The sequence below is a fragment of the Shewanella sp. SM101 genome (genome assembly GCF_025654465.1).
In the GTDB taxonomy this organism is placed as follows: domain Bacteria; phylum Pseudomonadota; class Gammaproteobacteria; order Enterobacterales; family Shewanellaceae; genus Shewanella; species Shewanella oncorhynchi.
Genome location: NZ_JAKKRH010000012.1, coordinates 1 through 115,343 on the forward strand (window position 1 = coordinate 1; position 115,343 = coordinate 115,343).

Here is a 115,343-nt window from a genome sequence, read left to right on the forward strand (position 1 = left end):
GTTCATCGAGTCTGACATCAAGAGAGCGGTAGCCTTTTTTAGGATAAGATTGTGCTCCTCAAGACGAGCTATTTGCTTCTTCAGCTCACGGATTTCAATTTGTTCAGGGGTAATCGGAGATGCTTTTGGTGTGCCACCCTGGCGTTCTAGTTTTAACTGTCTCACCCATTTATCCATAGTGGACTTACCTACGTTCATCGCCTTTGCAGCTTCGATGATGCTATGGTTTTTATCGAGGACTAATTGGGCWGCTTCAAGTTTGAATTCAGCACTAAATGTTTTTCTGGTTGTCGATCTCATGTGTTCACCTAAAGTCATCTACGAGGYAATAATATCACCTCTATTTAGGTGGCCAAAATTAGTGTGCCACTACACTCTGGTCTATTCGTTCTCGGTAGCAACTGTTGAGAAAGGCCAAAACGAACTTGAGGTATTGGGTTCGAACTTTGGGCATTCCGCAAGCCAGTTGTCTCGGTCAGTCAACAAGTTGTCAGACCGCCATATTGTACAGAAGAGGGCTTATTGGAGAGCTATTTTGCCCCATGCCATTGCCAATAAGTTGGCTATGTCGGCACTGAATAATTTACCCGTTGCTCAACTTAGAGAAACCTTTGAAGCCCCCGGACGTCAACGCTTACTCATGTCTTTCGCACATAGGCTCGGGTTGTTGCATGATCATCCTGTGGCGAAAGAGATCGTTGAAACTTGGCTTCAACCCGATGGGTTGCTGGGGCGGATAACCGAATTAAACGATATATCGGCACGAATGTTGGATTATATCGCACCAGTAACGCCAGAAGTTCTGCTCGACAGGATTGAAGCGATACTTATCACCTCTGATTTTAAAGGCATGAAACCAGGTTATAAGTCTCGACGAACGTCAATTATCAATCTTCTGCTATTGCTGGCGTATGAACCGATCGCCTTTGAGCGGTGCATTAGGCTCCTCATCCATTTAGCGGACTTCGAAGAGGAAAGCAACAACAATGCTTCTGCGCGAAATCAGATAACGAAGTTCTTCCAAGCATATCTGTCCGGCACACACGCTACTTTAGAACAACGCATTGCGATCATGAATGAATGTCTTTCATCAAGCGTGACTGTAAGGAGGTCATTAGGTTTAAGGATGCTCTCTACAGCCTTAGAGGCGCGGTGGAGTGGGTCAGGGGTAAACGAGTTTGGTGCTCGCCCAAGAGACTATGGATTTCAACCCAATCACGATCAGCTTGTGCAGTGGCGTAGCGCCTTTATCGACGTTGCTGTCAAACTGGGAACCTCCGGTGATTCGACTCTTGAAGATCTTGCAAGACAGACGCTGGCGAAAGCATTTAGAGGAATGTGGCGACAAGTTGCAATGAGGGAAAAGCTAATTGACGCTGCTGGCAAATTACATGCACATCGCCCTTGGGGAGATGGTTGGAAAGCCGTCCGAACAACTATCTATTTCGACCATACCAAGCGCAAAGATGGGGATGATGTTGAGCCTCTGCCGGACAACCTTGCCGTATTGGAGAGGGAGTTGGAGCCCCATGACTTGATTCCGGCAATTCTGACTTATGTGTTGAGCAATAGGCCGGATTATTGGGCATTGGATGCTAATTTTGATCATGAAAAAATCCACAAATATGATGAAGCTAGGCAACGACTTGAAACTAAGGCGCTCCGGTTAGGTGAGGAATTTGCGTTATCGGACCATAAGCTCGACGAGCTGGGTCCACATCTTTTTTCCAGCGATTCGATGCCTTATCGCACCGCATTCGGGAGAGGCTTGGCAAAAGGGGCGCATGATTTACGAGTCAGCTGGCAGCTACTCGTCGAACAGCTGGGGCTGCAGTCCGAAGTCTGCAGAGATATTGCTGTCTTTGGTGGTTTCATCAAAGAGGTTGACTCTATCGATTCAGTTCTAGCTCAAGAGCTACTCGAACAGTGCACGCAGCATCCTAAGCTTCGACAGGCCTTGGTTAATTTGCACCCTTGTGGAAAATTTACAGAAACCGACCTAGATCGTTGTATGGCAATTCTGGATGACCCAGAAATTCACCCGAGCATGTTTGAACCAATCCTCTGGCGGGACGACTATGCGCACTTGCCTAAAGCCAGTATTATCAAACTCGCGCAACGGCTCCTGAGTAAACCGAATGGTGATGATGTGGTGCTAGAGGCGCTAAGCATGAGGTTAGATGGTGCAGTTGATACACTTGGTCCCGACTTTCGACAAATAGGTTTAAGAGCTGCGATCTTGAGTCTCTCAAAAAATAATGACGATTATAGTGGTGGCAGGGATTACCGAATGGAGCGCGTGATCAGTGCTGCGTTACGCTTTAATGGCAATGAGGCCGCAAAGCAAGAGTGGTTGGATACCATATTTACTGTTGTCGATGACAACTATGGTTACATTTATTCATGCGAAAACACCATTGCGTCGACTGCGGCATTAATGCCTGCAGCATTCCTGAATCGTGTTTTTGACGGCACTGAAAAGCAACAACATCTGCGACAGTTCTTTATTCTGCATAGCGGATTCGAGCAGTCAATTCTCGCCAAAATCGATGTGGACGTGTTGATTGAATGGTGCAGTGCCAGAAACGATACCAACGTGTGGGCGATTGTAGCGGCGGGTATTAGTCTCTGGGAACCGGATGGAAATCAGGGTGCAGTTATTATGTCAGAGTCAGCGCTCAGACTGCTGGAAGCATCTCCTAAACCTGAAGCTGTTCTGGAGGCATTTGCTGAACGTGTTACTTCTGGTAGCCGAGCAAACGCAATGCAACCTGGAACGGATGCTATTAGAAAGTTGGTTGAACATGAAAGATCAGATATTGCGGTCGCAGCTAAAACACTCTCTGCAAACTTGGTTCAACTAATCGAGCGCCAGAAAGAGCGAGAACAGCGGGAGGATATGGAGCACGAGCAACGGTTTGAATAAAGGCTACTCTATCCGAACTTTACAGGTTCAATACCGAGAGAGATGAAAGCCTATTATCTACTCAAACAACAATCGAGAAGGCTTAATCCTTATTCAGTGAAAAGGCGCCAAGTGCGCCTTTTTTATTGGTTATAGGTATAATTGCCGTATTTTTACAAATGAGTGACAGCCTAGTGGACCAAATGAAGTTAGACGAACATTGGATGCAGGTCGCGATGCTGATGGCTGAGAAAGCCGAGGCTGAGGGCGAAGTGCCTGTGGGTGCGGTATTGGTCAAAGACGGTCAGCAGATTGCGACGGGTTACAATTTATCCATTAGCCAGCACGATCCTAGCGCCCATGCGGAAATTTTATGTTTGCGGGAAGCGGGGCGTTTGGTCGAAAACTATCGTCTTTTAGATGCGACTTTATATGTCACCCTCGAGCCTTGCGCTATGTGTGCGGGCGCTATGGTGCATAGCAGAATTGCTCGTGTGGTATTTGGCGCACTGGATGAAAAAACGGGTGCAGCGGGTACTGTGGTTAATTTATTGCAGCATCCGGCGTTTAATCACCAAGTTGAAGTCACATCTGGGGTGCTGGCCGATGCTTGTAGCGCGCAATTGAGTCGTTTTTTTAAACGTCGCAGGGAAGAGAAAAAAGCCCTGAAACAGGCTCAAAAGGCGCAGCAAGCTATTGGGTAAGTGGCGATTAACGTGACAGGATTAATCCTGAGACTGAATAAAAGTAAAGAAGAGTTTTTGACGATTTAAAATACGGCGATGACGAATTTTTAGCAAAGTACGGCGACGCGCAACGGTATTGTTGATGGTTTTTCTTCTCATATTGACCCCATTAATTGTTATTATCGATGCCCTACAGAGATTTATCTTAGGTCATAACCCAAGACAGTAGCAGTTGCACATGAGTGCAGCAATAGCACTGGTCAGATAAGCTGAACTAAGCGATGTTTTTCATCGCAAATTTGAGTTAGGTTGGCAAACCTTAATTCGGTTCTCCTGTTGTTTGATATCGCACCTTGTTGAAGACATCTATGTACATCTTGAGTTTTTATGTTGATGTTCTTGTTACGTAAAACTCTGTACTTGATATATAAGAAGTGAGTTGTTGGATTGTCGTTTGGCCCATGCACCTGAGCGCTAACGAGTTAAGCTATTTAGGTTGATCAGGGCTTAACGTTCCCGCAGGAAGTACGGGTTCTTCCGCAGTAAGGTCGCTCGAGTCATCATCGGGGTCGGGTTGTTTCGACTGATTATCCACCCAGACTAACGTGTCATAGTAGCGACGGATGCTGTCGACGTAATGAACGGCTTCACTGCCTCGGGCGTAACCATAACGTGTTTTTTGATAATATTTACGCTTTTGCAGTAGCGGTAGTACCTTTTTTAAATCTCGCCAAGCATTGGGATTTAACTCCATCGATTCCGCAAGCTTACGTGCATCTTCAATATGGGCATATCCTATGTTGTAAGAGGCCAGCGCAAACCACATGCGTTGACTCTCGGGGATCGATTCTGGCAGGCGATTGATCATATCGTTCAAATACGCCGCGCCGCCGCGAATACTTTCTTCGGCATCGAGTCGGTTGGTGATCCCAATCTCTTTGGCGGTTGGCTGAGTCAACATCATCATGCCACGCACTCCTGTGGCCGAGCGGGCATTAGGATTCCAATGTGACTCTTGATAGCTGGTTGCTGCCAGTTTACGCCAATCTAAATTGCCTGCATGGGTTTCAAATAATTGTCGATAACGCGGCAATACTGTCTCAATGGCACGGATAAATGCGCGAGTATCGATATAATCGAAGCGTTTTACATGACCAAAGTATTTCTCGTTGAGATGATCCAGCGTACCGGCAAGCTTCTCTTGGTGCCAAAAGGCCAGCAATTTACTCATAAGTTCATCACTGTGAGTGGGAGGTAACAGCCAGATCACATCGAGTTTTTCTTCTAGCACAGGGCCTGAGCGTAGGTCGGGCAGGTAGCGACGGTTGATCTGTACGCTGCTGGAGTCGGCGATAGTGTAGTCAATTTCTTTGTTGGCAATCATAGCCAACAACTCTTCACTGTCTTTGTCGGTAATTTGATCCCACACCAGCGTTGGATAATGCTTTTGCAACTGGGTCAAGGTCTCGACGAAGGAAGAGTCGGCGATAACGGTGATCTTGCCTTTTAAGTCGCTGATGTCTTTTGGGGTTGGCATGCCTTCGCGATACACCAACACTTGATTCACCCGGTATAGCGGTGGACCTAAGCGGAACTGTTCTCGCCTTGTGGGCGTTTCTGTCATGCCTGCAGCAATAATATCGATTTCATTCTTTTTGAGGGCTTCGTACAACTCGATACGGTTTGTGTAGGGCACCATTTTTAAGGGCACATTTAAGTATTCGGCAAACAATACCGCCATATCGTAATCGAAACCGCTATCACCTTGGCCCGAGGTCATATAAATCTGTGGGCCGTAAAGTGTACCGACTCTTAGCTCAGTTAATTTTTTTGGCACGAATTCTGTTTCGTCCACGGTCACCTGCTGACAGGCAGTCAGTAGGAAACCTAAGATAAGAGCGAACAGAAATCGAGTCATTAAATGTACTTATAGTAAATAAAATCAATATTATAGATAGCGAGTTAACAGTGGGGCATTAGTGGTGAACTGGCTGACATTGGTGGGATTATATCCGTTTGTCTGCGATTTCGAAAAAAAATCATTCAGGGGGAAAGTACAGCCGACACAATACTGGGCTTTTTATATCACAGGAAACACTGTTTTGCGTAAGGTCGCAGGTGATTTGTGACAGACATTTCCTTATAATAGCGCCACCTCTGACCCCTGCAATAATAAATAATAAGGTGAATAGACGTGATGGAGATCATCCGCGGAGCCCCTGCACTCTCGACGTTTAGGGTGCAAAAGCTGATGGAGGCCTGCGAAAACGCGGCGCTTCCGGTACGCCAAATCTATGCTGAGTATGTCCATTTAGCGGATTTGAGCGAGTTGCTCGACACAAATGAACGCCAGCAACTTGAAAAAATTCTCACCTATGGACCTGCGATAGAAGCTCATATCCCCCAAGGTTCGCTCCTGTTTGTCACTCCTCGCCCCGGTACTATTTCTCCTTGGTCTTCAAAAGCCACTGACATCGCGCACAATTGTGGCCTTGGTAAAGTGAAGCGTTTGGAGCGAGGCGTTGCGTATTATGTCGAGTCAGATGCACTGACAGCGCCTCAGCAACAAGCTTTAAATGCGTTGCTGCACGATCGTATGGTTGAAATTATCCTCGATGATTTTACCAAAGCCGATGTGCTGTTCAAACGTACTGAGCCTGCGCCGTTTAAGAGCGTCAATATTCTTGGGGAAGGTCGCCGCGCACTTGAAGTGGCTAACACTGAATTGGGGCTTGCTTTAGCCGAAGATGAAATCGATTATTTAGTCGAGAACTTCGTCCGTTTAGGTCGCAATCCTCATGACATCGAATTGATGATGTTTGCTCAGGCGAACTCTGAGCATTGTCGTCATAAGATTTTTAACGCAGATTGGACCATTGACGGTGAAGTTCAGCCTAAGTCACTGTTCAAGATGATCAAGAACACCTTTGAAACCACGCCTGATCACGTGTTATCTGCCTACAAAGATAACGCTGCTGTGATGGAAGGTTCGGTTGCGGGTCGTTTCTTCCCCGATCCTGATGGGGTATACAACTACCACACTGAACCAATGCACATCCTGATGAAAGTGGAAACCCACAACCATCCAACCGCCATCAGCCCCTATCCTGGCGCTGCAACCGGTTCAGGTGGTGAAATTCGTGATGAAGGCGCGACGGGTCGTGGTTCTAAACCTAAAGCGGGTTTAACAGGCTTTAGTGTATCCAATTTAAAAATCCCGGGTTTTGTTCAACCATGGGAAGGTAACTATGGCAAGCCAGAACGTATCGTGAGCGCGCTGGACATCATGACCGAAGGCCCACTGGGCGGCGCGGCATTTAACAACGAGTTTGGTCGTCCGGCACTGGTCGGTTATTTCCGTACCTATGAGCAGGAAGTCAGCAGCCACAACGGTGTTGAAGTCCGTGGTTACCACAAGCCAATTATGTTAGCCGGTGGTTTAGGTAACATTCGTGAAGAACACGTACAAAAGGGCGAAATCACCGTTGGCGCTAAGCTGATTGTGCTCGGTGGCCCTGCGATGAACATAGGTCTGGGCGGCGGCGCTGCTTCGTCTATGGCATCGGGTCAATCGAGTGAAGACTTAGATTTTGCTTCTGTGCAACGTGAAAACCCAGAAATGGAACGTCGTTGTCAGGAAGTGATTGACCGCTGTTGGCAGCTTGGCGATAAAAACCCTATCCAATTTATCCACGATGTGGGCGCTGGCGGTTTGTCGAATGCTTTCCCTGAACTCGTGAATGACGGCGAGCGCGGCGGTTTATTTAATCTGCGTAATGTGCCTTCGGATGAGCCTGGCATGAGCCCGCTGGAAATCTGGTGTAACGAATCACAAGAGCGTTATGTGATGTCAGTTGCTCCTGAAAACCTCGCGCTATTTACTGCCATCTGTGAGCGTGAGCGCGCACCTTTTGCGGTGGTGGGTGAAGCGATAGCGGAGAAACACCTGACGCTTAGCGATAGCCATTTCGACAATAATCCTATCGATTTACCGCTCGAAGTCTTATTAGGCAAAGCACCTAAGATGAGCCGCGATGTGATATCGGCCAAAGCCGTATCGCCAGCGCTAGCGCAAGATAATATTGAAGTTAAAGAAGCGGTTAAACGCTTACTGAGCTTGCCTACAGTCGCAGATAAAACCTTCCTTATCACTATTGGCGACCGCACAGTTACAGGTTTAGTTAACCGTGACCAAATGGTGGGTCCATGGCAAGTGCCTGTGGCCGATTGCGCTGTGACTGCGGCAAGCTTTGATACCTACGCCGGTGAAGCTATGTCACTGGGTGAACGTACACCGCTAGCGCTACTAGACTTTGGCGCCTCTGCCCGTATGGCTGTGGCTGAGTCAATCATGAATATCGCTGGTGCCGATATCGGTTCATTTAAGCGTATTAAGCTTTCTGCCAACTGGATGTCTGCCGCGGGTCACCCTGGTGAAGATGCGGGTCTTTATGAAGCGGTGAAAGCCGTAGGTGAAGAACTGTGTCCAGAGCTGAGCCTGACCATTCCGGTCGGTAAAGACTCTATGTCGATGAAGACCGCATGGCAACAAGATGGCGCGGATAAAACCGTGACCTCACCTATGTCATTGGTCATTACCGCCTTTGGTGTGGTGCAAGATATTCGCAATACAGTGACGCCAGAGCTACGCACAGATAAAGGCGAAACGTCTTTACTGTTAGTGGATTTAGGTGCGGGCAAAAATCGTTTAGGCGGTTCTTGTTTAGCCCAAGTGTTTGGTGAGCTGGGTGATATTGCGCCGGATCTTGACGATGCTGCACTGCTGCGCGGTTTCTTCGAAACCATGCAAAATCTAGTCGCTAAAAAATCGGTTATCGCTTACCACGACCGTAGCGACGGTGGTTTATTCACTACCTTAGTGGAAATGGCTTTTGCTGGTAATACAGGTTTAGACATAGATGTAGAAGACTTGCAGGGCACTGATTTAGAACGACTCTTTAATGAAGAGCTCGGCGCTGTACTGCAAGTGAGCCGTGACAATGCTGCGAAAATTGCCGCTCAGTTCGCTATCGCTGGCGTGCCTTGCCATGTGATCGGAACCCTAGCCGACGATCAACGCATCACTATTAAAGATGGCGCGCGTGAAATCTTCAGTGATACCCGTGTAGCGCTGCGTACTGTGTGGTCAGAAACCACGTATCGTATGCAAGCTCTGCGTGATAACCCAGCCTGCGCACTTGAAGAGTTCACACTTAAGCAAGACGAAACCGATTTAGGTTTAACCGTTAACTTAAGTTTTGATCCAAGCACTGATGTTGCTGCACCTTATATCCTTAAGGGCGCTGCGCCTAAGATGGCGATTTTGCGTGAGCAGGGCGTTAACTCCCACGTAGAGATGGCAGCAGCCTTTGACCGCGCAGGATTTGAAAGCCGCGACGTACACATGTCGGACATTTTATCTGGCCGTATCAGCCTAGATCAGTTCCAAGGCCTAGTGGCCTGTGGTGGCTTCTCCTACGGTGACGTATTAGGCGCAGGTGAAGGTTGGGCTAAGTCGATTCTGTTTAATGAGCGCGCTCGTGATGAGTTTTCACGTTTCTTTGAACGTGACTCAAGCTTTGCCCTTGGCGTGTGTAACGGTTGTCAAATGCTGTCGAACCTGAAAGAAATTATCCCAGGTAGCGAGCACTGGCCACGTTTTGTGCGTAACCGCTCGGAGCGTTTCGAAGCGCGTTTCAGCTTAGTTGAAGTGCAACAGAGCCCGTCGTTATTCTTCCAAGGTATGGCCGGTTCACGTATGCCCATTGCTGTATCTCACGGTGAAGGTTTGGCTGAGTTTGCTAGCCCTGAAGCGCTGGCGATTGCCGAAGCGTCAGGCACGATTGCGCTGCGTTTTGTCAATGGTAAAGGTGATATCGCGACTCAGTATCCACAAAACCCGAACGGCTCGCCAAATGGCTTGACTGGGATTTGTACCACAGATGGCCGCGTAACCTTGATGATGCCGCACCCAGAACGTGTGTTCAGAACTGTGGCGAACTCTTGGCATCCAGATGCTTGGGGTGAAGATAGCCCTTGGATGCGTATGTTCCGTAATGCACGAGTGACCTTAGGTTAAGCGTTTAAAGTCAACGGCTTTTGCCTTTGTTGAGGGGCAAAAGCAGGTTAATGAAAGCGTAAAAAAGGAGCGATAATTTCGCTCCTTTTTTTATATATAAAATGCATTTTATGGAAGTGATTGTATTTCAAATTATTAACGCTTATTGCAAATAATCTAATGGACTAAAGTGGCAAAATAGCCACTTTAATCGGTAAATACCTATTAATAGGTATGTTGCGCATTTGATACGGGGCGTGGTGTTTTATGGGGTTCTGGAGTTGTTGGGGGATGCTAGGGTCTTAATATAGAAAAAGCCCCCAATCTCAGGGAGATGGGGGCCCGTTTTGCGCTAACAAAACTTCACATAAATGCAATTAATTTCACGAGTAATTCTGGGGATTATTTCAGCTCATTAGCTGTATAAAGTTCAACAAAAACACGCTTGTAGCTGTTAACCAGACGTTCAAATAATTTAGTCATATCGATATCTCCACACCAAAAGTTAGTACCTATGTGCGCGAAGTTGGTCTTGGCTGGGCTACGACACCAGTTCTACCAAATTGTCTCCTTAACACAGGACATATATTAAACAACTGAGGTTAGCTTCTCAAACGAGAAAAAATACAAATATTCATTATTAAAACTAATGCATTTTAGCCTGTTCGATTGTGATTTTTTATATTTATATGTATTTATATTTGATTTTAAAGGTTTTAAATTGTGGCTCACTTAAATTTGTGACAATATTTTTTAGTTAATTTGTTGCAACATTATTTATTTGTTGGTTTTTTGATGATTAGAACTGATTTTTACTGCCTAGTTGGTAAAAGTATGACTTTATATCAATTAATGGCTGCTCACTACTCTTGTTTTTCTCGATTGTCAATCCTCTCTGGTGGGGAAGTGTGTGCCTCACCGCAAAACCCACCTAAACCCCTGAGTTTGATTGATTTGCATCAAAGCGAGGTGGTATAAAATAGCCACAAATGAAAATGAATAAATATCTTAACTATCTGATATTTATATCGATGAAATCATTTGATTGAGTGAGTGGTAGGGCGTCGGTCTCAGTTACTTGCGATAGTGTGACTCGCGTCTCAATATGCAACAGATATTGGTACTTTTTAGCCCTTGCTGCTTCGAACTAATGCAAAAGATTAAATTTAACGGTTTATACTGTTGTCGCAGATATAAACACAAAATGAAAACTCACTATCCTACAAAGGCACTTGCTGTGATTGACGCGGGTTTTGTCATAGCAATTGGACGCACCAAGTAAGGAGTCACCGATGATTGTTGAAGAGGTTGTTGAGCTATCGCGGTTGCAGTTTGCGCTGACAGCCATGTATCACTTCCTATTTGTTCCCTTGACTTTGGGGTTGGCATTTTTGCTGGCTATCATGGAATCACTGTATGTGATGACTGATAAACAAATTTATAAAGATATGACTAAGTTCTGGGGTAAGTTATTTGGTATTAACTTTGCCTTGGGGGTTACCACAGGTTTGGCAATGGAATTCCAGTTTGGTACTAACTGGTCTTACTATTCGCATTACGTAGGGGACATCTTTGGTGCGCCTCTGGCTATTGAAGGTTTAATGGCCTTCTTCCTTGAATCTACCTTCGTGGGTATGTTCTTCTTCGGTTGGGATCGTTTCACTAAGCGTCAGCATTTAGTCGTGACTTGGTTAGTGGCCTTTGGTTCTAACATGTCGGCATTGTGGATCCTAGTGGCAAACGGTTGGATGCAAAACCCTGTGGGTTCAGTGTTCAACTACGAAACCATGCGTATGGAAATGACCAGCTTCGCTGAGGTTGTGTTTAACCCTGTCGCGCAGGTTAAGTTTGTTCACACCGTCGCTTCGGGTTATGTGGCGGGTGCCATGTTTGTACTGGCGATCAGTGCTTATTACATCCTCAAGAAACGTGACTTACCTTTTGCCCGTCGCTCATTCGCGATTGCGGCAAGCTTTGGTATGGCGGCGATTCTGTCGGTTATCGTGTTAGGTGACGAATCTGGCTATAAAGTGGGTGAAGCACAGCGCGTTAAGTTAGCCGCGATTGAAGCTGAGTGGCATACAGAGCCTGCTCCAGCAGCCTTTACTGCTGTCGGTTTTCCGAATCAAGAAACCATGAAAACAGATTTTGCAGTCAAAATTCCTTATGCGATGGGTATAGTGGCAACACGCTCGTTGGATGAAGAAGTGACTGGTATTCATGACTTGATTGCTGAGCATGAAGTGCGTATCCGTAACGGTATGAAAGCCTATGCCATGCTAGTGAAACTGCGTGCGGGTGAAGAAACGCCTGAACTACGTGCTGCTTTTGAAGAAGCGAAAGTCGACTTAGGCTACGGTTTCTTACTGAAACGCTACACAGACAAAGTGGTCGATGCGACTGAAGAGCAAATTAAAGCAGCTGCTAAAGATTCTATCCCGAACGTAGCACCGATTTTCTGGAGCTTCCGTGTGATGGTAGGTCTAGGCTTTATCATGCTGTTCGTATTTGCTGCGGCATTCTGGCAAAGCACACGTCATCAAATCGCCGAGAAAAAATGGGTACTTAAAGCTGCACTTTATAGCTTGCCATTGCCTTGGATCGCGATTGAGTGTGGTTGGTTTGTGGCTGAGTATGGTCGTCAACCTTGGACGATTTCTGAGGTACTACCGACCTTTATGTCTGCGTCAAGCTTAACGACTGGCGACTTATGGTTCAGTATCCTTTCTATCACCTTGTTCTACACTGTACTGCTGGTGATTGAGATGTTCTTGATGTTTAAGTTTGCCCGCATTGGTCCGAGCAGTTTGAAAACTGGTCGTTATCATTTCGAGAACCTAGAAGCCTAAGCAGAGGATTTCATTATGTTTGATTATGAAATATTAAGAGTTATCTGGTGGGCTCTGATCGGCGTACTGTTCATCGGATTTGCGGTTACTGATGGTTTTGACATGGGTGTCGGTGCGTTACTGCCAATTATAGGCAAAGACGATACTGAGCGCCGTATCATGGTTAACACTATTGCTCCCCATTGGGACGGCAACCAAGTGTGGTTAATTACAGCAGGCGGTGCGTTATTTGCCGCTTGGCCTATGGTGTATGCAGTGTCTTTCTCTGGCTTCTATGTCGCCATGATGTTAGTGCTGTTTGCCCTCTACATGCGTCCAGTCGGATTCGATTATCGTTCTAAAATCGAAAATCCAAAATGGCGTAAGTCGTGGGACTGGGCCTTGTTTGCCGGTGGTTTTGTACCTCCGCTAATCATAGGCGTGGCCTTTGGTAACTTGTTGCAAGGTGTGCCTTTTGAATTCGACGAGTTCCTACGTGCGACTTATCACGGTGGTCTGTTCGGCCTGTTGAATCCTTTCGGTTTGCTGGCAGGTCTTGTGAGCGTGAGCATGTTTATGATGCAAGGCGCTTCTTGGCTACAAATGAAGACTGACAGTGAGCTGCGTGTTCGTGCTGCGAAAGCCACGCAATTCTTCGCACTGTTAGTGGCTGTGTTGTTTGCTGCTGCGGGTGTGTGGTTAGCCAATGGTATCGATGGTTATGTAGTGACTTCAGTACTGGACCATAATGCGGTTTCTAACCCAGCCATGAAAACCGTCGCAATTGAAGCGGGTGCTTGGCTTGCCAACTATGACAAATACCCCATCACTATGCTGTTCCCTATCTTAGGTGTGGCATTGCCTCTACTAGTGATTTTGGTTAGCCGCTTTAACCGTTCAGGTTTTGCGTTCCTATTCAGCTCACTCACTGTGGCTATGGTGATTTTGACTTGCGGTGCAGCAATGTTCCCATTCGTCATGCCATCATCACTTAACCCTAACGTCAGTTTGACTATGTGGGATGCAACAGCCAGTAAAATGACCTTAGGTGTTATGACTGCTGCTGCAGCGATTTTCGTACCTATAGTGTTGAGCTACACTGTCTGGACTTACTACAAGATGTTTGGTCGTATCGGCCGTAAGCATATTGAAGATAACAAAGCCTCACTCTATTAGGCATTAAGGAGCATCTGCTATGTGGTATTTTACGTGGATATTAGGGGTTTTGCTGGCCTGTTCTTTTGGGATTATCAATGCCCTGTGGCTTGAGAATACAGAGAACATGGACAGATCGGCAGAAGATGCCGAGTAACGTCTAAACTCGATTTAAAAACCTCGCATCAGCGGGGTTTTTTATTGAGATTTTTTGATCGGCGGAGGTTATTTTAATTAGAGGCAGAGCTAGGCTATCGTATTAGGCCAAGCAGTTAACTTCGCTGCAGAGTGGTGATGTAACTGCAACGAATAGGTCTGATATCATTGTTTTTTGATTGTGCTCTCTGCAGATGCTTGCTCTGTATGGCTTAAGATATTTTCTCCATTACTCCTTTACGTCAGTATCCTAAATCAAAGTCCCAAATCCCATTTCTTAAATGTGGCTCCTATCGTTTTGATGTAGTGCTGTTATAAAAATGCCGCCCAGTTAGGGCGGCATTTAACGTTTGATAAAGCACTAACTCTGTATCTAACCTGAACTCGGGATAACGAGTGTCGAAAAATCTAAATTTAATAAATAAAATCAATGGTATAAAATTATTCGTTTAAAGCGAAAAATCTATTTCCTGACTGAATGCGCAGATTTTTGCGCATATCAAGGCGCTCTGTCGTACGCCATAGCGAGCTATGGTTAGACAGAGCAACGCAGAGAGGCCCGAAAAGATGCCTATTCAGCGGCTCTGCTTATCCCGAGCTCAGGTTATCTAAGTCCGTATTTGAGTTAGGCCTTAAACTGGCTTATTTGGCGTTTTAAGGCGGCGGCTAAGGAAGACAGTTCATTGGCAGAATGCACTGTTTCAGTGGCACGGTGCTCGCCTTCGTTAGCGAGTTCGCTGATCTGATGTAAATTGTGGGTTATCTCTTGTGCAACACTGCTTTGCTGCTCAGTAGCCGAAGCAATATTGCGTGAGCTAATCGCGAGTTCGCCAATCCTACGGGTGATTTCCTTCAGCTGTTCACCCGTTGCTTCACCCTGTGCTGCAGATTCCATTCCTAATTGATGACTTTGGCTCATTTGTTCTGTGGTGCTTTTCACTTGAGTTTGCAGCTTTTCAATTGTTTGGCCAATTTCTACAATGGATGACTGGGTCCGCTGGGCGAGAGTTCTCACCTCATCGGCAACGACAGCAAAGCCTCGACCTTGATCGCCTGCGCGCGCCGCTTCAATCGCTGCATTTAATGCGAGTAAATTAGTTTGCTCGGCAATGCTGTTAATGACTTCGGTCACCTTGCTGATCGCTTCACTTTCATGGCTGACTTTTTCAACCGATTGATGACTGTTACTGAGTTGCTGACTGAGTTTGAGTAAATCCTGCACCACTTTAGTCTGTTGGTTTTGACCTTCTTTGGCTGCGGCATCCACTTGCTGGCTTTGAACTGCGCCATCTTGGGCATGATTAGCTACATCACGGATCGAGGTCGACATTTCTTCGATGGCAGTTGCGATTTGATCCGTTTGTAGCATTAGGGCTTGAGCTTCTTCACCATTTTGCTTCGCGATGCTCTGTGCCTTGGAGGCTTGTTGCTCTAGACTCATGACTGAATCCTGCAATGCAATAATCAATTGCCTGAGCTCTGAGGACATAGTTGATACGCTGGTCGTGATTCGATCCACTTCGTTTTGACTCTGTGGTTCTGATGGTGCTAAGTGATGGCTAAAATCGCCACTGCCTAAATTTTCCATATGCACTTGGAGGGCATGCAAAGGTTTGAGTGCGCGAATTAAGACAACTGATAATAGCGCTGTGATCAGCGCGATCCCTGTGATAGCAACGATGGCGTTGATGGTGAGCAATTGCATACTTTCTTCATTAAGCTCACTTGCCTTGACTTGACCCACTAGCACCCAATTCCAGCCCGTCACGGTTTGGCTATAGGCAAACATGGGCTCATTTTTACTATTGCTGTAATGGGATTCCGCATCATTTTGGGTGGCATACGCAACACTTAAGCCATCAAGCATACTTTCGGTGATGATGTCACCTGCATTGAACTTAGGATGGGCGACCAACACATTGTCAGCTTTGCGTACTAATAGAAAATGGCCACTTTCTTCTAAGGTGATTCTGTTAACTGCTTCTTGTAATTGTTTTAAGGAACTGGTGATGTCGAAGCCAATATATAAGATACCAATAACTTTGCCCTGTGTGTCTTTCACTGGACGATAGACTGTCATGTAGTCTTTGCCGAAAAGTTTGGCATAACCTTCGTATTCATTACCGCTGATCAGCACTTGATAGCCTGGATGTGTTTTGCCAAGGGAAGTACCTAGTGCACGGCTGCCATCGGCTTTTTTGAGCGAAGTCGAAACTCGCATAAAGTCATCGCCATCACGCACAAATACTGTAGCGGTACCGCCAGTTAGATTAGCAAAACGATCGACTTTACTTTTTGATGAGTTCACTTGTTCTTGTTCGTGCATTAGGGCTGGAGAGCCTACTCCCATCACATTGACCGTTTTATTTTGCAGACTAAATTGTCCAGGATACATTTCCTTAAAAACATCGGCGTTGCGTCTCGCAAGCTGCAGAAGACTATCGTACTGCAGCTCTAACATGTCTGAAACTGCACGCATTTCAGATTTCATGGCACTGATACCTTTATCTTCTAATACATTTGAAGCGGCTTTATAGGAGACGGTACTCAATACGCCAAAGATGAGAAGAGTGAGAATAAACGCGAGGGCGCCAATTTGTTTTGCAATAGGCCAATTTTTATAATTCATCGTAAGATCCTATAGGTAACGGTTACATCAATGTAGCCTAAGTTTTACTTTGTAGTCTTGATGTGGGTCTAAAACTTCTGCAATTTTAAACTCATTTCGTTGATATTTTTGCAGTTTTAGACTTGGACTCATCAGCTTATTTTGCAGAAATGTTAGCAGATAACATGTCCAAGTACTGGCTGTATTCTGAAGGTATAGACTAAGCTGCTTAAGGTGAATGGAGTTCATAGTGTTAGAACCACATTATAGGAGAAGTGTATATGCTAGGTGAGAATCATGCGTTGGTTTATGAGTTTCCTGATTTTGTCGATCAAATTAAGCATTTAAAAGTCAATAATACCGTCTTCGCGACCATGGCTAGTCGTTACCATGAGCTCGATAATAAAATTAGGGCGCTGGAGTTAACAAAAGTGCCCACCGCCGATGAGCACTTTTTAGCGTTAAAATTAGAGCGATTAAACCTTAAAGATAAACTGTACCAATATCTAGTTCATGATGCGATTTGAGCTTGAATCGCGGATGGGGTGTTTGCCGTACGGGTTTTCATCAGCAGCAAATACATAGTTGGAACCCATACCAGAGAAAGTAAAGTCGTCAGCAGTGTGCCGCCCGCGATAGCAATGGCAAAGGGAGGCCAAAACCCGCCGCCAGCAATGATGAGCGGAATAAAACCGCCCACGGTGGTAATGGTCGTTGAGCTGATATGACGACCACAGCTGCTGACGGTAGAGACTATGGTTTCCATATCGCCGAGCCGAGCGCTCGGCATATCTTCTAGTTCGGCCAAGATCACAATCGCAGCGTTAATGGCAAGTCCCATTAATCCAAGTAGTCCTATGATGACAGGGAATCCAAAGGGATACCCGAACACAAACACGGCTAATAGGCCAAGTCCTGCTGATTGTATCGCGCTCAATAGAATAATCGCCGTGAGCCTAAAGGAGTTGAACGACAACACCACAGTGGCTAATAACAAGGTGACGACCAATATCATATTGGACAGTAAATTACCGACTGCTTCGTTACGCTTAGCGCTTTCCCCACCGATTTCAATGCGATAACCCGATGGCAACGGTAATTGAGCCACTTTATCTTTAACATCATTAAGCACTTGAGCAGGTAATACCCCACTGACGATATAGGCTTCTATGGTATTAACCCTTTGGCCGTTGCGCCTTGGAATGGCGCCGCGGCTCACTTGCACTTCGTTGTGGGCGAGGGCGGATAATGCAACAGACTCACCCGAAGGTGTCATTAATTGAATTTCAGAAAGGCGGCTCACCTGCTCGCGACTGTCATCAGCAAGGCGAACTCGTACGGGTAAGGATTCTGTTTGCTCAAGCACGCTACCACCGATAACGCCTGTGGTTGACATTTGGATCTGTTTGGCAATGTCCGTCAGGCTTAACCCACTCATTAGACTGGCATCTTCATTTACCTGTAGCCACAGCTTAGGTGCACCGGCACTTAAGGTTGCACGTGTGTGAAGTACATCCGGCGTTTGCGCGAGAATATTACGAACGTCGTCGCCTAATGATCGCAAAGTATCTAGATTCGGGCCGAAGATCATTAGCTCCACTGGCGCATTAAAGGGCGGGCCTTGCTCGAGTTTTCGTACTAGTACTTGCGCTTCGGGAAAAGCGCTATCAAATTGCTGTTGTAATTCGGGGATTAACTCATTGGCACGCTCAAAGTCAGTCACTTTTACCATGGCCTGTGCATAGTTAGTCGCCCCTTGTTGGCGCTGCGTCAGGTTGTAATAAAATGAGGGCGTATTACCGCCCACCACCCAATCGACTTGAGTGATCCCTGTGACTGCGTGGAGTTTTTTATCCATCAACTGCACTTGGTTCAAGGTGTTTTCTAAACTCACATGGGGCGCAAGATAAATTTCAATTTGGAACATGTCCCTGTCCGATGGCGGAAAGAATTGCTCTGTCATCTTACCCGAGGCGAAAAACCCTAATACTGGTGTAATGCCGATAAGCAGCGCGCTAACGATAGGGCGTTTAAGGGCAATTCTCAGGCTCGCTTGAAAATATTGGCTCACTAGCGGGAGGTTGATCCCGTGTTGATACCAGACATCCTGTTTACCTTCATGACTAAAACGTCCCGCGAGCCCTGCAATTAACGTATGGGAAATCACGTAAGAGCCCAGCAGCGCAAACATCACTGACATGGCAATGCCACCGACAAATTCCCCCGCAGCACCGGGCATGAGTACTATGGGCGCAAAAGCCAAAATAGTGGTGATAGTCGATCCCGCTAAGGGCAGCCAAAGGTGGTGTAAGGTTTCGCTCACTGCGGCTAAACGGCTCATTCCTTGCTGACGCCTTTGTGATATGGCATCGACAATCACTATCGCATTGTCCACCATGATCCCAAGGGCGACGACGAGTCCTGTCACCGACATTTGATGTATCGGCAGGCCGATATATTTCATGCAGGCCAAGGTAAATAGCGCTGTGAGCGGCAATGAAATCGCCACTATGATGGCGTTTCTTAAGCCTAGGGTAAGGAGTAATACCAGCAAGATGATGATAAATCCTTGCAGCAGGTTAACCACTAGCCCGCCAAGTCGTTCGCTGGTGTAACTGTTTTGCTCGAATAGCCATTGGATCTGGATATTAGCGGGAACTTCGCGATTGAGTTCGTCAACGACGTTATTGACTTGCGCTTGCCAAAGATCAACACGGGTATTATCGATCATTCGTACTGCAACCATTACGCCTTGTTCACCATCGACTAACGCTATGCTATCCGCTGGGGTTTGAGCTTGGCGAATCACAGTGGCTATGTCGCCGAGGCGAATAATTTGCCCTTGGCTATCAATTTTAAGCGGCACTTGGCGAATACGGGTTAAAGAATCAAGCTCGCCGGAGACTTCAACTAAGGCGCGAAATTCACGGTTGTTGATTTCACCGGCAGCAATTTTACTGTCGGCGCCGCTGAGAATATGGGCGATGGAAGCAGGAGAGAGCTGTAACTGGCTCATCTTGTTACCATCAAGCTGCACTAGCATTTCTTCGGTCGGTGCGCCGTAAAGTTTGACAAAATCCGTGCCCGATAACAGCCTGAGCCGACTCTGTAATTCTTTTGCGTAGCGGTTTAGCATGTCGACTTGTACGGGCGTATTACTATTCCACACTAAACTTAAGATGGCGGTGTAGGCATAACCAATTTGATCATCGAGTGTGGGAGATTGTATGCCCTCAGGTAAATTAATTTTCGCATCGGCCAATAAATCCCGTGCTCGAGACCATACGGGAGCCGTTTCTTTAACTGTGTCTTTCAATTCTAACTGTATAACTGAAATCCCTGGTCGAGAGGTTGATTGGATCAACTTAATTTCTTCCAAACGTCTAAGCTGGTTTTCAATGACTTCAGTCACTAAGGCTTCGACCCGCTCGGCTGAGGCGCCAGGATAAGGGGTGATCACAGAGGCGAAACGGTTAGTTATGTGGGGATCTTCAGTACGCGGTAGGCTCGATATCGCACCAAAGCCTGCGACAAGTAATAGCGCAATAACGAGGCTGACTAAGCGGCCGTTTTCAACAAAGGCTTTAATCATAATTACCTCGTGGCTGCAGCAATGGGAGATACAGTTTGGCCTACGACCAGCTTATGCAGCCCTTGGCTGACATAGATTTCATTAGGCTGAATCGCGCCTTGAATGTAGGCCATGTCTTGGGTGGTGTAGAGGATTTCCACATCGCGGCGCTCTATGATTGATTGCTGTTCATAGTTTGCGATGACATAGAGATTCCATAATCCGCGAATACCATCCGTCAATGCGGAAATGGGTACCCAATAGCCCGGTTGCGGGATTTGCTGTCGTTGATGCAGATACGCAATTTCGCCATTGATTACATGGGCATCATTTGGCAGGCTTATTCTCAGTTGTAGGGTGCGACTGATGGGATTGACTTCAGCGCTGATACCGGCAATTTCAGAGGTAAAGGTTTGATCTTGCACGCTGACTTGCACTTGCTGTTTGGTGTGAAATTGTTCTGCTAGCGCAACAGGAACACCAATATAAGCTTCAGGATTGATGTTACCCACTAAGGTGAAGATAGGACTGCCCGCGGCAATCACTTCGCCAAGATTATGTAGCCTTTGGCTTATGGTACCGTCAAAGGGAGCCATTAAAATGGATTTGTCGAGCTTAAGTTGGTTGGCATGCTGCGAGGCAAGTAGACGGTTTTTCGCTGCGGCTAAGCTATTTAATTGTGAGCGGTTTTCATCTAATAGCTGTTCAGAGACATAGCCCGATTTTTTCAATTCTTGATTACGTTTTAGAGTGCTGGTGGCCAGATCAACATCGGCTTGGGTTTGTGCCAGACTTGCTTGGATCTCTTGACGCTCGGCTTCGAGTAGCCGGGTATCGAGAACTGCAAGTATTTGTCCTTGCTTAACTTTACTCCCAGAATCGACCTGTAAATTGTTTAACTTTCCCGCTAGTTCAAAGCCTACACCTGTGGTATTACCTGCACGGATGGTGCCAGTGAAGGTCTGAAAGTGTTCATAACTTGGGGTCTGGATCAACGTTTGGCTTGTGACTGTGGGTTGCGTGGCTGTCGTAGCGTGTTCGGTGACTTCCTTTTGACAGGCGGATAATGTGGCTAAAGCAAACACGCAGACGCTAAGAGTGCGCCAAGAAAGTCGGGCAGTTCGATCCATTTTAAAGGCTTCCGCTGTAAGTTAAACGTTAATACTATGTAACTAGACTTGCTAGTCTAGTTGTACGAAACTAGACTGTCTAGTCTATTTTGTGCTTAACTAATGCCAATTAATTATGTCTATCTATTCGAGAGTTGATATGACGCATTCCTCTGAGACGCAATTACCTTTGAGCCGTAGTGAACAAAAACGTCAGCAAGTCCTTGTGGCTGCTATTGATTTGTTTTGTCGTCAAGGTTTCCCTCATACCAGTATGGATGAGGTTGCAAAGCTTGCGGGCGTGTCGAAACAAACCGTATATTCCCATTACGGGAGCAAAGATGAATTATTTGTTGCGGCAATTGAATCTAAGTGTGTTGGCCATAATCTTAACGATGATTTGTTAAGTGATCCCACTAAACCAGAATCGGCATTAACCCAATTTGCTTTGCAATTTGGGGAGATGATTGTCAGTCCTGAAGCTATTACTGTATTCAAAGCCTGTGTGGCGCAATCCGAAAGTCATCCTGAAGTGTCGCGATTGTTCTTTGATGCAGGCCCTAAGCACATAGTGGGCTTATTGGCGGATTATTTAGTCGCTGTAGAGGCGTTAGGGCAATATCGATTTGGTAATGCTCACCATAGTGCAGTGCGTTTATGTTTAATGCTGTTTGGTGAGCTAAAACTTAAATTAGAATTGGGGTTAGCGGCCGATGAGCTTTTTGACGACAGGAATCATTATATATTGGGTTGTGCTGACATGTTCTTGAGGGCGTATCGGGTAGAGTAAAGGCTTGTTTGTTTCAAAGGTATTAGTTTGTATCTTCATTTTGAAAGTGTGAACCTTTTTATTCAATAGCGCGTATTATGCACAAAAATTTATCCATTATTTTAAATACAAGGAGCTAGCGTGGCTAATCGAAAACTCGCACCATTAAGCGTAAAACAGCGGTTGCTGAAAGGCAGTTTGTTATTGTTACCGTTAATGAGCTGTGCCGCTATTGCAGCGGATAAACCTTCGCAGGAATACAAACCTTTTAGATTAAGTGTCACGCAGATCAGCACCCAAAGCGCCGAGGTAGCTAATGGCAATACTGAGCTACAAAGGGACAGCTTATTACTGAATGCTGGGATGAATGTATCGCTGGATAAGCAATGGTCGCTAGGCTTTCGTGTGGGCTATGACCGACTTGATTATGACTGGCGTAACATCACGCTTACTGGCGCAAACAATGTCGCACCGCTGTTTGGCACCGACGGACAGAATTGGGATCATATTAATCGTTACCGTGCCGGAGTGTCCTTAAATTATCGCATGGATAAACATTGGGCCTTCTTTTTAGCGCCGCAGATCCAATATGCCTACGCCGATACTGCATCGGCTAGCCAAGCTCAGAGTTACGGTATTGTGGCATCGGCCATGTATGCATTTGATTCGGGAAACATGATTGGCTTTGGCGTCGCGTATCTTAATGATATCGATGAAGTTCGCACAGTGCCTTATCTTGCCATGCGTTGGCAGATAGATGAACATTGGACACTGGCTAATCCATTCCAAGCTGGTTTTAGTGGTCCAGCAGGACTAGAGCTTAGTTATCAATTCAATCCTGATTGGAATATTGGTTTGGGTAGTTCACGTCGTACTGAGCGATTCCTTATTGAGGATGATGATATTGCTGTAGAAACGAACGAATGGGTGAGTTATCTGCGTGGCGGTTGGCGAGCAACGCCTGCTTTAACCGTAAATCTCTATGCTGGTTATTACTATGATGGTGAGTTAGAAGTGACAAATCAAGCCGCGCTTGAAATGGATAACCAAGGCGCAGCGGCCTTGGATATCGAATTCAAATTCTAACGTTAATGTTAGTTATTTGCCCAGCATGGCTTCTTTGAGGCTTTTCTGGGCTGGCTTATCACCTAGCCAAATTTTTAACAGTGCTTGACGGAACATTTCACCTTCGATGGTGGCTTGTTCCTGACCATTTTTATAGGCCGTCACGCCACGGGCTTTATTGGCGACTAAGGTAAATTGGTCACCTTCTTTAATTTCTTCCTTAAACAGTGCCATAAAGGTATCTATTTGCGGTTGAATATCGGCGGTGTTTTCTGCCGTCGCTTGCTCAAAACCTTCGGTGATCGCATCGCGCATTTTTTCTGAGGTGATCATGCCAGAGGTAATATTAAGGCGGATCGCCGCAATTGGAGCATCGATAACCGCTGCTGTGCTACTTAAGGCTGCTGGCAAATACAGACTGCCCACATATAAATCCATAAAGAACTTACTGCGAACCCCCGCGCCATTGAGCTGTAATGCTTGACTATCTAATGTCACAGTATCGGCGACTTGCACACCTGATACTTCTTTGGCCATTAATGTGTGGGGTAATAACAGCGCGCTTGCTAGGGTAAGAGTGGAGAGTAACTTCATAATACACCTCGTTTTTCTATTTTAATTATTGGATTTTAAGCAGATTTTTATGAGTATTTACAGCAAAAAGTTGACCCCAACTTCTCAAATACTCGGCACCGAAAACGGATGTTAATCTAAAGAAGAGGGGAGAGATAGGCTAATTGTGCTTACGCATCATTCGAAAATGGCTAATATGGCATACTCATCATTAAGTATGAGCATGCCAACAAGATGACTCCTCGCGCTAAACTATTGCGTAAAAGTGTTGGCGTAAAGCTATCGATGGGAAATTATCAGCGTTAAGCGCCCTGTATAAATTATCCGCGAGTGCCTAGCTTGTACTGACCACTCTGTTCGAACATCACCGCTTGTTTCTGTTTTGGCGAGATCAAAATGGGACCGTCGTCAAAGAAAAGAAAACACTTCCAATTGCGGACGAACACATCCCAACGAGTTTCAATAATCTGATATTTTTCATAGCAAAAATACACCGGCGTCTCATCGGGCCATTGTATAAGCTCAGCTAACATGGTGGGTAAACTGCTATCTTCACTATCCCAAGCGCTCTGCCAGTGATCTGTTTCCACCCAAGCATCAGCCTTCGCCGCCCAATCTCCCTTAGTAAATTGCTCCGCACGACTACTCTTGTTGCTGATCCATTGATTCCAGATTTCCATCGCACTTTTATCTGTTAACGGCAGGATATGCGCCTTGTCCTCGTCAGTGACAGGCAAGTCTTTGTGGTTGAAAATCCACTTACGGCGGTAAGTTTCTAAAGGTATATAGGTATGAGCCAAACAAAATCTCCTAGGATATGCAGATGAGCAATGCTGAAACGAGGCTAATTATACGGTCTAGCGAGGTAATAGTGAAATCACCGAACACGAATATGCGAGTTCGGTGATCTTGAGCCTGTTATTGTGAGACGTTCATTAGTCTTGTGAGTTCAGATAAGTAATCACGTGCCACTTGATTATCGGGATCGGCATTAATTGCATTAGAAAATGCAGTGTGCGAAGCTTCTACTTGATTGATTTCAAACATGAATAATCCAAGTTTTATCCATGTTTGTGTATCCGATGGATACTTCTCTAAGTAATCTAGGTAGACATTAACTGAGTCTTGAATCTTGCCTTGGAGTTTTAAAATATGCGCATACTGAGGCATGTACTCATCACTATAAGCCAAAATTTTGACTAGAGTTGCTGTTGCAAGCTCAAGGTTACTTAGTTTGAGCGCCAGTAAAATAATATGCTTTAACTCCATCTCAGTACAAAGTTCTTCAGGCAGAGCAAGTAAAGCATCTAATGCCTGCTGCGGCTGCTGTTCAAGGCTGAGTTGGAATGATAAGGCGAGGTGGTACAGCCTTTTAGCTTCATTGTCAGATTCAATTAAGGGGAATAAGTTTTGGACTGTAAGTGATAATCCATAACTATTTTTTTTAGAGTTAAGTCCCATAATTTTTTTATAAACGTGTTCCATTGATGATGCGGATTTTAATATGTCAATATACTCGTTTCTTACTTTGGTAATATCTTTATTGAATTCATTTTTTAATTTTCTGTAAATTTTACTTTCGGCATTATTTAATTTTTTATTTTTGTTGTGCCATAGAATAGCTCTTCCTGGTTGGTTGTCTTTGAACCAAGTTGGAGCTAACTGTATTAATGAGTTTGAATCAATCTCTAGTATTCTAAATTCAACTTTTTCACAAACTTGTGTTATTAGCCTTAACATGTTGTGACAAATATTGCTAAAGGCTTCATAGTAGTCTATTGTCATTTTGTTGATATACGATTGAGTCCAGATTTCAGTTTCTCTTGTTGTCAGGAACTTGGAAAATTCAAAGTAACCATATGTCTTAATTATTTTTGAGACGATAGAGTATTCTGAATTTATTTTATCCTCTATTATATTAATTTTATTTATTATCACTTTGGACTTCAAAGTATTAGAACTTAATTTTTTTGTGAGCAATAAGGCTTTCTTTGTTAGTTTTAAAACTTTGTTGAAAGTCTCTTTTTTCTCATTGCACTCATTTAGCGATAAGACTAAAATCTTTCTGTTTTCTTCAATTTTATTGGATGTTGATGTAGGTTTTATTTTGCTGCCAAATTCATCTAGGACAATGTCATTAGTTGTCATATGGCTAATGCAATCTATTTTTGCAGCGCTAGCCGATAGGTTTATAAAGTCAATGTTAGGATAGTTTTTTACCTCATCGGTTAGTGCTTCCATTGCATGAATCAGTTGTATTGGAGTTTCTGCTTGGTAGCCTGCATAAGTTTCAACCCATTTGTTGTTATGTCCTAAACTAGGGCCGAGGTTAGCTTCAACTGTTCCGTTTGCATGGCTATATCCAGATCTTGAGTAACAATAATCAACACCGCTTAATAGTATTCTATTGAATCCCATCTCAATCGCCAAATGAATCGAACTATTAGTCACAGTAGGCCCAACAGTAATGATATTATCGTGATCATTACTGTCGCTCCATGGATATCTTTGACCTAAATATACGCTTTGTCCATGCCATTGCGAAAGTATTTTTGGACAAATGTGGTATGAATTAACTAGAAGTGTTTTTTCACTCAATGAAAAAATTTCTCGACTGACATCAAAGCTAAACTCTTGTGGGTCGACACAAGTAATAATATCTACTGAAATCGAATTTTTTGCTAGTTTTCCAGCAATGCGAGATACGGCAATAATAAAAATATTGTTATTATTTTCTTTTATCCAACTAATGTGCTCATCAAGTGATGGCCCGCCAGCAACTATTAAGCAGGTCTTGCCTTTAAATGTATCTTTAAGTATTTTTGCTGGTATTTTATTGTCGGGTATGTTTTCTAGTTGCGTCTGAAAAAATATTTTTTGAGTGAAACTTATGCTATAATTGAAGTATTCATCTTGAATTGTACTCTCTATTCTATTCAAAAGTGTATTGTAGGCATCAAGGTGTAGGGATGATGCACCAAGAGATGCGTAGACTTCATATTTACCTTTGGCAATATATAATTGAATATCTTCTTTTTTTAAGAGTTCTATAAATTCAAGTTCATTTACAATTTTAACATGTTTCTCTTGAGCCGATGGGATGTCTATAACGAGTAGTGGAAGCACTTCATCCAATTCAACGAAAATAAATTTAGATCCTATGGCTATATCTTGTTCTAATACATAGTTTGCTAATAGTCCTGAATCTAGTCCGACCACGATATTGAGCTTGTCTTGAGAAGCAAAGCTCTGTTTAAATTTTTTATCATATATAGTTCTTGAGTCAATGCTCTCAAACGTATGGCGATTAATACTGGGTAAGTAGTACTCGTTGAAGGGACTTATTGCAAAGTTATTCGATATGTTGGTTTGTAGTTGCATATTTTCCTCGTTTGGGCGAACAACTTAAAGTGCACTTTGGTGCTACGAGCATAATGTCATTTCATGGAGGCTTAGCGCAAGTTACGCCCCATCAATCTTTTGACACTAAAAGTCAATCGAGATTTGTTACTAAATTGTAAATTTCTGATTTGTACATATCAATAAGCAGATAAAAATTTCATATTTTATCTATAGTTGCCTATAATCATTTCTGATTAGTAGTATAATTTTGTTATGTGTTGAGCGCTATGAAGTTTTTTGGCGCGAATTTTGTATAAACAGGGTTGTTTGACGAACTTGCTCATAGTTGTCACAAGCAGTTAATCGAAGGTTTAAACAGTAAGTGGGGAGCTTTATGTTTGATAATAAAACAATTTTGATTACCGGTGGCACTGGGTCATTTGGGCAAAAATATACTAAAACTATTCTCGAAAGATACAAACCCAAACGCCTCATCATTTTTTCACGTGATGAGCTAAAGCAATACGAGATGCAGCAAATCTTTAACGCTCCTTGTATGCGTTATTTTATTGGTGATGTGCGTGATGCAGATAGATTAAAACAAGCTTTTAAAGATGTGGATTTTGTGATCCATGCTGCAGCACTTAAACAGGTTCCCGCCGCTGAATACAATCCTATGGAATGCATAAAAACCAATATCCATGGAGCTGAAAATGTGATCCGGGCCGCCATCAGTAATAATGTTAAGAAGGTCATTGCTTTATCAACTGATAAAGCCGCTAGCCCAATTAATTTATATGGTGCGACTAAGTTGGCCTCCGATAAGCTCTTTGTCGCCGCCAATAACGTGGTGGGGGATGGCAAAACCCGATTTGCCGCGGTTCGTTATGGCAACGTCGTGGGATCGCGAGGTTCAGTTGTGCCTTTCTTTAAACAACTGATTGCTAATGGTGCGACTTCGCTGCCCATTACGCATCCCGATATGACACGTTTTTGGATTACTCTTCAGGATGGTGTTGATTTCGTTTTAAAAAACTTCTCCCGTATGCAGGGTGGAGAAATCTTCGTACCCAAAATTCCTTCTATTCGTATCACTGATCTTGCCGCAGCCTATGGGCCGAGTTTGGAGCAGCAGATTGTAGGTATTCGCCCCGGGGAAAAAATGCATGAGGTCATGTGTCCTGGGGATGACTCCCATCACACTATTGAATTTGATGACCACTTTGTCATCACGCCAAGTATTCGTTTTTTTGGGCGTGAAACAGACTTTTGTACCAATGCCTTAGGAGAGAAGGGGCAAGCTGTGCCGATGGGATTTGAATATAATTCTGGCACTAATCCACATTTTTTAACACAGGCTGAAATTCTTAAACTGGATACCGTTGCATGATCCCTTATGGCCGACAAGACATCAATCAGGCTGATGTGGATGCTGTGATTGAAGTGCTTAATTCTGATTATTTGACTCAAGGACCCAAGGTCCCTGCATTTGAGTCAGCGGTTGCTTCCTATTGTTCAGCTCGCTATGGGGTAGCAGTAAATAGTGCGACTTCCGCCTTGCATATTGCATGTCTCGCTCTTGGGGTTGGGCCAAACGATTTAGTATGGACTCCTCCTATTACCTTTGTCGCTTCGGCAAACTGCGCGCTTTATTGCGGAGCAGAGATTGATTTTGTCGATGTTGATCCTCTAACAGGTAATCTTTGTCCAAGTGCATTGGCAATGAAATTAGAACAAGCTGCTCGGATAGGGAAACTCCCCAAGGTTGTAATCCCTGTACATTTATGTGGTCATAGTTGCGATATGGCAGCTATCGCTGCGCTTGCTGAACAATATCGTTTTAGCATCATTGAAGATGCGTCTCACGGTATTGGTGGGAGTTACCATCGATACCCACTGGGTAGCTGCCAATACTCTGATATCACAGTTTTTAGCTTTCACCCCGTCAAAATTATCACCAGCGCAGAAGGCGGTATGGCCATGACAAACAGCTCAGAATTAGCTGAAAAAATGGTCCTTTACCGCAGCCACGGTATCACTAAAGCCCCCAATAAAATGTTAAGATCAGATGAAGGGGACTGGTATTACGAACAACACGCCTTGGGATTTAACTATAGGATGACGGAGTTGCATGCAGCACTTGGACTATCACAAATGAGTCGTCTAGATAATTTTGTGACTAAACGAAATCAATTGGCTGATATCTATGAGCAAGAACTAGCAGGTTTACGACTGAATGTTGTTGACCCTATACCAGATTCTATCAGCGCTAGACATCTCTATATGATACGGCTGCAACATGCAGATCAACGCCGCATAGTTTTCGATACAATGCGTCGTAATGATATTCAAGTGCATGTGCATTATTTTCCTGTGCATTTACAGCCATATTATATTGCTCTTGGTTTTAAAGTTGGCGACTTTCCTAATGCTGAACGTTTTTATGAAGAAATTCTCACACTTCCTTTATATCCCATATTGGACCGGTCTGAGTTGCAATATATCGTAGCTACGCTTTTTACTTGCATAAGTTAATCTATGCTAGCCAAGTACCATTTCGGCAGCCTCTGGCTAGCGAGTAGCATCTATTTACTTAAACTTTTGATGGTTCTAGACACTTTGTTCCAATAGCCGTTGAATATCTTCCATTAGATTTATCATACCAGCGTGGTCGTTAAATACTCTGCTTGCTTCTTTTTGTAGTTTTTGTCTTGCGTTACAATCACTCAATAAAGCTTCAAGTTTTGAGATCGCATCAGGAAGGGAACTACTCGTAAGGCAGCAGTGCTCTTTGATAAGCAATTCGAGTTCTACGCTATCACACAAATGTTGTGTCGGGAGTAATATGCTAGCAGCACTTGAGAAGATGGATTCGAATAGTGACAAGCCATAGCAAGTTAAAATGATTTCTGACTCTGCGATTAACTCATGAAGATCATCGGGATCTGTCAGTACACTTATTGTGGAGCTTAATGGCAATAAGGGGGGGGGAGCCAGTGGCCCTTGTACCCAAATAATAGGCCAATCAGTACAAAGTTTTGATAGTAGCGTGGGTAAAATGGTGCCGTAATCGAGTGCATCACTGCCACCTGTCAATACAAGAATTTGGTGTTTCTTTGTTTGTTGTAGCATTGAAGGAAATAGATAGTTTTGCCAGCCGACAGAGACCTTAGGATGCTGAAATGAATTATTGAAGCTAGGGATAAATAACCAATCTAGCTCATCGATTATTGATATGAGTTTATCTATTCCTACAATTTTGGTGTTTTTATCTCCGAGTGGCTGGAGTGTCTTTCTAAGTGCTGGTAGTGAAATAAAGTCTGGATGTAGATCAAGTACAATGAGTGGATTTGGATCCAAAATCATGGCTTTCAGCAACTCATTTTCATTCTTATACCAGTGAAGTCGGGGTGATGTTTTTTCAAGCTGTGGTCCTTCATATTGGACGTGTACTATGGCCCCAATTCCAAGATACTCTTGCAATGCATCGGCAATCAATTTGGACCGCTTGTAATGTCCCAAGCCAATAGAGGGTCCTAGATGGCAATAGATACTGGCCTTTGCGTAAAGTTTATTTGCCGCTTTTTGTTTCACATGATTGTTGATAGCCGCTAGCATTGGATCTTCTAATAACTGTTGTTGCACCCATACTAGGCTGACAATGGTGTCTACAGTATGGATCTTGTACCAACGGCGATACACTTCTTCCATAAAGCGATAGTCTGCTTGGGTATCTACTGATATTCGGTGTTTTATCTGCGAATAATTTGCGCTATCGGGAATACTTAAGTAGTCAAGCACTGGGGTGATTCTATCCGCGTAGCCCACGTGCTCCCTCGACATGGCACATTGGCTTACAGACATCAGTTTTTCCCATCCTTTGCGACTGTAAAATGCCATGCCTTCGTGAATAGAGATGACTCCATCATGGAGTTTGATGCTGTCTTTGCCCGAAGCCTTAAGCCTTGTCAGGGCATAATCGATAAAATCAGGAGCAATGAGTGGGCAATCACCGCAAATATAGATAATAAAGTCAGGTGCTTGTCTTTGGATAATGTTATCGAGTCGTGCCATTAGATCGTTAACATCTCCTTCAAAAGGATGGCAACAAATTTGGTGGGTATGTGCCCAATTAATGAGAGGTTTATTAAAATCATCAGCAGTGGTCGCCAGTTCAAAACTATTAACCTCTTGGCACAATGTTAGGCGGCGCCATAACTGTTCAATAAGCGGCTTCCCTGCGAGCTCTAATAAGTGTTTGCCTGCGAGACGACTAGAGTTAAGGCGAGCACCAACAATTGCAAGGGCTTTAGACATGACAAGGTCTCATGGTTGGGGTGATACAGAGTAAAAAGTTGAGCAAATGCCCCCCAGATTTTAGGGTTTCATCAGCTTCAGCAAGGGAAAACCACAGACGGTTCAAATATTGATTGTTAATTTTTTTACTTGAGATCATTGGCAGTGCTGCACAGTTGGCAGGGTTCCAACTTATGTGTATTCCCCGAGTCTTACTGCCAAAGCTGATGGTACCATTTGTAGCGCCTAGTGCACTTGAGGAGGATACGATGGAAGATACTGCGGCTCCTTGATCCATGTCATCAGTAATTTGGAAAAACTCATCTTGGTGTCCACCTAAACGTGTTTGGTACCATGCGCGTTGTTCGCAGTCTAATAAAGTCATAAAACCAAGACGTACCGAGGCTTCGGGCCTATGGCTGTCCTCAAAACAAAACCCAGTGTATAAGCTTTCGTTATCCAGTTTATACCATTTAATTAGACCGCCACTGTTTAGCGATTGTTTACAAAAGATGGCAAGGCAGCCATCCAGTTCACCGAGTTGATATTCAACTCGGTTGAGATCGGCCACCCTGTCTCTGTCGCGAAAGCGCTCGAGTAATAAATGGTTGCTATAAAAATCAGCTCCGTAGCTGATATGATCGAAATAGCCATGGGAAAGAGTGCCTATAATGGGTTCAAACCCTTGACTGGAAAAGGCTAGAGTATCAATAGCAAGACCTCTATTGCCATTGAGAGATAAGTATAGATAGGGTGTTCGGATGTGCAGCCTGCGTCGTTCTGCATCGTAATCTAGTATTACATCTGCTCTGGGAATCCATGGAGCGAAAGTTGGTGACTTTGAGGATGGTGTCGTTAGCTTTAGCGCGTTATAGCGATTATTTGTTAGATGGGTTCTAAGATCACTGGCCCAAAGACGGCAAAGGTTTCGCCATTCATTATCATCGGCATTAGGCTTAATTTGGAGTGAAGCGAGGTGTTTATAACATAGGGTATTCAGCAACAGATCGTTGCGCCCGCTTAATCCCCAACGGCACAGATTATATTTGGCTTGTTTTTTTACCGATACTGGATGATGGGCATTAGTCAATTTCAGTGGTTTGCTCGGCTGCCAAAGCGACAAAATACTGGATGGGCATACCCATCGATACTTTTTCATTTCTTTAATAGCATTAAATAAAGTTTTAACTCGCAGCCATTCTCCTGTTATTTCATTGGCTTCTGTTAGGTAGCGTCCTGGACGAAAATCAAATACCTCTGCATCACTGCCATAAACGGGAAAAGCGATTGTGCCGGGTTTAAGTACTTTGAGCAGATAATTGAGGTAATCTCCCTGTGTTAGCTCTCCATGAACGTAACGCTGAAATTTTTGAAAAGCTATAGCATGGTTCCAGATAACTTTAATTTTTCTGCCGCTTGCGCTTACTAGTGACTGCGGGCGCTCAAGTAGCTGAGGGTGCCAGTCAGGATTATGAGAGAAAGGATTGTCCCATTCGACTACCACTGCCTCGAAACCTTCATCAATATATATATCTAAGAGACCTGCCGAGACCGCCTGCTCATTGAGATAGGCAATATTGGGTTTAATTCCTAGCTCATGCTGATAGTAGTCTTGGCCAAGTTTTAAGTTTACTTGGTTTACCTTGGCAGGAATAAGCGGACCAATGATCTGGCTATCGCCACTGGCTACTAATTCGCACTTGCCTAACAATAATAATGACTTGAACGCATTGACCCATTCAGGATCTACAGCCTTAATTGCTTCAAGGGTACTTGCTGTCATTTCCAGACCAAGGGCTATGCCATCTTGGGCTAATTCCAGTAAGGGCCAGTAACAAAGTTTAACTACTTCATCATGCCTCTCATTTTCAATTGATGAGAAGGCAAGGTTTAAGTGGAAAATGGTATACAGGGCAATAGATTGATCCTTTGGCATTTTTTTACTTACTCTTTAATTAGTTAGCCAATAATGATGATTGAGTTTAAAAATAGCAGAAGCAATATAATATATACCGCTAATGAGCAACCAGTTGCTAAAATCTTAGCAGTTATAGGGAGTTTGTTACAACTTCATATTAATTGGCTTGAAATTTGCTTGTTCTTGGAAAAGCCAAATTAGTGACACCGTCCATTTGAGGAATAGAGATGCATCAAAAGACTTCTGAGCAACACATCGGACATCTCGTCGATGATATCGATGGTTTTCAAGTGATTGAATGCCAAAGTTGTGGTTTCAAACATGTACACCCTCTTCCTACCGAAGATGAACTGGAAAAAATCTATCGGCATGAATACTACACTTTAGATAAACCTTTATTTTTTCAAGAAACAGAAGATGATAAAGCGTGGTGGAACATGGTTTATTCAGATCGTTATGAGACATTAGAACATTTCTTGCCGGAAACATCGAGACGGATTCTAGATGTGGGTTCTGGCCCTGGGCATTTTGTTAATTATGGTCGACGGCATGGATGGACTGCATTGGGGATAGAGCCGTCCTCGCAGGCGTGCGAGCATGCAAGAGGTTTAGGAGTAGAAGTTGTAGAGAATTTTTTTAATCAAGAAACCGCGAATACTCTTGGAAAATTTGATGCAATTCACGCCAACGCAGTTCTTGAGCACATCCCAAATCCTAGAGAAATGTTATCACTATGCAGAGAAGCCCTAGTACCTGGCGGTATCTTGTGCGTTGTAGTTCCTAATGACTATAACCCATTTCAGGAAACGCTTAGATCTTATGAAGGTTATCGCCCTTGGTGGGTTGCTCCTCCGCATCACCTTAATTATTTCAATTTTGAAACCTTAGGTAATTTGCTTGCTTCTGTCGGCTTTGATGTTGTCATGAAAGAAACAACCTTTCCAATAGATATGTTTTTGTTAATGGGTGACAATTATGTTGGGTCACCAGAACTAGGGCGTGCTTGTCATAAAAAGCGTATGAGATTTGACACCCAGTTGTCGAAAGCTGGTAATAATCAGGTCAAAAGAGAGTTTTATCGTGCGCTTGCCAGTGTTGGAATAGGGCGAGAAGTTGTCCTTTTTGCTAAAAAATTATAAATAATACGCCATGTAGGGGTAGATATGAGTAATATCAAAGTATTGATTCAGGCTAGTTCTCTCTCTTGGGCTGGAGGTAGAGATATTTGTATGGGATTGGTTGACGGTGAAATTGCCGTTGTAAGGACTGTTAAGCGTGCATTGAGTGCATTTCCAGAGGCTCAGATTTGTTTAGTTGCCCCTGAGTTTGACCGCTACGGCGATCTAAAAGGGATTGTTGATGACATTGCCGATAACCGATTGCAAGCATTTTTCGGATTTGATGAAAGTCCTCTTAGTCGTATGGTTGCGGCATCAACTGAGTTGCAGGACGATGATTACATTGTCCGAGTTGATGGTATTCATTTCTGCTTTGATACTAATCTAAGCAAGCAGATGGTTAATCTTGCACAGAAAAAAAACCTTGATTGTATTAAGCTACCTGCCGATTTTCCCGTTCATTTTAGCTCTGAAGTCTTTCGAGTAGGCGCGCTTAGGGAATTGATTAAAATCCTTAATAAACCTGAGTTGGCAAAGTTCCACGTTCATCCAAAATGTTATTTTGAACTCAATCGCTATGATTATCAGTTTGAGTATTTGCACTCGTTACCTCAATATACGGATGAATATTTAAAAGAGTGTAGACAGTTGACACAAGAGATATATGAAACTCCGCGTTTGGAAGTAAGTAATAAGCGTATATCATTTGCTGATACACCTAGTTATCACTATCAGCTCGCTCTTAAATATTTAAATCACAATATGAAAGTATTGGATGTTGCTTGTGGTGATGGATATGGTGTCAGGATGATGTCTTCATTTTTAGCTGAAGTTCATGGAGCTGATTTAGAACCAGAAAGTATAGCTAATGCCAAGGCTTATTCGACTAAAGAAAATATAGCATATTTTGTCGAAGATATCACAGGTATGTCTTTCGATGATGCTTGTTATGATGCTGTAACCTGTTTCGAGACTTTAGAACATGTACAAGAAAATGCTTGTCTGAAAGAGTTGCAACGGATAATAAAGCCAGGTGGGATGTTGGTTCTAAGTACCCCACAAAACAGTTTTGGTCATATTCCTGTAAACTCCTGTCATATAGTAGAATATAGCTTAGATTATTTGTTGAAGTTAGTAGGGCAATACTTTTTTGTTGTTAAAGTGATTGGGATTAAAGCTGGAACTATTCATGATGACGCTGATCCGTATGGAACGAACACTTTTCTAGTATGTATTAAGCCACTTTAATAAAATATTAAAGTTATTTATTTTAAATAAATTATTTTTGAAGATATTATGTTGGTGTAATCAAATTAGTCTAGAGTTCAATCCCTAGGTAATATATTAGCGAATTAAGCAGTTAATTGGTTAAATACCACATCTGGCTGCTTAAATTTGAGTTTTTATTAGGCCTATAGTTAATTTATGTTCTTAGTTAATTCGATTAATCCATCACTTACTAGCCGTAAAGCAAAGTTTTTGGAGTAGGGCCTTAAGATATCTCTACGGTTAGGAACCTCTTGTCCATGGCGTTGTTGATTAAATCATTTCATAGAACGTAATCATTTCAAGGCTTTTGGCCGATTAAGCAACTTGCTGGCGACCAGTCTAATGACTTTGTTCATCGCCTTCACACCGGCCAATGTCTCTGTAACTTGCCCATTGTAATCACGTAAACTCAGCATTGGACTATTCAACGGTTTATATCGGCCCATGGCGGTCTCTGCTAGAGAGCGCTGGTGATAGCCGTTATCGATTTTCCATTGTTTCAGCTGACCCGCTTTCAGTGCTTCTACCGCTTCATTGCGTGGATGCCCCTTTTCCCATAACCCCGCATTTGAGCGTGGTGGGATGGTAGCTTTGCTGCCTTTACGTCGCAGTAATTGATAACAACCCTTTGTATCATAAGCCCCATCTGCCGATACCTGCGTTATCTTTCGCCGTAAAGGATTGAGTAAAGTCGGCAGTACTTCATTATCGCCTACTGACACAACACTGACTTCAGCTGTAACGACTTCGTGAGTGCTTGCATCTATGGCTAAGTGTAGTGTGCCACTACACTTGGTTGTATTGCTTCCAATTAACGATTTTACGTATTGATTTGCCCATGTTGCCGTCCTGAAGGTGAGTCAGGAGATCTGATCACGGCAACGCTAATTAGTTCACTGATTTGTTCAACAACGCCGCTATTACCTGGAGTCTGGTTTTTTTAATCATAAATGATTCTGATATTCAAAAGCGCTGCTTGTGCCTTAGCTATCGCCGCTAGTTTATTGTCTGCACTGGCAATGGCAAACCCCGATCTTTGTGTATGATTGGTTAGCGGATAAATAACACTCCCTTCCTTGATAAAAATTTTTAGCATCTCTACGCCTGTAGCGCAGCTTGCCTCCACCTCTCCCAGAATCTGGGAAACCTTACCCGGTGCAAGATCAAGGTAGCGAATAGCAACAGCACGCTGATATTTAACTGTGACTTCCTCCCTTGTCAGTGGTTCCCCTAAAGCTAGTTTGATGGCTTTCTCGATAAAATTGATCCCTGTGGCTAAGGGTATTTGAGTTGTGGAAAAGAATCCTCCAGAGAGTCGCCCAGCAATCTCGATAACCTTAGCTCCTTGTGCAGTGTAGACCATGTCGCCTTTGGCAACACCTTGATTGATGCCAAGCGCAGCGGCAGCTTGCTCAACAATGGTTATGACTTCCGCTTTGACCTCAGAACTCACGCTTGTAGGGCTATCTCCACCATTTTCAATAATGAAAGGCTTAGAGCGCGATAGCCATTCGTAGTTGCGATCGGCAAATCCCAGTGTGTAGCATTGTCCTCTATCAACTAATGTTTCTGTGCTGAACTGTTGGCCCTCAAGATATTCTTCTAGCATGACCCTTGATGTGGGGGATTCTTTGGCTGCAAGCTCCCAAGCTCTGTCGAGGTCTTTGGCTGAATCAATTAGTTGAACTCCACGAGCGCCACGGCTATCAACAGGTTTTATAATAAGTGGGAAGCCAATTGTGTTGGCTTGTTCTAGTAAGTTTGTTTTATCTGATACATCAGCAAAGCAGGGTATAGGAATCCCTTCAGACTGGAGTTTGATTTTCATCGCAAGTTTGTCTGATACTAAAAATGCGCTTTCAAGTGATAATCCTGGAAGACCTAGCGCATTGCTCACTGTTGCGACACTCAGAGGCACATCTGCACACATGGCGATAATGCCATGAACTGCTATTCCAGATGTAATAAGGGCTTGGATTTTCTTAAGAATACCTTGGCCGTGATAGGTACTCTCAATAATTGGCCAATCGGCCATACTTAAGCCTGGTGCCTCAGCATTTCCGTCGACAATGATGAGTTTTAGTCCCATCGCTTTAGCGATTTTAATTCCTTCACAGGCTTCGATTCCTGCGCCGATAATAAGTAAGTGCTTGTGGTCATTTGACATTATTGTTACTCGGTATTTATACACTTTGGGACAGTTTAATATTTTTAACTTTGATCAACAATTGCTGATTACCACTCTGCCTTTATCACAACTAGCTAAAGTACATGCCGCCATTAGCGTTGAGCGTTTGCCCGCAAAGATAATTGCTGTCATCGGAAGCAAGAAATAATGCGATGGCGTTTATATCGCGAGTATGGCCCAGTCGTTTGGCCGGAATTGCTGCCACTTTTTGTTTACCCAGTTCAGATGCTAACTCATTACGTGTCATTTCTGTTTCAACTAGGCCTATTGATATAGCATTACAATTTATGCCATCGGCTGAATATATTTTAGCAATAGACTTAGTTAAGTTGAGTAAACCGGCTTTTGCCGCAGCATAATGAACTTGGTTAAATCCTCCCCACTGTCCACCAATAGAACTAATGTTGATGATCTTTCCCCATGTATTTGCTTGCATTGCTGGAATACAGGCTTGAGTTAGTAGAAATGGTCCACGTAAATTAGTATTGAGTATCACTTCAAAATCGTTAGCAGTGATTTCTAAGTAAGGCTTTTCCTGCGCAATAGCCCCATTATTTATAAGAATATCAATAGTACGCGAAAAATGATGTTCAATTGCGTTAACACAGGTACTTATACTGTCAGGAATAGACTGATCTAGATAAAATGCATACACATTTGGACCTAGCTCCTCTGCTAATTCAGTTGCTGCATTTGCATTATGGCAATAGGTCATTGCGACTAAATAATCATTGGCGGCAAAACTACGCGCTAATTCAGCACCGATACCACGACTCCCACCTGTTATGAGCACTAGCTTAGTCATGGTTCTTACCCCTTGGCTTGCCTTGGGCATCAAAATATGGCCACATCTTATCTGTTGCTTGTCCACCAAGTAGCATAGGTAAAATATCGTGTTGAGGATTTATCTCTACATGGAGTAAAACAGCCGCTTTGGCTTCGATGAATGCGGTGAGCGCTTGTTCAAGTTCAGCTTCTTCGGAACAATGGATAGCTTGAATACCGTAACCTTGTGCTATGAGAGCAAAATTGGGCGAATGTTTATTGCCGCATGCGGTATCTGTTTCCCAATTCATCAGTTGAAACTGGGAAACAAGTCCTAATCTATGGTTATCGACAACAAGAATTTTAATATTAAGTCCTAATTCACTGATGACGTCTAGCTCTTGGATATTCATCTGAAACGAACCATCCCCAGCAATGCAGAGAATTGTAGACTCAGGAGCGTGAATAGCTGCACCGATAGCAGTAGGGAGGTCATACCCCATAGTGCCATGTCCTGCAGAAGTCAAAAGCTTGCGCTGCGGTAGTGCAAATCTGAAGTGCCTAGCAACCCAGTGTTGGTGTGCACCTACTCCAGTAGTGACTAAAGTACTTTCGGGTAAATTGTCACTGAGTTTTTTGAGTAGTTTATCTGGTGCAATACCTGGATATTCTGGATATGGCCAAGCTAATTGCGCTTTCCACTGCGTGATAGTGTTATTCCATTCAGAAAGTTCTGGAACTGATAATTTGTGTTGATTCTTTAATAAAGTATCGAAAAACTCAGTAAGTCCAGAATGAACCGCTGCATGGTGTGCTATCCGGCTGTGGGCTAATTCACCTTCATCAATATCAACTCTGAAAATTTTTGCATTCGCTGCAAAATCCGCTTTAAGCGTACCCGTTTGGCGGACATCCAATCGAGATCCTAAAACCAGTAATAAATCGGATTCTGCAATGGCTTTGCCTGCAATCTGGCTACCGGTATGACCATGAAAGCCTAAACAGCCATTATCATCAGTGGGTAGAACTCCGATACCCAAAAGACTATGACTGACAGCCGCTGGCCAATGGATTCTCAGTTTATGCAATGCTTCTACTAATGCAGGAGTCGTCATGCCATTACCGCAAATAATGACTGGCCTTTGCGAAGTATTTATTGCTTCAATTAGGGTATCAATAAATACATCAAGTTCTGCTGTATTGGTTTTCGCTAATGCAGCTGTAATCAGCTTAATTGGCTCTGTAACTGCGGTGCGTTGCACATCCATTGGTAAATCAATGGAAACGGGGCCTTTTCTGCCTTCTAAAGCGAGAGCCCATGCCTGTGGAAGGATTTCGTATAATTCCACAATATTTTGGGGTTGAAACTGTGCTTTAGTGATCGGCTTCATTAGGGCTGGGGTATCGACCTCTTGGAATCCTGATTGACGAACAGACTTACTTCCGGTGAGATCTCCCGTACCTACTTGTCCTGTGAACACCAGCATAGGTATGCCATCAAAATAGGCATCAGCGACAGGCGTTAGCACATTCGTTACGCCAGGCCCCGATGTCACTGCAACAATACCGGGTAACTGCGTTAATTTCCCCTGAGCTAAAGCTGCGTAACCCGCTCCTTGTTCATTACGAGAAGTATAAACGGCAATACCAAATCGTTTGCATGCATCTAGGAGGGGAGCGATTGTTCCTCCTGGATAGTTATGGAGTGCATAAATACCCTGATGTGCCAAAAATTCGATAACAGCATCTGCTGCCACTGTGATGGGGGACAAACTCATTATTCTGATACTCCAAATTTCTCTCTTTGATGCCGCAATGGACGTAATCCATCAAGGGGATCCGCTCGCCATTCTCTATCTGAGGCTTCACTAGCAACAAATTGTTTTTCTGGGTTGCCATCAATCACATTGGCTAATTTTATACCTTGGATTACGGGTGCAATCTGTTGTGGCAGCCAACAATGTCCTGAAGCATATTCATCGCCTTTTTCATCTAAATCTAAATGAAACTCTATGACATCGGCTCGCCATTTGTGTACAGCTCGGTTAAGTACCGCACTAGAAACAGTATGATCAGACCAGCCAACGTTAACTTTATAGCGATTTCTAAAGCTTTCTAATACCGCAAGATTGCATTCATTCTCAGGAGTTGGGTATGCCGATACGCAATGGAGCAAGGTGATGTCTTTTGCACCATTTTCTTTTAGCGTGAGTACCGCTTGATCTATCTCTTCTAAAGTAGCCATGCCAGTTGAAAGAACGACAGGTAATCCCGTTTTTGCACAGGCTACCAGTAGATCCGTCCATAACAATTCGTAGGAGGCAATTTTATAAAAATCGACATATGGAGCCAGTTCTGCAACTGCATCTAAGTAGAATGGTGTGCATGAAAACTGAATGCCATATTCATCACAACTTTGTTTTAATTCAGGCAAAAAACTGACTGGGAGCTCCCAATCTTTGCGCTTTCGATGCGTTTCACTTTTCGCCAGAATCTCGGGAGCGAAAAGTTGCTCTATTTGGAAAAGCTGAAACTTTACGGCATCGCAACCAATGTCTGCAGCAGTTTTGATAAACTCAATACAACGCTGTAAGTCTCTATGATGGTTGCTGGAGACTTCAGCGATAAAAATAGGTGAATGTGTAGTCATAGTTACTCGCAAATGGCTCGGTATAGTCTATTAACGGCAAGTCTCTGGGAAGCTTGATGCCCTGGTACTCTTGTTTTATCAGACTAGTTCTATTAGTTCATACTCTAAATAATCGGCAAGGCTTAACCAATCGTGTTGCTCTTGTGCCTGAAGCATAGAAGGCAATATTTGCTGAAAAGTCGAATTAAGGACAAGTTCTGGGCAGTTTTTTTCTATTTTATCAAGACATAACCGTAACTCTACTGAAGCCTTTGCTTCTTGACCGAGTCTAAATAAACCTGCCGTTTGCCGCAGTGAATCTTGTAGACTTAAGCTCATAATATGAGGTCCTTATACTGAGAACCGCGAATTTTAGCGCCTGATAAACTCGCTTGGTAAAACTTTACTTCTGGATGCTTAGCGATGTAGCGTTCCAAGTGTCTGAGATATGCTCTTAAGTTTAGATCCGTCGCTATCCGCTGGCCTTTGCCATTGATCAACCAGTGTTTAGCTTCCTTCACTTTCTGAATAACCGCATTAACCCATATTTGTTCTTTTATATCGTTTTGACCAAATTTGTGATCATTCCAGAACGCATGACTCTTGTTATTGCAATAACAAAAATCACACCCTAATAGGGTAATTTCTTTTGCCTTTAATTTGATCGCTAAATCAATTGCCGGATGAATGACGCTTCCACTCGTGAACAGTCTTAGTTTGGGATATCGAGAAGCGAGCTTGTCGTATATTTGACTGCCTCCATAGGCAATAAATCTTTGGCCTAACCAAGCATTAAGTACCACTGGATCAACTCGGGGAAAATAAACAAGATTGATGTCATGAGTCGAGGCTAGCGGTAAATGGTATTCACCTATCAATCCGTCAATGCAGATCACAATATCTGGTTTTATATTATTGTGAAGTAAACCACGTAATGCAGTATCGGCCGCTATGATGAGTGGCCTATGGGAACTTGAACTAATTTGTTGCAGATAATCATAATGCTCTTCTAAAGAAGGACCCGAGCCGATCACGATAGCTTTATAGCTACTATGACTATTTATTAAGCTCGCGGCATCAGGATCATGAGTAATATAAAGTTGGTTATCCTCGAAGCGTTTTAATATTGTAGGATCATCAGACTGATGTCGTTGATTAGAGAACTCACGATTGAGCTCCATGACTAATAAGTCTCTGAGAGTGGCATTTTCATCACTGACAAGAGTGAGATCTGGCGTAATTGCAATATTAGGAAAATTTAACTTTGCGCTTGGAAGCGCCGTTAAATTAATGTTTGGATGCTTTAACCATTCGCTTTGATCTGTGTAACTGATGAGGAGGGCAAAAACGCTGAGATTTAAAATGCAAACATCAATTGAAAGATACTGTGGATTATCGATAAGTAAACTTGGTACATCTCCCATACCGACACCGTAGACGGTTACGTGAGTTGCATCTGCAGGTAATGTGCTGATAAAGAGCTGGGCTTCGGCAAGGCGGTCATGACGGCTGCTGAGTTGAATGCCATTGACACTGATAGTTTGATTGCGACCGTTGACAAGGTGGGCATCTAATTCATTGATAGTTTGGCTTTTGACCGCAGCTGCTACGATAGGCCAACGCTTGATGATAATATTGAGATTAGACGCAAATAGCTCGGTCATTCCGTTTCTCCGGAAGATTTCTGGGAGTTTGATATCACCAAGGTCACTATCTGGTCTCTCCACAGGGACTCGAACCCCGATCGGCCGCTTAGGAGGCGGCTGCTCTATCCTGTTGAGCTATAGAGAGACGACAGTGATTATACTGGTTTTATCTCTGATTAAAAGGCTTATGATTTAGTTGCTTAAATCTTAAGCGCTATGTCGTTTATCTGCACATTGTAGGCCGCATTTTGGTCTAAAAGTACTGCTGTAGAGCTTTCTTCACTCACTTGTTCGATTTTTACCGTGGCTCTACTTTTGGTTGCGACGGCGCGCATTTCATTGAGTCGATCGGGTAGGTTTTGCTGTAATACGACTTGGAATTTATCCCCGACACGAATGCCATGTTTACGGCCGAGATTTAAAATGAGCCTGTCCGCTTGGCGGCTCACGACTTGGCCGAGTAAGGGTCTGCAATTGAGAGTACTGTCCAAATCGTGGGTAGCCTGTTGCATTAATTTAGTAATATTTTTGCCATAGGATGATCGCCAGAATCTGTCCGTATTCGGGGCAATAATGGCTTGTTCTTCAAATTCCCATGGCGCTGATGTGCTGTAGCTTTTACTCCAGACTTCTTCGCCACTGATCCCATGATAAAGGCTAAGTTTGAACTGGAATTGCCTGAGTGGAGCTTCATCCCAAAATCCTAAGAAGGTGGGTTGTACAGGCTCTATCGATATATCAATGATCTGCGGTTGAAGAATATATTGGCTGTCGGTAATTTCACTGAGCCAGCTTGGGAGTCGATAACCGCGAATATCCACTAGATCTTGTTTAATGTCGAGCAGCTCTTTAGCGTGAGTGTGGCTAAAACCTGTGGAAGAGTAATCTTCTATAACACTGCCTAGTTTTTCGGAAATAACTTCTTCAAAGCCTGAAAGCTGTCCGTATCTGAGCTGAGTACGATCTTTAATTTGTGCTTGAGGGATTAGAATCGCAGCCTTTAATTGTCCATTTGGACACTGCTGCGTAGGATCATCATTTAGATCGAGTCGTAGGGACACATAAATTTTGTTTCCCTGGATTCGTTCGCTAACGAGTTGGATGCTGATGGCTTGGGCGTTGCGATTTATCGCGAAGTTATTCTGTGTAAGGTTTCCGTTAGAGGTTTGTTGTTCACTGGAGATTTGAATGCCTGTGCTTAATGTCGCGTAGCTAACGGCTTGATTAATCGCTTCTTCCCTTGCTTGAGCCGTATTACCATTGATAATAGTCGCTTCACCACTGGCTTCTATCCATTCGGCCCGAGTAGGCAAAGACAGCAGTGCAAGGCTCAAAATGATGAGCGAAGCTGAACGTGGTATATGCATCAATACAATCCTTATCGCTAAGCTATTGGCGAGCTTGCTAATCGAGCCAGTTTCCTGACACTTAATCTAATATACCGACAAAGCAAATTTCATGCCTGAGTATGAGAACTTTTGATAAAGTTTCCATTGGCGCAGTCGATATACAGCGTATGAGCATAATATTGTCGGGCTGGAGCAATTTTGGTCCGAAGATTGCTGGCTTTTGTTACTCACAAAAATGAAACGCATAGAGTGTGAGTGATTTAATTGCCAGTACACCCACAGATGAGGTAAATCCAATGCTAAAGCGTGTGATTATTCCCTTAACATTGATAATGTTAGGTGGATGTGTAGCTAAACCGGTTACGCCGCCCAAACCGAGTTTAGTGGATGGCAATGGGTTGCCGCCAACGGCAGTGATCAACCATTTAGCACAGCGAATTGTGACAGAGCTCGTTAAGCAAAATGATGCTCTGCGTTCTGATCAACCAATTGTCGTCGCCACCCCAGTATTAGTGGGTGACATGAATGGCACAAATGCGTTGGCGCAGCAGTTACAGCAAGGATTAATGACGTCGCTCCATAGCTTTCAGTTTAATGTGGTTGATTTAAATTTAGCAGATGGCTTGAGAGTGACGGCTAATGGGGATTTTATTTTGACGCGAGATTGGCAACAATTGTCGAAAAATCTTCCCGTTGAGCATCTTGTCGTTTCGACTATGAGCCCAGTTACCAATGGTATGGCGATCAATACTCGGATTGTGAACATAAGTAACAATCGTGTGGTATCGGCCTCTCAAACTTTTGTGACTCAAAAAGAGTTGGCAAACTACATGCAGCCTTCGGAGCAAATTGTGTCACAAAATGGCATCTTATATCGTCAGGCGAGTCCAGGCATGAATGAAGTGCGTGTTTTAGGAGATGGAAAATGAAACGCTACCTTTTAGTTATTGCGGCGCTAATGCTAACTGGCTGCGCTGCTAAAGATAGATATGTGCAATGGGAGGATGTGCCGCCGCCGAGTTTTCCTAAGTTAACGGCCATAGGATATGCGCCCTTAGCGACTCAACCGGCTAAAGAGCAATCACAAAGAGTGTTGATGGCCATGCAAGCATCAAAAATTGTGGCCTATCGTGAATTAGTAGAACAAGTTTATGGGCAGAAAATAACGGCAAACAGCAGTGTCAGTGATTGGATGTTGACGGACGATAATGTTAAAGCGTCGGTTTCTGGTGTGATCCGTGGGGCGCGGGTCGTTAAGAGTTATCCGGCTGGCGATCATTATGTCACTGAGTTAGAACTGGATTTTTCACAGGTATGGGCGCTGTATCAACAACAGAGTCGTCCACAACGAGTGAAAGAAGTCACGTATTTCTAGTCATTTCTACATGACTCTATTGAGCCGCGTACTATGCGAGTAGTTATGCGGCTTTTCTTTTTCTGCACAAGTATCAAAGTCTAATCTTTAATCAGAGCAGAGCTTAGAAGCGGGAAATACAGAGTAGGAATTGATGCGCCTGTTAGGCCTTTAAATCATTGCCTAAACTTGAGATAGTTGAGGTCTTGCCTTTATCGTTATACGTAAGGCTGGAGGCGTTTCTACTGGCTTGTAAAGCTTGAGCGAAGCGATTGAGACTGGCTAAATTCATCTCAATTAAACTGGCATTTTGATCGTTCAGTTCTTTGCATTCAGTTAATGCGTCTTTGACAACGGCCATTTTATGCACGAGTTCGGTTTGCTGAGTGAGTTGAGACTTATCAGTGTGGTTTGCCAGAATATCGTCATTAGTCTTGAGTTCTTTCAGACATTGTGATTTTTCGTTAGCAAGAGAAAGCAGTAAATCGGCGTTTTGGTCAACCAAAGCGCCTTTTTCCTTGAGTATGATTTGCTTAAGAACAGCCAAATGGGCGTGTTGTAGATCTACCAGTTTAGCTATTTCAGTCATAGTTACTCTTTATTCAAGTCATTAAGTTCGGCTTCAAAACTTGCAATATTGGCAGCCAACTTTTCAGGGTCAATTTTATAGCGGCCTTCGGCGATAGCCTGTTTAATTTCGGCCACTTTCTTTTGATCAACTTCAGGAAGGCTCGCCATTTTAGTCTGAGCTCCTTGAAGTTGTTGCGCTTGCGCTGTAATCACCACTGAGTCGCTTCTTTGTGGTGTTGTCGATTTTGTGGCAACTTGAGCAGATTGATCGCTGCTAGTTTTAGTTGCACCTGAACGAACTTGTGTGGTCGTTGCAGTGTTGAGTTTGCTAATATCAATTGCCATTTTCGGCTCCAGCGTCGTGTGTACGGGATTTCTTAACTGGGGTATCGGCAGCTTATAAAAAAGCTTTAGATTATTTTACATTCTTACTTCAACTTCGCCAATGCCCGTGACTATAGCATCTAGTTCTTTGTTTGAACTGCTATTTTTGACTCTGATCCGATCGCCTTTATTGCCATCTTGTAGGGCTTCGCCCGCAGTTTTAAGTTCGAATGAGTTAGAACGAACATAAATAGATACCGAATCATTTTTACAAACGAAGCATAAGTTATTGCTCAATATAGGATAATCCTTCGAGACGCGTCGTTTTACTCGTACACCTGCTAATTTACTTGGGTCATCAAACTCAGCGCCTCGTAAACTATTTTGCTCAATGTAACGGATTTCAACTTGGCTAGGGGAGATGAGTTCGCCAGGTGCTAAGGTTTCAGTTGTGACAACAACGGGGAATAAAATATCCACTCTAACCGAGATATAAATTTGCCAAGGGTAAGCGAGATCTTGCGTATCGCAGCTGACTTTTAGGGTGTTATTACGGCTAATTTCCCTGTCACTAGCCAATTCAACCTTAATCGGCGACGAGCATTGTGACGGCAGCATTCTTGCGTCAACTATTTGCGGCGAAATATCGACTTTGGCATTAACGGGCACGGATATCTTTTCTGAAATAAGCGCTTTAGCTAATTCTGAGATGGCCGATACGGTGGGAACAATAGGCTCTGCACTCGCAAAAGCGGGCATGAAGAGGGCGAAAACACTAAAAAAACAGACTAAATTTACTTTCATAATGAAGAGACTAGCTTGTAACGCCAGAATGCACCTATACTTTTATCAAGTTCGAAGCTGACTACTGTAATAATATTTTGCATCACTGTCAGAAGATTGACTCAGTTTCGACTATGTTTATCGATAGATAAGACGTAAGCAATTAATATGCCTATACTCAAACGAGTCATAGGGCCGTACATAAACAGAACAACAAGGCAGAGTTATGTCGAGTATTCTTGATTCAGTCAACAAACGAACCCAGCTCGTTGGTCAAAACCGTTTAGAATTGCTGCTTTTTAAATTAAACGGACGTCAACGGTTTGGGATTAACGTGTTTAAGGTGAAAGAAGTACTGCAGTGCCCGCCACTGACTACTTTGCCTAAACTTAATCCTTATGTTAAAGGTGTCGCGCATATTCGCGGTACGACTATTTCAGTTATTGATCTGAGTGCGGCAACAGGTGGTAGACCTTTAGCGAGTACTGAAAACTGTTTCATCATTATTTCTGAATATAACCGTAGCGTTCAAGGTTTCTTGGTCAGTTCTGTTGAGCGGATTATCAACATGAATTGGGAAGCGATTATGCCTCCGCCGCAAGGTGCCGGTCGTTATTCTTATCTGACGGCTGTAACTGAAATTGAAGGTGAATTGGTTGAAATTCTCGACGTAGAAAAAATCTTAGATGAGATTTCACCGGTTAAAACCGCTATCAGTGAAGAAGCCAATGAAAAACTGACCCTCGACAGAACCCAGCATTACCATATTATGGTTATCGATGATTCTGCCGTGGCGCGTAAGCAAATTATTCGTTCACTCGAGTCATTGAACTTACAAATTGATACCGCAAAAGATGGTCGAGAAGCATTAGATAAGCTTAAAGAAATCGCCAAAGAAATGGACAATGTTGCCGATGAAATCCCTCTCATTATCTCAGACATTGAGATGCCTGAAATGGATGGCTACACCTTGACCGCTGAGATCCGAGACGATCCTAAGCTCAAGCATATTAAAGTGGTACTGCATACGTCGTTAAGTGGTGTATTCAATCAGGCAATGGTTCAAAAAGTGGGGGCCAATGACTTTATCGCTAAGTTTAATCCCGACGAACTGGCTGCTGCCGTGAATAAACACTTAAGTTTGTAAGTGCAGTAGTTAGTACCTAGATACGCTTTACGCTATAATCTCGACTTTATAACATGATGGTTTCGCACTGATTTTGGTGCTTGCTATAGGATTTAGGATGTGAATGTGCCAAATAAATCACTCGCTGAAGCTGAATATAATCAATTTAGGTTGTTCTTAGAGCAACACAGCGGCATCGTACTGGGTGAAAATAAGCAATATCTGGTGCGCAGTCGTCTAGCTCCTCTGATGGGCAAATATAACCTGCCATCCTTATCCGATGTGGTTAAGCATTCGATGAAGCCAACGGAACGTGCGCTTCGGGCTGAAGTGATCGATGCTATGACGACCAATGAAACCCTTTGGTTTCGTGATCGTTATCCATTTGAGTTATTGCATAACGTTTTGTTACCTGAGTACAGTCGTTTAGGTCGTCCACTTAAGATTTGGTCAGCCGCGTGTTCATCTGGGCAAGAACCCTATTCATTGGCGATGACGATTCTTGAGTATCAACAGAAGAAGCCTGGTGCGCTCGCGGGTAGTGCGTCAATTCAAGCCACGGATTTATCGCCTTCCATGTTGGAACGTTGCAAAAATGCTGAGTACGATAGCTTGGCATTAGCGCGCGGTTTATCCGAGGAGCGAAAGCGTCAGTTTTTTGATGCTTTGCCTTCAGGCAATATGAAGTTAAAGGATAATGTTAAGCGTTTGGTGAACTTTAGGGCACATAATCTGCTTGAAAGTTATAGCTTACTTGGTAAGTTCGACATTATTTTTTGCCGCAATGTGCTGATTTATTTTGCGTCTGAGGCAAAGGCAAAAATTTTGCGGCAATTCGCTGCCGCTCTTAATCCCAAAGGGATCTTATTTCTTGGTGCTTCTGAATCTATAGCTGGTTTAACGGATGAGTTTGACATGGTCCGTTGTAATCCAGGGATTTATTACCAGAAAAAGACTTAAGTCTGCTGCTTTAAAGAAAATTACCGACATTTGTCGGTAATTTTTTATCCATCACTTGCTCATCTCTATTGTTATTCTCATTATTCCCCTATGTTGGCACATGAATTGCTTTATTTCCGTGAGTAACACGAGGAGGCAATTTTATGGCGATCAATTTTGATAATGCACTGGGTGTGCATCAGTACACTCTCGGTATTAGAGCGCAGCGAGCTGAAGTCATTTCGAGCAATATCGCTAACGCCGATACGCCACATTATAAAGCCCGTGATGTTGATTTTTCTGCGGCAATGCAGGCCGCCCGTGGCCAACAACAGCAGCGTAATAGTCTTGAAATGCAAGAGTCAGACAAGCATTTTGGTCTTGCTGAGTTGACAGGTCAATTTGTTAAGTTCCGTGTGCCAAATCAACCCGATACCGGTGATGGCAATACCGTTGATATCCAACAGGAACAATCGGCATTCATGCAAAATGCCCTTGAATATCAAATGTCATTAGGCTTTTTAGACAGTAAGTTTAGTGGCATGAAGAAAGCGCTGAGAGGGGATTAATCATGAGTTTATTTAGCATATTTGATGTTGCTGGCTCGGGAATGTCGGCTCAATCGGTCAGGTTGAACACCACGGCGAGTAACATAGCTAACGCTGATTCCGTCTCGAGTAGCGTAGATAAGACCTATCGTTCCCGTCATCCTATTTTTGAAGCTGAAATGGCTAAAGCTCAAAGCCAGCAACAAGCCTCTCAAGGTGTTGCGGTAAAAGGTATTGTTGAAAGTGATCGACCACTACTAAAAGAATATTCGCCCGATCATCCAATGGCGGATGCGGACGGCTTTATTTATAAACCGAATGTTAATGTCATGGAAGAAATGGCAGATATGATTTCTGCTTCGCGCTCATATCAAATGAATGTTCAAGTCGCTGAAGCAGCTAAGTCTATGCTGCAACAAACACTTGGGATGGGTAAATAACATGTGTTACTTAGGAGGTAAGCTGTGAGCCTCATTAATCAAATTAACCAAGCGTCGGCGCAGACGGCTCAAAATAAGAGTCAGCCAAATGCCGTTACGACGAATTCATCAACCAGCTCAACGGGTAATCCGTTTCTTGATGGCATACGTTTGCCAAAAGATTCAATAGTACCGGAAGCAAAAAGCCAGCAGTTAACTCAAGATGACTTTTTCTCGTTATTAAGCCAACAGTTATCGATGCAAGATCCCTTTAAGCCCGTCGACAACGACCAAATGATTGCGCAGATGGCATCATTCTCGACGGTTGATGGTATTACTAAGTTGAATAAGGAAATCGTTAATTTAAACGGTGTTATGACATCAAGCCAAGCATTACAGGCATCAGGACTTGTTGGTCGCAAGGTATTGATCCCAACTGATACAGGTAACATTTCAGCTGAAAGCCCAACAATAAAAGGTGTGATTAGCACGCCAGCTAAAATTCCTGAAGTTACTGTACGTGTTGAGGATGAGAAAGGCCAAGTTGTGACCACCTTTAAAGTTGATGGCAGTAAGGGGGGCAATGTCGATGTTAACTGGGATGGCCTCGATAAAGATGGAAAACCTGTAACCGCAGGTAACTATACGATCAAGGCGAGTGGTTTAGTGGATGGTAAATCCCAAGAATTGCCAGTCTCGACCTATGCTCATGTGACCAGCGTTTCTCTCGGTACGGCCAGTACTGGCGCGATTCTTAACTTGAGAGGCGGTATGGGCATCAAGTTAACCGATGTGTTAGCTGTGTCTGAAACCTAAGTTTGCCTAAAAGAATTTTTGCAGTATCCGAATTGGGCGTAAGTCGCTCATAAATGAATTGAGTCAAGTGTAGAGGTGAATTATGTCGTTTAACATTGCATTGAGTGGCATTTCTGCCGCGCAGAAAGATTTAAACACTACGGCGAATAACATTGCTAATGCGAACACCATAGGCTTTAAAGAGTCCCGTGCTGAATTTGCGGATGTTTACGCTAATTCTATTTTTTCGAATGCTAAAACTGCTGTCGGTGGTGGTGTTGCTACGAGTCAAGTGGCACAACAATTCCATCAAGGTAGCTTACAGTTGACGAATAACTCCCTTGATATGGCGATTAAAGGTGGTGGCTTTTTCGTTACAGCCTCTGAACTGGGTACATTAGACCACTCGTTTACCCGTGCTGGAGCATTTAAGGTCGATAAAAATAATTACATGGTTGATTCTGCTGGTAATTATTTGCAAACTTTCCCAGTGGATAAAGATGGGAACTCAACATCAGTGAGTTTAACGACGGCTAAGCCGGTACAAATACCAGACACTGCGGGTAGCCCTGTAAAGACGGAGAATGTTACTTTACAAATGAACTTAAATGCTAAGGAAAGTGCACTCGACCCCGCGGCATTTGATCCTCTAGATGCAAAAACCTACAATAACGTTACATCAATGACAATTTATGACTCACTCGGTGAGCCACATATTATGACCACTTATTTTGTTAAGCCCAAAGATGGTTCGTACAATGGTGAGAACAATTGGGTGGCTTACTATGCTGTTGATGGAAAGCAAGTCGATTTAGCCGGTCCTGCTGGTACTTATCAAACAGATACCACCGGCGATGGTACGCCTGATGCAACGGGCACAGCTCAAACTGCTGGTGGTTGGAAAGGCTCTGTACTCAAGTTTAATTCTGTTGGTGTCTACACTGGTAGTGATCCTGCTATAGTCAAGACTGAGGCTTTGGGCGTCAGTGGTGCGGGTGTTTTAGGGGCTGGTGCCGATGGCACTCAAGATTTGACTGTGAAGTTTAATGCCCCAACGCAATATGCGGCTCCTTTTGGTGCAACTGAGTTGACGCAAGATGGTACGACTGTAGGTCGCTTAACTAACGTTGAAATCGGCGAAGATGGTTTAGTGACCGCGAGTTATTCTAATGGTTCAACCGTGCCTTTAGCACGGGTTGCTTTAGTTCGTTTTGCTAACGAACAAGGTTTAACGCAAGTGGGTAATACGTCGTGGAAGGCTAGTTTGAACTCAGGTCCAGCGTTAGCGGGTGAGGCAAATAGTGGAACTTTTGGTAGCATCAGTTCATCGGCGTTAGAGCAATCGAACATCGATTTGACGACTGAACTGGTTGATTTAATTTCGGCGCAGCGTAACTTCCAAGCGAACTCTCGTACCCTTGAAGTGAATAACACGCTGCAACAAACCGTATTACAAATCCGCTAATCATTACTTTATTTAACTAAGTGTTGCCGCCAGTGGCAACACTTAGCCTTTATCCTGCTGTCAACTCACTTCATTTCCTTATTCTTCAATTTTATCAGTAAATTAAAATTAATTTTTATTGGCACGATGCTTGCTTTGATATCGTCATGTAGAAAATTTGACGGAGCAGTCTGTGGACAAATTCCTTTATGTCGCCATGAGTGGCGCTAAGCAAAATATGAATGAGCTGGCACTCCGTGCGAACAATTTAGCCAATGCTAATACCGATGGTTTTAAATCAGATATGGCGCAGGCCAGATCGATGCAAGCCTTCGGTGAAGGGTTGCCTTCAAGGGTGTTTGCGATGACAGAATCTCCGTCAGCTAATTTTCGCTCTGGTCCGATTAAAACCACTGGACGGGATCTCGATGTTGCCATTAAAGGCGATGGCTGGTTTGCCGTTCAGGCTAAAGATGGCAGTGAAGCTTATACCCGTTCAGGTAGTCTCAGTTTCGATGCGACGGGCATGTTGTATAACGACAGAGGCAATCCCGTGATGGGGGACGCTGGCCCGATAGTGCTGCCATTACCTATTGATAAAGTGTCTATTTCACAGGATGGCATAGTGTCTGTTCGCCCTCAAGGGGCGACTGCTGAAGTGATAGAAGAAGTGGCGAGATTGAAGTTAGTCAATCCCGGCAATGCGCAGATGATGCGTGGTGAAGATGGATTATTTCGACAAATGTCAGGTGAACCAGCACCAGCTGACCCTTTCGTCGCAGTTGAAAGTGGTGCCGTAGAGGGCAGTAACGTTAACCCTGTTGATGAAATGGTGTCTTTGATTGATCTTCAGCGGCAGTTTGAATTGCAAGTCAAGATGATGAAAACCGCGGAAGAGAATGATCGCGCTTCATCTTCATTAATGCGTATTAGTTAGGAGATAGATTATGCATCCGGCGTTATGGATTAGTAAAACTGGCTTAGACGCACAGCAAACTGATATTTCAGTGATTTCAAACAACGTAGCAAACGCTAGCACTGTGGGCTACAAAAAAAGCCGCGCAGTATTTGAAGATTTACTCTATCAAACAGTTAACCAAGCGGGTGGTGTTAGTGCATCTAACACTAAGCTACCCAACGGATTAAACATAGGTGCGGGTACGAAAGTCGTCGCCACTCAAAAAATGTTTACTCAGGGTAACATGCTGACGACGGATAACTCACTGGATCTCATGATTGAAGGTCCTGGATTTTTTGAAATCCAGCTCCCTGATGGAACCACTGCTTATACTCGAAATGGTCAGTTTACCTTAGACGATACGGGTCAGATTGTGACGCCAGGTTCTGGCTATTTGCTACAACCCGCGATCACTATTCCTGATAATGCGACCAGTATTACCGTTTCAGCAGAGGGTGAAGTTTCAGTAAAAACGCCGGGTACCGCTGAGAACCAAGTCGTGGGTCAGTTGACTATGACGGATTTTATTAATCCATCGGGTCTAGATCCTATGGGACAAAACTTATATACGGAAACTGGTGCGAGCGGCACGCCCATTCAAGGTACCGCTTCGTTAGATGGTATGGGTGCTATTCGTCAAGGCGCCTTAGAAACCTCTAACGTGAACGTGACCGAGGAACTGGTGAACCTTATCGAAAGTCAGCGCATTTACGAGATGAACTCCAAAGTGATTTCAGCGGTAGATCAGATGCTGTCTTACGTGACTCAGAATTTATAGAGGCAAACATCATGGCTAGATATCTTGTGTTGGCCGTCGCGTTATTGCTTGCAGCTTGTAGCTCGACGCAAAAGAAACCCCTTGCGGATGATCCCTTTTACGCGCCGGTATACCCAGAGGCACCGCCGACAAAAATTGCCGCGACTGGTTCTATTTATCAAGACAGTCAAGCATCTAGCTTGTATTCGGATATACGTGCTCACAAAGTTGGTGACATTATCACTATCGTTTTGAAAGAGTCGACTCAAGCTAAGAAGAGTGCAGGCAATCAGATCAAAAAAGGCTCTGACATGAGCTTAGATCCTATCTTCGCCGGTGGCAGTAATATCTCCGTTGGCGGTGTGCCACTTGATTTGCGTTACAAAGATAGCATGAACACTAAACGTGAATCGGATGCGGATCAGAGTAATAGTTTAGATGGCAGCATCTCGGCAAACGTGATGCAAGTGCTGAACAACGGCAGCTTAGTGATCCGCGGCGAAAAATGGATCTCAATTAACAACGGTGATGAGTTTATTCGCGTCACAGGTCTGGTTCGCTCGCAGGACATTAAACCCGATAACACTATCGATTCAACGCGAATGGCCAATGCCCGTATTCAATACAGTGGCACTGGCACTTTCGCAGATGCTCAAAAAGTGGGCTGGTTAAGCCAGTTCTTTATGAGCGACTGGTGGCCCTTCTAAGGAGTCGTATCATGAAATATAAACTGGTGTTAGCCGTTGCCGTGCTGGTGTTTTCTCTACCTAGTCAGGCTGAACGAATTAAAGATATTGCCAATGTGCAGGGCGTACGCAGTAACCAGTTGATCGGTTATGGCTTAGTGGTTGGTTTGCCGGGAACGGGTGAAAAAACCAGTTATACCGAACAGACCTTTATGACTATGCTGAAAAATTTCGGCATTAATCTTCCTGACAACGTCAAACCAAAGATTAAAAACGTCGCTGTGGTTGCCGTACATGCGGATATGCCAGCCTTTATAAAACCGGGTCAAGATCTTGACGTCACCGTATCTAGCTTAGGCGAAGCCAAAAGTTTACGCGGTGGCACCTTATTGCAAACCTTTTTGAAAGGCGTTGACGGAAATGTGTATGCCATAGCCCAAGGCAGCTTAGTGGTGAGTGGTTTTAGTGCCGATGGTTTAGATGGTTCAAAGGTCATCCAAAATACCCCAACAGTTGGTCGCATACCCAATGGCGCGATTGTTGAGCGCAGTGTGGCGACCCCGTTTTCAACCGGCGATTATTTGACGTTTAACTTACGTCGTTCTGATTTTTCGACTGCACAACGGATGGCCGATGCGATTAATGAGCTATTAGGCCCTGATATGGCGCGTCCTTTAGACGCAACATCTGTGCAGGTCAGTGCTCCGCGTGATGTATCACAACGGGTGTCTTTTTTAGCAACGCTTGAAAACCTCGATGTTATCCCCGCAGAAGAATCTGCCAAAGTGATCGTTAACTCACGCACTGGAACCATAGTGGTTGGGCAAAACGTGCGCTTACTCCCAGCGGCGATTACCCATGGCGGCATGACAGTCACGATTGCTGAGGCAACCCAGGTTTCACAGCCAAACGCCTTGGCCAATGGTCAAACAACTGTCACGAGCAATAGTACGATTACAGCGACAGAAAGTGACCGCCGTATGTTTATGTTTAATCCTGGCACAACGCTGGATGAGCTGGTTAGAGCGGTTAACTTAGTCGGTGCAGCCCCTTCAGATGTGTTAGCAATACTTGAAGCATTAAAAGTGGCAGGAGCTTTGCATGGTGAACTTATCATCATCTAATTTCTGTCGGGAAAATCATGGAAAAGCTTTCAAGTTCATCACATTTTCTTGACCTGGGCGGGCTAGATTCACTCCGCGCCCAGGCTCAGAAAGATGAGAAGGGCGCCTTGAAAAAGGTCGCCCAACAATTTGAAGGTATTTTCGTGCAAATGCTGATGAAAAGTATGCGCGATGCCAATGCGGTTTTTCAGTCTGATAGTCCACTCAATAGCCAATACACTCAGTTTTACGAGCAGATGCGCGATCAGCAGTTATCGGTCGATTTATCTGACAAAGGTGTATTGGGCCTTGCCGATATGATGGTGCAGCAACTCTCTCCCGAAACAAGTCATTTCACGCCTGCATCGGTATTGCGTGACGATGGTGGCATGAAAATGCTCCACGACGATAAAGCGCTTAATGTGCCTATGCAGAGTTCAGCCGCTCCTGTGGTTGAACCCACAGTTGTAAATCATGGTGTGCCGGCTGCTATCGCTCGGCCTGTATTTGAACCGGATAGAGCTGAAGATGCAAATTCATCAATGGACATTGATGCGCCTAATCGTTCACTGGCTATCGATACGCCTAAGCCGAGCTGGAGTGAACAATCACTTTCAGTGGTAGAACCTGTGATTAGCGGCCAAGTTTTGCCGACGGCAGCATTTAGGGAAACCCAAAAGATTGTCAGGTTTGGTAGTCGAGAAGAATTTTTAGCGACCTTATATCCACATGCTGAAAAAGCCGCAAAAACATTAGGTACTCAACCAGAAGTATTGTTGGCGCAATCGGCACTGGAAACTGGCTGGGGACAAAAAATTGTTCGCGGCAATAACGGCGCGCCAAGTCATAACCTATTCAATATTAAAGCTGATCGCCGTTGGCAGGGCGATAAGGCGAACGTCAGCACCTTAGAATTCGAACACGGTGTGGCAGTGCAGCAAAAAGCCGACTTCCGTGTTTACAGTGACTTTGAGCATAGCTTCAACGATTTTGTGTCCTTCATTGCAGAAGGCGATCGTTATCAAGATGCGAAAAAAGTGGCCGCTTCCCCTACTCAATTCATCCGAGCTTTGCAGGATGCGGGTTATGCCACTGATCCTCGATACGCTGAAAAAGTGATTAAAGTGATGCAGTCGATCAGTGAAGAACTGAAATCAATTCTGCCAGGAGAAGACAAATGATGAACCTTACAACCCTGTTTGTTCATAGGAGTGTCAACTAATGGCCGTTGATCTGCTGAATATTGCGCGAACTGGGGTGCTTGCCTCCCAGTCGCAACTGGGTGTCACCAGTAATAACATTGCTAACGCCAATACCGCGGGTTACCACAGACAAGTGGCAACCCAGTCGACTCTAGAATCACAGCGTTTAGGCAATAGCTTTTATGGCACTGGAACTTACGTTAATGACGTTAAGCGTATCTACAATGACTATGCCGCAAGAGAGTTGCGCATTGGCCAAACAACGCTCAGTGCCGCCGAAGCCAGTTACGGTAAATTGAGTGAACTCGATCAGCTATTTTCTAAGATAGGCAACGTTGTGCCACAAAGCTTAAATGACCTGTTTTCAGGTATGAATAGCGTGGCGGACTTACCCACAGACCTGGGCATCCGCAGCTCGACCTTAACGAATGCGCAGCAAGTCGCCAGTAGCCTGAATCAGATGCAGTCTTATTTGAATGGTCAGCTCGATCAAACCAATGACCAGATAACCGGCATGACCAAGCGTATTAATGAGATCAGTACAGAACTTGCCAACTTAAACCTAGAGCTGATGAAGTCACCGAATCAAGATGCGCAGTTGCTCGATAAGCAAGATGCACTCGTTCAAGAGTTAAGTCAGTACGCCCAAGTGAATGTTATCCCGCAAGAAAATGGCGCTAAGAGTATTATGCTCGGTGGCTCTGTAATGTTGGTTTCTGGTGAGATTGCCATGAGTATGGGGACTCAAGCGGGTAACCCATTTCCCAAAGAGTTACAGCTTAACTCAAGTATTGGTTCGCAAAGCGTTACTGTTGACCCAAGTAAACTGGGTGGTCAGCTAGGAGCCATGTTTGATTATCGTGACCAGACGTTAATTCCCGCGGGTCATGAGCTTGACCAATTAGCTTTGGGCGTGGCTGATAACTTTAACAAAATGCAAGCGCAAGGCATTGACCTCAATGGTCAAGTCGGCGCCAATATCTTCAAAGATATCAACGATCCTATGATGTCCTTGGGTCGTGTAGCAGGTTTTTCTGGTAATACGGGCAATGCAACGTTAGGCGTCACAATCGATGACACCAATTTATTAACTGGCGGTGCCTACGAGCTGTCATGTGTCAGTACTGCGCCAGCTTCTTATGAGTTGAGAGATACGGAAACGGGGGTGATAACACCGCTGACTTTATCAGGCCCGACTTTTGGATTTTCAATTGACATAAAAGCGGGCGCGATGGCGTCGGGGGATCGTTTTGCCATTCGCCCGACAGCGGGTGCTTCAAATGGCATTGAAGTTGTTATGAAAGACCCTAAAGGTATTGCCGCCGCATCCCCAAAGATTACTGCAGATGCCGCTAACTCGGGTAATACCCAAGTTAAGTTGACTCAAATTGGCAATCGCAATGCCGCAAATTTCCCTTTGACGGGCAGTGAATTGACGATCAAACTCGACACCACAGTCGTGCCACCCACCTATGAAGCATTCGATGCCGCAGGAACATCACTTGGGGCTGCTACAACTTATACCCCACCGAGTATCAGCGCCTTTGGTTTTACCTTTGAAGTAGATAGTACAGCTGCAGCGGGTAATGACAGATTTACCTTCGATTTATCCTTCGCCGAGGGTGATAACTCCAATGCTGTCGCTATGGCTAAGTTGAGCGAAAGTAAGGTGATGAATGGGGGAAAGTCGACCCTAGCTGATGTGTTCGAGAACACTAAGCTCGAGGTAGGCAGTAAAACGAAAGCGGCTGAAGTGCGTGTTGGTTCGGCAGAGGCCGTGTATCAACAAGCTTATGCGCGAGTAGAGAGTGAGTCGGGTGTGAACTTAGATGAAGAAGCAGCAAATTTAATGCGTTTTCAGCAAGCCTATCAAGCCTCTGCGCGGATCATGACGACTGCACAGCAGATTTTTGACACCTTATTATCCTCAGTGCGTTAGGAGATTTAACTATGCGATTATCATCCGCGCAGATTTTTAATCAAAGCATTACCAGTGTGCTGCAAAAGCAAACAGCGACCAGCAAAATTCTTGACCAATTGAGCAGTGGTAAGAAAGTCAATACTGCTGGTGATGATCCTGTGGCGTCACAGGGTATTGATAATCTGAATCAGAAGAATGCACTCGTCGATCAGTTTATGAAAAATATTGACTATGCGACAAATCGTCTTGCTGTGGCAGAAAGTAAACTCGGTAGTGCTGAAGATTTAACTGGCTCTATGCGTGAGCAAGTTATGCGAGCGATAAACGGCACACTCTCAGGAACTGAGCGGCAAATGATTGCCGAAGAGATGAAAGGCAGCTTAGAGGAATTGCTCTCAATTGCCAATAGTAAGGATGAATCTGGCAATTATATGTTCTCTGGTTTCAGTACCGATAAAGAACCTTTTGCTTTTGATAACTCGACGCCGCCTAAAATAGTGTATAGCGGCGATTCTGGCGTCAAAAATAGTTTAGTACAAACGGGTGTTGCCATGGGGACAAACATCCCTGGCGATAGCGCGTTTATGAAAGCACCCAATGGACTTGGTGATTATAGCGTCAATTATTTGGCCAGCCAGCAGGGGGAGTTTAGCGTTAAAACAGCAAAAGTTGCTGATGCTGCAACTTATGTTGCTGATATATATACATTTAACTTCACTGATAATGGTGCCGGTGGTACTAACTTACAAGTGCTCGATTCTGCAAGTAATCCTGTCGCAAACGTAGCTAACTTCGATGCCACTAATCCCGTTAGTTTTAATGGTATAGAAGTTAAAATTGATGGAAAACCCAGCGCTGGCGATAGTTTCACCATGGAGCCGCAGGCCGAAGTCAGTATTTTCGATACGATCAGCAGTGCGATTGCCTTAATTGAAGACCCTAATTCTGCCAACACTCCCCAAGGTCGAGCTCAGTTGGCACAGATATTGAATAACATCGATAGTGGCGTCAATCAAATTAGTTCTGCCAGAAGTGTGGCGGGGAATAATCTGAAAGTTGTCGAAAGTTACAAAGAGACTCATACCGAGGAGAAAGTGGTGAATTCATCAGCGCTATCACTCTTGGAAGATCTCGATTATGCATCAGCGATTACGGAATTTGAAAAGCAACAGCTTGCATTGAACGCAGTCTCTAGCGTGTTTAGTAAGGTGGGTTCTGTTTCCCTGTTCGACTTTATTTAACAGAAAGCAAGTACCTATCCATCTGTAAGATAAATTGTTAAAAATTTAGCCAAGCTCCAAGCCTTGGCGGTATAACTAGGAAGAGGAACTCAACATGGCTATTACAGTAAATACCAACGTGACTTCAATGAAGGCACAAAAGAATTTAAATACTTCCAGTAGCGGTTTAGCGACCTCAATGGAACGTTTATCCAGTGGTCTACGCATTAACAGTGCCAAAGACGATGCCGCTGGTCTAGCCATTTCTAACCGCTTGAACAGCCAAGTGCGCGGTTTAGATGTGGGTATGCGTAACGCAAATGATGCGATTTCAATTGCTCAAATCTCAGAAGGTGCGATGCAAGAGCAAACCAATATGCTACAACGTATGCGTGACTTGACTATTCAAGCTGAGAATGGTGCAAATTCAACCTCTGATATAGATGCTATTAAATCAGAAATTGATGCGTTAGCATCTGAAATATCTGCGATTGCAAACTCCACTGCATTCGGTAACACTAAACTGTTAAATGGTGATTTTGCAAATGGAAAAACTTTCCAAGTAGGGCATCAAAATACAGAAGACATCACTGTTTCGGTATCGAAAGTCACAGCAAGTGCATTAAAAGTTCAGGCTTCAGTTGTGAAGGTTTCTACTGCAGCTCAGAGAAGTGTATCATTAACAAATATTGATGCAGCAATCAAAGCGATTGATAAACAACGATCAAATTTAGGTGCTATTCAGAATAGACTTGCGTACAACATTAGTAATAGTGCTAATACTCAAGCCAACGTTGCTGATGCAAAGAGCCGTATTGTTGATGTTGATTTTGCAAAAGAAACTGCAACTATGACGAAGAATCAAGTGCTGCAGCAAACAGGCTCAGCTATGCTTGCGCAGGCTAATCAGTTACCTCAAGTTGCATTATCTCTTCTTGGTTAATGTTACTGATGTGATGTGATGTGAAGTTATTGGCGTTATCTTGAAGTGTTTTTGCCTACTTGTTCTAGAATTATCTAGAACAAGTAGGCAAAGTTTTATAGGGTTTGATATTTATGCTTATGATAATTAGAGTTATTTTATAAAATCAATATATTTTAAAAATAACTCTAAAGTTAAAAAAGATGCTGCCGTTAAATATAGTGTAACCACTAAGACCCGCCTGGTTTAAGTAGACAGGCAAGTTCACAAGCCAGGTATAAAGAGGAAACGATCATGGCCATTACAGTAAACACTAACGTCACATCTTTGAAAGCACAGAAAAATTTAAACTCATCTGCCACTGGATTAGCATCCTCAATGGAACGTTTATCAAGTGGTTTACGTATCAACAGTGCCAAAGATGATGCTGCAGGTCTAGCAATTTCTAACCGTCTAAACAGCCAAGTGCGTGGTTTAGATGTGGGTATGCGTAACGCTAACGATGCAATCTCAATCGCCCAGATTTCTGAAGGCGCGATGCAAGAACAAACTAACATGCTTCAACGTATGCGTGATTTAACCATTCAGGCAGAAAATGGTTCAAACTCTACCTCTGATATCGGCGCGATTAAATCAGAGCTTGATGCGCTTGCAACTGAAATCACTGCAATCGCTAACACAACAGCATTCGGTAACACCAAACTATTAGACGGCAGTTTTTCAAATGGAAAAACTTTCCAAGTTGGCCATCAAAATACTGAAGATATTGCAATTTCGGTGAGTAAAGTAACGGCTAGTGCGATAAAAGTACAGGCATCAGTTATTAAAGTATCTACAGCTGTCCAGAGAAGTACATCATTAACAAATATTGATGCAGCAATAAAAACAATCGATAACCAAAGAGCAAAATTGGGTGCGATTCAAAACCGTTTAGCATACAACATTAGTAACAGTGCTAATACTCAAGCAAACGTTGCTGATGCGAAGAGCCGAATAGTTGATGTGGATTTCGCGAAAGAAACATCACAAATGACCAAGAACCAAGTGTTGCAACAAACGGGTTCTGCAATGTTGGCCCAAGCCAACCAGTTACCTCAAGTGGCCTTGTCACTACTGTAGTTTAAAGCAGAATAGTGAGAATGTGAGAAGGGAGGTTCGGTGACGGATCTCCCTTTGCCACTTTAAAGGTTAATGTAGTTTTATAGGGTAATTTTAATGTAACCATTTAAAGTTATTACTAAATTTGCTGAGGTATGGTTATGGATATCAATATAGCAAGTTCACCTTCTATGCTTCACAGTAAGGTTGATTTAGCTCAAACGCCGCTAAAAGCATCTGCTCCAGATGCTGAATTAAAGCGAAATACGTCTATTGAACAAGCTGTGGAACAAGATGTAACGAAAAATGAACAGAATCCAAGTAAGCTGGCTCAAGTTGCCACAGAGTTGTCTGATATGATGTCTATGATGCGTAAAGGTTTAGCATTTAAGGTTGATGAGAACTCTGGACAAGCTGTTGTGACTGTACTTGACCGAGATACTGGCGATGTCATTAGGCAAATGCCGAGTGAAGAAGCATTAGCCTTAGCTGAGAAATTATCTGAAGTCACTGGGCTTTTGATGAAAACAGAGGCGTAGATATCCACATTACTAGTAGTGATAGTTGAAGAGTAAGAGGTTTATATGGCATTAACAGCGATGGGTATCGGTTCTGGTTTGGATATTGGCAACATTGTTAAAGTGTTAGTCGATGCCGAAAAAACACCGAAAGAAGCGATGTTTAATAAAACGGAAGACAGCATCAAAGCAAAAGTTTCTGCAATGGGAACCTTAAAAAGTGCGTTGTCTACGTTTCAAGATGCCTTAAAAAAACTTCAAACTGGCGATGCCCTCAATCTGCGTAAGGTATCTGTTAGTAATCAAACTTATTTGTCAGCAACAACAGACAAAACTGCACAAGCCGGTAGCTATGGTATCAAAGTTGAGCAACTTGCCGTAAATCATAAAATTGCTGGAAAAAACGTTGCTGATCCTGCATTACCTGTAGGTGAAGGGAGCCTTGATTTTGGTATCAATGGTAAGAATTTTTCCATTGATGTTTCGGCTACCGATTCGCTTGCTGCGATTGCTAAAAAAGTTAATGAATCACCAGATAATGCGGGCGTAACTGCAACTGTTATTACCAGTGATGCAGGCAGTCGTTTGGTTTTTAGTTCAGATAAGTCAGGTGAAGACAATCAAATTAGTATTATAGCTAATGACACGACTGGAACTGGACTAAATGATATGTTCGGTGCTGGAAATATCTCCACGCTTCAAGATGCTAAAAATGCGGTTGTTTATATCGATAATCAGAAAGTTACCTCACAAACTAATGAAGTTAAAAATGCTATTGCAGGTGTGACGTTAAACTTAACTGATGCTGATGTTTCTAAGACGACTACGTTAAAAATTGAACAAGATGATGATGCAGTAAAGACAAATGTGAAAGCTTTTGTCGATGCCTACAATAGTTTAGCGACAGCAGTTGATAAAATGTCGTCCTATGATAAAGAGAAAAAAACAGCAGCTGCATTACAGGGCGACTCTATGATCCGTTCTATAGAATCGCAACTCCGAAGTATATCGAGTGAACGAGTGCCAACTGATAGCGGCAGTTCGATAGCATTATATGATATAGGTATAAAAACAGATAGATATGGTAAGTTATCTGTCGATGACACTAAACTTAATAAAGTCATCTCTGAAGATATGGCCAGTGTTGAGGCATTATTCTCGACACCAGATAAAGGGCTTGCTAATCGCTTTAATGATCTTGCAGATAGCTATGTCAAGTCTCGAGGATTGATTGCTTCTCGTCAAACCGGATATACCAATCAGCAAAGCCAAATCGCAGATCAAAGAGAAGCCTTTACGCTTAAAATGGATCAGTTAACCGCGCGTTTAACGAAGCAATTTAATGCGATGGATCTTGTCGTTGGTCAACTCAATCAACAGAGCAGTGGTCTTGTTGATCGTTTGAATTCGCTTCCTGGAGCTGTTAAAAAACGATAGTGAATTTATAAATGAGTAAGGGAAGTATAAGTGAAACAACTCGATGAGCTTAATGTCCTTTTGAGTGAAATTTTAAATAAGCTGACTCAGCTTCCTGCTGAAGAGTCTCAATCTGACGAGTTGGTGTCGAACTTGCAGGTACTGGTTGGAGAGCGTCAAATTTTACTCAATGTATTAGTGGCTGATGCTAATATGACAGATGTTGATTATCTTCAACATCAGCTTGAACTTACTCAAGAGTACACAGGTAAAGCAAGTGTTGTTATGGCAGATAGACAAGCATTATTACATGCAGGTAATAAGAATAAGCGCCAGATTAGTGTTTATGAGACTATAGATTTAAACAGGTAGGTGTTTATGAGAGGATCACTGCAATCGTATCGTAAGGTGTCTTTAGAGAGTGAAATTACTGTTGCGTCACCACATCGTATTATTCAGCTTATGTTTGCGGGGGCACTACAACGTTTAGCACAAAGTCGCCTTGCGATTGAACAAAATGACTTGTCTAATAAAGGCATGTACATTGGCAAAGCTATTGGGATTATTACTGGTTTAAACAATAGCTTAGATATGGATGCTGGTGGCCAGATAGCTAGAAATTTGAGTGATTTATATGACTTTATGTTGCGTAGAATTTCTGAAGCTAACCTAAATAATGATGTGAAAGCAATCGATGATGTATGTGATATTTTACGCACAATCAAAGAAGGTTGGGATGCAATTCCTGCAGATAAACATAATATTTCTGCGCATTCTGAAGCGGGTTAATATCTTATTTCGTGATTAAAAATAGACGCACTGGTTGTAATGCCGATCAGTTAAGACAGATCGCTTGACGATCTCGCTGAAAAGATCAAAATCCGATGACCTCATGTCATCGGATTTTTTTATGCAACTCTCAGAAGCACTCGCCCGCACTCATATTACCCGCCTAACCGAATTCACCTGCTTAGCTGATGTGTTAGAACCTGAGTTAATTCAATCTTGTTTGGACTCACAAGGCGTTGCGACGTTAAGACGGCGTAAATTGCCGATGGACGCGATGATTTGGGCCGTTATCGGAATGGCTTTGTTCCGAGGGGAGTCTGTTCGGTCACTCATCAACAAACTCGACATTGTTTTGCCGCAAGAGATTGATTATGTTGCACGCAGCGCCGTGACTCAGGCGCGTAAACGATTGGGCAGTGAGGTTATTCGAGAAGTGTTTAGTCGCAGCGCCAATACCTGGCACGCGAGAGCTGAACATCCTCATTGGTGCGGTCTTAACTTGTATGGTGTTGACGGTGTAGTGTGGCGGACACCCGATAGTGTCCAAAATCAAGCCGCCTTTGCGCGAACCGCAAACGCTTCAGGCGAAGCGGCTTATCCGCAAATTCGCATGGTTTGCTTGATGGAGTTAAGCAGCCATTTGTTGGTCAACAGCGCCTTTGATTCGGTTGCCGAAAATGAAATGAACTTAGCATCTCAGCTCATTCCTAGCATTCCCAATCACAGCCTAACCCTATTTGACCGAGGATTTTACTCGCTCGGCCTTCTGCACGCTTGGCAGCAAGCGCAACCTGACAGCCACTGGTTGTTGCCATTGAAGAAAGGCACTCAATATGAGGTGGTTCGAACATTGGGAAAACATGACCAGTGGGTGAAGCTCACCACCACGCCTCAAGCCAGAAAGAAATGGCCGCAGCTCCCTGATACCCTTGAAGCGCGTTTACTCACTAAGACAGTGAAAGGTAAGTCAGTCGCCATTTTGACCTCGTTGACTGACCCGATGCGTTACCCCAGCGAAGACATCGTCGACTTATATGCCCATCGATGGGAAATCGAACTGGGCTACAGAGAGATGAAACAACATCTGTTGGAGAGCCGTTTTACGCTACGCAGTCAACTACCGGAGCTGGTGACTCAAGAGCTGTGGGGCGTGCTACTGGCCTATAATCTCATTAGATATAAGATGTTGCTGATGGCTAAAAGCTTGCCATCGGTCCATCCTAATCAACTGAGTTTTAGGGATGCGGCGAGTTATATCATCTTCAAGTTGACACAACTGCCATCACAAACACCGTGGAATGTCCCGAGAGACGTATTGGATATAGAACGCAATGCACGGCAATTTAAGTTGGATGGTAAACGGGAAAGGGCTTATCCAAGAGTCCTTAAAATGAGTAAAAACAAGTATCCGGTTAGACCAAAGAAAAATGCCGTTCACTCTTAAGTGAACGGCATTACGCACTGGTTGCGTCTTTTTTTTGGCTTAAAGTCAAAGTATTGACGTTTTAGACTAGAATCATGTCGTAAATGGACTAAAATCAATTCAGTTTGGCATAAACCTCATCTGAGGCTTGCTTCTCGTCTGCTGATAATACAATATTCATCACAAGTAGTGATGGTGGCACAGATTGTTACATTGAATTTGTTAAGCTTTTACAGCAACTAATCATAAATAATTAATGCGAATTAATACATATTAGAGCTTTACGGCCTACTGAATGATGCAAACAGATCAACGAATTTTACTTATCGGCCCTCCATCAGAGCGATTAAATCGCCTGTGTTATATTTTGGATTTTTTAGGTGAGCAATTTGTACAAATTGATACCGAAAAATTAAGTGCTAGCCTCCAAGATACCCGTTTTCGAGCTTTAGTTATCCTAACTGATGTTATGGATGCTGATGGGCTTAAAAACATCGCAGGTCAACATCCATGGCAACCTATGCTGTTGCTTGGCAATGTTGACGATCTGCAAGTGTCTAACATTCTTGGACATATTGAAGAACCTTTAACGTATCCTCAGCTCACTGAATTATTACACTTTTGCCAAGTATTCGGTCAAGTTAAACGGCCTCAAGTCCCTACTAGTGCGAATCAAACAAAGTTATTCCGAAGCTTAGTGGGACGCAGTGATGGTATTGCGAATGTGAGGCACTTGATAAATCAAGTCGCAACATCTGAGGCAACCGTGCTTGTTCTGGGTCAATCGGGTACAGGTAAAGAAGTAGTCGCACGTAATATCCATTATTTGTCTGAGCGTCGTGATGGTCCGTTTATCCCTGTAAACTGTGGTGCTATACCGCCTGAGTTATTAGAGAGTGAGCTATTTGGTCATGAAAAGGGGTCATTTACTGGGGCAATCTGTTCTCGTAAAGGCCGTTTTGAATTAGCTGAAGGTGGTACACTATTTCTCGATGAAATAGGAGACATGCCACTACAAATGCAAGTGAAATTACTCCGTGTGCTGCAAGAGCGGGTATTTGAGCGCGTTGGTGGTACCAAGACTATTAATGCTGATGTACGCGTAGTTGCTGCGACACATAGAGATTTAGAAACCATGATCAGCGTTAATGAGTTCCGTGAGGATCTTTATTACCGCCTAAACGTATTCCCGATTGAAATGCCCGCGTTGTGTGATCGCAAGGACGATGTGCCTTTGCTATTACAAGAGTTAGTTAGCCGAGTCTATAACGAAGGCCGTGGTAAGGTGCGTTTTACGCAGCGTGCGATAGAGTCGCTGAAAGAACATGCTTGGTCGGGCAACGTGCGCGAGCTGTCTAATTTAGTCGAACGCCTCACCATTTTATATCCGGGTGGACTGGTCGATGTTAACGATTTACCTGTCAAATATCGCCATATCGATGTGCCCGAATATTGCGTAGAGATGAGTGAAGAGCAACAGGAACGTGATGCTTTAGCTTCTATCTTTAGCGATGAAGAACCGGTTGAAATCCCTGAAACGCGTTTCCCTAGTGAGCTGCCGCCTGAAGGTGTGAACCTTAAGGATTTGTTAGCAGAACTGGAAATAGACATGATACGTCAGGCGCTAGAGCTACAAGATAATGTCGTAGCTCGCGCTGCTGAAATGCTTGGAATACGCCGTACAACGCTTGTAGAAAAAATGCGTAAGTACGGAATGACAAAAGATTAGTTTTCTATTTTATTGTTATATAAGTTGTTTTAACCTCTAAAGTTCAATTTCCAATTTGGCATAGATACTGCAGTCACCCCGTCATAAGCAATTTTTTGACGGAGTGACTATGTCAGCCAACCCACTAGCGCAAATTGAGTCATTCAAGCACACTAGCAAACAATGGAACCAACTGCGTGAGGCCGCGAATATGTCCAATCGAATGGAGCATATTTTACAGGCTATGCCATCCGGCGTGGTGATTATCAATGGCGACGGTATAGTCACGGATGCAAATCCGGTTGCAGTTGAGTTACTTGAGCGCTCCTTGTGTGGTGTTCGCTGGATTGATGTGATTCACAGTGCCTTTGCGCCGCAGGACGATGATGGCCACGAAGTGTCACTGCGTAATGGCCGCCGCGTTAAATTAGCGATTACGCCATTGACGCCAGAGCCTGGTCAATTAATTGTGCTAACTGATCTGACTGAAACTCGGTTATTACAGAAAAATATCTCCCATTTACAACGTTTATCTGCACTGGGCAAGATGGTAGCAACTTTGGCTCATCAGGTGCGCACGCCTTTATCAGCCGCTTTGTTATACGCTTCAAACCTTGCGAGTCCGAAGTTATCCGATGCCGCTAAAGCTAAATTCCAACAAAAACTTGTTGATAGACTCAATGAACTCGAGCGGCAGGTTAACGACATGCTATTGATGGCGAAAGGCCGTCAGGATGAACTTGGAGATCTAATCTCATTGGCTGAGGTTATCGACAATGTTTTGGCAAATTGTGAGCCAATAGCGGCAAAGCAAGGCTGTGACTTGTTATTTGATGATGCGTCAAGCAGCTCGATGTTAGCTAATTCCAATGCATTAAGCTCGGCGATTAATAATTTAGTCATGAACAGCATAGAAGCCGGAGCAACTGAAATTCGTATCCAAGCGAAGGAAGAGGGCGAACGGTTATTATTGGACATCATCGATAATGGTAAAGGTTTAGACGCCACTATGCAGCAGAAGGTATTTGAACCTTTCTTTACGACTAAGTCGCAGGGAACTGGGCTTGGGTTAGCCGTTGTGCAATCTGTGGTGCGCAATCATGGGGGGCAACTGCAACTCAGTTGTGTACCGAATAAAGGCTGTACTGTGTCTTTAGTATTCCCACGGGCTAAATCCGCGGTGATATTACCTTTGGAGATTACCCATGTCTGAAGCAAAGTTATTGCTCGTTGAGGATGATGCTTCATTACGTGAAGCCTTGTTTGATACCTTAATGCTGGCTCAGTATGAGTGTGTTGATGTTGCCTCCGGTGAAGACGCTATTTTAGCCTTGAAACAACATCAGTTTGATTTAGTTATTAGCGATGTGCAGATGCAAGGTATTGGTGGTTTAGGTTTATTGAACTACCTGCAGCAGCATCATCCTAAGTTGCCAGTGCTGTTGATGACGGCCTACGCGACTATTGGTAGCGCGGTGAACGCTATAAAATTAGGCGCTGTTGATTATTTAGCCAAACCTTTTGCACCAGAAGTGTTACTCAATCAAGTCTCACGCTATTTGCCATTAAAACAAAATGTGGATCAGCCCGTCGTCGCTGATGAAAAAAGTTTAGCCTTATTAGCACTTGCTCAACGGGTTGCCGCCTCCGATGCCTCTGTCATGATCTTAGGTCCTAGCGGTTCAGGTAAAGAGGTTTTGGCCCGTTATATTCATCAACACAGTAGCCGTGCTAATCAAGCCTTTGTGGCCATTAACTGTGCCGCTATTCCTGAGAACATGCTCGAAGCCACCCTTTTTGGTTATGAAAAGGGTGCATTTACAGGGGCTTATCAAGCGTGTCCGGGGAAATTTGAGCAGGCTCAAGGTGGCACTTTGCTGCTCGATGAAATCTCTGAGATGGATTTAGGCTTACAAGCTAAGTTGTTGCGGGTTTTGCAAGAGCGTGAAGTTGAGCGTTTAGGTGGCCGTAAAACCATTAAGCTCGATGTGCGCGTGCTTGCCACATCCAATCGTGATTTAAAGGCAGTGGTCGCAGCTGGCGGATTTAGGGAAGATCTCTACTATCGAATTAACGTATTTCCTTTAGCTTGGCCTGCGTTAAGTCAACGTCCTGCAGATATTTTACCTCTTGCGCGTCATTTACTGGCTAAACATGCTAAGGCATTGAATGTTGCCGATGTGCCTGAGTTGGATGAGAATGCGCGTCGACGTTTATTGAGTCATCGCTGGCCTGGGAACGTACGTGAACTCGACAATGTGATCCAGCGTGCTTTGATATTAAGAGCCGGTCAATTGATCACTGCCAATGACATTATTATCGATGCGCAGGATGTGATTTTAAGCGGTGAAGATCTAGACCCATTTTCTTCTGAGCCAGACGGTTTAGGTGAAGAGCTCAAAGCTCAAGAACATGTGATTATTTTAGAGACCCTTAATCAATGCCAAGGAAGTCGTAAGTTAGTCGCCGAAAAGCTAGGAATTAGCGCACGAACCCTAAGATACAAGATGGCAAGGATGCGTGATATGGGGATCCAACTGCCAAATTAGTCTATAAATTCAAGTTATCATCCCGCAGCCTCCACATTGAGTGTGAGGCTGTATTTATTAAAAAACACAACCGCAAAAGTGGCCCATTTCATCCAAAATCCTTAGATATTGGCATCTTCTTATCCCGTCAATTTATTATCAATCACGACCATCTGAAAACTTGGCCGTTATTTTGCATTGTCCCGTTATCGGTATTTTGATCGTCAAGAATTCGACGACTGGGAGCTCAGCATGCAAATAGGCGCAAATTCATTCCTGCAGGAAATGCAGAAACTCCAAGGCGAAATAACGCCGTCGTTTGGCGTTCAGCCAAATATCATGCAGCAAGTGAATAACACCAGTGGTGCAGACTTCGGTCAGTTGCTATCGCAAGCCGTCGGCAATGTCAGCGGCTTACAGTCTGCATCGTCAAACCTCGCGACACGTTTAGAGATGGGTGATACTACCGTTTCTTTATCGGACACTGTTATTGCCCGTGAGAAAGCGAGTGTCGCTTTCGAGGCGACGGTGCAAGTGCGTAATAAGCTTGTCGAAGCCTACAAAGAAATAATGAGCATGCCTGTCTAGGCCAGTGAATAACCCAATTAGCAGGTACGAATCGTGAGTACAGAAATGATTGTCGGATCCAATTCCGGTTTAGCTGACCAAGGTGTCCAGCAAGAACATAAGTCAGGCATGATGGGAAATCTTGGCGGTGTCGATATGATGCGCCAAGTGACTATGATTTTAGCCTTAGCGATTTGTTTAGCCTTGGCGGTATTTGTCATGCTGTGGGCGCAGGAGCCAGAGTATCGTCCATTGGGTAAAATGGAAACTCAGGAAATGGTTCAAGTGCTAGATGTACTTGATAAAAATAAAGTTAAGTACCAAATCGACGTGGACGTTATTAAAGTTCCTGAAGATAAATATCAAGAAGTCAAAATGATGTTGAGCCGTGCAGGTATCGACAGTCCTGCAGCCAACCAAGATTTTTTGAATAAAGACAGTGGTTTTGGTGTCAGCCAACGTATGGAACAAGCTCGTCTTAAGCATAGCCAAGAAGAAAACCTCGCCCGTGCGATAGAGCAACTACAAAGTGTCAGTCGTGCCAAAGTCATTCTTGCGTTACCTAAAGAAAACGTCTTCGCCCGCAATGCCTCTAAACCGAGTGCAACAGTGGTGATCAATACCCGTCGCGGTGGCTTAGGCCAAGGTGAAGTCGATGCTATCGTCGATATTGTTGCTTCTGCAGTACAAGGTTTAGAACCATCAAGGGTGACGGTAACTGATTCTAACGGCCGTTTATTGAACTCAGGCAGCCAAGATGGCGCGTCTGCGACGGCTCGCCGTGAACTTGAATTAGTACAGCAAAAAGAAGCTGAATATCGCACTAAGATTGAATCGATTCTGGTGCCAATTCTAGGTCCTGATAATTTTACCTCTCAAGTCGACGTCAGTATGGATTTTACTGCTGTTGAGCAAACATCAAAGCGTTTTAACCCTGATTTACCAGCACTGCGCAGTGAAATGACCGTTGAAAATAACACCACTGGTGGCTCTTCTGGTGGGATCCCTGGCGCGTTATCCAATCAACCGCCAATGGAGTCAAATATTCCAGAAGATGCGACTAAAGCGACCGAGTCTGTCACCGCAGGTGGTAATTCGCACCGTGAAGCGACCCGTAACTTTGAATTAGATACCACCATTAGCCATACCCGCCAGCAAGTTGGCGCAGTGCGCCGCATTAGTGTGTCAGTGGCGGTGGACTTTAAACCTGGTGCCGCTGGAGAAAATGGTCAAGTAGCTCGTGTTGCCCGTACCGAACAAGAACTGACCAATATCCGTCGTTTGCTTGAAGGCGCGGTTGGTTTTAGTTCACAACGGGGGGATGTGCTGGAAGTGGTAACAGTTCCCTTTATGGATCAATTGGTTGAAGATTTACCTGCACCTGAGCTTTGGGAGCAACCTTGGTTTTGGCGTGCGATTAAGCTTGGGATTGGTGCGCTAGTGATTTTGGTGCTGATTTTAGCTGTGGTACGTCCTATGCTGAAACGCTTAATCTATCCTGACAGTGTGAATATGCCTGAGGATGGCAGATTAGGTAATGAATTAGCAGAAATTGAGGACCAATATGCGGCTGATACGCTAGGGATGCTCAATACTCAAGAGGCGGAATACAGTTATGCTGACGATGGCTCAATTCATATCCCTAATCTTCACAAAGATGATGATATGATTAAAGCTATCCGTGCGCTCGTGGCGAATGAGCCTGAGCTCTCTACTCAAGTCGTGAAAAACTGGTTACAAGACAATGGCTGAGAATAAAACGAAAGAAGTGGCTCCTGCGGCCGCACCTGCCTTTAATATCAAAGATATTAGTGGCGTTGAAAAGACCGCTATTTTACTCCTCAGTTTGAGTGAGGCTGATGCTGCATCCATTTTAAAACACTTAGAGCCGAAGCAAGTGCAAAAAGTGGGTATGGCCATGGCGGCAATGGATGAGTTTGGTCAGGAAAAAGTTATCGGGGTACATAAGCTGTTTCTTGATGATATTCAAAAGTATTCTTCAATTGGTTTCAACAGCGAAGAGTTCGTCCGTAAAGCCTTAACCGCTGCGCTGGGTGAAGATAAAGCGGGTAATCTGATTGAACAGATTATCATGGGCAGTGGCGCTAAAGGTTTGGACTCGTTGAAGTGGATGGATGCACGCCAAGTGGCGACCATTATTCAAAACGAACATCCACAGATCCAAACCATTGTTTTGTCTTATCTAGAACCCGATCAAGCGGCGGAAATTTTTGGTCAATTCCCTGAGAATACCCGCTTAGACTTGATGATGCGTATTGCAAATCTTGAAGAAGTGCAGCCCGCTGCACTGCAAGAGTTGAACGACATCATGGAGAAACAGTTTGCCGGTCAAGGTGGCGCTCAGGCCGCGAAAATGGGTGGCTTAAAAGCGGCTGCCAGCATAATGAACTATTTAGACACGGGTATCGAAAGCCAGTTGATGGAAACCATGCGCGAGTCTGATGAAGAAATGGCGCAGCAAATCCAAGATTTGATGTTTGTATTTGAAAACTTAATTGATGTCGATGACCGCGGTATTCAAGCCCTGTTGCGTGAAGTGCAGCAAGATGTACTGATGAAGGCGCTTAAAGGCACAGATGATCAGCTGAAAGAAAAAATCTTGGGTAACATGTCAAAACGTGCCGCTGAATTATTGCGTGATGATCTTGAAGCCATGGGCCCAATCCGCATCAGTGAAGTGGAAGTCGCCCAAAAAGAAATCCTGTCTATTGCTCGTCGCTTAAGTGACAGCGGCGAAATCATGTTAGGCGGCGGTGGTGGCGATGAGTTCCTCTAATCCGAGCGATAATAAATTGCAGAATAAGGTCTTGAGCGAAGGAGATGTCGAATTTAGTCACTGGGTACTGCCAGATGTGACTGAAGCCGATGATGATTCTATCTCAAATCTGTTCGGCCATTCGAATCATCAAGCCGCTAAGTCGACTACAGTGGAAAGTGTTTCTCCACCGACTATGGCTGAGATTGAAGACATTCGAGCCCAAGCCGAAGAAGAAGGCTTTAGCGAAGGTAAGCAGCAAGGGTATGAGCAAGGGCTAGAAAAAGGGCGTTTAGAAGGGTTAGAGCAGGGCTATACTGAAGGGCTCGCCCAAGGGCATGAGCAAGGATTAGAAACCGGTTTAGCCCAAGCAAAAATATTGCTCTCGCGTTTTGAAACCTTATTAGCCCAATTTGAAAAACCATTGCAATTGCTCGATGGCGATATTGAACTTTCGCTACTGAACCTGAGTATGACATTAGCGAAATCTGTCATTGGCCACGAATTAAAAACTCATCCAGAACAAGTGCTTTCGGCATTGCGCTTAGGTATAGAATCGCTGCCGATAAAAGAACAAACGGTCACAATCCGCTTGCATCCTGACGATGTTATTTTAGTCGAACAACTTTATTCCAGCGCTCAATTGACCCGCAGTAAGTGGGAACTTGAAGTTGACCCTTCCTTAAGCCCAGGTGACTGTATTCTCAGTAGTCATCGTTCTTTAGTCGATTTGACCCTCGCATCGCGTATCGATGCTGTGTTTGAGTCCTTACGGAACCAACATGCTCACTTAAGTGACAAGCAGCGTCAATTGCAAGAGGCTATAGAGGTTGAAGATACCGCTAAACACGTTGCGGCTTCTGAGGCTGTGGGATCTGAGCTTGATGATCAGGTTGTCGATACGGTTTCTCAACATGCTGAGGATATACAATCTGCCTCAAACACAGGTGAGCAATTAGAGGCAAAATCAGATGCAAAATCGTCAACACCAATTGCTGAATAGGCTGAATCACCATCAGGATAAAGTGCCGCCATTTCGAGCTGTGGCCAATGGTCAACTCGTGCGTGTTGTTGGCTTAACCTTAGAGGCGAGCGGTTGCCGTGCGCCTGTGGGCAGCTTATGTTCGATCGAAACCATGGTGGGCGAGTTAATTGCAGAAGTCGTCGGCTTTGATGGCGAACTATTATATTTAATGCCCATTGAAGAATTACGTGGTGTATTGCCCGGTGCGCGGGTTGTGCCTTTGGGGGAACAAACTGGACTCAATGTTGGTTTATCCCTGCTAGGACGCGTACTTGATGGTAACGGCGTGCCTTTAGATGGTTTAGGCGCGTTGCAAACCGACCAACAAGCGCCAAGACATAGCGCTGCCATTAATCCCTTATCTCGCCGTGCCATTACTGAACCGCTGGACGTTGGCGTTCGCGCTATCAACGCTATGCTGACTGTGGGCAAAGGCCAACGTATGGGCTTGTTTGCGGGCTCAGGTGTAGGTAAGAGTGTGCTCTTAGGTATGATGACTCGCGGTACTACCGCCGACATTATTGTGGTTGGGCTAGTGGGTGAGCGTGGCCGGGAAGTGAAAGAGTTTATTGAGGAAATTCTTGGTGAGAAAGGTCGAGCGCGTTCAGTCGTTGTTGCTGCGCCTGCGGATACATCGCCTCTGATGCGCCTTCGCGCCTGTGAAACCTCGACTCGTATTGCCGAATACTTCCGCGATTTAGGCTATAACGTTTTATTGCTTATGGACAGTTTAACGCGCTACGCCCAAGCGCAGCGGGAAATTGCTTTGGCTGTGGGTGAACCGCCTGCGACTAAAGGTTATCCGCCTTCTGTGTTTGCAAAATTGCCACGTTTAGTTGAGCGCGCCGGAAACGGTGGCCCTGGGCAAGGTTCAATTACGGCATTTTATACTGTGTTGACGGAAGGAGACGATCAACAGGATCCCATTGCCGATGCTTCGCGGGCGATCCTCGATGGTCACATTGTCTTGTCACGTTCGCTTGCGGATTCGGGGCACTATCCTGCAATTGATATTGAAGCTTCTATTAGCCGAGTCGCGCCTATGGTGATCTCCAATGAACATTTGGAGGCGATGCGCCGCGTGAAACAAACCTATTCTTTGTATCAGCAAAATCGAGATTTGATTTCTATTGGGGCCTATGCCCAAGGAAGCGATCCTCGCATTGATAATGCGATACGACTGCAGCCAGCAATGAATGCTTTTTTGCGACAAACCATGCGTGATGCATTTAGCTTTGCCGATAGCCAAGTCATGCTTGGGCAACTTGCTGCACAGTGCAAATAATGGCGTCATCGAATTAATTGAGGTCTAGTATGGCTAACGCCGATCCCTTGTTGTTAGTGTTAAAGCTTGCCAATGATGCCGAAGAACAAGCGGCTTTATTGTTAAAATCTGCGCAGTTAGAGTGTCAAAAACGGTTGAATCAACTCAGTGCTCTAAATAACTATCGCTTAGAATACATGAAGCAAATGCAATCCCAGCAAGGTCAAGCCATTAGTGCTAGTCACTATCACCAGTTTCACCGTTTTATTCGTCAGATTGATGACGCAATTATCCAGCAAAATCGCGTCGTAGCCGATGGTGAAAAGCAAAAAGAATATCGACAACAACATTGGTTGGAAAAGCAAAAAAAACGTAAGGCAGTAGAATTACTCTTAGCCAGTAAAGAGAAGAAGCGTCAAGTGGTTGAACAAAAAAGGGAGCAAAAAATGACCGATGAATTTGCTTCCCAGCAATTTTATCGCCGTCATCAACGTTAGTGAAATGATAGGCATCTTTACTGCTCGCGAGCCGGATAGGCTCTTTAGTTTTTTGTATTGATGGCATAAGCATCAATTTGACACCTTCCAGAGTTAATTCTTTTCGATATGCTGTCGTAAAACCTGATGTTTTGGCATCTTATTTGCTTTGATTTAGTCCATGACCCTGCAACCGCAGTGTTTAATTGACGTTTCTACCTAGCCATTTTCTTTTTTGCTGGGTGATGTTTGGGAGCACTTATGCAACAAATGACCAATATCCTGTTAAGTAAAACAGGCAACTCTGCGGCCAATTCCGCTAAGACATCTTCCCAAGAGTCTAATAATGAAGACTTTTCATCTACACTTGCGTCAGTCACCGCTAGCTCATTTTCTATTTCTGCGTCTAAAAAAACCATTGCTAACACTGATGATACTGTGCAGGTTACCTCTGCTGATAAAGTAAAAGATGACGATATATCAACTGATGACGCCGACGTAAATCTCATTTTTGCCCAAATTAGCATGGCAAATGATATGAAGAAAACGGCATCTGATGGAGATAGTTTGCCGCTAGCATTTTTAAATGCTGAAGAAGATATAACTGGTGAAGAAAATATTGATACTTCATCAGCGTTATTAACCGGCTCAGCATTGGCATCTACTGTTTCTGATAATTCAACATTGGCATCTACTATTTCTGCTGATTTAGCATTGGCCTCTACTGTTTCTGCCGATTCAGCATTGGCCTCTACTATTTCTGCTGATTCAGCATTGGCACCTACTGTTTCTGATAATTCAACATTGGCACCTACTATTTCTGCTGATTCAGCATTGGCACCTACTGTTTCTGATAATTCAACATTGGCACCTACTATTTCTGCTGATTTAGCATTGGCATCTACTGTTTCTACTGTTTCTACTGTTTCTACTGTTTCTACTGTTTCTACTGTTTTTGCTGAGATTGAACTGGCATCAGATATAGATGAAGCTGGTTTTTCTGCTGAATTACAAAAGTTAGTTTCTACTAGCCCAGATATGGCAGCAATTTCATTCGCAGATGACGTGAAACCATCTTCTTTGACTGATAAGTCACTCGTACATATTCTTCCCATAGACCCAAATATACTTGAAGCGTCAGCGGATAGTGATGCTGTGATTGATCCAAATTTGACCGATGACGCTTCAGAATTACCTTTAGAAGACACTGAGCTTGTCTCTGCCACTGAAGTCGGGGTGAGTATAGATGAGTCTTTAGTTGAGAATGAGGTCACACTTAATGCTGTGATTAATCAAGCGGGCTTAGCGAACAGTGCAACGATAAAGTCGGCAACCAACACTGCGGCAAAAGCAACGACTAGCAGCTCGACAGTGAATAGTCCCAATACGGGTAATATCGCTACCTCGGGAAATACTTTCGACCTGAATACCTTAGGCTCTTCAATTTCATCTGAACCATTAGGTACAACATCTGTAACAGAAAGTGATCTTGATGGGAGTCCCAATTCCGATTTGGCTGCTAACCTATTACTGAAAGATGCTAAATTAACGGTTGCGATGGATATTCCCAGAGACGAAAGTTTTATGGATGATAGTAATACTTTCTCAGAACTTAAGTCGACATCATCCATACAGACACTCTCGATGTCACAATTAAATCGCCAAGAAACCATGCAAGTTCAGCTGTCATTGCGTCAAGGAGTAGAACAGCAAAACCAAATGCAGGAGATGATCCAACGATTTTCACCTGTGATGAAGCAGCAATTGATTACTATGGTGAGTCAAGGCATCCAACATGCGGAAATCCGGCTCGATCCACCTGAACTTGGGCATATGTTGGTAAAGATCCAAGTGCATGGCGACCAAACCCAAGTACAGTTTCATGTTACTCAGCCGCAAACGCGCGATCTGGTTGAACAAGCTATGCCAAGATTACGTGAGTTATTGCAAGAGCAAGGGATGCAGTTGGCTGACAGCCATGTTTCTCAAGGCGATCAAGGTGAGCGTCGGGAAGGTAGTTTCGGTGATGGCGGCAGTTCAAATGCGGCTGATATGGATGAAATCTCGGCAGAAGAGTTACATTTAGGTTTAAATCAAGCGATTAGTGTAACTTCAGGTATAGATTATTACGCTTAAGCAGGTAACCTATAGCAATGACTGACATAATTACGTTTCAAATAAAACTGTAATGAGTTTCCGCCTAAATTAAAGAGAATAGTGATGGCTAAGGAAGAATCGTTAGAACTTGAAAGTACTGAAGGGCCTAAGAGTAAGAAGAAACTATTTATTTTTGCTGGTCTAGGCGTTTTAGTCGCGCTGTTAATCGGTGGCGGCGTCTGGTTCTTTATAGGAAGCGGTACCGAAGAGGTTCCCGCCGTAGCTGCCGATGGTGCAGTTCAGGCTGAAGTTCCAGCATCAGGAGCAGTGGCTACCGCATCATACGTGCCTATGCCGCGTCCTTTCTTATTCAACTTACCTGGGCCTGATAGGGCTCGTTTAGTTGAGATTAAAGTGCAGCTTATGGTGCGTGGTACCGATGATGATGTGCTAACACAAAAACATATTCCGCTGATTGAAGATGCGCTTTTAACGACCTTTAGTGGTGCAGATGTACAAAAGCTCAGCACGCAAGCGGGGAAAGATGAGTTACGGCAGTTAGCACTTTTGAGTGTGCAAAATACTCTACAGTCAGTAACTGGGCGTAAGGTTGTCGAGAAAGTACTATTTACCGGTTTTGTAATGCAATAATCCTTTAACTTCAGCACCAAAAGAGGCGAAGGCAATATAGTGAGTGATTTATTAAGCCAAGACGAAATTGATGCGCTATTGCACGGGGTTGATGACGTCGATGATGACGAAATTGACGCTGTTGGAGAAGATGCCCGTTCCTACGATTTCTCTTCCCAAGATCGAATAGTTCGTGGGCGTATGCCGACGCTGGAAATCGTGAATGAGCGTTTTGCGCGCCATTTGCGCATCAGCATGTTTAATATGATGCGCCGAGCGGCCGAAGTGTCGATCAACGGTGTACAGATGCTCAAGTTTGGTGAGTACGTACATACGCTTTTTGTTCCTACTAGCTTGAATATGGTGCGTTTTAGCCCACTCAAAGGCACTGCATTGATCACCATGGAAGCGCGACTGGTATTTATCCTAGTGGATAACTTCTTTGGTGGCGATGGGCGTTTCCATGCCAAGATTGAAGGGCGAGAATTTACGCCGACAGAAAGACGAATCGTACAGTTACTGCTTAAGATTATATTTGAAGATTATAAAGATGCTTGGGCGCCCGTAATGGATGTTGAGTTTGATTATTTGGACTCTGAAGTCAATCCCGCCATGGCGAACATTGTTAGTCCTACCGAAGTTGTGGTGATTAATTCATTCCATATTGAAGTCGATGGAGGCGGTGGTGATTTTCATATCACTATGCCTTACTCCATGATTGAACCTATCCGAGAGTTACTCGATGCGGGTGTGCAAAGTGACAAGCAAGATACTGATATGCGTTGGTCACAGGCATTACACGATGAAATCATGGATGTGAAGGTCGGGTTCGATGCCAATATTGTTGAACATGAATTAACGCTCAAAGAGGTCATGAATTTTAAAGCGGGCGATATTATTCCGATTGAGTTACCCGAGTTTATCATGATGAAAATCGAGGATTTACCGACATATCGTTGTAAAATGGGCCGTTCTAGAGATAACCTAGCGCTTAAAATATGTGAGAAAATCCCTCGGCCTGAGACAGTTAAATCTGAGCTGCAATTGGTGACGCGTAAGGGTAAATCTCGTGATATATCAGAATTATAAGGTGAAGTAAGATGAGCACAGACGATACGGATGATTGGGCAGCAGCAATGGCAGAACAAGCGTTAGAAGAAGCCAACGCAATTGAACTCGATGAGCTGGTTGATGATTCAAGACCTATTTCTAAGGCTGAAGCGGCTAAGTTAGATACAATTTTAGATATTCCTGTCACCATTTCGATGGAAGTGGGCCGTAGCTATATTAGTATCCGAAACTTATTACAACTTAACCAAGGTTCTGTGGTTGAGTTAGATAGAGTCGCAGGTGAACCGTTAGATGTGATGGTCAATGGCACGCTTATCGCTCACGGTGAAGTGGTGGTGGTAAACGATAAATTCGGTATTCGCTTAACGGATGTGATCAGTCAAACTGAGCGAATTAAAAAGCTTAAATAATTCGAGATGTAAAAGTCGTTGGAACTTTAAATGAGCACATCGGTAATACAGAGTTTAGTGGTAGCGGTTCAAGCGAGCGCCGATAGCCTCGGTGGGGAAGGCGCAGAGAATATTGCTTCAATAGCACCTGCTGCTACAAAAATGGCAGAACCTTCTCAAGTTGCGACCTTAGCAAGTATGTTAGGTGGCTTGATTCTGGTTTTATTATTAATTTTCGCGTTAGCTTATTTACTGAGAAGGTTTAATTTAGTCCCCACGACCAATAGCGTACTAAAGACCATTGCTGTGACTTCCCTCGGTCAAAAAGAGCGTTTAGTCTTGGTTCAGGTGGGCGAACAGCAATATTTGCTTGGGGTTAGCTCGCAGCAGGTGAGTTTGATTGATAAGTTAGCTGAACCTATCCATCTAGAAGCTGATTCGTTTGCGAGTCGATTACGTCAGGCGAAATTAAAACAATGACAATACGTATTCTCGCGTTAGTTGGGTTAGTTATGCTGCTATTGATGCCGTCAGCATGGGCCGCAGATGGCGTCTTACCTGCTGTAACAGTAACAACGGCGCCAGACGGCTCAACGGAATATTCGGTCACAATGCAGATTTTACTGCTGATGACATCGCTGAGTTTTTTACCTGCGATGCTCATCATGTTGACCTCTTTCACGCGGATTATCATTGTCCTGTCGATATTACGCCAAGCCATTGGATTACAACAGACTCCATCTAATCAAGTCTTAATTGGTATGAGTTTGTTCATGACTTTTTTTATCATGGCACCGGTATTCGACCGGATTTATGATGAAGGGGTGAAGCCTTATATCGATGAGCAATTAACCTTGCAGCAAGCGTTTGATAAAGGGAAAGAGCCGCTGAGAGGCTTTATGTTGGGCCAAGTAAGAACGACGGATTTAAAGACCTTTATTGAGATTTCTGGCTATAAGGACATTAAGTCTCCCGAAGAAGCACCTATGAGTGTGTTAGTGCCCGCTTTCATTACCAGTGAGTTAAAAACAGCATTTCAGATTGGCTTTATGCTATTTGTGCCTTTTTTAGTACTCGATTTAGTGGTGGCGAGTATCTTGATGGCTATGGGTATGATGATGTTATCTCCCATGATTGTGTCGCTGCCGTTTAAGATCATGTTGTTTGTGCTCGTAGATGGTTGGAGCTTAGTCCTCGGGACATTAGCGAATAGTTTCGGATAGCCAAGGGAGAGTAAACACATGAGTCCTGAGGCGCTAATTGATATTTTTCGTGAAGCTCTCGCTGTTATCGTCATGATGGTGTCTGCTATTGTGTTGCCTGGGCTGGGAATTGGGTTAATCGTTGCCGTGTTTCAAGCGGCGACTTCTATTAACGAACAGACCTTAAGTTTCCTTCCGCGTTTGTTAGTGACACTTTTTGGCCTAATGTTTATGGGACATTGGTTAGTTGAAACCCTGATGGACTTTTTCATCGAGATGGTGAATCGCATTCCTCAAGTGATAGGCTAACGCGATGGAGCTGCTGCTCGATACCTTAATGCAAACCATTGCCGCTTATATTTGGCCATTGTTTCGCGTCGCGAGCATGTTGATGGTTATGGTGGTATTTGGGGCGGCAACGACACCAACTCGAGTGCGTTTATTATTGGCGATGGCAATTACCTTTGCGATAGCACCTGTTCTTCCTCCAACTCAAAATGTGGATTTATTTTCGTTAAGCGCAGTATTCATCACGGCGCAGCAAATTATTATCGGTGTTGCCATGGGGTTTGTGACTCAAATGGTGATGCAAGTCTTTGTGCTCACTGGACAGATCATTGGTATGCAGACCAGTTTAGGCTTTGCCTCTATGGTTGATCCCGGTTCTGGCCAACAAACACCCGTTATTGGTAACTTTTTCCTTTTATTGGCGACATTAATTTTCTTAGCTGTGGACGGTCATCTTTTGATGATCCGTATGCTAGTGGCGAGCTTTGAAACTTTGCCGATTTCTAATCAAGGCTTAACACTGACAAGTTATCGATCGCTGGCTGATTGGGGTTCGTATATGTTTGGTGCGGCACTCACTATGTCGATATCTGCGATTATTGCCTTGTTATTAGTCAACTTGTCCTTCGGGGTAATGACCCGCGCCGCGCCGCAATTAAATATTTTCTCTATTGGTTTTCCGATCACTATGATTGGTGGACTGTTTATTCTGTGGTTAACCCTAACACCGGTAATGGCACACTTCGATGAAGTATGGTCGACGGCTCAAGTGCTGCTTTGCGATATGTTAGCGCTCCAATGTAACGCTGATGGCTTGATATGATGGGATTAGGAGAAGCCCATGGCTGAAGAATCAAGTGGCGAACGTACAGAGGAAGCCACGGGGAGGCGTCTAGAACAGGCGCGGGAAAAAGGACAGATTGCACGTTCGAAAGAACTCGGGACTGCAGCGGTATTGATTTCGGCGGCATGTGGGTTTTATATGCTAGGCCCGAGTTTGGCCATTAGCCTAACTCGGGTGTTTGAAATTGTATTTACCATGGATAGGGCGCAAATTTTTGATACTAATGAAATGTTCAACGTGTGGGGTGTTGTTGCGAGTGAAATAGCCTGGCCCATGGCTAAAATTATGCTACTGATTGTGGTTGTTGCGTTTATCGGTAACGTCTCTCTTGGAGGGATCAATTTTTCGACCCAAGCTATGATGCCAAAAGCCAGTAAAATGAGTCCCCTTGCTGGTTTTAAACGTATGTTTGGCGTACAGGCTCTGGTTGAACTCACCAAAGGTATTGCAAAATTTTCGGTAGTAGCGTTTTCTGCTTATTTTTTATTAAGCTTCTATTTCAATGACATTATGTTGCTGTCTAGCGACCATCTTCCAGGTAATGTTTACCATGCATTAGATTTGTTGGTTTGGATGTTTATCCTGTTATGTTCCTCGATTTTATTTATTGTCGTCATCGATGTGCCGTTCCAAATTTGGAATCACAACAAGCAACTTAAGATGACCAAACAAGAAGTAAAAGATGAATATAAAGACACTGAGGGTAAACCTGAGGTGAAAGGGCATATACGGCAGATGCAACGTGAACTAGCACAAAGGCGTATGATGGCTGAAGTGCCAAATGCCGATGTGATTGTCGTTAACCCTGAGCATTTTGCCGTTGCGATTAAATACGATGTGCAGCGCTCTGCGGCTCCCTTTGTGATAGCGAAAGGTGTTGATGATGTGGCCTTTAAAATACGTGAGATTGCCCGCGCGCACAATATTGCGATTGTCTCGGCCCCACCACTTGCAAGGGCGATTTACCATACGACTAAGTTAGACCAGCAGATCCCTGAAGGTTTGTTTACTGCTGTCGCACAGATTTTGGCTTATGTATTCCAGCTGCGCCAATATCAAAAAGGACGCGGTCGTAAACCTATTCCTGTCCCACTTAATCAACCTATACCAGATGAATTGAAATATTGAACCACTAGTCTCAGATGGTAGTCATTGGTAAAGCTGATGATGTCGAGTTCATTTGTTTTTTATGGCTAATTTTATGTATATCAATCAGTCACAGTACATATCTTTCCTTCATTAATGGCTTTAATCTTGTTGGCGCGTTTTTTGCTTTATGCTATTACACGTCAAAGTTTAGGTTATAGCGAATGGATGTTAAAGCGACTCTTGGTCAAGTAAAACAAATTAGGCTCAGCACTTTTAAAGGCATTGGCACGCCGGTGGTTGTGCTTGCTGCATTGGCCATGATTGTTTTACCTATCCCTCCATTTCTATTAGACATACTCTTTTCATTCAACATAGCCTTAGCGCTCATCGTATTATTAGTCGCAATTTATACTGATAGACCGTTGGATTTTGCTGCTTTCCCAAGTGTCCTGCTAGTGGCGACGTTATTACGTCTTGCGCTGAACGTTGCCTCTACTCGTGTGGTTTTACTTGAGGGTCATAATGGCGGTGATGCCGCGGGTAAGGTGATTGAGGCCTTCGGTTCTGTGGTTATCGGTGGTAACTATGCCGTTGGTTTAGTGGTATTTATCATTTTGATTATCATCAACTTTGCAGTGGTGACTAAAGGTGCTGGTCGTATCGCTGAAGTTAGCGCCCGCTTTACCTTAGATGCTATGCCTGGTAAGCAAATGGCAATCGATGCCGATTTAAATGCCGGAACCTTAAACCAAGATCAAGCAAGATTACGCCGTGCTGAAGTGACCCGTGAAGCCGATTTCTATGGTGCGATGGACGGTGCGTCCAAATTCGTTAAAGGGGATGCGATTGCCGGTATCATGATCTTAGTGATCAACATCGTAGGTGGCTTCATCATAGGAATTGTGCAGCATGGTTTAAGTTTCTCTGAAGCAGTTGAAATTTATACCTTACTGACTATCGGTGATGGTTTAGTGGCGCAGATCCCAGGTTTATTATTGTCAATCGCCGCAGCCTTGATGGTGACTCGTCAAAACGAGTCGGGTGATATGGGCCAAATGATGATGAGTCAGATGTTTGACAGTCATAAGTCATTGGGTATCGCCGCCGGAGTCCTGTTTGTCATGGGTATTGTTCCTGGTATGCCACACATGGCGTTTTTAAGCTTTGCCTTTATGACTGCTGGTGCAGCTTATTTTGTTTATAAACGAAATGAAAACAAACGTCTTAAAGCGCTAGAACAAGTTAAATCGGGTCCAATAGAAAGACAAGATAAAGAGCCTAAAGAGCTAGGTTGGGACGATGTACATCATGTTGATACTATTGGTCTTGAGGTCGGATATCGTTTGATCCCTCTGGTTGACAAGGGCCAAGGTGGCGAGTTACTAAGCCGCATTAAAGGCGTGCGTAAAAAGTTGTCTCAGGAATTAGGCTTCTTAGTGCCCGCGGTGCATATTCGCGATAACTTAGATTTATCGCCTAATGCGTATCGCATTTCATTAATGGGCGTCGTCGTCGGAGAGGCAGATATTCGTCATGATTGCGAATTGGCGATCAACCCTGGTCAAGTCTATGGCAAACTCGATGGTATCGAAACGCGCGATCCCGCCTTTGGCCTAGAAGCGGTATGGATCGCTCCTGAGTTACGTGAGCACGCACAAACATTAGGTTATACCGTCGTCGATGCCGCCACTGTTGTTGCAACTCATATTAGTCAATTACTCACAAATAATGCCGCTAAGTTGTTAGGCTACGAAGAAGTGCAACAACTGATGGATATGCTTGCGAAACACTCACCTAAGCTGGTTGATGGCTTTATTCCAGATATCATGCCACTAGGACATGTCGTAAAAGTGATGCAGAACCTATTAAATGAAGGGGTTTCAGTTAGAGACTTGCGTACTATAGTGCAAACTTTGTTAGAATATGGCACTAAGAGCAATGACACTGAAGTCTTGACTGCCGCTGTACGTATCGCTTTGAAACGTATGATAGTTCAGGAAATCTCTGGCCCAGAGCTCGAAATCCCCGTCATTACTTTGGCGCCAGAGTTGGAACAGATGTTGCATCAGTCAATGCAAGCAACCGGTGGTGATGGTCCTAATATTGAACCCGGTCTTGCAGAACGCATGCAGCAGTCCCTTGCCGACGCGGCTCAAAAGCAAGAAATGGTCGGACAACCCGCCATATTGTTGACGTCAGGTATGTTACGCGCGACGCTGTCACGCTTTGTTAAACATACTATTCCTAATCTCAGAGTCATTTCATATCAAGAAATACCTGATGAGAAGCAAATACGTATCGTATCTGCAGTCGGCCAGTAGAGGACGCATAAGTGAAGATTAAACGATTTTTTGCCAAAGACATGCGCGCCGCACTGGCCCAAGTGAAAGAAACACTCGGCTCAGATGCCGTCATTATGTCAAATAAAAAAGTGAACGGTGGCATCGAAATTGTCGCTGCCGTTGACTATGACGAACCTAAAGCGAAAACTGCAGCCACTGCGCCAGCACCGACCTTTATGGACGTGAGCGACGATCTCGTGTCCCTGGGTGCTAAGCAGCCAGTTCGTGTAGAAACTCGCGCTAAGCCAGCCGCACCTGCAGACTCATTACAAGCCTTACTTGAGAAGCAGCAAAGCCGTTTGAATCAACAAATGTCACATCAGCAAGTTGATGCCGAGTTACCAGCATGGGCTAAGGGCTTACAAGCCCCTACTGCTGTGAAACCAGAACGTCGTGAAGCACCTTCCTCGTTTGATAAAAAACCACAAACATCACAGAAACAAAGTGCTGATATTGAGGCTATGCGTGATGAATTAGCATCACTGCGTAATTTACTTACACATCAAGTATCCTCCTTGATGACGGAACATAAAAAACGCATCGATCCCGTTGGTGCTATGCTCGAAGCCAAATTGCTTGAGGCTGAATTCTCCCCTGTGGTTGCGAATAAATTAGCCGCGCTGAGCCAGCATTATACGCCGGCTGAATTAGTCAGAGCATTACCACAAAGTCTTGCGAATATGCTTGATAATCAGGGCGATGACATTGTTAAGCAGGGCGGAGTGGTTGCATTAGTTGGTCCTACTGGGGTTGGTAAAACAACGTCATTAGCTAAACTTGCTGCCCGTTTTGCGGCACATCATGGTGCTGAACATGTTGCTTTAATTACCACAGATCATTATCGCATTGGAGCCTATGAGCAATTAGCAACTTATGGCAAAATAATGGGCTGCCCAGTAAAGCAAGCTCATGATCTAAATGAATTAGAGCAAATTCTCTATCAGTTTAGGAATCGCAAGCTAGTATTGATAGATACGGCTGGCATGGGACAGCGAGATATGCGCCTTTACCAGCAACTTGATAATTTAACTGCAAATAGCAGGATACCTATCCGCAGTTATCTGGTACTGTCTGCGACAGGGCAGCGCCGTGTGCTGCAAGATGCAGTCAATCATTTTAAACGCATTCCCCTATCTGGTGTCGTTCTCACAAAACTCGATGAATCTGTGTCGTTAGCAGGGGCATTAAGTGTGTTGATCCAAAACGGATTACCATTAAGTTATATTACTGATGGACAAAGAGTTCCTGAAGATATGAAAGTTGCGGATACCCTAGATTTAGCCCAGCAGGCACTCGCAGCGTTAGATAGTACAGAACAACAATCATTACAAGACACAGCGTGGTCAGATAATATGGCCTGTGCATTTGAGTAGATTTATGACCCTGGATCAAGCAAGTGGTTTACGTATGATGAATCAACCCTATAACGAAAAAGTGAAAGTAATCGCGGTCACTGGTGGTAAAGGAGGCGTGGGTAAAACCAGCGTTTCTATTAATACTGCTGTGGCATTAGCCGAAAAAGGCAAGCGTGTCTTGGTACTTGACGCTGACCTTGGCTTAGCAAACGTCGACGTCATGCTGGGTATTCGTGCCGAGCGTAACCTCTCTCATGTTCTCTCTGGTGATGCAGAGCTTGACGATATTATCGTGCGTGGTCCTAAGGGGATAGGCATAGTACCTGCCACCTCAGGAACACAGGGGATGGTGGAATTAAGCCCTGCGCAACATGCTGGATTAATCCGTGCATTTAGTGAGATGCGGACTCAGTTTGATATTCTAGTCGTAGATACTGCTGCTGGGATCTCAGATATGGTGCTCAGTTTCTCACGTGCTTCGCAGGATGTGCTAGTCGTTGTTTGTGATGAACCCACTTCGATTACCGATGCCTACGCCCTGATTAAAATTCTCAGCCGTGAGCATGGCGTGTTCCGTTTTAAAATAGTTGCCAATATGGTGCGTAGTTTACGCGAAGGTATGGAATTATTTGCTAAACTCAGTAAAGTGACCGACAGATTTTTAGATGTTGCACTTGAATTAGTCGCTACGATTCCATTTGACGAAAACTTACGTAAATCTGTTCGTAAACAAAAATTGGTGGTTGAAGCTTATCCTAAATCACCAGCGGCAATTGCGTATCAAGGATTGGCAAATAAAATTTTGAGTTGGCCTGTGCCGCAGCAACCTGGTGGGCATTTGGAGTTTTTCGTTGAGCGTTTAGTACAACGACCAGATTTTCAAGAGGAAAAAACGAGTGAATAAAGCCGCTGCGTATACTTGTTTAGACAATAAATCGTCGATCGTTGAACAGTATGCTCCGTTGGTTAAAAGAATTGCGCATCATTTACTCGCCAGACTACCTGCATCTGTGCAGTTAGATGATTTACTCCAAGCTGGGATGATGGGGTTACTAGAAGCATCATCCAAGTTTGATGGTGGCAAGGGTGCGAAATTTGAAACCTTCGCCGGCATACGCATACGTGGAGCCATGTTAGATGAAATTCGTCGTGGCGACTGGGTCCCTCGTTCCGTTCATCGAAATAATCGTAAGGTTGCACACGCTATTGATGAGTTAGAGCAAGAACTGGGCCGTGATGCACGCGACACAGAAATTGCAGAAAAACTTGATATGACGCTCGATGAGTACCATCATATTCTTAACGATGTTTCTGTCGGAAAAATCATAGGGATAGAAGATTTAGGCGTATCTCAGGATATACTTACAGTGAGTGATCGGTCCGATGATGATTCATTTGAAGCATTAGCTGAGAACCAATTTCATTCTGCTCTGGTTGAGGCAATTAAATTATTGCCTGAAAGAGATGCATTAGTGTTATCCCTGTACTACGATGAAGCATTGAATTTAAAAGAGATTGGCGCCATTCTTGAAGTCAGTGAATCGCGGGTTAGCCAGATATTAAGTCAGGCAATGTTGCGATTGAAAGCTAAACTCAAGCACTGGACATAAGTATAATTATTAATCGAGCACAGAATGTCAGCTCACCGGAGGAAACCTTGGACAAGAATATGAAGATTCTCATTGTTGACGATTTTTCGACAATGAGGCGTATCATCAAGAACTTGTTGCGAGACTTGGGGTTTAATAACACCCAAGAAGCAGACGATGGCTCAACAGCCCTGCCGATGTTGCAAAAGGGGGATTTTGATTTTGTTGTTACAGATTGGAATATGCCTGGTATGCAAGGAATCGATCTGTTAAAAGCAATTCGCGCTGATGATTCGCTAAAGCATTTACCCGTATTAATGGTAACTGCTGAAGCAAAACGTGAACAGATTATTGCTGCCGCTCAAGCGGGAGTGAATGGTTATGTGGTTAAGCCTTTTACCGCTGCAACGCTGAAAGAGAAGTTAGATAAAATATTCGAACGACTCGCTTGAGCAAGGATGAGCTATGAAGTCACAAACATCAGGGCTCATCACGCTCGAGCAAGCTCAGCATTTAGTTGAATTATTAAGTGCAAGTGAGCAAAGTCAGGCAGATGATTTATTTCGGGAGCTTGCTGCTCCACTGCAACGAGAATTATTCGAAGAAGTAGGTAAATTAACTCGGCAACTTCATAGTGCGCTGATGGATTTTCAAGTTGATAATCGTCTTTCTGAATTAGCCAATACAGAAATTCCCGATGCCAAGCAACGTTTAAATTACGTTATTGACATGACTGAACAAGCGGCAAATAAAACCATGGATGCGGTTGAAGAATGTTTACCTTTGGCCAATGCCGTAACGGTTAATATTCAAAAAGTCATGCCATCTTGGGACAAATTAATGCGACGCGAGATAGCACTGAGTGAATTTAAGGGCCTTTGTCACGATGTCCAAGATCTTATGTCCCGTAGTTCAAACGACTCGATTCGATTACGTGAATTGCTGAATCAAATATTGATGGCGCAAGATTTTCAAGACTTAACAGGGCAAATGATACGCCGTGTTATTGATTTAGTAATGGAAGTTGAAAGTAATCTGGTTTCTATGCTGACGGTATTTGGTGAGCAGCCTATGATTGAAAGTCAGATTGCTCAGAAAAATAATATTGAAGCGGAAGGGCCGATAATGAATGCCGAGCTTCGTCAAGATGTAGTAACGGGTCAAGACGAAGTGGATGATCTTCTATCGAGTCTGGGTTTCTAACTGGGAGTCAATTTGATGGCCTTTGATGTAGATGAAGAGATACTCCAGGACTTTTTAATCGAAGCCGGTGAAATTTTAGAGCTTCTGCAAGAGCAACTCGTTGCGCTTGAAAATAATCCTGATGACACAAACTTGCTAAACGCCATTTTCCGAGGGTTTCATACCGTTAAAGGTGGCGCTGGCTTTCTTAGCTTAACTCCCATGGTTGATGTTTGTCATGAGGCTGAGAATACCTTCGATTTATTGCGGACAGGCAAGCGTAGCGTTAACGCAGAGTTGATGGATATTATTTTGCAGGCTGTTGATGCAATTAATACCATGTTTGCGCAAACCCAGCAGGGCGAGCAACAAGACCCCGCCGATTCAGGTTTGTTAGCGAGACTTAAAATGCTCAGTTCAGGTGCGCCTTTGCCATCTGAAGTCGCTTCTGCCAAGGTTGTAGAGCCAGAACCTGTTGTTGAAGTCATTATTGATACTCCTACCCTTCAAGAAATCCCTGCTGACATAAGTGATAACTCATCTTCCATTGAAAATACGTCTTCAAGTATCGATGATATCAATGATGCTGAATTTGAAGCTTTATTGGATACGCTTCATGGTTCAGGAAAGGGACCTGCGGTCGCTGCTACCACATTTGTATCTGAGCCTGTTGCTGTCAAGCCTGCTGCACCAATTAAAACACCTTCAACATCAGGTGATGACATCACTGATGATGAGTTCGAGGCGTTACTGGATGAACTTCATGGCTCAGGTAAATTTAAAGCTGAGGCTGAAGTGCCTGTTAAGCCTAAGGTTGTGGCAACACCTGCGCCTCAACCGATTGTAGATGCTGATGAAATTACCGATGATGAGTTTGAGCGATTACTCGATGAACTCCATGGGAAAGGCGGAGCACCTGCGAAAGCTGAAGTAAAAGCGCCTACGCCCCCTGTTTCGACTGTAGCACCTACTGCTGCACCACATGCTCCTGCGCCAGTAAAAGCCGCAGTACCAGCTCCTGCCCCAGTCGTTGCTGCAAAACCTAAGGTGGAAATTGCGGTTGTCGATAAAGCACCTGCTAAGGCTAGCTCTGCGAATGTGCCTCAGGGTGAAACAACGGTACGTGTAGATACTGCACGACTCGACCAGATCATGAATATGGTGGGTGAGTTAGTGTTAGTGCGTAATCGATTGGTGAGCTTAGGCATCAGCCGTGATGATGAGGAGATGTCGAAAGCTCTCGCGAACTTAGATCTCGTTACTGCCGATTTGCAAGGCGCTGTGATGAAAACCCGTATGCAACCGATCAAGAAAGTGTTTGGTCGTTTCCCTCGGGTGGTACGTGATCTTGCTCGTACACTAAACAAAGAAATTGATTTGATCATGGTCGGTGAAGAAACTGACTTAGATAAAAACCTCGTTGAAGCGCTTGCCGATCCACTCGTCCACTTAGTGCGTAACTCTGTGGACCATGGTATCGAGATGCCAAACGAGCGTGAAGCTAGTGGTAAGCCAAGAACGGGAACGATTACCTTATCTGCAAGTCAGGAAGGCGACCATATACTGCTGAAAATCGAAGACGATGGCGCAGGCATGGATCCTGAAAAACTCAAAAAAATTGCCATAAACCGTGGTGTGCTCGATGAAGATTCTGCTTCGCGGATGACAGACAGCGAAGCCTATAATTTGATTTTTGCACCAGGTTTTTCAACTAAAGTTGAGATTTCAGATATTTCAGGCCGTGGTGTTGGGATGGACGTGGTAAAAACTCGTATCACCCAGCTGAATGGCACTGTACATATTGATTCCATGAAAGGTAAGGGAACGATACTTGAGATTAAAGTACCGCTAACACTGGCGATTATGCCAACCTTAATGGTCGATGTCGCTAAACAAGTGTTTGCATTACCTCTATCTAGCGTGAATGAGATTTTCCATCTCGATCTCACAAAAACCAATATTGTTGATGGGCAACTGACTGTCATAGTGCGTAATAAGGCCGTACCTTTGTTCTATTTGGAACACTGGCTACATAGAAACAAAACCACCTTTAAACATGGCGATAAAAAGCATGGTCATGTGGTTATCGTGCAATTAGGCATGATGCAAATTGGTTTTGTAGTGGATGCCTTAATAGGACAAGAAGAAGTCGTTATTAAACCTCTTGGCGCTATGTTACATGGCACACCTGGGATGGCTGGTGCGACAATTACATCGGATGGTGGTATTGCACTGATCTTAGATGTTCCTGGATTGCTAAAGCATTATGCGAAAAGTAAGAATTAGTTTCCAAGCTAAGGAATGGAATGGCCATTAAAGTATTAGTCGTTGATGACTCAAGTTTTTTCAGACGACGTGTTAGTGAAATAGTCAATCAAGATCCTGAACTGGAAGTTATCGCGACGGCCTCAAATGGGGCCGAAGCGGTGAAGTTGGCTGCTGAGCTTAATCCCCAAGTTATTACTATGGATATTGAGATGCCTGTCATGGATGGTATTACTGCTGTTCGTGAAATCATGGCTAAGTGTCCGACTCCGATCTTGATGTTTTCTTCTTTAACCCATGATGGCGCTAAAGCAACGTTAGACGCTTTAGATGCTGGTGCATTAGATTTTCTGCCTAAACGTTTTGAAGATATTGCGACCAACAAAGATGATGCCATTTTATTGTTGCAACAAAGAGTTAAGGCATTGGGACGACGCAGAATGTTTCGTCCGATTGCACGTCCTGTGGTCGCGCCAACACCTAGCGTGCGTCCAACAGGTAGCGTTTTAGGTACAACGAGTATATCGGCTCATACGCCTGTCGCAGCTCCTGTTAGAACCTCAACGGCAACGACGATTCGTGCAAGTGGTAAACAGTATAAATTATTGCTGATCGGTACATCTACTGGTGGTCCGGTTGCGCTGCAAAAAATACTCACGCAGTTTCCGGCAAACTATCCGCATCCTATTTTATTAATCCAGCATATGCCTGCTGCCTTTACCCCTGCATTTGCGAGTCGTTTAAATGGCTTATGTAAGATTGAAGTGAAAGAGGCCGCTAATGGCGATCTTCTTAAACCGGGTTGCGCATATTTAGCGCCAGGTGGTATGCAAATGATGGTTGAACGTACTGGAGCAAGTGGCCGATTAAAAGTTATCGCAGGCAGTGCTGATATGAATTATAAGCCCTGTGTGGATATTACCTTTGCTTCTGCTTCTAAAGCCTTTAGTGGTGATGTGCTTGCTGTTGTATTAACTGGCATGGGGGCGGATGGCAGAGAAGGCGCACGTATGTTGAAAGCTGTAGGCGCAACCATTTGGGCGCAAGATGAAGCCAGTTGTGTGGTTTATGGTATGCCACAAGCCGTTGCGAGTGCAGGGATTGCCACCCAGTCGATAGCCTTAGATAACATGGCCGAATGTATTTTAAAAGAGTCTGTTCGTGTCTAAAAACCAATATCCGATGAGCACAAATAGTGTGCTCATCATCTTGTTGATGGGCATAGCCATTTTGGTTCTTGGTGCCTTAAGCCTTGATTACAAGCGTAAGAATAGTTTGCTGCAGGCGGATGTAAAACGTTTGGAATCGACTCAGGTGCTGTTAATGGTACCTGACGAACAGGCTGAGGCCATTGCAACTTGGTTAGCGTCTCATCCCGATCAGACTAAAGCAATGTTGCAATTAGCGGCTCCTGGTGAGCAGAAGGCTGTAGCGATTGGTCCTGAGCCGGTACAAAATAGCATTCCGCCTTTGCTGAGCAAACTAGATACTGAAATAGATACGGCGAAGGAAAAAACTAATCTGGAATCCTCTATTCCTAAACAGCTTCAAGCGCCAGAAAAAGAGGTTAAAGCTGTTTCTCAGACAATTGCCCCCCAAAATGCAGAGATGCTGCCCGTGGTGATATCTGAGAATGCCGATGGTGTCAAAGTGATTAGTTTGCCCAATGGCGGCATTCGAGTCACGACCAGAAAAGAGCAGTAATTTTTAGAATTTGTGAACTCACAATTTTCTAGTTCATTAGCGTATTAACCAGTATAGATAGGGGTCACTTCTTGAAAGTCTGGACCATAGCGAATCAAAAAGGTGGCGTAGGTAAAACCACGACGGTAGCGAGTTTAGCGGGAACATTAGCTAAGCGTGGTAAGCGTGTTCTTATGATAGATACCGATCCACATGCTTCGTTAGGTTATTACTTAGGTATTGATTCTGAAGAGGTTCCAGGCTCGTTGTTTGATGTTTTTCTTGCCCATAAAAACCTTTCTAAGGAACTCGTTTTATCTCATGTAGTGCCAACCTTAGTCGATGGTTTGGATTTATTGCCTGCAACTATGGCATTGGCTACCTTAGATAGAGCCTTAGGTCATCAAGAGGGAATGGGATTAGTACTACGTAATTTATTAGCACTGGTTGCTGATGATTATGATGTTGCTATCGTTGATTGCCCACCCGTACTCGGGGTATTAATGGTCAATGCGCTTGCAGCAAGTCAGCATATCATTATTCCTGTGCAGACGGAGTTTCTTGCCATTAAAGGGCTAGAGCGGATGATTAAAACAATGGAGTTAATGGGGCGATCTAAGAAGACGCGCTACAGTTACACTGTTGTGCCAACCATGTACGATAAACGCACCAAAGCATCACCTGCGGCTTTGCAAGTTCTTGGTGCCGAATACAGTGATACTTTGTGGAAAGACGTTATTCCAGTAGACACTAAGTTTAGAGATGCCAGTTTGGCACATTTACCAGCATCGCATTATGCGAGTGGTTGCCGCGGCGTTAAAGCCTATGAAAGATTATTAGATTTCTTATTAGTTGGGGAGTTTGGCCATGTCAAAATCGGTTGATGAAACTGTTTTTGATTTTTTCGCATTATTGCTGCAGGAAGACGACAGTCCAAACCAGATTGTTTCCCCTCAAAGCATTGTAAAAGCAGACTCAAATCAAAATGTTGCCGTTAATCAAACGGAGGCAGCATTGCTCGATGCGGCAATTTTGGCTGAAAATGGTCGCACTGCTGCACCGCAGAATGTAGAGAAGGCCATAACGCCTACTGCGCAGTTGCAGCCAAAAGCGGCGCCAAGACAACATGAGTTTGTTGCTCCGGTAAGCCAGGTTGTAGCTCAAGTGAATAAGCAAGCGTTAGAGAAATTACTCGCGCCAGTACTAAAGACTGCAAGGTTAGAACCGATACCACCTTCAGTAGAGATAGTGCCACCTATTGATGTTCAACCTGTTGTGGTAGAAGTACCACAAGCTCAGCCTGTTGTTAATGAAACCGTTGCTGATGAAATCGTTGAGCCAGTGGTTGTGCCAGAAACACAAGTCGGCATTACGCCTCCGAGTGTGACAAAAGATTTGCAAGAAGTGCTCGATGATGAGTTTCAGGTACTATTCTTTAAAGTAGCAGGGTTGACATTGGCTGTGCCTTTGGTGAGTTTAGGCGGAATAGTAAAAGTTGAGCGGATAAACCACATCTTTGGTCGACCCGCATGGTTTCTTGGTGTACAGACGCATAGGGAGGAGCAATTGAACATTGTTGATACTTGTGCGTGGGTTATGCCAGAAAAATACACAGATAAACTGGCGCAATCAGTAAATTATCAATATCTTGTATTATTAGAAGGCAGTAACTGGGGATTGACTTGTGAGTCCTTGGTCAATGCGGTAAAAATTAATAAGTCGCAAGTCAACTGGCGTAGTCAAGCGGGTAAACGTCCTTGGTTAGCAGGTGTAGTGAAAGAACAGATGTGTGGCATTTTGCACGTACAAGCCTTAGTTGAAATGCTTAATGCGGGTTTAGGTTGTCAGGACTCAATTGGTTGAGGTAAACATGAAAGATACAAGAAATGTAGCAGCAGTCGCTGCAAGTAAAGATGATGCAGTATTACAATGGGTTACCTTTAAGTTGGACCATGAAACTTATGGTATCAACGTAATGCAAGTGCAGGAAGTGCTGCGTTATACTGAAATAGCTCCTGTACCTGGTGCCCCCTATTATGTACTAGGCATCATTAACTTACGTGGTAATGTCGTTACTGTAATTGATACCCGCTCACGTTTTGGATTGCAGTCTGCTGAAGTTGATGATTCAACTCGAATCGTTATCATCGAAGCTGAAAAACAGGTCATTGGTATCTTAGTTGATAGTGTTGCAGAAGTGGTTTATTTGCGCCGCTCTGAAATTGACAATGCGCCTAATGTTGGAACGGAAGAGAGTGCTAAGTTTATTCAAGGCGTGAGCAATCGCGACAATGAATTACTTATCTTAGTTGATCTCGACAAATTATTGTCCGACGAAGAATGGGCCGAGTTGACTCAGATCTAATCAATGAGTGTGATAAGGCTGAATGATTAGAATTCATTCAGCCATTTTGTTTATTTGCGAATAAATCGATGATGTTGAGTATTTACGATTTATGGGTAGACGAAGTCTTTTTATCATAGCTTGAACAATGGCCAATGATATTGGTGACGTTAAGTGAGCACTTTGGAATAGATAACTCAATTGTAAGCCAGCTCCTAATCTATGGCTTTGAGTGTGTATAAGGATTTTTGATGGGCGATGAATTTTTGATCGCAGCGTTAGTTTATGTCATCGCATGCTTAGGGTTAGTACTCTTTTTACAAAAGCAATTGAGTAAATTAAGAAGCAAAGTTGAGGCATTGACTGTGTTAGTTAAAGAGGGCGATCGGCAGCGAGAGTCTTTTAAACGCGAATTGCAAGAATTACGCAGTGGCACAATCGGTGTAGGCCGTCGTGTTATTGAATTAGAGAAACGCATATTGCAACAGTCTGAACGGATTGAAGAGACGACTCAACAGGATCCACAGGCAAAACTTTATACTCGAGCCATGAAGATGGTCGCGCTTGGTGCTGGCGTTGACGAGTTGATTAAGGAATGCGAATTACCTAAAGCTGAAGCCGAGCTGTTGATCCGTCTGCATCGTAAGTAATCGGTAGCCAATTGAACACTAAAAGCTAATTTTTCTGAATTAGCTTTTTTATTTTATGCTTTCTCGACAATTTTTTTATGCATATTATTCCATTGCTCAGGAAATTTACCGTCGAGCATATACACAAATGCAATCAGTTCGGCGATAAGCAGGTAAAGCTCCTTGGGAATTTCCTCTCCTAACTCTAGCAATTGCAAAAAATGGCTCAGATGGGGATCTTGATGGATATAAACGCCGTTAGCCTTAGCTAAGGCAATAATTTCTTCTGCGATAAGCCCTTCACCAGTCGCAACTATTTTAGGAGCGTTACGGCCATCGTAGCTCAGTGCGACAGCTTGTTTAGGTTCACTCTCTTCGCTCATATCGTTATTCCCAATGTTTTGTATAATGAACTCAATATTAGTGTTGGAACATTGTCACTCATTAAGCTTTTGTCTTTACGAGGAAATGATCACCAGGTAATAAGGTTGCTGGTACTTGCGCTATTTGAGTTGATAATTCACCAGGCGTAAAACCCAGTTGTGATAGTTTTTGGCTTAAGGGCGTTAAAAAGTTATTAACCTTATTAAGTAGTATCTGACTATTGCCTTTAAACTGGATATCTAATTGTTGATTGTGGTTTTGGGCTGAAATCAGCAGAGGTCCTTGTGCTAGATTAAACTTCAGTTGTAAACGCCATCCTGTTTTTTTATCTGGGTCATCAGGATCGGCTTCTTGCTCAAATTTCCCTTCTAGTTGCTCCTGTCGTTGGTTAATGCCATAGGGCAGGGCGAAGAACCACACCAAATTGCCAGCGCTCTCATTACTTGCCTGTTGGTATAAATGCAGGTTAGAGGCTAATAGTCCCATGCTATCAAGGCCTCCTGCTTTGCTCAGTTGCCCAAGAAGTTTAGTGGAGAAGCCCACTTTAGCTTGTAACTGTTCAAGGTAGTCGGCAAGCTTTTTGCTCATGGAATTCGAATTGTTATTGGCTTTAAAGCCAAGTAGCAGCTGAAAAAGTGAGGTAATTGCACTCCCATTCATGAGCATAGAGGCTTGATTTGATTGAGGCGTAGCAAGATTTAGACTCGCTAGACCGAGAATATTGGCTTTGAGTTCATCGATATCATTTAATTGGCTCAGTGGTGGTAGCCCTAAATGCGGTAGGTGTTTCAATAACTCAGATGCTAAATTCGAGCTGCTATTAGAACGGGATAACTCAATAGGAAGTGCCCCCGCTTTATTGAACGCTTTTTGTAAGACATCGGCCACTTTTATCGAAGTGTCAGTCTTAGCATCATTGCCTTGTTGTTCACTCTTTTGGTTACTGGATCCTAAAATATTCTTAAGTTTGTTTATGTCTGTAGGACTCACACTTAGGATTTCTTGTGACGTTTTTGAGCTTTGAGGTAACCCGTTTTTGCTATTTACGTTTTCACCCATTTGTGATGCTGGTGATTGACCCACAAGTCGATTTCCAAGGGCTGAGTTTTGGGTGCTGATCTGACCTAGGTCTTTAGTTGTTGGCGCTATGACTTGCGCGTTAGAGATATTCTGTGAGCCAGTCGCAGTAGGCGCTGATGGAGCATCTACTTTACTTTGAAGCTGCATTATATCGACTTTGGCCGTGACCATTTGTTTTGTGGGCTCAGGCAGAAAGTTGATATTTTCGAGTTTTTTTAGAAAGGAGGCAATGATCTGGGCTGGTTCAATTTTCGCGATCACAAGATCAGAAGATGGTTTATTTGTGGGAACCTGAGTTTCATTTACTGGCGCCCCAATTATGATTTCGAGTTTGCTCTGTATTGGGGTGAGTAATAAAATAGGGCGCCCTTGTTGAAAGGCTATTTTAGCGATGAATTCACCTTGATTCAGCTGGGGTCCAGGATCTTGTGCTACAACGGTACCATTAGCAAATTGAAGCTCCTTGTTAACTATAGTGACGTTTGGTAATGGATAGCCCTGTGTGCGAGCCGCGAGCGTTGAAAGCTGCGTCTGAGATATGCCATTTTGTTGTGCCAGATTGATCACTGCCTCAGGAATTTTCAGTACGAGAGGTATAGCTAACGCAAGTAGTTGGCTAGTGGAGTTTTGCACTATCGTAGTTGGAGTTGAGCTGTTCTGAGCATTGGGCGTGACTAAAAAGCTATTAGCAGTCAACAATATTTGCCGCTGTTGAGCATTAACTAGCTTTAAATTATATTCTGTACCGTTTAGAATAATACTATCTCCCTCAGGTGATGTTTGCACCTGAGCTGGAATGGGGCGTGGAGTAGCATTGAGGGCATCAGTGTTAGCCATCGCAGTGTGTAACTGCGAATTTTGACTGCTGACAAGTGGAATCGACTCCATTTAATGACCTTATATAGTTTATCCTGCGATACATTCGTTTAGTAAAATTAACAATTGACCAATTTTTTTTGCCAAGTATGCTTATGCGCCTTGTGACAAAGGAACTGTCATACTGGATAGTATGCCACTAAGACGAATTATCTTTATATCGTCATTTTTGTATTGTCACTTTAGCGAAAATTTGATGTCTAAACTGTACATTTATATTAAGAGAGCGATATGAAGTTAAAATGGATGGGATTATCTTTGGGGTTAATGCTGTTGCCTAAAGTGCAATCGGCTGAAGTATCCCTATCAGATACCATTCAGCAGGAAACACCTGCTAAGGTACAAATTACCTATGATGATCCCCGCGATCCGTTCGAAGGCTTTAACCGAGCTATGTGGGACTTCAACTATCTCTACCTAGATAGATATTTATATCGTCCTGTAGCCCATGGTTATAACGATTATATTCCTACGCCTGCTAAAACAGGTATCAATAACTTTGTACAGAATTTAGAGGAACCTAGCAGCTTAGTAAACAATGTGCTGCAGGGTAAGTGGGGCTGGGCAGCTAATGCCGGTGGACGCTTTACAATCAATTCTACTGTCGGCTTATTAGGTGTCATTGATGTCGCTGACATGATGGGTATGAGCCGCAAGCAAGATGAGTTTAATGAAGTGCTGGGTTATTATGGGGTGCCCAATGGACCTTACTTCATGGCGCCATTTGCGGGTCCTTATGTTGTGCGAGAACTCGCGTCTGATTGGGTTGATGGTCTATACTTCCCATTGTCTGAGTTAACAATGTGGCAATCCATTGTTAAATGGGGACTTAAAAACCTTCATTCTAGAGCATCAGCAATCGATCAAGAGCGACTTGTTGATAATGCACTCGATCCCTATGCCTTTGTCAAAGATGCATATTTACAGCACATGGACTATAAAGTCTATGATGGTAATGTCCCTCAAAAGCAAGATGATGATGAGTTGCTCGATCAGTATATGCAGGAGCTTGAGTAACCCTATTGGCCGTACTTGACAGCATTTGTCTTTAGTCATCAAATGCTAGCCTTGTTAAATTTTGTTATTGGCATATTCACTTGAGTAATGGCTATGCGATGAACTTTATTCGGGAACCTTTATGGCGTTAAATGGTGTTGCGGTTCTTTTAGTTGAAGATGACCCCGTGTTTAGGCAGATTGTTGCAAGCTTTCTCGATAGCAGAGGTGCGCAAGTCACACAAGCCTGTGATGGTGAACAAGGATTGTCAGTTTTTAAATCGCAGCGCTTCGATATTGTTCTCGCAGACTTGAGTATGCCTAAGCTTGGTGGGCTCGATATGCTTAAGGAAATGACAAGGTTAGCACCTTTAGTGCCTTCTATTGTGATCTCGGGTAATAATGTCATGGCTGACGTCGTAGAAGCCTTACGCATTGGCGCCAGTGATTATCTTGTTAAGCCAGTATCTGATTTATTTATTATTGAACAAGCCATTAAACAAAGCCTTCATAGTTCCTACATTGATGATACTCAAGCCGCAGATTTTGACGCGCTATCTAACCAAGAATTAAGTGATAATCTAGCATTGCTTGAGCAAAGTGTTGCTGCAGCAAAACAAGTTCAGCAACAACTCTTTCCCGCTTCAAATATTAGTTATCCGGCAGCCAAGGTTGACTATAGCCTTTATAAAAATAGCGATATAAGCAGTTATTTCATTGATTCAACTATGGTTGGCAGTGATCACCTGATTATGTACATGGCCCATTTGTATCCTGAGGATAATCGAGCCGCGTTTGCCTGCGTTCTGCTGAGAAGTTTTGTTAATCAGAAGCTTAAAGATTTTCGAAATGGCCAGAATCAAAGCATTATTGAACCCTTTAACATGATGAGCTATTTGAACGAGCGTTTAGTGAAATCTGGTCTCGATATCAAAGCCGATATGATTTATGTTGCCATTGAGCTAACTAAGTACCGTGCTGCTATTGCACAGGCGGGTAAGGGGCTGCGTTGTTATCTGCGTAATGACGAGGGATTAAGCCCGTTAGCACTGTCTGAGAGCCTGCAGCTTGGCGTGTTGGATTGGGGTAAACCGAGCATTCAGTTCCGAAGTATTTTACCGCAAGAACAGTTGTGTATTGCGACAAGTGAGCCTGAGCATAAACAAGCTTTACTTGATAACAAGTTTAAGGGCTTAGTCTATGATGCAACGCTACCTGCTGGTGGTTTTCTACAGTTAAGCCTTTAGTTTTTTTGACGCTTTGGCGAAATTGAGTATGTAACTGAATAGATGACTTAACAAAAACGCCTTACTCTTGCGAGTAAGGCGTTTTGTTTTAACAATCAAAAACAGTCGAACAGGATTATTAACGTTTTATCGCTTCATGTTCAGCCGTCACTGCAATTTCACTTTCTAAGGCTTCGGCTTCAGTGTGATGCTTGGTTTCTGCGCCATGCATCCAATCGACTAATTTGTCAGCCATAAAATACAGGATCACGCCAGACAGAGCCGCTGTAATCGCGATACCAGCAAAAATTGACATAGCATTAGCAAGTTGTTCCTCTTTGCCACCACCGTGACCAATCAAAGAGCCTACGACCCCTGCAACCTTGTTCGCCATCGCAATAAACAGGAACCAAGCGCCCATCATCAAAGAGGCAATACGCAGTGGAGCAAGCTTAGTCACCATAGACAAGCCAATAGGTGACAAACATAATTCACCCATAGTATGGAAGAAATAAGCACCCACTAACCACCACATGCTTGATTTAGCTGTAGGATCGCTACCCATCTCAACCACAGCGCCAATCATGAACAAGAAGCCAATCGCCAATAAGAACAAACCTAAGGCAAATTTCACTGGCGAGTTAGGTTCATTTTTACCTAAACGGATCCAGATAGAAGCAATTACAGGGGCAAATAACACAATAAAAATAGCGTTTAGCGATTGGAAATAAGTCGTGGGCACTTCCCAAGTACCTATGTAACGGTCAGTAAACTCATTGGTAAATAAGTTCATTAACCCGCCCGCTTGTTCAAAGCCCGCCCAGAAAATAATCGTGAACAAACCCAGCACCATAATCACCTTGAGACGATCACGCTCAATTTTAGTAAGTGGTTCTTTACGGGTATTGCCTAGCTTAGCCTGGCGTTCACGTTCCAGCTTGGCCGCTGGCACGGTACCAATGTTACCTAACAGTTTTTGAGCAAATAAAAATTGAATCACCAGCGATAGCAGCATACCAATACCAGCACAGAAGAAACCTGCCTGCCAGTTATTAACAAAAACCTCTTGGCCATTAACCATTTCAGTGTGGCCAAAGCTAGTATAAGCCCAAGCAACAATAAAGCCGGATAATGCCGCACCTAAATTGATTCCCATATAGAAAATAGTAAATGCACCATCGCGACGGTGATCACCTTCCTCGTAGAGATCGCCCACCATAGTGGAAATGTTCGGCTTAAACAAACCATTACCCAGAATGAGGGTACCTAAACCGATATAAAAAATTGTCGTTTCAATGCCAGGAAACCAAGCATGAGGCGCAGCTAGCATAAATTGGCCAGCCGCCATTAACGCACCACCAAAATAAATGGCTTTGCGCTGTCCCAGAAAATTATCAGCTAACCAACCACCAATCAGCGGCGTTAAATACACTAACGCAGTAAAAGTACCATATAAGGATAAAGCGTCAGCTTGGCTAAATCCTAAGCCGCCACCGCCTTGTTTACCCACCTGATCAACTAAATACAGCACCAAAATGGCACGCATTGCATAATAACTAAATCGTTCCCAAAGTTCTGTTGTAAACAGCAGGAACAATCCCTTGGGATGCCCAAGCATCGTTCCTTGTGGTTTTGCTACGCTCATGAAGTCTTCCACCTTAAGCTCGTGATTGCCTGTGGGCCCCTGAAACAGGATGATGTCACCACAGAAAAATGGTTGTTGCTCGTCCCAATATCGCCTGCAGGTTTAATCAACCATTAATTCGCGCTATAGCATTCATTAATTGTTGAATAACCGCTAGTTACGTATGGGTTATTGTTACGTTCTTATAATAAAAGTAATGTATTTAGCAGTAAAATGAGTATTTTCGCTAAAATCCCACCTTATATACCCCTTAAAAGCAACCAAAGTCAATTTTGGTAAGCTAAGTGGTGACATTATCAGCAGTATAGTGTTGTGATTTTAATTATGAATTAGTTAATGTGAGCGTCATTGTATGCATACCGAGCGAGAGACTGGAATAGTCGAAAAATTACTTCCACCGACTTGAGCATCTTTGCTATGATTGCGACCCGTGAATGGACATCACTTATTTATAGGGTAGTGAGATTAGCTTATGAAGGCATGGTACCTTTTGTATTGTAAACCTCGTAGTGAAGCGAGAGCTCAACAAAACTTAGCACTTCAAAATTTAGAGACGTATTTGCCTATGGTCTCTGAAGAGAAATCTCAGCGCGGGCGCAAACAAGTTTGTCGTGTACCACTATTTCCAAATTATTTATTCATCAATTTTGACCCAAGCCAGACAAGTGTCAGGCAGGTCCATTCTACTCGTGGTGTGAATCGAATCGTTAATTGTCAAGAGAAAATGACGCCCATTGACGACAGAATTATCCATGCCATTCGCATGAAAGAACTAACGCCTTCCCAAACAGTATTAGCCGAAGAATTAGAGCTAAAAACGGGGGAAAAAATTCGTTTTACAGATGGGCCCTTTGTTGATCTCGAAGGCATTTTTCAAGAAAAATGCCCAAATAAACGTTGCCATGTTCTTTTTAACATTATGGGGCAGATAAAGACGGTTACTGTACCTGAGCAAACGGTTGAAAGAGTTTGTAGTTAACTAATTGACACAAGTTTCATTGTAAGAATTAAGATGAAATATTTGTAAGAAATTGACTATTCTTATTATTAAGGCTTTTTGCCAGAGATGGATAACGTTTTTTTAAGTTATTAAATAATAAGGTTTTTATGGGTTTTCACGAAATTGAAATCATTAAGATTTTAATTTATCTCTAAAATTTGAAACATTGACTTGCAATTGCTTGTTAATTAACCAGTCAAGCTTTCGGGTTTGAAGTAAACTTATGTAACCAGACTTTAAGATTGTCGTTTATTCTTCTTAACGTCATTGGTATGTTGTTAAAAATGAATCTTTAGTTGATGCGCAAACTTAGCTGCTTAAGGCCTGCATTAACGTTTAGGTGACTATTGGGTTTAGGCTGCGATAGTCTTGTTCTAATTAATAATTTGGCGTGTTTTTCCCACAAGAGTGGTGATATCACTCGCTAGAAATTCAAATGGATTGGAGCCTTGTAATTCTTTTTATAAAGAATGATGAGGTTTTATTACATGAAAAATATGAGTTTTCGCGTCGCGAAGGGCAATATAGAAGCCGCAATCTATGGGCGGTAGCGTGTCTGAAAGGTGAGAAACCGCAGGTTGATCCCTCGAACGAGAGGTACGGATACCGAACTGGCTGGTATATAGGGATATTTATCGAAAAACAGTTTCTTCATTAAATGAGTAATGCAGGGAGCCTCAATAGCCATTAAGATGTCCAATTTTACCTTTATTCAGCCATGATAGGATTAACCGTAGCTGCTTGATGATGTAAACAATCCAATATTTACCCCAAAGAATCGTTAGTTTTTTGTACACTCTAAATGGCGTTTGATTGCCGAGTGTTTGAATCTAAAACTTAGGTTTTACCTCTAAAAATCCAATAATAAGCTTTGACTCATTTTTATAAACGGAGATATCTGGTGCTACGACAAGTCAAAAAATTCATCATACTAGGCATAAGTGCCGCGATTTTGATGGGCGCGCAGGCTAATGCCATTACGCCATCTCCACAGATGATCGAGCAGTTCAAAGCTTTACCTAAGTCAGAACAAGAAAGGCTAGCACGTCAATATGGCGTTGACCCTTCGATGATCACTGGTGGTTCAGCTGCTCAAACAGTAGTTGAAAATCCAACTGTGGTGACTCCACGTGCTGCCAATAATGATGTAGTTGACCAATCTGAAAGTGACCAGCTAAACCAGGCGACGAAGTCAGAGGCAAAGGTTGAAGCTATTGAAGACAAAAAAGAAAATCAATTAAAGCGTTTTGGTTACGATCTCTTTGCGGGTTCGCCAAGCACTTTTGCACCAGTTAGCGATGTGCCAGTGCCTGCTGAGTACATGATTGGTCCCGGTGATAGCTTAAATGTTCAGTTGTTTGGTAAAGAGAATAACCAGCACACGCTAACCGTTGGTCGTGATGGAGCAATTCAATTTCCGGGTTTAGGGCCAATATCGCTTGTTGGTTTGAGTTTTTCTGAAGTACGCGAATTGTTACAGCAAAAAATTAGCCAAAGTATGATTGGCATTGAGTCAAATATCACAATGGGCGAATTACGGTCAATTCGTATCTTTGTTGCTGGTGATGCTTTTCAACCAGGCTCCTACACTGTTTCTAGTTTATCGACGATCACTCAAGCATTATTTATTTCCGGTGGTGTGAATCAAATTGGTAGCTTGCGTGACATACAAATTAAACGAGCAGGTAAAACAGTAGGTCGCCTAGATCTCTATGATTTACTTCTGCGTGGTGATGCATCTGGGGATATTCGTTTACAATCGGGTGATGTTGTGTTTATTCCATCTTCAGGTGGTTCAGTTAGCGTGATTGGTGAAGTTCGTCGTCCTGCTATATATGAACTTAAAAATAGTGAAACCATGGCTGATGTTATTCGCATGGCCAGTGGTCTAAATCCGGGCGCATATCCAAAAGCAAGTACAGTCGAACGTTATAGTAATGAATCAGTTAAAACTGTAGTGAGTGTTGATTTAACAGAAAATTTAGGACTAAACACTTTAGTCAAAAATGGCGACCTCTTAAATGTAAGATCTGCCTCTAGCCGTATTGATAATGCGATTACTCTGGCAGGCGCTGTTATTCGCCCGGGCAAATATCAATGGACGAAAGGTTTAACTGTTGCCGATTTACTCCCTTCAGTTTGGGGGGATCTAACCATATCCGCTGATTTGGATTATTCCTTACTTGTCCGTGAAATAAATCAACGCGGTGATATTCAAGTGGAGCGTATTGCGCTTGGACGAGCGATAGCAGAACCTAAATCACATTATAATCCTAAGCTAAATCCGCGTGATTCAATCATTGTTTTTGATTACGCAGACCGTGAAGAGTTATTAAAACCTATAGTTAAAAAACTGAGAGAGCAGAGTCGTTTCGGCGATGCCGCTAAGTTAGTCAGCATCAATGGAAATGTGCGTTTTCCTGGCCTATACCCCATTACTATTAATGGCGATGTTAAAGAATTACTCATTGCGGCTGGTGGTTTAGAAGAAGGTGCCTATACACTTTCTGCTGAATTGACTCGTCAAAATGTTTCTGAGCAAAACGGTGTATCGGTCGAACATATGCAGCTGAGCTTAGATCAGGTCATGCAAAATGTGCCAACTGCAAACGTCATACTTCAAAGCCGTGACATCCTAACTGTTCGCACGCTTCCTGATTGGCAGGAGACTCGCTGGGTGGCTATCAAGGGTGAAGTTAAGTTCCCCGGTACTTATAGTATTCAGCGTGGCGAAAGCTTGAAAGAAGTGATCTCTCGCGCAGGTGGTTTGACAAGCGATGCCGCTCCTCGCAGTGCCGTATTTTTGCGTAAGTCAGTAAAAGATAAAGAGCAGCTTGAGTTATCAAAACTTGCTGATGAATTGCGTCGTGAAATCGCCGCTAAAGCGTTGACAAAAGATACACCAACCATTGGCTATAACGATGCGCAGCTGATGTTAAATCAGCTTGAAAATGTTAAAACTGTCGGTCGATTAGTTGTTGATATCAATGCAATCCAACTGGGTATTGATAGTGCTAACCTAATGCTTGAAGATGAGGATGCGTTGTATATTCCTGCGACTAATCAAACCGTTTCAGTCATGGGCCAAGTACAGCATCCAAGCACACATAGATATAAACAAGGTTTAACATTCGACCAATATTTAGCATTATCTGGTGGCGCGCGTAAACGTGCCGATGAATCCCGCTCATATATTTTAAGGGCTGATGGCTCGGTCGAAATGCCAACCACATCCTTCTGGTTTAATGGTGGCAGTGCTATAGAACCTGGCGATACCATAGTTGTTCCATTAGATACTGAATATAAAGACAACTTAACGCTTTGGAGTCAAGTCACTGGCATTATCTACAATACTGCTGTTGCAGTGTCTGTAATCTCAGGGCTCTAGGCGCTAGAATCTAGCAGAGTGTAGCCCGCTCTGCTTTTAGCTTTTGCCCTTATAGAAGCGCAGCGCTCTCGCCGCGTACTAGAATCTAGAATCTGAAGAACTAATGAACACACAAATTACTCAAAATCCAAATACATATAAAACTGATGCGCAATTCCCTCAAACCACAAGCGATGACGAAATTGATCTTCGCGAGCTTTTTTCGGTTATATGGCAAGGCAAATGGTTAATCATTGCCATTACTGCTGTATTCGCCATTGGTTCTGTGGTGTTTGCGATAATGCAACCCAATATCTATAAGTCTGAAGCATTACTGGCCCCTGCAGCAGAAGAGCAAGGTGGTGGGTTAAGTGCATTAGCCTCTCAATTTGGCGGTTTAGCCAGCTTAGCAGGAGTGAATTTAGGCAATAAAGGGGGGACAGATAAAACTCAGCTTGCAATTGAAGTATTAAAATCCCGTCAATTTACTAGTGATTTCATTCAAAAGCATAATATTCTTGCTGATATAATGGCAGCAAAAAAGTGGGATCGAGATTTAGATATAATCGTATACGATGCGGATCTTTATGATGATAAATCAAATCATTGGGTACGAGAAGTTGACCCTCCACTTAAACCAGAACCTTCAATGCAAGAAGCGTATAAAGTCTTCAGTAAGATCTTATCTGTTAATTCGGATAAAGAAACCGGAATGGTAACATTGTCAATTGAGCATTTATCCCCAACAGTTGCTCAGCAATGGGCTTCATGGTTGGTGCAAGATATTAATAAAGTAATGAAGGAACGTGATGTTGCAGAGGCAAATCGCAGCAGTGAATTTTTAAATAAGCAAATTGCTCTAACCAATGTCGCCGATATTAAAGCGATTCTTTATAAGTTGGTGGAAGAACAAGCTAAAACCATTATGTTTGCTGAAGTACGTGATGAATACGTATTTAAAACCATCGATCCCGCATTAGCGCCAGAAGAAAAGGCCAAACCTAAACGCGCATTAATATGCGTATTAGGCACTATGCTTGGTGGTATGTTAGGCGTAATGTTTGTTTTAATTAGGCGCTTCATGAGAAAAGAGCAGAGCCTAGAGCCTAGAGCCTAGAGCCTACTTTTCCCTTTTTTTGAGGGCCTATTGGGACAGTTTAACGAAAAGCAGTAAAACCTAGGCTTTATGTGGGATGGTGAAGATATGACTGTCTCAAAATGGATAAAAAGTGTCTCAGCTTGGTTTGGATGGCTGAGATGAAAAGTTAAAAATTTATGTGTTTGTCCTCCTTTATTAACCATTCTAAATGGTTACGTTCAACAATTATTGGTAGATAAGAATGAAAATACTCGTCACTGGCGGCGCCGGTTTTATTGGCTCAGCAGTTGTTCGTCATATCATCAGCAATACTCAAGATAGCGTAATTAACCTTGATAAGCTGACTTATGCTGGCAATTTAGAATCACTTGTAAGTGTTGCGGCAAGTGAGCGTTATGTTTTCGAGCAAGTGGATATTTGCGATCGTGCGCAGCTAGATAGAGTTTTTATACAGCATCAACCTGATGCGGTTATGCATTTAGCGGCAGAGTCCCATGTTGACCGTTCAATTACCGGCCCGGCTGATTTTGTCCAAACCAATATAGTGGGGACTTACACTTTACTCGAAGCCGCCCGCCAATATTGGAACGAACTTGATGCTGAGCGTAAAATTGCATTCCGTTTCCACCATATCTCAACCGATGAAGTATATGGCGATTTACCGCATCCTGATGAAGTGGCGGCAGGCTCTGAACTGCCATTATTTACCGAAAGGACTCCCTATGCACCTAGCAGCCCATATTCTGCATCTAAAGCTTCCAGCGACCATCTCGTACGCGCTTGGCTTCGTACCTATGGTTTTCCAACGATTGTGACTAACTGCTCAAATAACTACGGCCCGTTTCACTTCCCTGAAAAGTTAATCCCTCTGGTTATCCTCAATGCCCTTGAAGGCAAGCCATTGCCCATTTACGGTAAAGGCGATCAGATCCGCGATTGGCTCTATGTTGAAGACCATGCTCGTGCACTATACAAAGTGGTTACAGAGGGAAATGTTGGCGAAACCTACAATATTGGTGGGCATAACGAGAAACAAAACCTAGAAGTGGTACAAACTATTTGTAGCATATTGGACTCATTAGTACCTAAAGATACGCCTTATGCTGAGCAAATTACCTATGTAACCGATAGACCTGGCCACGATCGCCGCTACGCCATCGATGCTTCTAAAATGAGCTGTGAACTTGATTGGCAGCCACAAGAAACTTTTGAGACTGGTCTACGTAAAACAGTTGAATGGTATTTAGCTAACCAAGAATGGTGCCAGCATGTTCAAGATGGTACTTATCAGCGTGAGCGTTTAGGCATTTAATCCTTTTTACTATTTTGTTTTAACGCCCTGATTTTTCTTTAAACCTAGGGCCTATATATCTAGGAGCTTATTTTTTAATGAAAGGAATTATTTTAGCTGGTGGTTCAGGTACGCGTTTATATCCATTAACCCGTGGTGTATCTAAACAACTGTTGCCCATTTATGATAAACCCATGATTTATTATCCGCTATCAACACTTATGTTAGCGGGCATTAGAGATATATTAATTATTACTACCCCAGAAGATAATGAGGCGTTTCGTCGCTTACTGGGTAATGGCTCCGATTTTGGTATCAACTTAAGCTATGCAGTACAACCTTCACCAGATGGCTTAGCTCAAGCCTTTATAATTGGTGAAGAATTTATCGGTAACTCTAATGTGTGTTTGGTGCTTGGCGATAATATTTTTTATGGGCAATCTTTTTCCAAGACTCTTAAAAATGCGGCGACCCGCCCGACGGGCGCTACTGTATTTGGCTATCAAGTAAAAGACCCTGAGCGTTTTGGCGTTGTGGAGTTTGATGCAGACATGAAGGCTGTTTCTATTGAAGAAAAGCCAGCTAAGCCTAAGTCTAACTATGCAGTCACGGGCCTGTATTTTTACGATAACAAGGTGGTGGAACTGGCAAAAGAAGTTAAACCGTCACATCGTGGCGAGCTTGAGATCACCACCCTTAATGACATGTACTTAAAAGCCGGTGAACTTAATGTCGAATTATTAGGCCGTGGCTTTGCTTGGCTTGATACCGGCACCCATGAGAGCCTGCATGAAGCCTCATCCTTTGTCCAAACCATTGAGCATGTACAAGGCTTGAAAGTGGCCTGTTTGGAAGAAATCGCTTTTCGCAATGGCTGGCTAAGCGCTGATGAGCTTAAAAATATAGCCAAGCCGATGCTTAAAAATGAGTACGGTCAGTATCTGGCACAATTGGCGGATAAAAAATGAAAATCCTTGTTACTGGAAGTAATGGCCAAGTAGGCAGTTGCCTGGTGAAGCAATTAACTGAACTGTCTGAAATTGAATGTTTGGCAGTTGATCGCGACCAATTGGATATTACTGATCGTGATGCAGTCAATAAGCTCGTTAATGAATTTAAGCCGGATGCCATTATCAACGCAGCGGCCCATACCGCAGTAGATAAAGCCGAACAAGAGGTTGAGCTTTCTTACGCCATTAATCGGTATGGGCCTGAATATTTAGCACAAACGGCTAACAGCGTTGGTGCAAGCATACTGCATATCTCCACTGACTATGTGTTTGCAGGTGATAAGGAGGGTGCGTATGTTGAAACCGATGCTGTTGCACCTCAAGGGGTGTATGGTCACAGTAAGCTTGCTGGTGAACAGGCCGTTGCGGCGGCCTGCCCGAGGCATATTATTCTGCGTACTGCTTGGGTGTTTTGTGAAACGGGCAATAACTTTGTAAAAACCATGCTTCGATTAGCACAAAGCCGGGATGAACTCGGAGTGGTAGCAGATCAATTTGGTGGCCCAACCTATGCGGGTGATATTGCCAATGCGCTTATCCTAATGGCTAAAGTGTTGCACATGGGCAATAACCACTATGGTGTTTATCATTTTGCAGGCTTGCCGCATGTTAGCTGGCATCGATTTGCCATGGAAATTTTCGCTAAGGCTAAGGAGCAAAGTGTTCTTAATAAAGGAATATTGCTCAATGGCATAACTTCAGAACAGTATCCCACTCCAGCCAAACGTCCTGCTAATTCTAAGCTTGATTGCCGTAAAATAGAGCAAAGGTTTGGTATTAAGCCTAGCGACTGGCAAATGGCTTTAAATAATTTGAATAGTTATATGTGAATCATGTTTGGCTGCTTATTGTACTACTCGCTAAAACTATTCTCCCTAATTATTAACAACTCGCGAATAACATGAAAATTATCGATACAAAAATTCTAGATGTAAAAATAATTGAACCTAAAGTATTTGCTGACGATCGTGGTTTTTTCTTCGAAAGTTTTAACCAACAACAGTTTGAGACTGCTATTGGTTATAGTGTTAATTTTGTGCAAGATAATCATTCTAAATCAAGTAAAGGCGTTTTGCGTGGTCTTCACTATCAGTCCTCGCCGCATGCACAGGGTAAATTAGTACGTTGTGTGGTAGGTGAGGTATTCGATGTGGCTGTGGATATTCGTAAAAATTCTACAACCTTTGGTCAATGGGTTGGAGTGCATCTTTCTGCTGAGAACAAGCGTCAATTATGGATCCCTGAAGGTTTTGCTCATGGATTTGTTACGCTAAGTGAGACGGCAGAGTTTTTATATAAAACGACTGATTATTATCATAAACAAAGTGAAGGTGCACTTTGCTGGAATGATTCAGACTTGAATATTCAATGGCCTATTCAGGAAGTTTTATTGTCTGAAAAAGATGTGTTAGCACAAACCTTCTCAATGTTTAAGCAGGAACCTCTTCATGGAAATTAAATTTATCCCTCTACAAGCTCATGGTGATGACCGTGGTTCGTTAATTGCCTTAGAAGAAGGTATCAATATTCCTTTCTCAGTTAAGCGAGTGTATTACCTTTTTAATACTAAGGATGGTGTTCGGCGTGGTTATCATGCTCATAAGACACTAAAGCAAGTCGCTATTGTGGTTCGTGGATCTTGTCGATTTCTATTGGATGATGGATGGGAAAAAGTTGAGGTACTACTTGACAACCCAGCAAAAGGGTTATTAATTGAATCATGTATGTGGCGAGAAATGTATGACTTTTCAGATGATTGTGTGCTAATGGTATTAGCAGACCAACTCTATGATGAGTCTGACTATATTCGAGATTATCAAATATTCTTAAAGGAAATAAAACAATGTTAAGAAAAGTCATATTAGATAAGTTTAATGAAGCTTTAATTCAAACAAATGTCAATAAATCATATGACAGTTTAAGTGATGATATCATTTTATTAGAGACAGAACTTGATTCACTAGGCTTTGCGATTTTAGTTGCTCTGTTGGAAGAAGAACTGGATTACGATCCATTCCAGTTGATGGAAGATGCTGTGTATCCTCAAACTTTTGGAGATTTTGTAGCAATTTATGAAAAATACTCAAATTAAAAATCAAGAAACACTTTTAGATTTTCTAAAGAAAGTACCTGCTGAAAGACCATTTATAGTCCATAAGCAAGGATGTATTACTTATTCTCAATTGCTCGAAATTTCTAATAGCTTCATAGAAAAGCATTCACTTTATCAGGATAGCAATATTGCTGTTAAATTTGATTCTCGTGAGCTTGCGGTAATGTATTTACCTGCTATATCAAATTTAGCAAAAAACTTATTGATTTTACCTGACGGATTAGAAAAAGTTACAGAGCAAGATTTCTTTTTTAAGGCGAAAATAAATTATTATTTTAATTTCAAAGGCTTGAGTGTTGAAGTTAAAGTGATATCTGAACATGTGTCAGATGAGTATCAACGTAGATGGATACTCGCAACATCAGGCACTACTGGTACTCCAAAATTAGTTTCTTATGAACTTGAAAGGCTTACTGGAACGGCTAAAACTGATATAGAAAAAGGTGGCTTTTATAATTGGGCATTAGTATACGATGTTAATCGCTTTGCTGGTTTACAAGTATATTTTCAGTCAATACGATCTGGTTCTAAATTAACTATTTTAGAGTCCCATAATAACATGTCTGAAATTATTGACTTACTAATATCTACGAAGGTAAATTGTTTATCTGCTACGCCTTCGTTTTATCGAAAATTATTAATGGAACCTAGTAGTCATTCAATTGATTTAAAAAGGATTACATTAGGTGGTGAAATCGCCGATCAAACAATTTTAAATACACTGAAAAATATCTATCAAGAAGCTAAAATAATTCATATTTATGCGTCAACAGAGGCTGGTGTAGGATTTAGTGTAAGCGATTTAAAAGAAGGTTTTCCAACTTCATTTTTGGATGAGTTATCAGATGAATCTTATTCTCATCCCAGAATCAAGTTGAAAGATGGCACTCTATGGATTAGATCCAAACATTCATCTAATACTGCTGTAAGCGGTTTGCTGGAATTCGATGATGATGGATATATAAATACAGGTGATTTAGTTTCCATTTTAAACGATAGAGTTTTATTTATGGGACGCGAAAGTGGTACGATCAATGTTGGAGGTAATAAGGTTTTACCAGAAGAAATTGAACGTATTGTTTTGAAACACGATGCTGTATCTGAGTGCCATGTATTTGGTAAAAAAAATTCAATGATGGGTATGTTAGTTGCCTGTAATATTGTACTTAAAGAGTCTTGTGTCGACTCTAGTCAACTCAAGAAAGATATACAGTCTTTTTGCTACGCACAATTAGACCCATTTAAGGTTCCTGCTTTGATCAAATTTGTTGATGAAATTGAAAAAAATTCTGTGGGAAAAATCATGAGAGGTAAAGCTTCATGAGATTAGTTATAATAACAGGGGCCAGTAAGGGATTGGGGTTGGCTATTTCAAAAAAGCTTCTTGAAAGTAATTACAAAGTAGTTGGAATTAGCCGAACAGAAGGAGATTTTCATCAGTTAAGAGATGCTTATCCGGAGCAAGCTTTTTTTTATGATTACGATTTTTCAACGACTGAAGGTATATCAAATTTAGTTAAGAAAGTATTAAAAGATCATGGGAGACCATACGGCTTAATAAATAATGCAGCTGTTGGTCATGATGGTGTTTTAGCGA

Annotated in this window: 101 protein-coding genes, 1 tRNA gene and 3 pseudogenes (1 of these 105 running past the window's edge); 79 read left to right on the top strand and 26 right to left on the bottom strand. The window is 43.5% G+C overall.

The genetic code is table 11. The annotated features are described in order from the left end of the window. Nucleotides 1-300, bottom strand: a pseudogene (locus tag L5M38_RS08290) (transposase); the annotation flags it as partial. A gap of 235 nt (nt 301-535) precedes the next feature. Here L5M38_RS08290 and L5M38_RS08295 point away from each other — a divergent pair. Further along, the gene (locus L5M38_RS08295) at nt 536-2,926 is read left to right on the top strand and encodes a hypothetical protein (RefSeq protein ID WP_263178765.1); all 2,391 of its coding nucleotides are present in this window, start codon (nt 536-538) and stop codon (nt 2,924-2,926) included. Between the two features lie 158 nt (nt 2,927-3,084). Beyond that, on the top strand, nt 3,085-3,609 hold the full coding sequence (gene tadA / locus L5M38_RS08300; protein ID WP_411569302.1) for a tRNA adenosine(34) deaminase TadA: 525 nt from the start codon (nt 3,085-3,087) through the stop codon (nt 3,607-3,609). Between the two features lie 469 nt (nt 3,610-4,078). Here the strand turns inward: tadA and mltF are convergent, their stop codons facing one another. Continuing rightward, nucleotides 4,079-5,509, bottom strand: coding sequence for a membrane-bound lytic murein transglycosylase MltF (mltF, locus tag L5M38_RS08305; protein ID WP_168824519.1), 1,431 nt, complete (start codon nt 5,507-5,509; stop codon nt 4,079-4,081). Between the two features lie 279 nt (nt 5,510-5,788). On the opposite strand from mltF, the gene purL reads away from it, so the two are divergent. The 4 genes from purL to cydX all read left to right on the top strand — a co-directional run bounded on the left by purL (nt 5,789) and on the right by cydX (nt 13,789). Next, entirely contained in the window at nt 5,789-9,670 is a 3,882-nt protein-coding gene (purL, locus tag L5M38_RS08310) for a phosphoribosylformylglycinamidine synthase (RefSeq protein WP_263178851.1), read from the top strand. 1,271 nt (nt 9,671-10,941) lie between these two features. Next, on the top strand, nt 10,942-12,498 hold the full coding sequence (locus L5M38_RS08315) for a cytochrome ubiquinol oxidase subunit I (RefSeq protein ID WP_028761244.1): 1,557 nt from the start codon (nt 10,942-10,944) through the stop codon (nt 12,496-12,498). Nucleotides 12,499-12,513: 15 nt separating this feature from the next. Further along, nucleotides 12,514-13,653: a cytochrome d ubiquinol oxidase subunit II gene (gene cydB / locus L5M38_RS08320; protein WP_028761243.1), complete on the top strand. Its 1,140-nt coding sequence runs from the start codon at nt 12,514-12,516 to the stop codon at nt 13,651-13,653. Nucleotides 13,654-13,672: 19 nt separating this feature from the next. Further along, nucleotides 13,673-13,789, top strand: a complete 117-nt coding sequence (gene cydX, locus L5M38_RS08325) for a cytochrome bd-I oxidase subunit CydX (RefSeq protein ID WP_011788717.1) — start codon at nt 13,673-13,675, stop codon at nt 13,787-13,789. A 624-nt stretch (nt 13,790-14,413) separates the two neighbouring features. Here the strand turns inward: cydX and L5M38_RS08330 are convergent. Next, nucleotides 14,414-16,417: a methyl-accepting chemotaxis protein gene (locus L5M38_RS08330; protein ID WP_173243703.1), complete on the bottom strand. Its 2,004-nt coding sequence runs from the start codon at nt 16,415-16,417 to the stop codon at nt 14,414-14,416. A 260-nt stretch (nt 16,418-16,677) separates the two neighbouring features. Between L5M38_RS08330 and L5M38_RS08335 the strand changes: the two genes are divergently transcribed. Further along, nucleotides 16,678-16,923 carry a YdcH family protein gene (locus tag L5M38_RS08335; protein WP_113939445.1) on the top strand — a complete coding sequence of 82 codons (246 nt, stop codon included), beginning with the start codon at nt 16,678-16,680 and terminating at the stop codon, nt 16,921-16,923. On the opposite strand, the gene L5M38_RS08340 is transcribed toward L5M38_RS08335, so the two are convergent. Further along, on the bottom strand, nt 16,908-19,988 hold the full coding sequence (locus tag L5M38_RS08340) for an efflux RND transporter permease subunit (RefSeq protein WP_263178767.1): 3,081 nt from the start codon (nt 19,986-19,988) through the stop codon (nt 16,908-16,910). The two genes, L5M38_RS08335 and L5M38_RS08340, sit on opposite strands and share 16 nt — an antisense overlap. A gap of 2 nt (nt 19,989-19,990) precedes the next feature. Next, nucleotides 19,991-21,097, bottom strand: a complete 1,107-nt coding sequence (locus L5M38_RS08345) for an efflux RND transporter periplasmic adaptor subunit (RefSeq protein ID WP_263178768.1) — start codon at nt 21,095-21,097, stop codon at nt 19,991-19,993. 139 nt (nt 21,098-21,236) lie between these two features. On the opposite strand from L5M38_RS08345, the gene L5M38_RS08350 reads away from it, so the two are divergent. Together L5M38_RS08350 and L5M38_RS08355 are read left to right on the top strand one after the other, a co-directional pair. Next, nucleotides 21,237-21,866, top strand: a complete 630-nt coding sequence (locus L5M38_RS08350; RefSeq protein WP_263178769.1) for a TetR/AcrR family transcriptional regulator — start codon at nt 21,237-21,239, stop codon at nt 21,864-21,866. Nucleotides 21,867-21,986: 120 nt separating this feature from the next. Beyond that, the gene (locus L5M38_RS08355) at nt 21,987-22,931 is read left to right on the top strand and encodes an autotransporter outer membrane beta-barrel domain-containing protein (RefSeq protein ID WP_263178770.1); all 945 of its coding nucleotides are present in this window, start codon (nt 21,987-21,989) and stop codon (nt 22,929-22,931) included. Between the two features lie 12 nt (nt 22,932-22,943). Here the strand turns inward: L5M38_RS08355 and L5M38_RS08360 are convergent, their stop codons facing one another. The 3 genes from L5M38_RS08360 to L5M38_RS08370 all read right to left on the bottom strand — a co-directional run bounded on the left by L5M38_RS08360 (nt 22,944) and on the right by L5M38_RS08370 (nt 26,864). Further along, nucleotides 22,944-23,504 (bottom strand): chalcone isomerase family protein, encoded by a 561-nt coding sequence (locus L5M38_RS08360; protein WP_263178771.1) that lies wholly within the window; start codon nt 23,502-23,504, stop codon nt 22,944-22,946. A 299-nt stretch (nt 23,505-23,803) separates the two neighbouring features. Beyond that, complete coding sequence (locus L5M38_RS08365) at nt 23,804-24,283, bottom strand: DUF2947 domain-containing protein (RefSeq protein WP_263178773.1); 480 nt, start codon at nt 24,281-24,283, stop codon at nt 23,804-23,806. 118 nt (nt 24,284-24,401) lie between these two features. Next, the gene (locus tag L5M38_RS08370; RefSeq protein WP_263178774.1) at nt 24,402-26,864 is read right to left on the bottom strand and encodes a 6-hydroxymethylpterin diphosphokinase MptE-like protein; all 2,463 of its coding nucleotides are present in this window, start codon (nt 26,862-26,864) and stop codon (nt 24,402-24,404) included. Nucleotides 26,865-27,219: 355 nt separating this feature from the next. Here L5M38_RS08370 and pseB point away from each other — a divergent pair, with 355 nt between their 5' ends. Together pseB and pseC are read left to right on the top strand one after the other, a co-directional pair. Next, nucleotides 27,220-28,215: a UDP-N-acetylglucosamine 4,6-dehydratase (inverting) gene (gene pseB, locus L5M38_RS08375; RefSeq protein ID WP_263178775.1), complete on the top strand. Its 996-nt coding sequence runs from the start codon at nt 27,220-27,222 to the stop codon at nt 28,213-28,215. Next, complete coding sequence (pseC, locus tag L5M38_RS08380; RefSeq protein ID WP_263178776.1) at nt 28,212-29,360, top strand: UDP-4-amino-4,6-dideoxy-N-acetyl-beta-L-altrosamine transaminase; 1,149 nt, start codon at nt 28,212-28,214, stop codon at nt 29,358-29,360. Before pseB ends, pseC begins: the two co-directional genes overlap by 4 nt. 75 nt (nt 29,361-29,435) lie before the next feature. Here pseC and L5M38_RS08385 read toward each other — a convergent pair whose 3' ends face one another. Both L5M38_RS08385 and L5M38_RS08390 read right to left on the bottom strand, forming a co-directional pair. Continuing rightward, the gene (locus L5M38_RS08385) at nt 29,436-31,142 is read right to left on the bottom strand and encodes a cytidylyltransferase domain-containing protein (RefSeq protein WP_263178777.1); all 1,707 of its coding nucleotides are present in this window, start codon (nt 31,140-31,142) and stop codon (nt 29,436-29,438) included. After that, a complete protein-coding gene (locus tag L5M38_RS08390; RefSeq protein WP_263178778.1) occupies nt 31,135-33,057 on the bottom strand; it encodes a glycoside hydrolase in 1,923 nt (640 codons plus the stop codon). The genes L5M38_RS08385 and L5M38_RS08390 overlap by 8 nt, the downstream gene beginning before the upstream one ends. A 209-nt stretch (nt 33,058-33,266) precedes the next feature. Here L5M38_RS08390 and L5M38_RS08395 point away from each other — a divergent pair, with 209 nt between their 5' ends. Next, nucleotides 33,267-34,178, top strand: a complete 912-nt coding sequence (locus L5M38_RS08395) for a class I SAM-dependent methyltransferase (RefSeq protein ID WP_263178779.1) — start codon at nt 33,267-33,269, stop codon at nt 34,176-34,178. A 24-nt stretch (nt 34,179-34,202) separates the two neighbouring features. Then, complete coding sequence (locus L5M38_RS08400) at nt 34,203-35,405, top strand: class I SAM-dependent methyltransferase (RefSeq protein ID WP_263178780.1); 1,203 nt, start codon at nt 34,203-34,205, stop codon at nt 35,403-35,405. A 291-nt stretch (nt 35,406-35,696) separates the two neighbouring features. Here L5M38_RS08400 and L5M38_RS08405 read toward each other — a convergent pair. The 9 genes and pseudogenes from L5M38_RS08405 to L5M38_RS08445 form a co-directional block, all read right to left on the bottom strand. Continuing rightward, nucleotides 35,697-36,205, bottom strand: a pseudogene (locus L5M38_RS08405) (IS5 family transposase); the annotation flags it as partial. A 161-nt stretch (nt 36,206-36,366) separates the two neighbouring features. Beyond that, nucleotides 36,367-37,593 (bottom strand): ATP-grasp domain-containing protein, encoded by a 1,227-nt coding sequence (locus L5M38_RS08410; RefSeq protein ID WP_263178781.1) that lies wholly within the window; start codon nt 37,591-37,593, stop codon nt 36,367-36,369. A gap of 91 nt (nt 37,594-37,684) precedes the next feature. After that, a complete protein-coding gene (locus L5M38_RS08415; RefSeq protein ID WP_263178782.1) occupies nt 37,685-38,419 on the bottom strand; it encodes an SDR family NAD(P)-dependent oxidoreductase in 735 nt (244 codons plus the stop codon). Beyond that, entirely contained in the window at nt 38,412-40,157 is a 1,746-nt protein-coding gene (locus L5M38_RS08420; RefSeq protein ID WP_263178783.1) for a thiamine pyrophosphate-binding protein, read from the bottom strand. Before L5M38_RS08420 ends, L5M38_RS08415 begins: the two co-directional genes overlap by 8 nt. Then, nucleotides 40,157-41,029 carry an N-acetylneuraminate synthase family protein gene (locus tag L5M38_RS08425; protein ID WP_263178785.1) on the bottom strand — a complete coding sequence of 291 codons (873 nt, stop codon included), beginning with the start codon at nt 41,027-41,029 and terminating at the stop codon, nt 40,157-40,159. The genes L5M38_RS08420 and L5M38_RS08425 overlap by 1 nt, the downstream gene beginning before the upstream one ends. Nucleotides 41,030-41,107: 78 nt before the next feature. Then, nucleotides 41,108-41,347: a hypothetical protein gene (locus L5M38_RS08430; RefSeq protein ID WP_006082449.1), complete on the bottom strand. Its 240-nt coding sequence runs from the start codon at nt 41,345-41,347 to the stop codon at nt 41,108-41,110. Beyond that, nucleotides 41,344-42,672 carry a motility associated factor glycosyltransferase family protein gene (locus L5M38_RS08435; protein ID WP_263178786.1) on the bottom strand — a complete coding sequence of 443 codons (1,329 nt, stop codon included), beginning with the start codon at nt 42,670-42,672 and terminating at the stop codon, nt 41,344-41,346. Before L5M38_RS08435 ends, L5M38_RS08430 begins: the two co-directional genes overlap by 4 nt. Before the next feature lie 51 nt (nt 42,673-42,723). After that, a tRNA-Arg gene (locus tag L5M38_RS08440) sits at nt 42,724-42,799 on the bottom strand. A 55-nt stretch (nt 42,800-42,854) separates the two neighbouring features. Then, complete coding sequence (locus tag L5M38_RS08445; protein ID WP_263178787.1) at nt 42,855-44,021, bottom strand: flagellar assembly protein FlgT; 1,167 nt, start codon at nt 44,019-44,021, stop codon at nt 42,855-42,857. Nucleotides 44,022-44,299: 278 nt separating this feature from the next. On the opposite strand from L5M38_RS08445, the gene L5M38_RS08450 reads away from it, so the two are divergent. Both L5M38_RS08450 and L5M38_RS08455 read left to right on the top strand, forming a co-directional pair. After that, on the top strand, nt 44,300-44,932 hold the full coding sequence (locus L5M38_RS08450) for a FlgO family outer membrane protein (protein ID WP_263178852.1): 633 nt from the start codon (nt 44,300-44,302) through the stop codon (nt 44,930-44,932). Beyond that, complete coding sequence (locus L5M38_RS08455) at nt 44,929-45,378, top strand: LPP20 family lipoprotein (protein ID WP_263178788.1); 450 nt, start codon at nt 44,929-44,931, stop codon at nt 45,376-45,378. The genes L5M38_RS08450 and L5M38_RS08455 overlap by 4 nt, the downstream gene beginning before the upstream one ends. 142 nt (nt 45,379-45,520) lie before the next feature. Here the strand turns inward: L5M38_RS08455 and L5M38_RS08460 are convergent, their stop codons facing one another. From L5M38_RS08460 to flgA, 3 genes are all read right to left on the bottom strand, one after another. After that, nucleotides 45,521-45,946, bottom strand: coding sequence for a flagella synthesis protein FlgN (locus L5M38_RS08460; RefSeq protein ID WP_011847321.1), 426 nt, complete (start codon nt 45,944-45,946; stop codon nt 45,521-45,523). Between the two features lie 2 nt (nt 45,947-45,948). Then, the gene (gene flgM / locus L5M38_RS08465; RefSeq protein ID WP_006082433.1) at nt 45,949-46,272 is read right to left on the bottom strand and encodes a flagellar biosynthesis anti-sigma factor FlgM; all 324 of its coding nucleotides are present in this window, start codon (nt 46,270-46,272) and stop codon (nt 45,949-45,951) included. Nucleotides 46,273-46,347: 75 nt separating this feature from the next. Further along, nucleotides 46,348-47,055, bottom strand: a complete 708-nt coding sequence (flgA, locus tag L5M38_RS08470) for a flagellar basal body P-ring formation chaperone FlgA (protein WP_263178789.1) — start codon at nt 47,053-47,055, stop codon at nt 46,348-46,350. 205 nt (nt 47,056-47,260) lie between these two features. Here flgA and L5M38_RS08475 point away from each other — a divergent pair, with 205 nt between their 5' ends. From L5M38_RS08475 to fliJ, 29 genes are all read left to right on the top strand, one after another. Further along, nucleotides 47,261-48,181, top strand: coding sequence for a chemotaxis protein CheV (locus tag L5M38_RS08475; RefSeq protein WP_006082431.1), 921 nt, complete (start codon nt 47,261-47,263; stop codon nt 48,179-48,181). Nucleotides 48,182-48,280: 99 nt separating this feature from the next. Further along, complete coding sequence (locus L5M38_RS08480; RefSeq protein ID WP_263178790.1) at nt 48,281-49,120, top strand: CheR family methyltransferase; 840 nt, start codon at nt 48,281-48,283, stop codon at nt 49,118-49,120. A 143-nt stretch (nt 49,121-49,263) separates the two neighbouring features. Beyond that, a complete protein-coding gene (gene flgB, locus L5M38_RS08485; RefSeq protein ID WP_006082429.1) occupies nt 49,264-49,668 on the top strand; it encodes a flagellar basal body rod protein FlgB in 405 nt (134 codons plus the stop codon). Between the two features lie 2 nt (nt 49,669-49,670). Beyond that, on the top strand, nt 49,671-50,087 hold the full coding sequence (gene flgC / locus L5M38_RS08490) for a flagellar basal body rod protein FlgC (RefSeq protein WP_006082428.1): 417 nt from the start codon (nt 49,671-49,673) through the stop codon (nt 50,085-50,087). Between the two features lie 24 nt (nt 50,088-50,111). Next, nucleotides 50,112-50,882, top strand: a complete 771-nt coding sequence (gene flgD / locus L5M38_RS08495) for a flagellar hook assembly protein FlgD (RefSeq protein WP_131523075.1) — start codon at nt 50,112-50,114, stop codon at nt 50,880-50,882. 82 nt (nt 50,883-50,964) lie between these two features. Further along, nucleotides 50,965-52,326 carry a flagellar hook protein FlgE gene (gene flgE, locus L5M38_RS08500; protein ID WP_105251929.1) on the top strand — a complete coding sequence of 454 codons (1,362 nt, stop codon included), beginning with the start codon at nt 50,965-50,967 and terminating at the stop codon, nt 52,324-52,326. 172 nt (nt 52,327-52,498) lie between these two features. Beyond that, nucleotides 52,499-53,242, top strand: coding sequence for a flagellar basal-body rod protein FlgF (gene flgF / locus L5M38_RS08505; RefSeq protein WP_105251930.1), 744 nt, complete (start codon nt 52,499-52,501; stop codon nt 53,240-53,242). A 10-nt stretch (nt 53,243-53,252) separates the two neighbouring features. Continuing rightward, nucleotides 53,253-54,041 (top strand): flagellar basal-body rod protein FlgG, encoded by a 789-nt coding sequence (gene flgG, locus L5M38_RS08510; protein WP_028761205.1) that lies wholly within the window; start codon nt 53,253-53,255, stop codon nt 54,039-54,041. A gap of 11 nt (nt 54,042-54,052) precedes the next feature. Next, complete coding sequence (gene flgH / locus L5M38_RS08515) at nt 54,053-54,727, top strand: flagellar basal body L-ring protein FlgH (protein ID WP_011847314.1); 675 nt, start codon at nt 54,053-54,055, stop codon at nt 54,725-54,727. A gap of 11 nt (nt 54,728-54,738) precedes the next feature. Next, nucleotides 54,739-55,830, top strand: coding sequence for a flagellar basal body P-ring protein FlgI (locus L5M38_RS08520; RefSeq protein WP_006082420.1), 1,092 nt, complete (start codon nt 54,739-54,741; stop codon nt 55,828-55,830). 17 nt (nt 55,831-55,847) lie between these two features. Continuing rightward, nucleotides 55,848-56,990, top strand: a complete 1,143-nt coding sequence (gene flgJ, locus L5M38_RS08525; protein WP_263178792.1) for a flagellar assembly peptidoglycan hydrolase FlgJ — start codon at nt 55,848-55,850, stop codon at nt 56,988-56,990. 40 nt (nt 56,991-57,030) lie between these two features. Further along, complete coding sequence (flgK, locus tag L5M38_RS08530; protein ID WP_263178793.1) at nt 57,031-58,950, top strand: flagellar hook-associated protein FlgK; 1,920 nt, start codon at nt 57,031-57,033, stop codon at nt 58,948-58,950. Nucleotides 58,951-58,961: 11 nt separating this feature from the next. Beyond that, nucleotides 58,962-60,173 (top strand): flagellar hook-associated protein FlgL, encoded by a 1,212-nt coding sequence (gene flgL / locus L5M38_RS08535; RefSeq protein WP_263178794.1) that lies wholly within the window; start codon nt 58,962-58,964, stop codon nt 60,171-60,173. A gap of 94 nt (nt 60,174-60,267) precedes the next feature. Next, on the top strand, nt 60,268-61,095 hold the full coding sequence (locus L5M38_RS08540; protein ID WP_263178795.1) for a flagellin: 828 nt from the start codon (nt 60,268-60,270) through the stop codon (nt 61,093-61,095). A gap of 273 nt (nt 61,096-61,368) precedes the next feature. Further along, complete coding sequence (locus L5M38_RS08545; protein ID WP_263178796.1) at nt 61,369-62,193, top strand: flagellin; 825 nt, start codon at nt 61,369-61,371, stop codon at nt 62,191-62,193. Nucleotides 62,194-62,333: 140 nt separating this feature from the next. Then, nucleotides 62,334-62,711 carry a flagellar protein FlaG gene (locus L5M38_RS08550; protein ID WP_263178797.1) on the top strand — a complete coding sequence of 126 codons (378 nt, stop codon included), beginning with the start codon at nt 62,334-62,336 and terminating at the stop codon, nt 62,709-62,711. A gap of 45 nt (nt 62,712-62,756) precedes the next feature. Continuing rightward, nucleotides 62,757-64,127 (top strand): flagellar filament capping protein FliD, encoded by a 1,371-nt coding sequence (gene fliD / locus L5M38_RS08555; RefSeq protein ID WP_263168853.1) that lies wholly within the window; start codon nt 62,757-62,759, stop codon nt 64,125-64,127. Nucleotides 64,128-64,157: 30 nt separating this feature from the next. After that, complete coding sequence (locus L5M38_RS08560; RefSeq protein ID WP_263168851.1) at nt 64,158-64,478, top strand: flagella biosynthesis chaperone for FliD, FliT; 321 nt, start codon at nt 64,158-64,160, stop codon at nt 64,476-64,478. Between the two features lie 6 nt (nt 64,479-64,484). Beyond that, nucleotides 64,485-64,895: a flagellar export chaperone FliS gene (gene fliS / locus L5M38_RS08565; protein WP_212600932.1), complete on the top strand. Its 411-nt coding sequence runs from the start codon at nt 64,485-64,487 to the stop codon at nt 64,893-64,895. Nucleotides 64,896-65,016: 121 nt separating this feature from the next. Continuing rightward, entirely contained in the window at nt 65,017-66,339 is a 1,323-nt protein-coding gene (locus L5M38_RS08570) for an IS4-like element ISSba6 family transposase (RefSeq protein WP_263178798.1), read from the top strand. Nucleotides 66,340-66,613: 274 nt separating this feature from the next. Continuing rightward, nucleotides 66,614-68,047: a sigma-54 dependent transcriptional regulator gene (locus L5M38_RS08575; protein ID WP_317630242.1), complete on the top strand. Its 1,434-nt coding sequence runs from the start codon at nt 66,614-66,616 to the stop codon at nt 68,045-68,047. Between the two features lie 109 nt (nt 68,048-68,156). Next, nucleotides 68,157-69,239: a sensor histidine kinase gene (locus L5M38_RS08580; protein ID WP_263178799.1), complete on the top strand. Its 1,083-nt coding sequence runs from the start codon at nt 68,157-68,159 to the stop codon at nt 69,237-69,239. After that, nucleotides 69,232-70,575: a sigma-54-dependent transcriptional regulator gene (locus tag L5M38_RS08585; protein WP_198572626.1), complete on the top strand. Its 1,344-nt coding sequence runs from the start codon at nt 69,232-69,234 to the stop codon at nt 70,573-70,575. Before L5M38_RS08580 ends, L5M38_RS08585 begins: the two co-directional genes overlap by 8 nt. Nucleotides 70,576-70,806: 231 nt before the next feature. Then, nucleotides 70,807-71,142 carry a flagellar hook-basal body complex protein FliE gene (gene fliE / locus L5M38_RS08590; protein ID WP_028761191.1) on the top strand — a complete coding sequence of 112 codons (336 nt, stop codon included), beginning with the start codon at nt 70,807-70,809 and terminating at the stop codon, nt 71,140-71,142. A gap of 45 nt (nt 71,143-71,187) precedes the next feature. Then, on the top strand, nt 71,188-72,873 hold the full coding sequence (gene fliF, locus L5M38_RS08595; protein WP_263178854.1) for a flagellar basal-body MS-ring/collar protein FliF: 1,686 nt from the start codon (nt 71,188-71,190) through the stop codon (nt 72,871-72,873). Next, on the top strand, nt 72,866-73,918 hold the full coding sequence (gene fliG / locus L5M38_RS08600) for a flagellar motor switch protein FliG (protein ID WP_263178800.1): 1,053 nt from the start codon (nt 72,866-72,868) through the stop codon (nt 73,916-73,918). The genes fliF and fliG overlap by 8 nt, the downstream gene beginning before the upstream one ends. Then, complete coding sequence (fliH, locus tag L5M38_RS08605) at nt 73,905-74,900, top strand: flagellar assembly protein FliH (RefSeq protein ID WP_263178801.1); 996 nt, start codon at nt 73,905-73,907, stop codon at nt 74,898-74,900. Before fliG ends, fliH begins: the two co-directional genes overlap by 14 nt. Next, a complete protein-coding gene (gene fliI, locus L5M38_RS08610; RefSeq protein WP_263178802.1) occupies nt 74,869-76,206 on the top strand; it encodes a flagellar protein export ATPase FliI in 1,338 nt (445 codons plus the stop codon). The genes fliH and fliI overlap by 32 nt, the downstream gene beginning before the upstream one ends. Nucleotides 76,207-76,235: 29 nt before the next feature. After that, nucleotides 76,236-76,682, top strand: coding sequence for a flagellar export protein FliJ (gene fliJ, locus L5M38_RS08615; RefSeq protein ID WP_028761186.1), 447 nt, complete (start codon nt 76,236-76,238; stop codon nt 76,680-76,682). Nucleotides 76,683-76,876: 194 nt separating this feature from the next. On the opposite strand, the gene L5M38_RS08620 is transcribed toward fliJ, so the two are convergent. Continuing rightward, nucleotides 76,877-77,776 carry a hypothetical protein gene (locus L5M38_RS08620; RefSeq protein ID WP_263178803.1) on the bottom strand — a complete coding sequence of 300 codons (900 nt, stop codon included), beginning with the start codon at nt 77,774-77,776 and terminating at the stop codon, nt 76,877-76,879. Nucleotides 77,777-78,311: 535 nt separating this feature from the next. On the opposite strand from L5M38_RS08620, the pseudogene L5M38_RS24580 reads away from it, so the two are divergent. From L5M38_RS24580 to L5M38_RS08730, 22 genes and pseudogenes are all read left to right on the top strand, one after another. Further along, a pseudogene (locus L5M38_RS24580) lies at nt 78,312-78,797 on the top strand (flagellar hook-length control protein FliK); the annotation flags it as partial. Nucleotides 78,798-78,881: 84 nt separating this feature from the next. Further along, nucleotides 78,882-79,409 (top strand): flagellar basal body-associated protein FliL, encoded by a 528-nt coding sequence (gene fliL / locus L5M38_RS08630; RefSeq protein ID WP_263168842.1) that lies wholly within the window; start codon nt 78,882-78,884, stop codon nt 79,407-79,409. Between the two features lie 39 nt (nt 79,410-79,448). Next, complete coding sequence (fliM, locus tag L5M38_RS08635; RefSeq protein ID WP_105251943.1) at nt 79,449-80,477, top strand: flagellar motor switch protein FliM; 1,029 nt, start codon at nt 79,449-79,451, stop codon at nt 80,475-80,477. 11 nt (nt 80,478-80,488) lie between these two features. Further along, nucleotides 80,489-80,869, top strand: coding sequence for a flagellar motor switch protein FliN (fliN, locus tag L5M38_RS08640; protein ID WP_028761182.1), 381 nt, complete (start codon nt 80,489-80,491; stop codon nt 80,867-80,869). Nucleotides 80,870-80,899: 30 nt separating this feature from the next. Beyond that, nucleotides 80,900-81,328 carry a flagellar biosynthetic protein FliO gene (fliO, locus tag L5M38_RS08645; RefSeq protein ID WP_263178806.1) on the top strand — a complete coding sequence of 143 codons (429 nt, stop codon included), beginning with the start codon at nt 80,900-80,902 and terminating at the stop codon, nt 81,326-81,328. Then, on the top strand, nt 81,325-82,071 hold the full coding sequence (gene fliP / locus L5M38_RS08650) for a flagellar type III secretion system pore protein FliP (protein ID WP_263178808.1): 747 nt from the start codon (nt 81,325-81,327) through the stop codon (nt 82,069-82,071). Before fliO ends, fliP begins: the two co-directional genes overlap by 4 nt. An 18-nt stretch (nt 82,072-82,089) precedes the next feature. Next, on the top strand, nt 82,090-82,359 hold the full coding sequence (fliQ, locus tag L5M38_RS08655) for a flagellar biosynthesis protein FliQ (protein ID WP_012587225.1): 270 nt from the start codon (nt 82,090-82,092) through the stop codon (nt 82,357-82,359). Nucleotides 82,360-82,363: 4 nt separating this feature from the next. Next, nucleotides 82,364-83,161: a flagellar biosynthetic protein FliR gene (gene fliR / locus L5M38_RS08660; protein WP_028761179.1), complete on the top strand. Its 798-nt coding sequence runs from the start codon at nt 82,364-82,366 to the stop codon at nt 83,159-83,161. 18 nt (nt 83,162-83,179) lie between these two features. After that, a complete protein-coding gene (gene flhB / locus L5M38_RS08665; RefSeq protein WP_263178810.1) occupies nt 83,180-84,310 on the top strand; it encodes a flagellar biosynthesis protein FlhB in 1,131 nt (376 codons plus the stop codon). Nucleotides 84,311-84,492: 182 nt separating this feature from the next. Further along, nucleotides 84,493-86,592 carry a flagellar biosynthesis protein FlhA gene (gene flhA, locus L5M38_RS08670; RefSeq protein WP_263178812.1) on the top strand — a complete coding sequence of 700 codons (2,100 nt, stop codon included), beginning with the start codon at nt 84,493-84,495 and terminating at the stop codon, nt 86,590-86,592. Between the two features lie 11 nt (nt 86,593-86,603). Continuing rightward, nucleotides 86,604-87,986: a flagellar biosynthesis protein FlhF gene (flhF, locus tag L5M38_RS08675; RefSeq protein ID WP_263178814.1), complete on the top strand. Its 1,383-nt coding sequence runs from the start codon at nt 86,604-86,606 to the stop codon at nt 87,984-87,986. A gap of 4 nt (nt 87,987-87,990) precedes the next feature. After that, entirely contained in the window at nt 87,991-88,872 is an 882-nt protein-coding gene (locus tag L5M38_RS08680; protein WP_006082389.1) for a MinD/ParA family protein, read from the top strand. Next, the gene (locus L5M38_RS08685; RefSeq protein ID WP_028761175.1) at nt 88,865-89,578 is read left to right on the top strand and encodes an RNA polymerase sigma factor FliA; all 714 of its coding nucleotides are present in this window, start codon (nt 88,865-88,867) and stop codon (nt 89,576-89,578) included. Before L5M38_RS08680 ends, L5M38_RS08685 begins: the two co-directional genes overlap by 8 nt. Nucleotides 89,579-89,625: 47 nt before the next feature. Further along, a complete protein-coding gene (gene cheY / locus L5M38_RS08690) occupies nt 89,626-90,009 on the top strand; it encodes a chemotaxis response regulator CheY (protein WP_007649667.1) in 384 nt (127 codons plus the stop codon). 13 nt (nt 90,010-90,022) lie between these two features. Then, entirely contained in the window at nt 90,023-90,760 is a 738-nt protein-coding gene (locus tag L5M38_RS08695) for a protein phosphatase CheZ (RefSeq protein WP_263178815.1), read from the top strand. Between the two features lie 15 nt (nt 90,761-90,775). Beyond that, a complete protein-coding gene (locus L5M38_RS08700; RefSeq protein WP_263178816.1) occupies nt 90,776-93,025 on the top strand; it encodes a chemotaxis protein CheA in 2,250 nt (749 codons plus the stop codon). Between the two features lie 20 nt (nt 93,026-93,045). After that, nucleotides 93,046-94,173, top strand: coding sequence for a chemotaxis response regulator protein-glutamate methylesterase (locus L5M38_RS08705; protein ID WP_212600925.1), 1,128 nt, complete (start codon nt 93,046-93,048; stop codon nt 94,171-94,173). Nucleotides 94,174-94,186: 13 nt separating this feature from the next. Next, entirely contained in the window at nt 94,187-94,708 is a 522-nt protein-coding gene (locus L5M38_RS08710) for a membrane anchored protein in chemotaxis locus (RefSeq protein ID WP_263178855.1), read from the top strand. Between the two features lie 71 nt (nt 94,709-94,779). Continuing rightward, nucleotides 94,780-95,571 (top strand): ParA family protein, encoded by a 792-nt coding sequence (locus tag L5M38_RS08715; RefSeq protein ID WP_028761170.1) that lies wholly within the window; start codon nt 94,780-94,782, stop codon nt 95,569-95,571. After that, nucleotides 95,555-96,550 (top strand): chemotaxis protein CheW, encoded by a 996-nt coding sequence (locus L5M38_RS08720; protein WP_263178818.1) that lies wholly within the window; start codon nt 95,555-95,557, stop codon nt 96,548-96,550. Before L5M38_RS08715 ends, L5M38_RS08720 begins: the two co-directional genes overlap by 17 nt. Before the next feature lie 7 nt (nt 96,551-96,557). After that, nucleotides 96,558-97,052: a chemotaxis protein CheW gene (locus tag L5M38_RS08725; RefSeq protein WP_006082380.1), complete on the top strand. Its 495-nt coding sequence runs from the start codon at nt 96,558-96,560 to the stop codon at nt 97,050-97,052. 230 nt (nt 97,053-97,282) lie between these two features. After that, nucleotides 97,283-97,681: a DUF2802 domain-containing protein gene (locus L5M38_RS08730; RefSeq protein WP_028761168.1), complete on the top strand. Its 399-nt coding sequence runs from the start codon at nt 97,283-97,285 to the stop codon at nt 97,679-97,681. 53 nt (nt 97,682-97,734) lie between these two features. Here L5M38_RS08730 and L5M38_RS08735 read toward each other — a convergent pair whose 3' ends face one another. Next, nucleotides 97,735-98,043 (bottom strand): EscU/YscU/HrcU family type III secretion system export apparatus switch protein, encoded by a 309-nt coding sequence (locus L5M38_RS08735; protein ID WP_028761167.1) that lies wholly within the window; start codon nt 98,041-98,043, stop codon nt 97,735-97,737. 61 nt (nt 98,044-98,104) lie between these two features. Further along, nucleotides 98,105-100,012, bottom strand: a complete 1,908-nt coding sequence (locus tag L5M38_RS08740) for a hypothetical protein (protein ID WP_263178819.1) — start codon at nt 100,010-100,012, stop codon at nt 98,105-98,107. A gap of 219 nt (nt 100,013-100,231) precedes the next feature. On the opposite strand from L5M38_RS08740, the gene L5M38_RS08745 reads away from it, so the two are divergent. Both L5M38_RS08745 and L5M38_RS08750 read left to right on the top strand, forming a co-directional pair. Then, on the top strand, nt 100,232-101,017 hold the full coding sequence (locus tag L5M38_RS08745) for a VacJ family lipoprotein (protein ID WP_028761165.1): 786 nt from the start codon (nt 100,232-100,234) through the stop codon (nt 101,015-101,017). Between the two features lie 121 nt (nt 101,018-101,138). Continuing rightward, nucleotides 101,139-102,242: a response regulator gene (locus L5M38_RS08750; protein WP_263178821.1), complete on the top strand. Its 1,104-nt coding sequence runs from the start codon at nt 101,139-101,141 to the stop codon at nt 102,240-102,242. A 118-nt stretch (nt 102,243-102,360) separates the two neighbouring features. On the opposite strand, the gene L5M38_RS08755 is transcribed toward L5M38_RS08750, so the two are convergent. Further along, on the bottom strand, nt 102,361-103,866 hold the full coding sequence (locus L5M38_RS08755; RefSeq protein ID WP_028761163.1) for a peptide MFS transporter: 1,506 nt from the start codon (nt 103,864-103,866) through the stop codon (nt 102,361-102,363). A gap of 472 nt (nt 103,867-104,338) precedes the next feature. On the opposite strand from L5M38_RS08755, the gene rfaH reads away from it, so the two are divergent. The 11 genes from rfaH to L5M38_RS08810 form a co-directional block, all read left to right on the top strand. Then, a complete protein-coding gene (rfaH, locus tag L5M38_RS08760) occupies nt 104,339-104,845 on the top strand; it encodes a transcription/translation regulatory transformer protein RfaH (protein ID WP_105251953.1) in 507 nt (168 codons plus the stop codon). Between the two features lie 922 nt (nt 104,846-105,767). Then, complete coding sequence (locus tag L5M38_RS08765; RefSeq protein ID WP_263178856.1) at nt 105,768-108,254, top strand: SLBB domain-containing protein; 2,487 nt, start codon at nt 105,768-105,770, stop codon at nt 108,252-108,254. A 103-nt stretch (nt 108,255-108,357) separates the two neighbouring features. Continuing rightward, nucleotides 108,358-109,350, top strand: coding sequence for a Wzz/FepE/Etk N-terminal domain-containing protein (locus L5M38_RS08770; RefSeq protein ID WP_263178822.1), 993 nt, complete (start codon nt 108,358-108,360; stop codon nt 109,348-109,350). 223 nt (nt 109,351-109,573) lie between these two features. Then, a complete protein-coding gene (gene rfbB / locus L5M38_RS08775) occupies nt 109,574-110,644 on the top strand; it encodes a dTDP-glucose 4,6-dehydratase (protein ID WP_263178824.1) in 1,071 nt (356 codons plus the stop codon). Between the two features lie 77 nt (nt 110,645-110,721). After that, on the top strand, nt 110,722-111,591 hold the full coding sequence (gene rfbA, locus L5M38_RS08780) for a glucose-1-phosphate thymidylyltransferase RfbA (RefSeq protein WP_263178825.1): 870 nt from the start codon (nt 110,722-110,724) through the stop codon (nt 111,589-111,591). Then, complete coding sequence (rfbD, locus tag L5M38_RS08785) at nt 111,588-112,463, top strand: dTDP-4-dehydrorhamnose reductase (RefSeq protein ID WP_263178827.1); 876 nt, start codon at nt 111,588-111,590, stop codon at nt 112,461-112,463. The genes rfbA and rfbD overlap by 4 nt, the downstream gene beginning before the upstream one ends. A gap of 71 nt (nt 112,464-112,534) precedes the next feature. Next, on the top strand, nt 112,535-113,092 hold the full coding sequence (gene rfbC, locus L5M38_RS08790; protein WP_263178828.1) for a dTDP-4-dehydrorhamnose 3,5-epimerase: 558 nt from the start codon (nt 112,535-112,537) through the stop codon (nt 113,090-113,092). Beyond that, a complete protein-coding gene (locus L5M38_RS08795; protein WP_263178829.1) occupies nt 113,082-113,483 on the top strand; it encodes a sugar 3,4-ketoisomerase in 402 nt (133 codons plus the stop codon). The genes rfbC and L5M38_RS08795 overlap by 11 nt, the downstream gene beginning before the upstream one ends. Beyond that, on the top strand, nt 113,477-113,725 hold the full coding sequence (locus L5M38_RS08800; RefSeq protein ID WP_263178830.1) for an acyl carrier protein: 249 nt from the start codon (nt 113,477-113,479) through the stop codon (nt 113,723-113,725). The genes L5M38_RS08795 and L5M38_RS08800 overlap by 7 nt, the downstream gene beginning before the upstream one ends. Then, on the top strand, nt 113,706-115,070 hold the full coding sequence (locus tag L5M38_RS08805) for an ANL family adenylate-forming protein (protein ID WP_263178831.1): 1,365 nt from the start codon (nt 113,706-113,708) through the stop codon (nt 115,068-115,070). The genes L5M38_RS08800 and L5M38_RS08805 overlap by 20 nt, the downstream gene beginning before the upstream one ends. Beyond that, nucleotides 115,067-115,343 carry the 5' end (the start) of an SDR family NAD(P)-dependent oxidoreductase gene (locus L5M38_RS08810; protein WP_263178834.1) on the top strand. Its footprint extends 443 nt past the window's final position, so the window shows 277 of its 720 coding nt (coding positions 1-277); it begins with the start codon at nt 115,067-115,069; its stop codon lies off the right edge, out of view. The genes L5M38_RS08805 and L5M38_RS08810 overlap by 4 nt, the downstream gene beginning before the upstream one ends.

What these genes read in the sequence shown, in the direction of transcription:
- fliG (WP_263178800.1), top strand. Translation starts at nt 72,866, where the DNA reads ATGGCTGAGAATAAAACGAAAGAAGTGGCTCCTGCGGCCGCACCTGCC.
- L5M38_RS08550 (WP_263178797.1), top strand. Translation starts at nt 62,334, where the DNA reads ATGGATATCAATATAGCAAGTTCACCTTCTATGCTTCACAGTAAGGTT.
- L5M38_RS08390 (WP_263178778.1), bottom strand. Translation starts at nt 33,057, where the DNA reads ATGCCAAAGGATCAATCTATTGCCCTGTATACCATTTTCCACTTAAAC.
- flgC (WP_006082428.1), top strand. Translation starts at nt 49,671, where the DNA reads ATGAGTTTATTTAGCATATTTGATGTTGCTGGCTCGGGAATGTCGGCT.
- L5M38_RS08755 (WP_028761163.1), bottom strand. Translation starts at nt 103,866, where the DNA reads ATGAGCGTAGCAAAACCACAAGGAACGATGCTTGGGCATCCCAAGGGA.
- L5M38_RS08730 (WP_028761168.1), top strand. Translation starts at nt 97,283, where the DNA reads ATGGGCGATGAATTTTTGATCGCAGCGTTAGTTTATGTCATCGCATGC.
- L5M38_RS08710 (WP_263178855.1), top strand. Translation starts at nt 94,187, where the DNA reads ATGAGCACAAATAGTGTGCTCATCATCTTGTTGATGGGCATAGCCATT.
- L5M38_RS08740 (WP_263178819.1), bottom strand. Translation starts at nt 100,012, where the DNA reads ATGGAGTCGATTCCACTTGTCAGCAGTCAAAATTCGCAGTTACACACT.
- fliJ (WP_028761186.1), top strand. Translation starts at nt 76,236, where the DNA reads ATGGCTAACGCCGATCCCTTGTTGTTAGTGTTAAAGCTTGCCAATGAT.
- L5M38_RS08620 (WP_263178803.1), bottom strand. Translation starts at nt 77,776, where the DNA reads ATGGGAAGAATATGTACGAGTGACTTATCAGTCAAAGAAGATGGTTTC.
- fliQ (WP_012587225.1), top strand. Translation starts at nt 82,090, where the DNA reads ATGAGTCCTGAGGCGCTAATTGATATTTTTCGTGAAGCTCTCGCTGTT.
- fliE (WP_028761191.1), top strand. Translation starts at nt 70,807, where the DNA reads ATGCAAATAGGCGCAAATTCATTCCTGCAGGAAATGCAGAAACTCCAA.
- flgH (WP_011847314.1), top strand. Translation starts at nt 54,053, where the DNA reads ATGGCTAGATATCTTGTGTTGGCCGTCGCGTTATTGCTTGCAGCTTGT.
- rfbA (WP_263178825.1), top strand. Translation starts at nt 110,722, where the DNA reads ATGAAAGGAATTATTTTAGCTGGTGGTTCAGGTACGCGTTTATATCCA.
- flgA (WP_263178789.1), bottom strand. Translation starts at nt 47,055, where the DNA reads ATGAAAGTAAATTTAGTCTGTTTTTTTAGTGTTTTCGCCCTCTTCATG.
- L5M38_RS08705 (WP_212600925.1), top strand. Translation starts at nt 93,046, where the DNA reads ATGGCCATTAAAGTATTAGTCGTTGATGACTCAAGTTTTTTCAGACGA.
- L5M38_RS08475 (WP_006082431.1), top strand. Translation starts at nt 47,261, where the DNA reads ATGTCGAGTATTCTTGATTCAGTCAACAAACGAACCCAGCTCGTTGGT.
- flgB (WP_006082429.1), top strand. Translation starts at nt 49,264, where the DNA reads ATGGCGATCAATTTTGATAATGCACTGGGTGTGCATCAGTACACTCTC.
- rfaH (WP_105251953.1), top strand. Translation starts at nt 104,339, where the DNA reads ATGAAGGCATGGTACCTTTTGTATTGTAAACCTCGTAGTGAAGCGAGA.
- L5M38_RS08700 (WP_263178816.1), top strand. Translation starts at nt 90,776, where the DNA reads ATGGCCTTTGATGTAGATGAAGAGATACTCCAGGACTTTTTAATCGAA.
- fliF (WP_263178854.1), top strand. Translation starts at nt 71,188, where the DNA reads ATGATTGTCGGATCCAATTCCGGTTTAGCTGACCAAGGTGTCCAGCAA.
- cydB (WP_028761243.1), top strand. Translation starts at nt 12,514, where the DNA reads ATGTTTGATTATGAAATATTAAGAGTTATCTGGTGGGCTCTGATCGGC.
- L5M38_RS08805 (WP_263178831.1), top strand. Translation starts at nt 113,706, where the DNA reads ATGAAAAATACTCAAATTAAAAATCAAGAAACACTTTTAGATTTTCTA.
- flgE (WP_105251929.1), top strand. Translation starts at nt 50,965, where the DNA reads ATGTCGTTTAACATTGCATTGAGTGGCATTTCTGCCGCGCAGAAAGAT.
- rfbC (WP_263178828.1), top strand. Translation starts at nt 112,535, where the DNA reads ATGAAAATTATCGATACAAAAATTCTAGATGTAAAAATAATTGAACCT.
- L5M38_RS08385 (WP_263178777.1), bottom strand. Translation starts at nt 31,142, where the DNA reads ATGTCTAAAGCCCTTGCAATTGTTGGTGCTCGCCTTAACTCTAGTCGT.
- pseC (WP_263178776.1), top strand. Translation starts at nt 28,212, where the DNA reads ATGATCCCTTATGGCCGACAAGACATCAATCAGGCTGATGTGGATGCT.
- L5M38_RS08570 (WP_263178798.1), top strand. Translation starts at nt 65,017, where the DNA reads ATGCAACTCTCAGAAGCACTCGCCCGCACTCATATTACCCGCCTAACC.
- L5M38_RS08540 (WP_263178795.1), top strand. Translation starts at nt 60,268, where the DNA reads ATGGCTATTACAGTAAATACCAACGTGACTTCAATGAAGGCACAAAAG.
- rfbB (WP_263178824.1), top strand. Translation starts at nt 109,574, where the DNA reads ATGAAAATACTCGTCACTGGCGGCGCCGGTTTTATTGGCTCAGCAGTT.
- flhA (WP_263178812.1), top strand. Translation starts at nt 84,493, where the DNA reads ATGGATGTTAAAGCGACTCTTGGTCAAGTAAAACAAATTAGGCTCAGC.
- L5M38_RS08330 (WP_173243703.1), bottom strand. Translation starts at nt 16,417, where the DNA reads ATGAATTATAAAAATTGGCCTATTGCAAAACAAATTGGCGCCCTCGCG.
- L5M38_RS08545 (WP_263178796.1), top strand. Translation starts at nt 61,369, where the DNA reads ATGGCCATTACAGTAAACACTAACGTCACATCTTTGAAAGCACAGAAA.
- fliO (WP_263178806.1), top strand. Translation starts at nt 80,900, where the DNA reads ATGAGCACATCGGTAATACAGAGTTTAGTGGTAGCGGTTCAAGCGAGC.
- L5M38_RS08360 (WP_263178771.1), bottom strand. Translation starts at nt 23,504, where the DNA reads ATGAAGTTACTCTCCACTCTTACCCTAGCAAGCGCGCTGTTATTACCC.
- L5M38_RS08770 (WP_263178822.1), top strand. Translation starts at nt 108,358, where the DNA reads ATGAACACACAAATTACTCAAAATCCAAATACATATAAAACTGATGCG.
- L5M38_RS08580 (WP_263178799.1), top strand. Translation starts at nt 68,157, where the DNA reads ATGTCAGCCAACCCACTAGCGCAAATTGAGTCATTCAAGCACACTAGC.
- fliR (WP_028761179.1), top strand. Translation starts at nt 82,364, where the DNA reads ATGGAGCTGCTGCTCGATACCTTAATGCAAACCATTGCCGCTTATATT.
- L5M38_RS08795 (WP_263178829.1), top strand. Translation starts at nt 113,082, where the DNA reads ATGGAAATTAAATTTATCCCTCTACAAGCTCATGGTGATGACCGTGGT.
- L5M38_RS08435 (WP_263178786.1), bottom strand. Translation starts at nt 42,672, where the DNA reads ATGACCGAGCTATTTGCGTCTAATCTCAATATTATCATCAAGCGTTGG.
- fliS (WP_212600932.1), top strand. Translation starts at nt 64,485, where the DNA reads ATGAGAGGATCACTGCAATCGTATCGTAAGGTGTCTTTAGAGAGTGAA.
- L5M38_RS08400 (WP_263178780.1), top strand. Translation starts at nt 34,203, where the DNA reads ATGAGTAATATCAAAGTATTGATTCAGGCTAGTTCTCTCTCTTGGGCT.
- L5M38_RS08425 (WP_263178785.1), bottom strand. Translation starts at nt 41,029, where the DNA reads ATGACTACACATTCACCTATTTTTATCGCTGAAGTCTCCAGCAACCAT.
- L5M38_RS08695 (WP_263178815.1), top strand. Translation starts at nt 90,023, where the DNA reads ATGAAGTCACAAACATCAGGGCTCATCACGCTCGAGCAAGCTCAGCAT.
- L5M38_RS08575 (WP_317630242.1), top strand. Translation starts at nt 66,614, where the DNA reads ATGATGCAAACAGATCAACGAATTTTACTTATCGGCCCTCCATCAGAG.
- L5M38_RS08415 (WP_263178782.1), bottom strand. Translation starts at nt 38,419, where the DNA reads ATGACTAAGCTAGTGCTCATAACAGGTGGGAGTCGTGGTATCGGTGCT.
- L5M38_RS08735 (WP_028761167.1), bottom strand. Translation starts at nt 98,043, where the DNA reads ATGAGCGAAGAGAGTGAACCTAAACAAGCTGTCGCACTGAGCTACGAT.
- L5M38_RS08455 (WP_263178788.1), top strand. Translation starts at nt 44,929, where the DNA reads ATGAAACGCTACCTTTTAGTTATTGCGGCGCTAATGCTAACTGGCTGC.
- flgM (WP_006082433.1), bottom strand. Translation starts at nt 46,272, where the DNA reads ATGGCAATTGATATTAGCAAACTCAACACTGCAACGACCACACAAGTT.
- purL (WP_263178851.1), top strand. Translation starts at nt 5,789, where the DNA reads ATGGAGATCATCCGCGGAGCCCCTGCACTCTCGACGTTTAGGGTGCAA.
- fliP (WP_263178808.1), top strand. Translation starts at nt 81,325, where the DNA reads ATGACAATACGTATTCTCGCGTTAGTTGGGTTAGTTATGCTGCTATTG.
- L5M38_RS08315 (WP_028761244.1), top strand. Translation starts at nt 10,942, where the DNA reads ATGATTGTTGAAGAGGTTGTTGAGCTATCGCGGTTGCAGTTTGCGCTG.
- rfbD (WP_263178827.1), top strand. Translation starts at nt 111,588, where the DNA reads ATGAAAATCCTTGTTACTGGAAGTAATGGCCAAGTAGGCAGTTGCCTG.
- L5M38_RS08445 (WP_263178787.1), bottom strand. Translation starts at nt 44,021, where the DNA reads ATGCATATACCACGTTCAGCTTCGCTCATCATTTTGAGCCTTGCACTG.
- L5M38_RS08520 (WP_006082420.1), top strand. Translation starts at nt 54,739, where the DNA reads ATGAAATATAAACTGGTGTTAGCCGTTGCCGTGCTGGTGTTTTCTCTA.
- L5M38_RS08680 (WP_006082389.1), top strand. Translation starts at nt 87,991, where the DNA reads ATGACCCTGGATCAAGCAAGTGGTTTACGTATGATGAATCAACCCTAT.
- L5M38_RS08720 (WP_263178818.1), top strand. Translation starts at nt 95,555, where the DNA reads ATGTCAAAATCGGTTGATGAAACTGTTTTTGATTTTTTCGCATTATTG.
- flgL (WP_263178794.1), top strand. Translation starts at nt 58,962, where the DNA reads ATGCGATTATCATCCGCGCAGATTTTTAATCAAAGCATTACCAGTGTG.
- L5M38_RS08460 (WP_011847321.1), bottom strand. Translation starts at nt 45,946, where the DNA reads ATGACTGAAATAGCTAAACTGGTAGATCTACAACACGCCCATTTGGCT.
- L5M38_RS08430 (WP_006082449.1), bottom strand. Translation starts at nt 41,347, where the DNA reads ATGAGCTTAAGTCTACAAGATTCACTGCGGCAAACGGCAGGTTTATTT.
- flgJ (WP_263178792.1), top strand. Translation starts at nt 55,848, where the DNA reads ATGGAAAAGCTTTCAAGTTCATCACATTTTCTTGACCTGGGCGGGCTA.
- pseB (WP_263178775.1), top strand. Translation starts at nt 27,220, where the DNA reads ATGTTTGATAATAAAACAATTTTGATTACCGGTGGCACTGGGTCATTT.
- L5M38_RS08345 (WP_263178768.1), bottom strand. Translation starts at nt 21,097, where the DNA reads ATGGATCGAACTGCCCGACTTTCTTGGCGCACTCTTAGCGTCTGCGTG.
- L5M38_RS08335 (WP_113939445.1), top strand. Translation starts at nt 16,678, where the DNA reads ATGCTAGGTGAGAATCATGCGTTGGTTTATGAGTTTCCTGATTTTGTC.
- L5M38_RS08800 (WP_263178830.1), top strand. Translation starts at nt 113,477, where the DNA reads ATGTTAAGAAAAGTCATATTAGATAAGTTTAATGAAGCTTTAATTCAA.
- cydX (WP_011788717.1), top strand. Translation starts at nt 13,673, where the DNA reads ATGTGGTATTTTACGTGGATATTAGGGGTTTTGCTGGCCTGTTCTTTT.
- fliH (WP_263178801.1), top strand. Translation starts at nt 73,905, where the DNA reads ATGAGTTCCTCTAATCCGAGCGATAATAAATTGCAGAATAAGGTCTTG.
- L5M38_RS08745 (WP_028761165.1), top strand. Translation starts at nt 100,232, where the DNA reads ATGAAGTTAAAATGGATGGGATTATCTTTGGGGTTAATGCTGTTGCCT.
- L5M38_RS08420 (WP_263178783.1), bottom strand. Translation starts at nt 40,157, where the DNA reads ATGAGTTTGTCCCCCATCACAGTGGCAGCAGATGCTGTTATCGAATTT.
- flgK (WP_263178793.1), top strand. Translation starts at nt 57,031, where the DNA reads ATGGCCGTTGATCTGCTGAATATTGCGCGAACTGGGGTGCTTGCCTCC.
- fliI (WP_263178802.1), top strand. Translation starts at nt 74,869, where the DNA reads ATGCAAAATCGTCAACACCAATTGCTGAATAGGCTGAATCACCATCAG.
- tadA (WP_411569302.1), top strand. Translation starts at nt 3,085, where the DNA reads ATGAGTGACAGCCTAGTGGACCAAATGAAGTTAGACGAACATTGGATG.
- fliD (WP_263168853.1), top strand. Translation starts at nt 62,757, where the DNA reads ATGGCATTAACAGCGATGGGTATCGGTTCTGGTTTGGATATTGGCAAC.
- flgG (WP_028761205.1), top strand. Translation starts at nt 53,253, where the DNA reads ATGCATCCGGCGTTATGGATTAGTAAAACTGGCTTAGACGCACAGCAA.
- L5M38_RS08350 (WP_263178769.1), top strand. Translation starts at nt 21,237, where the DNA reads ATGACGCATTCCTCTGAGACGCAATTACCTTTGAGCCGTAGTGAACAA.
- L5M38_RS08340 (WP_263178767.1), bottom strand. Translation starts at nt 19,988, where the DNA reads ATGATTAAAGCCTTTGTTGAAAACGGCCGCTTAGTCAGCCTCGTTATT.
- L5M38_RS08450 (WP_263178852.1), top strand. Translation starts at nt 44,300, where the DNA reads ATGCTAAAGCGTGTGATTATTCCCTTAACATTGATAATGTTAGGTGGA.
- L5M38_RS08410 (WP_263178781.1), bottom strand. Translation starts at nt 37,593, where the DNA reads ATGTCAAATGACCACAAGCACTTACTTATTATCGGCGCAGGAATCGAA.
- fliN (WP_028761182.1), top strand. Translation starts at nt 80,489, where the DNA reads ATGAGCACAGACGATACGGATGATTGGGCAGCAGCAATGGCAGAACAA.
- L5M38_RS08750 (WP_263178821.1), top strand. Translation starts at nt 101,139, where the DNA reads ATGGCGTTAAATGGTGTTGCGGTTCTTTTAGTTGAAGATGACCCCGTG.
- flhB (WP_263178810.1), top strand. Translation starts at nt 83,180, where the DNA reads ATGGCTGAAGAATCAAGTGGCGAACGTACAGAGGAAGCCACGGGGAGG.
- L5M38_RS08370 (WP_263178774.1), bottom strand. Translation starts at nt 26,864, where the DNA reads ATGCAACTACAAACCAACATATCGAATAACTTTGCAATAAGTCCCTTC.
- L5M38_RS08725 (WP_006082380.1), top strand. Translation starts at nt 96,558, where the DNA reads ATGAAAGATACAAGAAATGTAGCAGCAGTCGCTGCAAGTAAAGATGAT.
- L5M38_RS08585 (WP_198572626.1), top strand. Translation starts at nt 69,232, where the DNA reads ATGTCTGAAGCAAAGTTATTGCTCGTTGAGGATGATGCTTCATTACGT.
- L5M38_RS08395 (WP_263178779.1), top strand. Translation starts at nt 33,267, where the DNA reads ATGCATCAAAAGACTTCTGAGCAACACATCGGACATCTCGTCGATGAT.
- fliL (WP_263168842.1), top strand. Translation starts at nt 78,882, where the DNA reads ATGGCTAAGGAAGAATCGTTAGAACTTGAAAGTACTGAAGGGCCTAAG.
- mltF (WP_168824519.1), bottom strand. Translation starts at nt 5,509, where the DNA reads ATGACTCGATTTCTGTTCGCTCTTATCTTAGGTTTCCTACTGACTGCC.